Source organism: Vibrio sp. MMG023, from assembly GCF_021654215.1.
Taxonomy (GTDB): domain Bacteria; phylum Pseudomonadota; class Gammaproteobacteria; order Enterobacterales; family Vibrionaceae; genus Vibrio; species Vibrio jasicida.
This window is the reverse complement of record NZ_JAKFZP010000006.1, coordinates 230687-344731: the sequence shown is the minus strand read 5'-3', so window position 1 is coordinate 344731 and position 114045 is coordinate 230687. Positions and strand designations below refer to the sequence as shown.

The 114045-nt window shown below is 43.3% G+C and carries 121 protein-coding genes, 1 pseudogene and 1 riboswitch (2 of these 123 only partly in view); of the genes and pseudogenes, 81 read left to right on the top strand and 41 right to left on the bottom strand.

Going from position 1 to position 114045, the window contains the following annotated elements:
• The 6 genes from lpxM to L1076_RS20235 all read right to left on the bottom strand — a co-directional run.
• Positions 1–98 carry the 5' end (the start) of a lauroyl-Kdo(2)-lipid IV(A) myristoyltransferase gene (gene lpxM / locus L1076_RS20260; protein WP_237304361.1) on the bottom strand. It extends 892 nt beyond the left edge of the window, so the window shows 98 of its 990 coding nt (coding positions 1–98); it begins with the start codon at positions 96–98; its stop codon lies beyond the left edge, outside the window.
• Between the two features lie 112 nt (positions 99–210).
• Positions 211–1152: an ADP-glyceromanno-heptose 6-epimerase gene (gene rfaD / locus L1076_RS20255; RefSeq protein WP_104034354.1), complete on the bottom strand. Its 942-nt coding sequence runs from the start codon at positions 1150–1152 to the stop codon at positions 211–213.
• Between the two features lie 147 nt (positions 1153–1299).
• Positions 1300–3498, bottom strand: a complete 2199-nt coding sequence (locus L1076_RS20250; RefSeq protein WP_237304360.1) for a YjbH domain-containing protein — start codon at positions 3496–3498, stop codon at positions 1300–1302.
• Positions 3499–3500: 2 nt separating this feature from the next.
• The gene (locus tag L1076_RS20245) at positions 3501–4262 is read right to left on the bottom strand and encodes a capsule biosynthesis GfcC family protein (protein WP_237304359.1); all 762 of its coding nucleotides are present in this window, start codon (positions 4260–4262) and stop codon (positions 3501–3503) included.
• Positions 4259–4933, bottom strand: coding sequence for a YjbF family lipoprotein (locus L1076_RS20240; RefSeq protein ID WP_237304358.1), 675 nt, complete (start codon positions 4931–4933; stop codon positions 4259–4261). Before L1076_RS20240 ends, L1076_RS20245 begins: the two co-directional genes overlap by 4 nt.
• A 69-nt stretch (positions 4934–5002) precedes the next feature.
• Complete coding sequence (locus L1076_RS20235; protein WP_005535462.1) at positions 5003–5224, bottom strand: hypothetical protein; 222 nt, start codon at positions 5222–5224, stop codon at positions 5003–5005.
• A gap of 644 nt (positions 5225–5868) precedes the next feature.
• On the opposite strand from L1076_RS20235, the gene L1076_RS20230 reads away from it, so the two are divergent.
• The 12 genes from L1076_RS20230 to L1076_RS20175 all read left to right on the top strand — a co-directional run bounded on the left by L1076_RS20230 (position 5869) and on the right by L1076_RS20175 (position 20174).
• Positions 5869–6381 carry an outer membrane beta-barrel protein gene (locus tag L1076_RS20230; protein WP_237304357.1) on the top strand — a complete coding sequence of 171 codons (513 nt, stop codon included), beginning with the start codon at positions 5869–5871 and terminating at the stop codon, positions 6379–6381.
• A gap of 70 nt (positions 6382–6451) precedes the next feature.
• On the top strand, positions 6452–9133 hold the full coding sequence (locus tag L1076_RS20225; protein WP_237304356.1) for an SLBB domain-containing protein: 2682 nt from the start codon (positions 6452–6454) through the stop codon (positions 9131–9133).
• 241 nt (positions 9134–9374) lie between these two features.
• The gene (locus tag L1076_RS20220; protein WP_237304355.1) at positions 9375–10367 is read left to right on the top strand and encodes a Wzz/FepE/Etk N-terminal domain-containing protein; all 993 of its coding nucleotides are present in this window, start codon (positions 9375–9377) and stop codon (positions 10365–10367) included.
• Between the two features lie 63 nt (positions 10368–10430).
• Positions 10431–11606 (top strand): glycosyltransferase, encoded by a 1176-nt coding sequence (locus L1076_RS20215; RefSeq protein ID WP_237304354.1) that lies wholly within the window; start codon positions 10431–10433, stop codon positions 11604–11606.
• On the top strand, positions 11593–12867 hold the full coding sequence (locus L1076_RS20210; protein ID WP_237304353.1) for a polysaccharide biosynthesis C-terminal domain-containing protein: 1275 nt from the start codon (positions 11593–11595) through the stop codon (positions 12865–12867). The genes L1076_RS20215 and L1076_RS20210 overlap by 14 nt, the downstream gene beginning before the upstream one ends.
• Positions 12860–13387 carry a hypothetical protein gene (locus tag L1076_RS20205; protein ID WP_237304352.1) on the top strand — a complete coding sequence of 176 codons (528 nt, stop codon included), beginning with the start codon at positions 12860–12862 and terminating at the stop codon, positions 13385–13387. Before L1076_RS20210 ends, L1076_RS20205 begins: the two co-directional genes overlap by 8 nt.
• Positions 13377–14558: a hypothetical protein gene (locus L1076_RS20200; RefSeq protein WP_237304351.1), complete on the top strand. Its 1182-nt coding sequence runs from the start codon at positions 13377–13379 to the stop codon at positions 14556–14558. Before L1076_RS20205 ends, L1076_RS20200 begins: the two co-directional genes overlap by 11 nt.
• Complete coding sequence (locus L1076_RS20195) at positions 14555–15628, top strand: glycosyltransferase family 4 protein (RefSeq protein WP_237304350.1); 1074 nt, start codon at positions 14555–14557, stop codon at positions 15626–15628. Before L1076_RS20200 ends, L1076_RS20195 begins: the two co-directional genes overlap by 4 nt.
• 443 nt (positions 15629–16071) lie before the next feature.
• Positions 16072–16839, top strand: a complete 768-nt coding sequence (locus L1076_RS20190; RefSeq protein ID WP_237304349.1) for a hypothetical protein — start codon at positions 16072–16074, stop codon at positions 16837–16839.
• A 179-nt stretch (positions 16840–17018) separates the two neighbouring features.
• On the top strand, positions 17019–18095 hold the full coding sequence (locus L1076_RS20185) for a glycosyltransferase (protein ID WP_237304348.1): 1077 nt from the start codon (positions 17019–17021) through the stop codon (positions 18093–18095).
• A complete protein-coding gene (locus L1076_RS20180) occupies positions 18085–19344 on the top strand; it encodes a glycosyl transferase (RefSeq protein WP_237304347.1) in 1260 nt (419 codons plus the stop codon). The genes L1076_RS20185 and L1076_RS20180 overlap by 11 nt, the downstream gene beginning before the upstream one ends.
• Positions 19341–20174 (top strand): glycosyltransferase, encoded by an 834-nt coding sequence (locus L1076_RS20175; RefSeq protein ID WP_237304346.1) that lies wholly within the window; start codon positions 19341–19343, stop codon positions 20172–20174. The genes L1076_RS20180 and L1076_RS20175 overlap by 4 nt, the downstream gene beginning before the upstream one ends.
• A 142-nt stretch (positions 20175–20316) precedes the next feature.
• On the opposite strand, the gene wecA is transcribed toward L1076_RS20175, so the two are convergent.
• Positions 20317–21396: a UDP-N-acetylglucosamine--undecaprenyl-phosphate N-acetylglucosaminephosphotransferase gene (gene wecA / locus L1076_RS20170; protein WP_237304345.1), complete on the bottom strand. Its 1080-nt coding sequence runs from the start codon at positions 21394–21396 to the stop codon at positions 20317–20319.
• A 147-nt stretch (positions 21397–21543) separates the two neighbouring features.
• Entirely contained in the window at positions 21544–22869 is a 1326-nt protein-coding gene (locus L1076_RS20165) for an MBL fold metallo-hydrolase (RefSeq protein WP_237304344.1), read from the bottom strand.
• A gap of 939 nt (positions 22870–23808) precedes the next feature.
• Between L1076_RS20165 and tviB the strand changes: the two genes are divergently transcribed.
• The 14 genes from tviB to L1076_RS20095 all read left to right on the top strand — a co-directional run bounded on the left by tviB (position 23809) and on the right by L1076_RS20095 (position 40835).
• Positions 23809–25089 (top strand): Vi polysaccharide biosynthesis UDP-N-acetylglucosamine C-6 dehydrogenase TviB, encoded by a 1281-nt coding sequence (gene tviB / locus L1076_RS20160; protein WP_237304343.1) that lies wholly within the window; start codon positions 23809–23811, stop codon positions 25087–25089.
• 180 nt (positions 25090–25269) lie between these two features.
• On the top strand, positions 25270–26283 hold the full coding sequence (locus L1076_RS20155; RefSeq protein WP_237304342.1) for an NAD-dependent epimerase/dehydratase family protein: 1014 nt from the start codon (positions 25270–25272) through the stop codon (positions 26281–26283).
• Between the two features lie 338 nt (positions 26284–26621).
• Complete coding sequence (locus L1076_RS20150; RefSeq protein WP_237304341.1) at positions 26622–27479, top strand: hypothetical protein; 858 nt, start codon at positions 26622–26624, stop codon at positions 27477–27479.
• A complete protein-coding gene (locus L1076_RS20145) occupies positions 27460–28674 on the top strand; it encodes a hypothetical protein (protein WP_237304340.1) in 1215 nt (404 codons plus the stop codon). The genes L1076_RS20150 and L1076_RS20145 overlap by 20 nt, the downstream gene beginning before the upstream one ends.
• On the top strand, positions 28641–29771 hold the full coding sequence (locus L1076_RS20140) for a glycosyltransferase (protein ID WP_237304339.1): 1131 nt from the start codon (positions 28641–28643) through the stop codon (positions 29769–29771). Before L1076_RS20145 ends, L1076_RS20140 begins: the two co-directional genes overlap by 34 nt.
• Positions 29768–30892 carry a glycosyltransferase family 4 protein gene (locus L1076_RS20135; RefSeq protein ID WP_237304338.1) on the top strand — a complete coding sequence of 375 codons (1125 nt, stop codon included), beginning with the start codon at positions 29768–29770 and terminating at the stop codon, positions 30890–30892. The genes L1076_RS20140 and L1076_RS20135 overlap by 4 nt, the downstream gene beginning before the upstream one ends.
• On the top strand, positions 30876–31472 hold the full coding sequence (locus L1076_RS20130) for a sugar transferase (protein WP_237304337.1): 597 nt from the start codon (positions 30876–30878) through the stop codon (positions 31470–31472). Before L1076_RS20135 ends, L1076_RS20130 begins: the two co-directional genes overlap by 17 nt.
• Positions 31465–31806 (top strand): hypothetical protein, encoded by a 342-nt coding sequence (locus tag L1076_RS20125; RefSeq protein WP_237304336.1) that lies wholly within the window; start codon positions 31465–31467, stop codon positions 31804–31806. Before L1076_RS20130 ends, L1076_RS20125 begins: the two co-directional genes overlap by 8 nt.
• Before the next feature lie 23 nt (positions 31807–31829).
• Positions 31830–32624 carry a formyltransferase family protein gene (locus L1076_RS20120; protein ID WP_237304335.1) on the top strand — a complete coding sequence of 265 codons (795 nt, stop codon included), beginning with the start codon at positions 31830–31832 and terminating at the stop codon, positions 32622–32624.
• Complete coding sequence (locus tag L1076_RS20115; protein WP_237304334.1) at positions 32617–33792, top strand: DegT/DnrJ/EryC1/StrS aminotransferase family protein; 1176 nt, start codon at positions 32617–32619, stop codon at positions 33790–33792. The genes L1076_RS20120 and L1076_RS20115 overlap by 8 nt, the downstream gene beginning before the upstream one ends.
• A gap of 403 nt (positions 33793–34195) precedes the next feature.
• Entirely contained in the window at positions 34196–36184 is a 1989-nt protein-coding gene (locus L1076_RS20110) for a nucleoside-diphosphate sugar epimerase/dehydratase (RefSeq protein WP_237304333.1), read from the top strand.
• Between the two features lie 166 nt (positions 36185–36350).
• A complete protein-coding gene (locus tag L1076_RS20105; protein WP_237304332.1) occupies positions 36351–38450 on the top strand; it encodes a YjbH domain-containing protein in 2100 nt (699 codons plus the stop codon).
• A gap of 148 nt (positions 38451–38598) precedes the next feature.
• Positions 38599–39765: a nucleotide sugar dehydrogenase gene (locus tag L1076_RS20100; protein ID WP_237304331.1), complete on the top strand. Its 1167-nt coding sequence runs from the start codon at positions 38599–38601 to the stop codon at positions 39763–39765.
• A gap of 65 nt (positions 39766–39830) precedes the next feature.
• Positions 39831–40835 (top strand): NAD-dependent epimerase, encoded by a 1005-nt coding sequence (locus L1076_RS20095; protein ID WP_237304330.1) that lies wholly within the window; start codon positions 39831–39833, stop codon positions 40833–40835.
• 113 nt (positions 40836–40948) lie between these two features.
• On the opposite strand, the gene tpiA is transcribed toward L1076_RS20095, so the two are convergent.
• Positions 40949–41719 carry a triose-phosphate isomerase gene (gene tpiA / locus L1076_RS20090; protein WP_038864880.1) on the bottom strand — a complete coding sequence of 257 codons (771 nt, stop codon included), beginning with the start codon at positions 41717–41719 and terminating at the stop codon, positions 40949–40951.
• Positions 41720–42234: 515 nt separating this feature from the next.
• On the opposite strand from tpiA, the gene L1076_RS20085 reads away from it, so the two are divergent.
• Positions 42235–42582 (top strand): 5-carboxymethyl-2-hydroxymuconate isomerase, encoded by a 348-nt coding sequence (locus tag L1076_RS20085; RefSeq protein ID WP_237304329.1) that lies wholly within the window; start codon positions 42235–42237, stop codon positions 42580–42582.
• 63 nt (positions 42583–42645) lie between these two features.
• Positions 42646–43068, top strand: coding sequence for a DUF805 domain-containing protein (locus L1076_RS20080; RefSeq protein ID WP_237304328.1), 423 nt, complete (start codon positions 42646–42648; stop codon positions 43066–43068).
• A 58-nt stretch (positions 43069–43126) separates the two neighbouring features.
• On the opposite strand, the gene L1076_RS20075 is transcribed toward L1076_RS20080, so the two are convergent.
• The 3 genes from L1076_RS20075 to glpX all read right to left on the bottom strand — a co-directional run bounded on the left by L1076_RS20075 (position 43127) and on the right by glpX (position 45379).
• Complete coding sequence (locus L1076_RS20075) at positions 43127–43489, bottom strand: DUF3135 domain-containing protein (protein ID WP_104027632.1); 363 nt, start codon at positions 43487–43489, stop codon at positions 43127–43129.
• A 120-nt stretch (positions 43490–43609) separates the two neighbouring features.
• On the bottom strand, positions 43610–44224 hold the full coding sequence (locus tag L1076_RS20070) for a metalloregulator ArsR/SmtB family transcription factor (protein WP_237304327.1): 615 nt from the start codon (positions 44222–44224) through the stop codon (positions 43610–43612).
• Positions 44225–44371: 147 nt separating this feature from the next.
• A complete protein-coding gene (gene glpX / locus L1076_RS20065) occupies positions 44372–45379 on the bottom strand; it encodes a class II fructose-bisphosphatase (protein ID WP_237304326.1) in 1008 nt (335 codons plus the stop codon).
• Positions 45380–45724: 345 nt separating this feature from the next.
• Between glpX and zapB the strand changes: the two genes are divergently transcribed.
• The gene (gene zapB, locus L1076_RS20060) at positions 45725–45967 is read left to right on the top strand and encodes a cell division protein ZapB (RefSeq protein ID WP_038864886.1); all 243 of its coding nucleotides are present in this window, start codon (positions 45725–45727) and stop codon (positions 45965–45967) included.
• An 81-nt stretch (positions 45968–46048) separates the two neighbouring features.
• Here the strand turns inward: zapB and rraA are convergent, their stop codons facing one another.
• The 7 genes and pseudogenes from rraA to priA all read right to left on the bottom strand — a co-directional run bounded on the left by rraA (position 46049) and on the right by priA (position 54211).
• Complete coding sequence (gene rraA / locus L1076_RS20055) at positions 46049–46579, bottom strand: ribonuclease E activity regulator RraA (protein WP_237304325.1); 531 nt, start codon at positions 46577–46579, stop codon at positions 46049–46051.
• 75 nt (positions 46580–46654) lie between these two features.
• Positions 46655–47572, bottom strand: a complete 918-nt coding sequence (locus tag L1076_RS20050; RefSeq protein ID WP_104046469.1) for a 1,4-dihydroxy-2-naphthoate polyprenyltransferase — start codon at positions 47570–47572, stop codon at positions 46655–46657.
• Between the two features lie 492 nt (positions 47573–48064).
• Positions 48065–49396 (bottom strand): HslU--HslV peptidase ATPase subunit, encoded by a 1332-nt coding sequence (gene hslU, locus L1076_RS20045; protein WP_038864892.1) that lies wholly within the window; start codon positions 49394–49396, stop codon positions 48065–48067.
• Positions 49397–49425: 29 nt separating this feature from the next.
• Positions 49426–49977, bottom strand: a complete 552-nt coding sequence (gene hslV, locus L1076_RS20040; RefSeq protein ID WP_038864894.1) for an ATP-dependent protease subunit HslV — start codon at positions 49975–49977, stop codon at positions 49426–49428.
• A 115-nt stretch (positions 49978–50092) separates the two neighbouring features.
• Positions 50093–50644 (bottom strand): SPOR domain-containing protein, encoded by a 552-nt coding sequence (locus tag L1076_RS20035; protein ID WP_038864896.1) that lies wholly within the window; start codon positions 50642–50644, stop codon positions 50093–50095.
• A gap of 151 nt (positions 50645–50795) precedes the next feature.
• Positions 50796–51806: pseudogene (gene cytR / locus L1076_RS20030) on the bottom strand (DNA-binding transcriptional regulator CytR); the annotation flags it as partial.
• A gap of 203 nt (positions 51807–52009) precedes the next feature.
• Entirely contained in the window at positions 52010–54211 is a 2202-nt protein-coding gene (gene priA / locus L1076_RS20025) for a primosomal protein N' (RefSeq protein ID WP_237304324.1), read from the bottom strand.
• A gap of 296 nt (positions 54212–54507) precedes the next feature.
• On the opposite strand from priA, the gene rpmE reads away from it, so the two are divergent.
• From rpmE to rplQ, 29 genes are all read left to right on the top strand, one after another.
• The gene (gene rpmE, locus L1076_RS20020) at positions 54508–54726 is read left to right on the top strand and encodes a 50S ribosomal protein L31 (protein WP_010445294.1); all 219 of its coding nucleotides are present in this window, start codon (positions 54508–54510) and stop codon (positions 54724–54726) included.
• A 457-nt stretch (positions 54727–55183) separates the two neighbouring features.
• On the top strand, positions 55184–55495 hold the full coding sequence (gene rpsJ, locus L1076_RS20015) for a 30S ribosomal protein S10 (protein WP_004410492.1): 312 nt from the start codon (positions 55184–55186) through the stop codon (positions 55493–55495).
• Between the two features lie 14 nt (positions 55496–55509).
• Positions 55510–56139, top strand: coding sequence for a 50S ribosomal protein L3 (gene rplC / locus L1076_RS20010; RefSeq protein ID WP_005435072.1), 630 nt, complete (start codon positions 55510–55512; stop codon positions 56137–56139).
• A 17-nt stretch (positions 56140–56156) separates the two neighbouring features.
• The gene (gene rplD, locus L1076_RS20005) at positions 56157–56759 is read left to right on the top strand and encodes a 50S ribosomal protein L4 (RefSeq protein WP_006878388.1); all 603 of its coding nucleotides are present in this window, start codon (positions 56157–56159) and stop codon (positions 56757–56759) included.
• Complete coding sequence (rplW, locus tag L1076_RS20000) at positions 56756–57058, top strand: 50S ribosomal protein L23 (RefSeq protein WP_004398471.1); 303 nt, start codon at positions 56756–56758, stop codon at positions 57056–57058. The genes rplD and rplW overlap by 4 nt, the downstream gene beginning before the upstream one ends.
• A gap of 15 nt (positions 57059–57073) precedes the next feature.
• Positions 57074–57898 carry a 50S ribosomal protein L2 gene (gene rplB / locus L1076_RS19995; RefSeq protein WP_005435076.1) on the top strand — a complete coding sequence of 275 codons (825 nt, stop codon included), beginning with the start codon at positions 57074–57076 and terminating at the stop codon, positions 57896–57898.
• Between the two features lie 21 nt (positions 57899–57919).
• Complete coding sequence (rpsS, locus tag L1076_RS19990) at positions 57920–58198, top strand: 30S ribosomal protein S19 (RefSeq protein WP_005435078.1); 279 nt, start codon at positions 57920–57922, stop codon at positions 58196–58198.
• Positions 58199–58208: 10 nt separating this feature from the next.
• Entirely contained in the window at positions 58209–58541 is a 333-nt protein-coding gene (gene rplV, locus L1076_RS19985) for a 50S ribosomal protein L22 (protein WP_005528535.1), read from the top strand.
• A gap of 18 nt (positions 58542–58559) precedes the next feature.
• Positions 58560–59258, top strand: coding sequence for a 30S ribosomal protein S3 (rpsC, locus tag L1076_RS19980; protein ID WP_038864899.1), 699 nt, complete (start codon positions 58560–58562; stop codon positions 59256–59258).
• Between the two features lie 11 nt (positions 59259–59269).
• Positions 59270–59680 carry a 50S ribosomal protein L16 gene (gene rplP, locus L1076_RS19975; protein ID WP_005379577.1) on the top strand — a complete coding sequence of 137 codons (411 nt, stop codon included), beginning with the start codon at positions 59270–59272 and terminating at the stop codon, positions 59678–59680.
• Positions 59680–59871 carry a 50S ribosomal protein L29 gene (gene rpmC, locus L1076_RS19970; RefSeq protein WP_004410456.1) on the top strand — a complete coding sequence of 64 codons (192 nt, stop codon included), beginning with the start codon at positions 59680–59682 and terminating at the stop codon, positions 59869–59871. The genes rplP and rpmC overlap by 1 nt, the downstream gene beginning before the upstream one ends.
• The gene (rpsQ, locus tag L1076_RS19965; protein WP_038864900.1) at positions 59871–60125 is read left to right on the top strand and encodes a 30S ribosomal protein S17; all 255 of its coding nucleotides are present in this window, start codon (positions 59871–59873) and stop codon (positions 60123–60125) included. Before rpmC ends, rpsQ begins: the two co-directional genes overlap by 1 nt.
• A 162-nt stretch (positions 60126–60287) precedes the next feature.
• On the top strand, positions 60288–60659 hold the full coding sequence (gene rplN / locus L1076_RS19960) for a 50S ribosomal protein L14 (protein ID WP_005489425.1): 372 nt from the start codon (positions 60288–60290) through the stop codon (positions 60657–60659).
• A 13-nt stretch (positions 60660–60672) separates the two neighbouring features.
• The gene (rplX, locus tag L1076_RS19955; RefSeq protein ID WP_005435084.1) at positions 60673–60990 is read left to right on the top strand and encodes a 50S ribosomal protein L24; all 318 of its coding nucleotides are present in this window, start codon (positions 60673–60675) and stop codon (positions 60988–60990) included.
• 23 nt (positions 60991–61013) lie between these two features.
• Positions 61014–61553 (top strand): 50S ribosomal protein L5, encoded by a 540-nt coding sequence (gene rplE, locus L1076_RS19950; RefSeq protein ID WP_005528536.1) that lies wholly within the window; start codon positions 61014–61016, stop codon positions 61551–61553.
• A gap of 17 nt (positions 61554–61570) precedes the next feature.
• Positions 61571–61876, top strand: coding sequence for a 30S ribosomal protein S14 (rpsN, locus tag L1076_RS19945; protein WP_004410442.1), 306 nt, complete (start codon positions 61571–61573; stop codon positions 61874–61876).
• Between the two features lie 29 nt (positions 61877–61905).
• On the top strand, positions 61906–62298 hold the full coding sequence (rpsH, locus tag L1076_RS19940) for a 30S ribosomal protein S8 (protein WP_005450567.1): 393 nt from the start codon (positions 61906–61908) through the stop codon (positions 62296–62298).
• Positions 62299–62310: 12 nt separating this feature from the next.
• Positions 62311–62844, top strand: coding sequence for a 50S ribosomal protein L6 (rplF, locus tag L1076_RS19935; protein WP_038864901.1), 534 nt, complete (start codon positions 62311–62313; stop codon positions 62842–62844).
• 9 nt (positions 62845–62853) lie between these two features.
• Complete coding sequence (gene rplR / locus L1076_RS19930) at positions 62854–63207, top strand: 50S ribosomal protein L18 (RefSeq protein ID WP_005435088.1); 354 nt, start codon at positions 62854–62856, stop codon at positions 63205–63207.
• A 14-nt stretch (positions 63208–63221) separates the two neighbouring features.
• The gene (rpsE, locus tag L1076_RS19925) at positions 63222–63725 is read left to right on the top strand and encodes a 30S ribosomal protein S5 (RefSeq protein ID WP_005435090.1); all 504 of its coding nucleotides are present in this window, start codon (positions 63222–63224) and stop codon (positions 63723–63725) included.
• A gap of 7 nt (positions 63726–63732) precedes the next feature.
• Positions 63733–63909: a 50S ribosomal protein L30 gene (gene rpmD / locus L1076_RS19920; protein ID WP_000201159.1), complete on the top strand. Its 177-nt coding sequence runs from the start codon at positions 63733–63735 to the stop codon at positions 63907–63909.
• Positions 63910–63915: 6 nt separating this feature from the next.
• Positions 63916–64350: a 50S ribosomal protein L15 gene (gene rplO, locus L1076_RS19915; protein WP_038864902.1), complete on the top strand. Its 435-nt coding sequence runs from the start codon at positions 63916–63918 to the stop codon at positions 64348–64350.
• Between the two features lie 20 nt (positions 64351–64370).
• Positions 64371–65705, top strand: a complete 1335-nt coding sequence (gene secY, locus L1076_RS19910) for a preprotein translocase subunit SecY (RefSeq protein ID WP_005435093.1) — start codon at positions 64371–64373, stop codon at positions 65703–65705.
• Between the two features lie 39 nt (positions 65706–65744).
• On the top strand, positions 65745–65858 hold the full coding sequence (gene rpmJ, locus L1076_RS19905) for a 50S ribosomal protein L36 (RefSeq protein WP_000868186.1): 114 nt from the start codon (positions 65745–65747) through the stop codon (positions 65856–65858).
• Positions 65859–66007: 149 nt separating this feature from the next.
• A complete protein-coding gene (rpsM, locus tag L1076_RS19900) occupies positions 66008–66364 on the top strand; it encodes a 30S ribosomal protein S13 (RefSeq protein ID WP_038864904.1) in 357 nt (118 codons plus the stop codon).
• Between the two features lie 18 nt (positions 66365–66382).
• Complete coding sequence (gene rpsK, locus L1076_RS19895; RefSeq protein WP_001118870.1) at positions 66383–66772, top strand: 30S ribosomal protein S11; 390 nt, start codon at positions 66383–66385, stop codon at positions 66770–66772.
• 27 nt (positions 66773–66799) lie between these two features.
• Positions 66800–67420 carry a 30S ribosomal protein S4 gene (rpsD, locus tag L1076_RS19890; protein ID WP_005383146.1) on the top strand — a complete coding sequence of 207 codons (621 nt, stop codon included), beginning with the start codon at positions 66800–66802 and terminating at the stop codon, positions 67418–67420.
• 24 nt (positions 67421–67444) lie between these two features.
• Positions 67445–68437: a DNA-directed RNA polymerase subunit alpha gene (gene rpoA / locus L1076_RS19885; RefSeq protein ID WP_005383143.1), complete on the top strand. Its 993-nt coding sequence runs from the start codon at positions 67445–67447 to the stop codon at positions 68435–68437.
• A gap of 26 nt (positions 68438–68463) precedes the next feature.
• Complete coding sequence (gene rplQ / locus L1076_RS19880) at positions 68464–68844, top strand: 50S ribosomal protein L17 (protein ID WP_005383141.1); 381 nt, start codon at positions 68464–68466, stop codon at positions 68842–68844.
• Positions 68845–69008: 164 nt separating this feature from the next.
• Here rplQ and L1076_RS19875 read toward each other — a convergent pair whose 3' ends face one another.
• Both L1076_RS19875 and L1076_RS19870 read right to left on the bottom strand, forming a co-directional pair.
• Positions 69009–69488 carry a DUF2780 domain-containing protein gene (locus L1076_RS19875; RefSeq protein WP_237304323.1) on the bottom strand — a complete coding sequence of 160 codons (480 nt, stop codon included), beginning with the start codon at positions 69486–69488 and terminating at the stop codon, positions 69009–69011.
• A 166-nt stretch (positions 69489–69654) separates the two neighbouring features.
• The gene (locus L1076_RS19870; protein ID WP_038864908.1) at positions 69655–70275 is read right to left on the bottom strand and encodes an FKBP-type peptidyl-prolyl cis-trans isomerase; all 621 of its coding nucleotides are present in this window, start codon (positions 70273–70275) and stop codon (positions 69655–69657) included.
• Between the two features lie 232 nt (positions 70276–70507).
• Between L1076_RS19870 and L1076_RS19865 the strand changes: the two genes are divergently transcribed.
• A complete protein-coding gene (locus L1076_RS19865; protein WP_237304322.1) occupies positions 70508–71107 on the top strand; it encodes a LysM-like peptidoglycan-binding domain-containing protein in 600 nt (199 codons plus the stop codon).
• 112 nt (positions 71108–71219) lie between these two features.
• On the opposite strand, the gene L1076_RS19860 is transcribed toward L1076_RS19865, so the two are convergent.
• Positions 71220–72056, bottom strand: coding sequence for a DMT family transporter (locus L1076_RS19860; protein WP_237304321.1), 837 nt, complete (start codon positions 72054–72056; stop codon positions 71220–71222).
• Positions 72057–72509 (bottom strand): GNAT family N-acetyltransferase, encoded by a 453-nt coding sequence (locus tag L1076_RS19855; protein ID WP_039974663.1) that lies wholly within the window; start codon positions 72507–72509, stop codon positions 72057–72059.
• 146 nt (positions 72510–72655) lie between these two features.
• Between L1076_RS19855 and dbpA the strand changes: the two genes are divergently transcribed.
• Positions 72656–74035 carry an ATP-dependent RNA helicase DbpA gene (gene dbpA, locus L1076_RS19850; RefSeq protein WP_237304320.1) on the top strand — a complete coding sequence of 460 codons (1380 nt, stop codon included), beginning with the start codon at positions 72656–72658 and terminating at the stop codon, positions 74033–74035.
• A 60-nt stretch (positions 74036–74095) separates the two neighbouring features.
• On the opposite strand, the gene L1076_RS19845 is transcribed toward dbpA, so the two are convergent.
• The 3 genes from L1076_RS19845 to cpdB all read right to left on the bottom strand — a co-directional run bounded on the left by L1076_RS19845 (position 74096) and on the right by cpdB (position 77275).
• Positions 74096–74443, bottom strand: coding sequence for a hypothetical protein (locus L1076_RS19845; protein WP_042599794.1), 348 nt, complete (start codon positions 74441–74443; stop codon positions 74096–74098).
• Between the two features lie 205 nt (positions 74444–74648).
• On the bottom strand, positions 74649–75224 hold the full coding sequence (locus tag L1076_RS19840) for a Crp/Fnr family transcriptional regulator (RefSeq protein WP_039974664.1): 576 nt from the start codon (positions 75222–75224) through the stop codon (positions 74649–74651).
• Positions 75225–75310: 86 nt separating this feature from the next.
• Entirely contained in the window at positions 75311–77275 is a 1965-nt protein-coding gene (gene cpdB / locus L1076_RS19835) for a 2',3'-cyclic-nucleotide 2'-phosphodiesterase (protein WP_038864921.1), read from the bottom strand.
• Positions 77276–77550: 275 nt separating this feature from the next.
• Here cpdB and cobA point away from each other — a divergent pair, with 275 nt between their 5' ends.
• The 5 genes from cobA (at position 77551) to cysC (ending at position 83419) form a co-directional block, all read left to right on the top strand.
• Entirely contained in the window at positions 77551–78426 is an 876-nt protein-coding gene (gene cobA, locus L1076_RS19830; RefSeq protein WP_181136899.1) for a uroporphyrinogen-III C-methyltransferase, read from the top strand.
• Between the two features lie 59 nt (positions 78427–78485).
• Positions 78486–79394, top strand: coding sequence for a sulfate adenylyltransferase subunit CysD (gene cysD, locus L1076_RS19825; RefSeq protein ID WP_038864925.1), 909 nt, complete (start codon positions 78486–78488; stop codon positions 79392–79394).
• Between the two features lie 18 nt (positions 79395–79412).
• Positions 79413–80843 (top strand): sulfate adenylyltransferase subunit CysN, encoded by a 1431-nt coding sequence (gene cysN, locus L1076_RS19820; protein ID WP_038864927.1) that lies wholly within the window; start codon positions 79413–79415, stop codon positions 80841–80843.
• A gap of 209 nt (positions 80844–81052) precedes the next feature.
• Positions 81053–82777, top strand: a complete 1725-nt coding sequence (locus tag L1076_RS19815) for an SLC13 family permease (protein ID WP_038876803.1) — start codon at positions 81053–81055, stop codon at positions 82775–82777.
• A gap of 24 nt (positions 82778–82801) precedes the next feature.
• Positions 82802–83419: an adenylyl-sulfate kinase gene (cysC, locus tag L1076_RS19810; RefSeq protein WP_038864931.1), complete on the top strand. Its 618-nt coding sequence runs from the start codon at positions 82802–82804 to the stop codon at positions 83417–83419.
• A gap of 91 nt (positions 83420–83510) precedes the next feature.
• Here the strand turns inward: cysC and L1076_RS19805 are convergent, their stop codons facing one another.
• The 7 genes from L1076_RS19805 to L1076_RS19775 all read right to left on the bottom strand — a co-directional run bounded on the left by L1076_RS19805 (position 83511) and on the right by L1076_RS19775 (position 89122).
• Positions 83511–84416 (bottom strand): TIGR03899 family protein, encoded by a 906-nt coding sequence (locus tag L1076_RS19805; RefSeq protein ID WP_038864933.1) that lies wholly within the window; start codon positions 84414–84416, stop codon positions 83511–83513.
• 315 nt (positions 84417–84731) lie between these two features.
• Complete coding sequence (locus tag L1076_RS19800) at positions 84732–85226, bottom strand: DUF3299 domain-containing protein (protein ID WP_039974669.1); 495 nt, start codon at positions 85224–85226, stop codon at positions 84732–84734.
• A 5-nt stretch (positions 85227–85231) separates the two neighbouring features.
• Complete coding sequence (locus L1076_RS19795; RefSeq protein ID WP_237304319.1) at positions 85232–86491, bottom strand: ABC transporter permease; 1260 nt, start codon at positions 86489–86491, stop codon at positions 85232–85234.
• Positions 86488–87216: an ABC transporter ATP-binding protein gene (locus tag L1076_RS19790; protein ID WP_038878341.1), complete on the bottom strand. Its 729-nt coding sequence runs from the start codon at positions 87214–87216 to the stop codon at positions 86488–86490. The genes L1076_RS19795 and L1076_RS19790 overlap by 4 nt, the downstream gene beginning before the upstream one ends.
• A 52-nt stretch (positions 87217–87268) precedes the next feature.
• Positions 87269–88009 carry a DUF2796 domain-containing protein gene (locus L1076_RS19785; RefSeq protein WP_237304318.1) on the bottom strand — a complete coding sequence of 247 codons (741 nt, stop codon included), beginning with the start codon at positions 88007–88009 and terminating at the stop codon, positions 87269–87271.
• A 94-nt stretch (positions 88010–88103) separates the two neighbouring features.
• On the bottom strand, positions 88104–88406 hold the full coding sequence (locus tag L1076_RS19780; protein ID WP_080774269.1) for a DUF2607 family protein: 303 nt from the start codon (positions 88404–88406) through the stop codon (positions 88104–88106).
• Positions 88407–88570: 164 nt separating this feature from the next.
• Complete coding sequence (locus tag L1076_RS19775; protein ID WP_038866079.1) at positions 88571–89122, bottom strand: YtfJ family protein; 552 nt, start codon at positions 89120–89122, stop codon at positions 88571–88573.
• 214 nt (positions 89123–89336) lie between these two features.
• Here L1076_RS19775 and L1076_RS19770 point away from each other — a divergent pair, with 214 nt between their 5' ends.
• Complete coding sequence (locus L1076_RS19770; RefSeq protein WP_038866081.1) at positions 89337–89537, top strand: DUF1107 domain-containing protein; 201 nt, start codon at positions 89337–89339, stop codon at positions 89535–89537.
• Positions 89538–89586: 49 nt separating this feature from the next.
• Here the strand turns inward: L1076_RS19770 and msrA are convergent, their stop codons facing one another.
• On the bottom strand, positions 89587–90225 hold the full coding sequence (gene msrA / locus L1076_RS19765; RefSeq protein ID WP_039974672.1) for a peptide-methionine (S)-S-oxide reductase MsrA: 639 nt from the start codon (positions 90223–90225) through the stop codon (positions 89587–89589).
• Between the two features lie 166 nt (positions 90226–90391).
• Between msrA and L1076_RS19760 the strand changes: the two genes are divergently transcribed.
• From L1076_RS19760 to L1076_RS19740, 5 genes are all read left to right on the top strand, one after another.
• Positions 90392–92104 (top strand): autotransporter assembly complex family protein, encoded by a 1713-nt coding sequence (locus tag L1076_RS19760; protein ID WP_038866086.1) that lies wholly within the window; start codon positions 90392–90394, stop codon positions 92102–92104.
• On the top strand, positions 92101–96012 hold the full coding sequence (locus L1076_RS19755) for a translocation/assembly module TamB domain-containing protein (RefSeq protein WP_237304317.1): 3912 nt from the start codon (positions 92101–92103) through the stop codon (positions 96010–96012). The genes L1076_RS19760 and L1076_RS19755 overlap by 4 nt, the downstream gene beginning before the upstream one ends.
• A gap of 32 nt (positions 96013–96044) precedes the next feature.
• Positions 96045–96392, top strand: a complete 348-nt coding sequence (locus L1076_RS19750) for a gamma-glutamylcyclotransferase (protein WP_237304316.1) — start codon at positions 96045–96047, stop codon at positions 96390–96392.
• A gap of 64 nt (positions 96393–96456) precedes the next feature.
• Positions 96457–96795: a DUF2799 domain-containing protein gene (locus L1076_RS19745; protein ID WP_038866091.1), complete on the top strand. Its 339-nt coding sequence runs from the start codon at positions 96457–96459 to the stop codon at positions 96793–96795.
• Between the two features lie 16 nt (positions 96796–96811).
• Positions 96812–97171, top strand: a complete 360-nt coding sequence (locus L1076_RS19740) for a DUF2799 domain-containing protein (protein ID WP_038878330.1) — start codon at positions 96812–96814, stop codon at positions 97169–97171.
• Between the two features lie 63 nt (positions 97172–97234).
• Here the strand turns inward: L1076_RS19740 and ppa are convergent, their stop codons facing one another.
• Positions 97235–97765 (bottom strand): inorganic diphosphatase, encoded by a 531-nt coding sequence (gene ppa, locus L1076_RS19735; protein WP_038866096.1) that lies wholly within the window; start codon positions 97763–97765, stop codon positions 97235–97237.
• A gap of 117 nt (positions 97766–97882) precedes the next feature.
• Positions 97883–98899, bottom strand: a complete 1017-nt coding sequence (gene fbp / locus L1076_RS19730) for a class 1 fructose-bisphosphatase (protein ID WP_237304315.1) — start codon at positions 98897–98899, stop codon at positions 97883–97885.
• Between the two features lie 313 nt (positions 98900–99212).
• Here fbp and mpl point away from each other — a divergent pair, with 313 nt between their 5' ends.
• The 5 genes from mpl (at position 99213) to thiQ (ending at position 104757) form a co-directional block, all read left to right on the top strand.
• On the top strand, positions 99213–100571 hold the full coding sequence (gene mpl / locus L1076_RS19725; RefSeq protein ID WP_237304314.1) for a UDP-N-acetylmuramate:L-alanyl-gamma-D-glutamyl-meso-diaminopimelate ligase: 1359 nt from the start codon (positions 99213–99215) through the stop codon (positions 100569–100571).
• The gene (locus tag L1076_RS19720) at positions 100571–101209 is read left to right on the top strand and encodes a flavin prenyltransferase UbiX (RefSeq protein ID WP_038878326.1); all 639 of its coding nucleotides are present in this window, start codon (positions 100571–100573) and stop codon (positions 101207–101209) included. The genes mpl and L1076_RS19720 overlap by 1 nt, the downstream gene beginning before the upstream one ends.
• Before the next feature lie 32 nt (positions 101210–101241).
• A riboswitch (TPP riboswitch) is annotated at positions 101242–101391 on the top strand.
• Positions 101392–101459: 68 nt separating this feature from the next.
• Positions 101460–102452, top strand: coding sequence for a thiamine ABC transporter substrate binding subunit (gene thiB / locus L1076_RS19715; protein ID WP_038866104.1), 993 nt, complete (start codon positions 101460–101462; stop codon positions 102450–102452).
• A gap of 14 nt (positions 102453–102466) precedes the next feature.
• Positions 102467–104053 (top strand): thiamine/thiamine pyrophosphate ABC transporter permease ThiP, encoded by a 1587-nt coding sequence (gene thiP, locus L1076_RS19710; protein WP_237304313.1) that lies wholly within the window; start codon positions 102467–102469, stop codon positions 104051–104053.
• Positions 104053–104757, top strand: a complete 705-nt coding sequence (gene thiQ, locus L1076_RS19705) for a thiamine ABC transporter ATP-binding protein (RefSeq protein WP_237304312.1) — start codon at positions 104053–104055, stop codon at positions 104755–104757. Before thiP ends, thiQ begins: the two co-directional genes overlap by 1 nt.
• Before the next feature lie 93 nt (positions 104758–104850).
• Here the strand turns inward: thiQ and L1076_RS19700 are convergent, their stop codons facing one another.
• From L1076_RS19700 to argR, 4 genes are all read right to left on the bottom strand, one after another.
• Complete coding sequence (locus L1076_RS19700; RefSeq protein WP_005437370.1) at positions 104851–105288, bottom strand: universal stress protein; 438 nt, start codon at positions 105286–105288, stop codon at positions 104851–104853.
• A 44-nt stretch (positions 105289–105332) separates the two neighbouring features.
• A complete protein-coding gene (locus tag L1076_RS19695) occupies positions 105333–107912 on the bottom strand; it encodes a TRAP transporter permease (protein ID WP_038866109.1) in 2580 nt (859 codons plus the stop codon).
• Between the two features lie 310 nt (positions 107913–108222).
• Positions 108223–109191: a TAXI family TRAP transporter solute-binding subunit gene (locus L1076_RS19690; protein WP_009707802.1), complete on the bottom strand. Its 969-nt coding sequence runs from the start codon at positions 109189–109191 to the stop codon at positions 108223–108225.
• Positions 109192–109575: 384 nt separating this feature from the next.
• Positions 109576–110046, bottom strand: coding sequence for a transcriptional regulator ArgR (gene argR / locus L1076_RS19685; RefSeq protein ID WP_005430583.1), 471 nt, complete (start codon positions 110044–110046; stop codon positions 109576–109578).
• Positions 110047–110404: 358 nt separating this feature from the next.
• Between argR and mdh the strand changes: the two genes are divergently transcribed.
• Positions 110405–111340, top strand: coding sequence for a malate dehydrogenase (gene mdh, locus L1076_RS19680; protein ID WP_038866113.1), 936 nt, complete (start codon positions 110405–110407; stop codon positions 111338–111340).
• A gap of 122 nt (positions 111341–111462) precedes the next feature.
• Positions 111463–111654, top strand: a complete 192-nt coding sequence (locus tag L1076_RS19675; protein WP_038866116.1) for a hypothetical protein — start codon at positions 111463–111465, stop codon at positions 111652–111654.
• Between the two features lie 82 nt (positions 111655–111736).
• On the opposite strand, the gene ispB is transcribed toward L1076_RS19675, so the two are convergent.
• Positions 111737–112708 (bottom strand): octaprenyl diphosphate synthase, encoded by a 972-nt coding sequence (ispB, locus tag L1076_RS19670; protein WP_038866118.1) that lies wholly within the window; start codon positions 112706–112708, stop codon positions 111737–111739.
• A 257-nt stretch (positions 112709–112965) separates the two neighbouring features.
• Here ispB and rplU point away from each other — a divergent pair, with 257 nt between their 5' ends.
• The 3 genes from rplU to cgtA all read left to right on the top strand — a co-directional run.
• Positions 112966–113277 (top strand): 50S ribosomal protein L21, encoded by a 312-nt coding sequence (rplU, locus tag L1076_RS19665; protein WP_038866119.1) that lies wholly within the window; start codon positions 112966–112968, stop codon positions 113275–113277.
• Positions 113278–113297: 20 nt separating this feature from the next.
• Complete coding sequence (rpmA, locus tag L1076_RS19660) at positions 113298–113555, top strand: 50S ribosomal protein L27 (protein WP_005383095.1); 258 nt, start codon at positions 113298–113300, stop codon at positions 113553–113555.
• A gap of 208 nt (positions 113556–113763) precedes the next feature.
• Positions 113764–114045, top strand: the 5' portion of a protein-coding gene (gene cgtA / locus L1076_RS19655) for an Obg family GTPase CgtA (protein ID WP_038866120.1). Its footprint extends 894 nt past the window's final position; 282 of the gene's 1176 nt are visible here — the first part of the coding sequence; its start codon is at positions 113764–113766; its stop codon lies off the right edge, out of view.

The following is a 114045-nucleotide window of genomic DNA, read 5'->3' as shown; positions in this document are numbered from 1 at the left end:
GCGCCGAGCCAAGTTCCCCAATATTTAGGCGCAAGAAAGTGACGCTCAAATTCAGGGTTATAAGCTTTTGGATCGAAATCATCACGTTGAACGGTCATGCGGTTGTAAGCACCTATTTTCGGAAGAGATAACTGGAGATGTTTAGAAATGATACTCGTAAACGTATCAGAGTAAAGGTGGCAGAGACTTCACTACCACCTTTGACAGGTATTAACGATTTTGAATCGCAAGGTATTCAGCAACACCCTCAGCTACCGTCTTGAATTCTACATCGCAGCCAGCAGCACGAAGCTTAGTAAGGTCAGCTTGAGTGAATTCTTGGTAAGCACCTTTTAGGTGTTCAGGGAATGGAATGGTTTGGATTTCCCCTTTGCTGTGATGTTTGATTACTGCTTTTGCCACTTCTTCGAATGATTGCGCATTGCCGGTGCCACAGTTAAAAATGCCTGAGACTCCGCTTTCTAAGAACCATAGGTTCACTTTGCTCACGTCACCAACGTAGATAAAGTCACGCTTGAAAGATTCACTACCAGCAAACAATTTAGGGTTTTCGCCTGCGTTGATCTGGTTGTTCAAGTGAAACGCTACTGATGCCATGCTGCCTTTGTGGTCTTCACGTGGGCCATATACATTGAAGTAACGGAAACCCGTGATTTGAGAAAGTTGCTCGCCATGATCCTCTGCGTCTTTCCACAGACGACGAACGTAGTTGTCAAACTGCTGTTTCGAGTAGCCGTATACGTTAAGCGCGCCCTCAAATTCACGCTCTTCAACAAACGTTTCTGTCTCACCGTATGTCGCCGCCGATGACGCGTATAGGAATGGGATTTCACGATCTAAACAGTAATGAAGCAACTCTTTTGAGTACTCATAGTTATTTAGCATCATGTACTTGCCGTCCCACTCAGTTGTTGCAGAACAAGCGCCTTCATGGAAGATCGCTTCGATAGGGCCGAAGTCGTCACCTGCCATGATTTGAGTAAGGAAGTCATCGCGATCCATGTAATCAGTGATATCAAGATCAACTAAGTTTTTAAACTTCTTGCCATTTTTCAGGTTGTCGACAACCAGAATATCGTTAATACCTGCTTCGTTCAGAGCTTTAACAATGTTGCTGCCGATCATGCCGGCACCACCAGTTACGATGATCATAAGACTTCCACCATAGATTAAAATTTTCTCAGGAAGTTTAGCAGAGTTAAGGCTTTAGGTGTTAGAGGGAAGGTGTTGGCGTTAGATAAAGAAAAAGGAAGCCGAAGCTTCCTTTGCATAAGTAAGTTAATCTAAATCGTGGTTAGATTACTTTTCATCTGATGTATTTGGACGTTGGTACCAAGGGTTACGCTCATCCGTCAGTTCAATCAAGCTGTATTTACGACCTAGCTTCTGACCGCCATCGCGAGTCAATGGCTGCCAACTAAAGTTCGCACGGTTGTTGCTTGGCTTCACTGTCATGATGTCGAATGGAATCGAAATGTAGAAACCTTTGGTAAAGCTACCTTCGCCAAACTCTTCAGCTGAGAGGTCGGTAAATGAAGCAAACGCACCAGCGATCACGCCACTCTTGAACTGCTTAGATACATTCACTTGAGTTCCAACATCACCAGCTAAGAACTGGCCAACATCAACTTGAATCATCAAGTCTTGTAGGAAGTCCCATTGTGGGTAGTAGTAACCTGATACAAAACCAGTGAAGCCTTTGTCAATAACTCGGAATGGACGACCATACTCTGGAACGTTTTGCCATTCTTCATCGTATACACCGAAGTAGCTTTGCGGGTCACGTTGAGAGATCAAGTTAACATCTGCACCGATCGCCCAGTTTGCGTCTTTCGGTCGGTACAAGAACTCTGTACCCACACCCGCAAACATACTTTCTAGATAGCCAGCGTAGAATTGTTGGTCCATGGTATCTGAGTACTCTTGGAACCAAGTTAACTGCAGGTTAGACATGGTTACCGCGTGTTCATTCTGATAAGCACGGAACATAGTACGTACACGAGGAACACTTGTGCCGTCTGGTGGTGTTACATAGTTAAACTTATCGTAGTTATTGTACCAATCCCAGTACAGCGAACCGCCGATTTCTAAATTGTCAGTTAACCAGTAAGATGCACTACCGCTTAATCCAACACTAAATAGGTAGAAATCTTCCGCATTACCCAAGGTTTGAGCAAGCTTTGGTGCAAAACCCCAATCAAAACGCTCAAACCCATCGTAAGCAGGTTTGCCCTGAGGCTTATTGTTTGATGTGGCTGTCGCATCTTCAATATTCGGGTCGATGTAATTGACTTCAGCAAAGTCACGATATTTATCTTTAGAGATCACCGTTTGCTCGCCGAGCAAGCCACGGCTGCGTTCATTAATGGTGAAAGTATCAATGTTCTCAGGCATCTCGTTGTATAGAACTGCTGCCGCTTTCTCATGCGCTTGGTTACGGTCGCGATACTTTTTCTGTTCACCAACAACGGAGATAGTGTTGTCTTCAACATAAAGCTGCGTGTTTTGGTAGCCAGCTACTTTATCAAGTTCTTCTTTGACTCGTTCCCAATCCACGTCAGACAGTTGCTCTGGTTGTTTATTTTCTACTTCTGGTGTTGGTGTGTCACGCCAGAAAGATGGCATCTTGTTGAAGTTAGTGTAAAGGCTCAAGCCTGCAACCAGAGTATCCCCTCTCTCATAACTGACACGAAGATCTGCCATATTACCTAAACGATATAAGACACCGAAGTTCCACGGAGTATGAGGAGTCATATCAACACCAGCACGTACTACGGGAAAGTCTTCACTGTAGTCATTACTGTCGTATTCAAGTTTAAAACGTAGTGGGGCATGAAGGGTTTGGTATTCAATTCCCCCAAACAGCGCGGCCGGGCCTTTAAAAAAGCGGTCTGTATTTGTAGTTCCTCCAGTATCAAGATAATCGCTAGGTCTCTCACAAAAACTATCTGACAACTTGCAAGCTGGATTACTAATGTTGTCTCTTGTACCAAGGTAACCCCAGCCCATACCTAAGGTAAAATCGAAGGTACCGAGATTAGGGTTTGAGTAGCGTTTTGTTGCAGCAACGAACTCGCCATCAAATAATCCAGTACCAGCGAAGTCTCTAACACCAATAGAAAGTTCTGGCAAATATTCAGACTCTTCTAAAAGGCGAACCTTAAAGTCGATACCCTTATCGGTATACTTGGTGTCTCCAGAAAAATTAGGATCGCTACTATAAAAAATGTCACTAACCATCGTGTAACGAATAGTTGTTTCTAACCAAGGCATGACTTGTAAAGTAACATTATAAAAAAGATATTCATCACTACCCGTTACCGCAAAATTGAATTCACCTTCAGGAGCCATACGGCCCGTTGGCATTTGCATTAATCCAACTCCACCGAAATCCATTTGTGATGGTTGTAATAGTGGTGCTTCAAAAGGCATATCTTGAGCCCAAACCAATGCTGGACCCATTAAAGAAAGGGATAAACTGGTTCTAATTAGGTTCATTATTAATTCTTCGATGAGGTTGGCTTACGTTGTGAAAGTAGGGTTACAATGTCTTTGTCCATTTGTGAGTTTTCGAATTCATCAAACGGGATGTAAACCATGGTCAGCGGAGGCAAGTAATATTGAGTAGTTAACCAACGGCCATGGTGAGGGGTAACTACCTTGCCATCGGGATAAATTAGGATTGGTGGATAAGCGAGCTCACCGATATCGCTGGAACGTAGATTATTGACCTGTTCATGCAAAGCGATACCCGCTTGGTTTTCTACAGCATAGACTTTTTCTACATTACCCACATATAGCACTTTCTCTTCACGCTTTGGTGCACTTAATGCAAGCTGACCTTGTAAAAGAGGGTTATCAAATTTATCTAGACGGATCTGGTCAACATCAACGGCTGACAGTAAACGAGGTGCAAACTGGCTTTGTTGGATAAACGTGTAAAATGGGTGGGAAACTAAATTATGTTGAATCATTTGGTCCAACACTGATTTCTTTAAGGTAGTACTTTTTTGCAGTGCTGTTTCGGAATTATCAAACAAAGTCACAGCTAAAGGGTATTGCAGTGCTATTTGTTGTTCTTGTGCATGCTTAAGTACGTTATCTAAACGTACGGCTTGTTGAAAATCTAGTGCTTTTCCCGTACCTACAAGTTCAACATTAAGTGCTAAAAACTCGTTACTTTGAATTTGAGCTGAAGCTGGCATAGCCAACACTATTGTAGTTAAACTTAGACTCAATAACGATAACAGTCGTTTATTCATGATTTGCTGTAACCTTTCAAAATCGTCAATTCAACCGGCACCATATCTGGACCTAAGTGTTGACGTGTTTTTACTACTTCCCCCTGACTGTTTACCCAGTATTGGTTCTCTACGCTTTTTTCTAAGCTTGGAAAAGTCACGCTCTCGGTATAAACGTCAGTTTCTGTCGATGAAATAGGTGTAGTCACAGTCTCTTTGCCTTGGCGCGAGCGTTTAACCTTAGCTTGAAAGCCGTAACGGTATTGCTCAGACCAATCGTAAGAAAGTGCATATTGTGTAGATGAATCTGAGTAAGCGGGAACGTTACCGTAGACACCAGCTAGGTTGGTGGTTTGTAAGCCAATAGTTTTAACAATATGGCCATTCTCTGTCACTACCATCGCTTTATCAGCACTTACCCATTTGAGTTGAGTTTGCCCTGTTAGTGGGTTTGATTCTGCGAAGGCGAGAACAACAAAGACTTGCTTTTGATTGCCTATTTTTAGATAAGCGCTAGCATAAGGAACGGTTTCAATTTCTTCCGGTGTCAGTTCTACATCGATGTAGTTACCATAGGCTTCTTGAACGGTCGCCGAGACATCATTGAATTTCTGAGTACACCCAAAGATGAGGTTCAATACAGGTAAAACAACAAGTAAGCGCATCCATTTTTGCGATAGAAAGGTATTCATTATTCCCTCGTACAAATAAAATCGCCCTGAAACAGTTCAGGGCGATTTATCTAGTTCGACTTAAACGAATTAGTTCGTAGAAGTAGAAGTAGAAGTAGAAGTAGACGTTGAAGTTGAATCGCTGTCTGATGCTGCAACTGCTACTACAGTTACTGCTGCTGCTGCACCTACTGCTACTGCAGTTGTGCCAGTTGCAGATGCAGATGCTGCACCAGCTGAGCCAGCTTCTTCTGCTGCGAATGCAGTTGATGCGCTTAGAGCCATAAGAATAGCTAGAGCTGTGTTCTTCATTATTAATCCTTGTATTTCAGATTTTAAAACATCGATGTTTGGTTTGTTTATAACATACCATCTCTCATTTTAGTTAAAAAACAATCAACATGTAAATAGTTTCCTATTGGAATTTATCTAGTTCTAAAGAATGCGTCTCATTGGAAAGACAATTCATTTTCAGGTGGTTTTAGTTGTTTTAACTAGAGACCATAGGATAAATAGAAGGTAACTCGGCGTTAAGTAGCGGCAACTTGTTAATATCGAGGTAAGTAACGAATTGATATTCGATATAAGCATAACGTTACGCTTTGTAACACTTAAGCAAATGACGCTAGGAGTGTAACTGCTCTCAAAACAATAATACCCATTCTCAAACCTTAGAGTGAGTACCCTTGCCGTTTTGCGCTAATCCATGCATAATTTGCCAGCTTTTATGCCGCGCTTTTCAAGTATGAGTTTTTGTTTTTCTCGTCACAAAAGCGACGTTTGAAAAGCATCTATATCAATAAGCCGAGCAGCTCGGTAATCAGCGAACAGTGGCTTACGCGTAATGCCGCAGGGCGGTAGCGTGGAAACACACAAGCAAAACAGACAAAATTAACAGACATTTACTGCGTGCGTCATTTAGTGCAGCGGTCAGTCAACATCCAAGGAACACTTACGTGATTAATAAACGACCATGGTTAAGTGCGTTGAGTGCAATCAGCTTAGGCTTGTGCTCATTTACGGCCTCAGCAGATTTTTATGCAGGTGCGTTAGTGAGTTATTCTAACGCCGAATACCATCCTTCCTCTTCTGTCGTAGAAGGAAGTCCTTTTCTTCTTCAGGCGCAAGCTGGCTATTTCTTTAATGATTATGTTGCTTTAGAAGCTCGTTATGGCACGTCAGTTCAACGTGATGATGGTTTAGCTATTGATAGCTTGGCAAGTGGTTTTGTTAAGTTGAACATGCCTGTTTCTGAACGAATTGCATTGTATGGACTTGCTGGGTATTCAAGCGTTCAGATCGATCAACAAAGTATTGGTTCAGGTAAAGATCAAGGTTTTAGCTTTGGTTTAGGTATGCACTATGCGCTAGATAAGCACAATGCAGTTGTTTTCGAGTTTGTAGATAGTGTTTCTGAAGATGAAGTTCGCCTAAATGCTCTTACGCTCGGCTTCCAGCACCGATTCTAACTAAAACACCTGGTGCCTAGTTTTTAGTAGCTAGGGATTTTTAAACTCTCGATTTAGATAGCGGATTATCATGCTCAAAGGATACTTATCGTTTGCCGCTTGTGTGTTAGCAAGCTTATTTGCGTCATATTCTCATGCGCAAACCCCAACGCCTGAACAAATACAAATGTTTCAAAGTTTGCCTGCGGATCAACAACAAGCCCTTGCTAGCAAGTATGGAATGTCTATTCCTTCAGGAGCTACGACTCAGCCAAGCAATTATCAAAATCCTCAAGTTATTGAGCCAAGACAAGCTGTCAGCAATGCTGAGGAGACAGACTCTGCAGAGAATGAAGAGTTAAAACGTTTTGGTTTAGAACTGTTTGCTGGCTCCCCAACGACATTTGCACCAATAAGTGATGTGCCTGTCCCTACAGACTATACCGTAGGCGCTGGTGATGAGATTGTTATTCAGTTATTTGGTAAAGAGAATAGCACTTCCCGTCTTCGAGTAAATCGCGCTGGTGTTATTAACTTTCCTTCACTCGGTCCAATACAAGTCGCTGGGATGACGTTCTCTGAAGTGCGAAACTCACTGAACCAACGTGTAAAAGAGCAGATGATTGGCGTCCGTAGTGACATCTCATTAGGTGAGATGCGCACCATGCAAGTTTTTGTAATGGGTGACGCTTACAAACCAGGTGCTTACACCGTCAGTGCGCTAACCACTATTTCCCAAGCCATTTATTACAGCGGTGGTTTTGGAGATAGCGGTGCATTGCGTAACGTGCAGTTAAAGCGTAATGGCCAGGTGATTCGCAAGCTTGATATGTATGACTTATTGCTGAAAGGCGACGCGAGCAACGATGTTCGATTGTTACCTGGCGATGTGGTCTTTATTGGCGCGGTTGGTCGTACGATTGCTATCGATGGCGAAGTAAATCGTCCGGCAATCTATGAAGTGAAATCAGGGGAAACCTATAAGCAAGCCATTCAAATGGCCGGTGGTTTTACTGCTAATGCTTACAGTGACCAAATTGAGGTCAAACGTTACGCAGCGAAAGGTGCTCGTGATGCGTTAACCCTTAACTTCAGTCAGTCGCACGATCAGCAAACTAAGGTTAAAGATGGCGATGTCGTAAACGTATTGAAAAAGAGTGAAGAGTTGACACGTTACGTACAAATTGAAGGTGATGTTCGCCATCCTCGATTTGTTGAATGGAAGAGCGGTTTACGTATTGCGCATTTGTTCCAGTCACTTGATACATCATTCAACTCTACAGCCGATGTTAATTATGCAGTTGTAGTTCGTGAGATAAATCCACAGCGTGATGTAGAGGTTTATCAAGTAAACCTTGCAAACGCAATTCTTTCTCCAAGCAGCAAAGACAATTTACAGCTACAATCTCGCGATCGCGTCCTTGTTTTCAACCGCTTTAATAACGAAGATTTAGATACGTTAGCCGATCAAGAAACTGTCACGAAAGCAAAAACATTAGAGCAGGCACAACTTCAGGCCGAACAAGAGCAACAAAAAGAGCAAGAAGTAATGAGTTCATCAGTAGCGTTATCTGCTGCAACAGATAATTTGCTGTCCGGCCAAGCAATAGCTAAAAAGTCTGAGGAACCCAAAATAATGTTCCGCGGTAAAGAAATTACCAAAGAAGATTTTGAAGCTTTGAAGCAAAACACTCGTCGTACCTTATTGGCGCCAGTGCTCTTGCAACTCCAGCAACAATCTCGTCTAGGTTTAGCACCACAAATTGCAGAGGTGTTCGGTGAAGTAAAACACCCTGGCCGTTACCCAATTACACCACGAATGTCTGTATCGACACTTATCGAGGCTGCTGGTGGTTTAACTTACAACGCTTTTACCATCAATGCAGAACTAGCGCGAACAGTTATTAATAGTGCAGATGAGCGTGCTTCTATTGATGTTGAACGCATCGATCTTCGCCAAGCCATTCAAGGAAGCACAATAGATGATGCAGTTATTGTTGGTAGAGATCGCTTAAACATTCTTGAGAAACCAAACGTCAAACTACAAAGTACGGTAACACTCCAAGGTGAAGTTCGTTTTCCCGGTACATACACAGTACGTCAGGGTGAAACCCTCGGTGAATTGCTTGAGCGTGCTGGAGGTTTGACTGAATTTGCGCATCCACAAGGTGCAATCTTTACTCGTGAAGCGTTAAGGCTGCAAGAGCAAAAGTTGCTGAATCAATACGCAGCAGATATGCGAGCGGAAACTGCAAAGAAAACCTTCCGCGCTGATAGCAATATTAGTTCAGTAATTTCTGATCCTGATAAAACGCTCAAGTTTGTAGAGGAAGCTAGTCGAAGCAAAGCTCTAGGGCGAATGGTTGTTCAGTTAAATCGAATTATCAAGGATGACAACTCAGCAGACTTTATGCTAGAGGACGGCGATTTCCTCTTCGTTCCAACCTTCCGTAATACAGTATCAATCATGGGTGAAGTTCAAGTGCCTATTACCTATTTGTTAGACGACAAACTAGATGTGAATGATTACATGAACAAAGCTGGTGGTGCGAAAAAACAGGCCGATGAAGATCGTATCTTTGTAGTTCGTGCCGATGGTTCCGTTTATAAACCAACATCTGGTTACTGGTTTGGTAACAATAACGAAGAACTTAAAGCTGGTGATACTATTGTTGTACCAATTGACACTGATTATCGTGATGCGTTAAGTACATGGACAGCTGCGACGCAGATTCTTTATCAAACTGGTGTTGCAATTAATGCTTTGAAATAAGGTTTTTTGAGCTCTTAAGGATATTATTTCTTAAGGGCTCTCTTTGATAAGCATTAAAAGAAGTAGAGTGAACCTTACAACTTTACTTTCGAACCCTAGTTCGCAATGTAGTGTGAGTTCATTCAGAAAGTTGGATAACAAAGTTAGCTCTTATACGCAGCTAATTAGGTTGTAGCTATTACTCATTTCTAGGTTGGTATCTAAATATTAGACTCTAAACCGGTAGGACTTTATACCACTCATGGAATCGCAAAAAGAATCACATCCACAGTATATCCCATACCCTCCACATCAAACTCAAACACCAGAAGACACAGTAGAACTTATAGAGGTTTTCACTGCTCTATGGAAGAAGAAATGGGTTATCATTTCGGTTACTTTAGTTTCTGCAATTAGTTCAGTACTGTTTGCTCTGAACTTGCCAAATGTATATAAAGCTGATGCTATTCTCTCGCCAACAGAAAGTGCTAGTGGGGGGGGCTTATCACAGATGGCTGGACAATTAGGCGGGTTGGCAGCGTTGGCAGGTGTGAACATTGGCGGAACGGAATCTTCTAATACAGACTTAGCTGTACAAGTTCTTAAGTCTCGCCAATTCATTGGCTCTTTTATTAAAAAGCATGATTTACTTGTACCTCTAATGGCGGTTAGCGAATGGAACCTAGAACAAAACAAATTGATCATTAACGAAGATGTATACAACCCATCAAAGAAAGAATGGTTAAGATCTCCTCAGGGCTTAAGAGGCGCAACACCAACTGCACAAGAAGCATATGAAGAATTCGTGAAAAACGTTCTGATCATCAATCAAGATAAAGAAACGGGATTCTATACATTATCTATAAAACACTACTCTCCATACCTAGCTCAAGAATGGTTAAACTGGATAATTGCAGATATCAATAAAGTCATGCGAGAAAGAGCTATTTCAGAAACATCACAAAACCTGGCTTACTTGAATGAACAGTTGCAAAAGACTGCGGTAGCAGATATGCAAAGTGCATTTTACAAATTAATCGAAGAGCAGACTAAAAGTTTAATGTTGGCTGAAGTTCAAGAAGAATTTGTGTTTAAAGTTGTAGACCCGGCGGTTGTACCAGAAATAAAGGATGGTCCAAACCGTGCTTTAATTTGTATGGTTGGTACATTTTTAGGTGGATTGCTTAGTGTTGGTATTGTACTAGTGTTATTTATGTTTGAAAGAAATAGGAAAGTATCAATCACTGCTCAATAATAGACTGATTGTATAATCTGAGTTTATGAGAGATGTCGATTTTATAGAGAATAACTGCTACTAATGAAAAAAAAAATTTTAATAGTCAATACATCATCCTTTCCTAATATAGGTGGAGTTGAAAATTCACTTAATTTTATAGCTATAGAGTTTATTAAAAAAGGCTATCAAACCGAAGTAGTCAGCTTTTCTAACAAAATAGAGGAAGTAAGTTCAATAGAGAATAATGGGGTTAAATATGAAATTTACCCGTTAAAAACAAATTCTCTTGATAGGGTCTGGAATAGATATTCAATATATAAAAAAGCGAAAGTAGTACTAAAAAATAAGCTAAAAAATAACGAATATGAAAAAATATTAAGTCGCTCAACTTTATTGTCTTATTTGTTGTTAAAGGAAGGTGGGGAAGTTAACACAATCTTTCCAACAACGGCTAACTTGAACTACCTAGGCCTTAACGATAGCAAAAAAAGCTCAAATAGAAAAGCGGCAACCTTAAACAAGTTAAAGCTTAAGCTTGACTACTTAATCATGAGCTATATTGAGAATAAAATTGTATCGAGTAGATTTAATCGAAGCATTGTATTTAGTAATTTGATGAAATCTGAATTGATTAAATCTTACAAGTCAAAGTCTGTAGATGTCATTCCTCCTGGCATTGATAATGATTTATACTCAACAAGAAATTTGGAAAAAACGCATGATAGGAATTATTTTATATATGTTGGCCGATTAAGTGTTGCAAAAAACATATATGAAATGATTGATGAGTATATTAACTCTGGAGTTAAAGCAGAGCTAAAAATAGTTGGGGATGGAGTCGAGCGTCAAAGGCTAGAAGAGTACTTACATAAGAATGATACCTTTAAAGTGATTAGTTTAATCGGTAGTAAAAGCGCTAAAGAACTGCCGGAATTGTATCATGGAGCTATTGCCACAATATTGCCAACAAGAGTTGAAACATTTGGACAAGTCATCATTGAATCAATGGCTATGGGGACTCCTGTAATCGCGTATTCGTCATTTGCTGAAGAGACCAAGAATGCTGTATCCGAAATTATACATAGCAAAGAATTAGGTTATGTCATTAACGAATATAAAAATGGTGAATTGAGTAAGATGATTAAAAAAGTATTTGAAAATCATAAACAGTTCAACAACCTAAATTGTATTCGTGAGACAGAAAAGTATTCATGGGAATGCTTTGTAACAAAGTTGATGGAAAATGAAACGAACTAGTTTGTTAATAGTTTCACTGTTAAGTATCGGAACTGTTATATTTAGCTTCCTTAGAACATACCTATTAGATTTCTTTGATCATACTGGCTTAGCCTTAGGGACGATGTCTTTAGTTATCATTGTTTATGAAATGTCAGGTTCATTGCTCAACTTTGGTGGTGGCAACGCTCTTATAAAGAAACTGACAATTATAGAAGATAAAAACACCTTTACTAAAGCATTTCTATTTAAGGTTACAATCCCCCTCTTTATTATAGGGAGTGTTTTATATTTACCAGTATCATATTATTTCGAATATGACTTGCCATCAAGCCTTGTTTGGTTGGTTATTTTTGTAGCATTGTTAAATTCGATGTTTTTTTCAGTTGGTATTTCTAAGGGTGAAAACGAAAAGGCATATATTACTCAATCTTTATTTATTTTAATAAGTAGCTTTTCTACTCTTATTTGGGGGCTTTTCTTTAATCAGTCTAACTTCGAAAATACAGTATACTTAACGTGTTTGTTTAATGTTAGCGCTCTTATTCTGATGTATTTTAGAGAGTTAGTGGCAATTATTTCAACAGATTTGATAAAGTTAGATAAAGAATATTTAAAATCTTCCATATTTATTTATGTTAACTCTGTTTTGGCTTTTTTATATAAAAGAGCAGACCAAGTGATGATTGTCTCATTCCTTGGCATAAAAAAATTAGCTGCATATTACTTAATTTTTCAGTTGACAGAACTAATTAGATTACTTCCTCAAAAGTTTGCTCCAATAATATTGAAAAAACTAACAGGAGCGAACTCAAGTGGAAATAAAAACATTACAAGAATATATTTCTATTTTAGTTTATTCGCATCTATAGTGTTGTATTTCTCAATAAGTTTTATAAATCAGTACTTTAATGTCGACCTGCTCGCTTATCACACAGAGATATTGCTACTTTTACTATCTCTCGTTATAGGATCTTTAGGTAGTTTCAACAGTATGTTATGCATATCTAAAGATAAAGAGAAAGAAATATTTTTCGTTAATATTTTAGTGGTGTTAGTGCAGATATGTACAACTCTGCTACTCATAGGAAGTTATGGAATATTAGGTGCAGTAATAGGTAAGTGCGCTGGTTTGATTGTAGGTCAGGTCGGCCAATTTACAGTAATATTGAAAAACTCACTTTTAGAGATAAAAACAGAGTATTCAAAAGCATACTTTGTTGTTTCGTTTGTTTTGTTAATTTTTATGCTATTTAAGATCTTTGAGGCTGTTAATGTCTAAAATAAAACACTTAAGAGAACTGCCACACAGAATTTTGGTCGTCTTTAGTCAAATATTCCCAAATAATGCTACAGGATGTAAACTCAGAGGGTTTGTTTATAAGTACAAATTAAAAAGTGCTGGTAAAAACCTACAAATAGCTACTGGTGTGATAATTGATAATCCTAAAAATTTGGTCGTTGGTGATAATGTTTATATCGGTCATAATTCTTGGATAAACGCGATTGGTGAAGGCATTGAGTTTGGCGATGAGGTAATGCTAGGGCCAAGTGTCCATATTGTTTCCAATAATCATGGATATGATTTCGAAAGAAAGAGCTCTAGATTTGCTCCTGGTTGTTCAAAGAAGATCTGTATTGGTTCTGGAGTTTGGATTGGTAGTGGAGCTTTTATCGGTAATGGTGTCCGAATAGGCATTGGTTCCACAATTGGTGCAAATTCTACCGTAGTGAAAAGTCTTCCGGACATTTGCGTAGCAGTTGGCTCACCAGCAAAAGTGATTAAGCATCATGAAGAATAAAATAAAATCGGTCATTAAATCAACAATCTTATCCCCGCCGACAGTGACTTACTGTAGCCAAACGATATATCAGGCGTTACTGTTTACAGTAAGAATGTACGAGAATGAAAAGTCCGATCTCTGGCTGAACGAGGTCAATAAGTTAGCCAAGATAATGATTGGTATCCAAAGACCTGATGGTGGCTTTGACATAGGGTATGATTTTAACTTTGGGTTGCTTCATAAAAAAGGCGACAGTACTTCTCCAGAAATGTACGCAGCTTATTCCTTGGTTGAAGCTTACAAAGTAACGAACAGTCCCCAAATCAAAGAAGCTTTAGAAAAAGCTAAATATTGGATTGAAAAAAATGCAGTATATGTTTCTGATGATGAGGCATATACACCATACTCTCCCTACAATACTAAAGACGTTATGGTTTACAATGGAACATCTTTTGCGTTGGGAGCATATAGTTCTATTGGTCAGGTGATGCCCATAGATAAAAACCTAGAAGATGCATTAGCAAAATACCTATGTAGCAAATTGGTCAAGGAACCAAAGTATGGTTTGGTTTGGTTTTATAATGACCAAGATAGAACTGACTTGGCTGATTTTAAGAAAGATAAAATTGATTTTTATCATCAGGCTCAACAAATAGAAATGCACCTTCTGTACATCAAGTATAATAATAAACTTGAACAACTTCCGTTGATAAAAGATGCATTTATGTCATTAGTTCATCTTTCTAGAAAAGAGAATGTGCTCCCTTACACGAATGATAAAATCTATTTTGATAATAATATTCATGTATGGGGGCTAAGTAGCTTCATTGCTGCATATGCAGATATTTTAGGCTATCTAACTCAACAAGATACTGAACTTGCAAAGATAGAAGCTAAAAAAACGGCAGATTACCTCCTTAACGTCAGTTTTAATAATGATTACTTTATGCCAACTATGAAGGAAAATAATAGTCCTTTTGATGACCGTTATATGGTGAGATCTGATGCATGGGTAATTAACTCGTTATCTAACTACAACAATGTAAATAAACTGGTTGAAGAAGATTTTGATAAGTTAGTTCAAGCATACAACAAAATGGCATGTGCTGATTTTTCCGGCATTGAATCTCATGCATCTAATACAAGAGTAAGAATTTTTCGAAAAATCAGAGACAAACTCACAAAATGAGTAAAAAAGTATACCTAATAACACAGGAATACCCTCCAAAACTTGGTGGTGCGGGTAGTGTTGCAAAAAATAACGTCACTCAACTGAAAGAAATAGGTTTAGATGTAGTATTAATTACTTCCAAAAGTAAGTTCTGGTTGTTAGGTATGCTTATTAAGACCTGTTGGCATCTTATTCTTAGATCTAATAACCAAAAGTCGGTAATTATTAATGATCTTGGTGCTATTCTTGTTTGTGGGTTAGTGCTTCCTAAAAAACAGTTAAACAACTCCATTGTCTATCTTCATGGTTCCGAAATGGAGATAATAAACAATGCGAATAAAGGGGGGCTGAAAACAACCCTAATTAAATTCGCATTTACTCGTATAATTGAAAACGTGAAAAACATAATTTGCGTTAGCAAGTATATGAAAGAAAAATTTTCTGTAGAAGGCGCTACCATCTTTGAAGATATAGATAAACTTGAAGAAAAAGTAAAAGTAATTTATACGGTAAAAGAAAGGCGAGACATTAAGCAAGAAGATTTGGTGAGAACCGTTTTTTCCACACTAAATGATGTTGTAAAATTAGTGTCTGTTTCTAGGATAGAAAAGAAAAAGGGATACTTGGAAAAGTTAATTATAATAGAGAAACTTCTTGCTGACGGTATTCAAATTACATGGGATATAGTTGGAGATGGTAATTTTTTAAATGAATTTAAGAGTATAGTGGAAAATAAAAAACTAAGCGATACTATTAAATTTCATGGGGCTCTAAAGCATGATGATTTTCAAAAAATTTTGAAGCAATCAGACCTTTTCTGGCTTCTTTCTGAGTATAAGGAATCATTTGGCTTGGTATACATAGAAGCACATCAACTTGGTATTCCTACAATTGGATACAATAAGTATGGTGTAAAAGAGGTTATATTAAATAATTGTAATGGATACCTTATTAATGAAAGCTCTGAGGCTGTAGAAATCATTAAAAACTTCCAAGCATGTGACTTTTCTTCTCTTGATATTATTGAATCAACAAAAAGATTTGATAAGAAAGTAGAATTAAACAAACTATTGGATTGTATAAAATGAGAGAAGTTTCGATCAGATACTTTTTTAATCTGTCTTTTCTGCTTTTACTTACGTTGCTCTGTTTTTCTGATATACATATACCAGGAACATCAGTCAGAATTATTGAACTATTCTCAATTTTATTTGTATTTTGTTCTATATTTATAATATCTAAGTATGGTATTCCAAAGTTAAATGTTCTTTACCTTCTTCTATTTTCTCCTTTCTTTCTCTACGAGATAACTTACCCATTACTCAAGTTTAATCTGAGTGGAATAAGGTTTGTTATTTACTATATAACACCTTATTTGATGTTCTATTATTACTTTAACCACTTAAGAAAAGAAAGTGTCGTTAATAATGTAAAAACAATAGTTAAGTTTTTCATCATAATTAACTTTTCTATGTTGTGTTTTCAGTATCTTGATAGATTTTCTGGTTTAGATATTTATAAGACTATTAGGTTGATATTATCTCCTTTCTATAACGCAGAAGACACTGGTTTTGCTGGAACGCGAGCTACAGGTTTGTTTTCAAATGCTACTGGTTTGGCTGTTGCTGCTTATTTGGTTCATTTATACCTCCTTTCGAGTAAAAATGTTTCTAAGTTGTGGATATCACTAAATCTAGCATTGATATTCTTTTCTGGTTCTAGAGTCGTTATTCTTTGTGTATTACTTAGTTTTGTCTATTTGTTTCTTATCTCTAAGGCATCAAAAAAACTTGCAACCATTCTAGCCTTGATATTTCTCTGTGTGATCCTTTGGTATTACAATGTATTTGAATACCTCAGTATGTTTATTGAAAGATTTTCAAGACTTATTGAGTATGGTTTGCTAAATGACTACTCCCTGCACCACAGAATTAGTACGTTATGGGGGCCACCAATAGAGTATTCATTAGATAGGTATTACGGTACTGTTTATAACCCTGTCCAAAAATTTATTGTAATTGATTCTGGCTATATCACATACTTTGCACAAGGTGGTTTTCCGTTTTTGCTTGTTTTATGTGGTTTTTTAGCAGCTTTATTTATGAAAGTTATTATCCTAAAAAATGAAATTAACTCAAAGTTTAATATTAAATTCTTTGCAATAAATCTATATGTTTTCTTGATCATTGCGATGATAATTTCAAATCCAATGCGAGATTATTTGGTTTTGTTTGCAATCGTATTTGTTATACTTTATCCGCAAAACAAACAAGTGAACTATTTTCAACCGCCAAAATAGAGCTAAAGTTTTTATAAACACTAAGTATTAAGTTTGCCATTTCGTTAGAAAATAAATGTTTTAGAAAGGGTGACTTTAGCGAACAGGTTTCTCTATAGACAGCGAGAGAGCAGAAAAATTTAAAGTGATGCGATACACGCATATCACTACGCATTACTTATATAAACAAGTGGAATAAAATGAAGTTATTATTTATCGTTAGTAACCTGAGAAGAACCGGACCGACGAATCAATTATTTTATATCATAAAAAATTTGAGCGAAGAGTTTCAAGCAACGGTCTTAACACTATCCCCTGAACCTCAAGACTCTGAACTTAAAAAGTTTTTGGATGCAAATATTTCTGTGGATTCTTTAAGCTTATCCAGACTAAAAGGCTTTGTAAAAGGTAAATCATTACTAAAAAGTTATATAGACAACTTTAAGCCTGATATTATACAGACTCAAGGTATCAGAGCTGACGGACTGTTAGCTAGCTTGAGTACAAATGCTCCTTGGATAACGACTTCTCGAAACTTCCCTAAAGAAGATTATCCAACAAAGTTTGGTTTTGCCAAAGGAAAATTTATGGCAATTAAGCATGAACATTACCTTTCTTCATGTCCAAACTTAATCTCTTGTTCTCACTATATACACGATTGTCTATCTAGCGTAAATATAGAATCTAAAGTCATTCAAAATGGCACTTTGCCTTCTACCAACCAAAGCACTAAGGCTGTTGATAAAGAACATCTAAATATCATATCTGTAGGAAGTCTAATTCCCAGAAAAAATATGACAGAAGTTCTAGCAATTTCATCTAGCCTAACTGATTTAGGTGTGAGCCATTCTCTTAAAATTTTAGGTGATGGGCCGCAAATGGAGGAACTAAAGTTAGCTGCAAATGACAACGTAGAATTTTTGGGTAACATTAACAATGTAAGAGAGCACTTAAGTCAAGCAGATGTCTTTATTTCCACTTCATTGTCAGAAGGCTTGCCAAATACTGTGCTTGAAGCTCTTGCTGAGGGGGTAAATCTTATTTTGTCAGAAATTCCTTCGCATGAAGAGATTGTGGAAAAGTTAGATCATAGCCACTACTTCATCATACCAAAAGAGCGAGCTTTAGAAGAGTATATACAAGATGTCGTTACTTCTCTTGATAGTATGAGTTTTGACGTTCCTCATGTGAAAAACTTTTTAGAAATGGAATTTAGTGATAGAAAAATGTCTATTAACTATCAGGATTTATATAGAGAGTTGGTTTATGGGAAGTAGTTTTAATCCAATCGAAAAGAAAATTGCGGTTTTTTTGAGGAAATACCCTTTTGCAAAGAACTTTGCTAAGAGTATTTACTCTCGATTAATGTATTTGGTGCATAAGAAAAATAGCCCAATTATTTCAAACTTTGAAGTTCATTGTATCGAAAAGTCTGACTACGAAACTTTTTTTGGTTATTACGATAAATGTCCTGACAATGGAAATGGGCTTATTCTCGTACATCTTTCAAAGGGTGATACTAGTAAAAAACCTCGCAAGTTTACCGAGGTAGAGCTCAATGTTTATGACTTGAACACCCAGTCATTTATCTTAGAACACCCAATTCAAACCTCTGCATTTAACTGGCAGCAAGGTTCTAGGGCTCATTGGGTTAATGAGAGTACATTTATCTATAACGATTACGTTGATGGCAAGTACAAAGCAATTGAGTACTCATTAATTGATAAGAAGCGAGTCAACATCTACGATTTTCCGGTTCAAGATAGCTATAAGGAAGAGTACTTTCTCTCTCTTAACTATGAAATACTATCTGTCTTAAGGCCAGATTACGGGTACTTTTCACATGGCGATAGCATCAACGAAGACAGAGGGATCTATCAGTGCAATATAGGCACAGATACAACTAGTAGTATCGTTTCTTTGGAAAAGGTTCTCTCGTATGAATTTCCTGAGCCTAAAGGTAGCTATGAGCACAAGCTTAACCACATCATGATCTCACCGGATGGTTCTAAGTTTATATTCATGCACCGTTACTATAACGAATCAAAACAGCGTTTTGATAGACTTCTCTTAGCTGATAGAAACGGCAACCTGCTTAAAGTGCTATCGAAAGGAGACATGGTAAGTCACTGTTATTGGACTAATAATGATGAAGTGTTAGGATACTTAACTGGTCCTGGTGGCGTAGATAAGTACTGGAAGATTAATATCCATACTGGTAACTACTCGTCATTTGATGAGTTCAACAATGTACTTTCTGCTGATGGGCACCCTTCGGTTTCTATAAATGGTGAATATCTAACAGATACGTACCCAGATAAATCACGAATGCAGTCTCTCTATTACCTCAACGATTCAATGGAGAAAGCCGAAAACATTGCTAGCCTATACCATAGTTTTAAGTTTTCCGGCGAAACTAGATGTGACTTACACCCTAGGTTCTCTTCTGACGCTAAGTATGTTTTCTTTGATACTGTTTTTAATAACAAACGTAAATTGGCATTTATAAAACTAGATAAGTCATGAGCAATAACAATTTCATCGCAGTAGCAATGTCAATATACAAAAACGACAATGCTGACTATGTCAAAGAAGCTATACAGAGTATCCTGAGTCAAAAAAACGTAGACCTTGACCTATATATTCAAGTCGATGGGGCGGTTGGATCTAGTTTAAGTGACTTGCTCAGTACATACTCTTTATATGAAAATGTTTTTATAGAAAATTCATCTGAAAACAAGGGGTTGGCATATCAGTTAAATGTTATCATTAACAAGGTTTATTCTTCCGATAAGTATCGATTCTTAGCTAGAATGGATGCGGATGATATTTCTGATGAAATGCGCTTTACTACCCAAATCGAGTTTTTGAATAATAATCCAAAAATATCAATTGTAGGTAGTGACGTTATTGAGTTCAAAAATAGCACAGATTCAGATTCTTTCTTTTATAAAAAGATGCCTTCCGAGCATAAAGAGCTATTAGACTCTGTTATCAAAAGGTGCCCTTTGAACCATCCTTCGGTAATGTTCAATATCGAAAATATTTCACGAAGTGATTTGTGCTATAACGCTCGGTTAGCGAACACTCAGGATTACTACCTATGGGTGGATTTGTTTTCAAAAGGTTACCAGTTCGCCAATATCAATAAACCCCTACTAAAGTTTCGTATAGACGAATCTTTCTACAAGAGGAGAGGGTTCGCTAAAGCGATGAATGACTTTAAGTCTCGAATTTATGCGATGAATAAGCTAGGTCGGTGGAGCTTTAAATCCGTCATTTTTGTAATTCTTCTCTTCGTACTTAGAATTAGCCCTAGCTTTGTCAAAGAGTGGGCTTATAAATACATGAGATAACAGTTTTCTCTATCCTGACTAGAGGCTTCCTATATTTTAGGAAGCCTTTTTTGTATTGCTCTCTTGATGGAAAAGAGCAAAGCGTAGTAACTGTCAGTCAGAGGTCATTGGGGCTTTCGTAAAAAGCCCCTTAGCTGCTGTTTTAAAGTAGATCAGAACTTTTTTTGTTATCAATATTTGACAGTTTCTTACGAAGAAAAGTAGTTATTTTCCAGACGTAAGAAAGAATGCATGCATAGACGATAAAGCACAAAATGAATAAGGTAAACATGGTTACCTCTGGGATTTTTGCTATTTCACCGTAAATACCAAAACCAGCATACAGCGTGGCAATGAAACAAATCGCCACAAGCGTTTTTCTAGGTCCTAAGCCCAAACGTTGGAAAATATGATGTAGATGTTCTCGGTCTGGTTTGAAAGGAGAGTCCCCCCTGCGTACTCGACGGATCATGATAGCGGCCATGTCCATTAATGGTACTGCAATCAGCCACAGGGCCGTTACAGGTCTCATTAGTGACTTCCCTTCGCTCTGGCTGACACCTAGAAGTAACCAGATAACAGTGAAACCAATCATCATACTACCCGCATCACCCATAAAGACTTTGCGTTCACGCCCTAATATTCCTAAGTTCATAAAAATATAAGGTAGCATCGCCACGATGATGACAACACAGAGATAAGCTAAGCCATGTTGTGCGTCAACCTGTAATAGGTAAGCTAATGCGCCAAATGTAACAATCGATAGCCCGCCTAATAATCCATCTATGCCATCAACCATATTAAATGCGTTAATCGCTCCAATGACTGCCAAAACCGTGATAACAACACCGCTCCAGCCAAGAGATATCTCACCAAAGCCAAACATGTTCCCAAGGCTGTGTAGTTCAATTCCAGCAACATTGATCATAATTAAGGAGAGGCCAGCTTGAACAGCCATACGAATTTTGAAACTGAGGTCGACCTTATCGTCTATTGCTCCGACTAAAGTCAACGTGATGATTGAGCTAACGTACAGCCAACTATACTCAATGACTTCTGGTTTGAATGTTAGGAACTGCACCAAGACAATACAGATAGATATACCGCCAATAAGAGGTACTGCGCCTTCATGTAACTTTCGCTCATTTGGTTTATCGACCAAGCCAACAGTCCTTGCAACTTTTCGCATAAGGAAAAGTGTCGCAAATGAAGAGAAAAAGATAAATAGAAGCTCGAGAAACATAAAGTACGCCAACATCAGATATAGTTATTCGGCGACTATTCTAACGGAGAGTGTATCCATCTCAAGTAGAAATTTAGTAACAATGTGAAAGTTATAATAGATTTTATCTAAAACGTTACCGTTATTTTGATTATGGAAAGATGCGAATCAACACTTTACATTAAATCCCCTGTTCTTAAGGTGTCTGTATAGTTCCTCTTTAGCTTTTCGTTCTCCATGGATAAGGTGCACTTCTTTTGGTGCTGATTTTATGCCTTCTACAAAGCGCGTCAAATCTGTTTTGTCTGCATGGGCCGAATACCCCGACATTGTATGGACTTGAGCATTTAGGCTGATTGCGTTGCCCTCGATCAAGACACAGTGACTACTTTTTTGAATTTCTCTGCCCAAGGTACCTTCAGCTTGGTAGCCTGCAAACAATACGTCATTGCGCTTGTCTGGCAGTAGTGCTTTTAGATAATTTACCACACGCCCACCTTCACACATACCTGAGGCTGCGACCACGATCGCCGGCTCTGCTGTACTTGTAAGGCGATTCACCAAACGTAAATGTTCCGCATGATTCTCAATAGTAATACATTGTTCAAACGCCAGAGGATGACGATGACTCCCCAAGCGCCGCTTTGCTTCTTTTCCCCATAGCTTCTTAAATCGGCGGTAAGTCTTGGTGACCTTTTTCGCTAAAGGAGAGTCTAGGATTATGGGAAGAGAATGGTGTAAATCATGTTGATGAATAAGCTGTTCAATATCAAACAGCAACTCCTGCGTTCTGCCTACGCTAAATGCTGGAATAACTATTACACCACCATCTTCAAGCGCATGACGAATAATTGCGAGTAACCTTTGGCTTCGGCTCTCGACACTCTCATGCTGTTTGTTACCGTAAGTGGATTCGATAAACAGATAATCCGCACGACTAGGGGAGATAGGGTCTGGAAGAAGCGGTGTATTGCTTGGCCCCAAGTCACCAGAAAACACCACCACCTCATTGTTAGGAAGTTTAAACTCTACATAAGCAGAACCAAGAATATGCCCCGCTGGCTGAAAGCGAAGATAAGCTAGCTCTTTAAGCGGAAGCCATGTTTGGTAATCACAAGGCACTAACCGTTTTTTAATGACATTCAGGACTCGCTCTCTTTGCGCTTTATTCAATCCTAGTTGAAGCTTCAATCCATCTTCTAGCATTAGCGGCACCAGTTCTGCCGTCGCACGAGTGCAGTAGATTTTACCATTATAGCCTGCAGCTAATAGCCAAGGTAAGCGACCAATATGATCGATATGGGCATGAGTCAGCACCAAAGCTTTTATTCTGTGGACAGAAAACTCAATCTCTAATGAGCGGTGTTTGCCATTCTTCAATGCGTCTCGTCCCTGAAAAAGCCCACTATCGATCAAAATGCTGCCTTTAGGTAACTTAAGTTCGTGGCATGAACCGGTTACTGAATGCTTTCCTCCATGGTGTACAACCTGCATAAACGTTTTTCCTTTTCGCTATTAACCTAGAGCTTACTTGCTAAAAGGTAAGTCATTTTTTGTCGGTTTTAACTTAATTGATGATCTCATCGAAAAGGAGAAGGTAAGTGGCAAAAATAGACAAAATTAGACACACATAGACGAGAGTCATGATTACGACGTTAGGCGATTACTATAGAGTGTGAGCTGACACGAAGTTATGCATTGTCATGCGTCTTTGCTGCCTTATAGTTTATTTAACTGCATAAATAATTATTATAATTCTAATGTCATAAAATGTTGATTTGTAATAGATGAGTGCGTAGGAAGTGGATTTATAAATGTAACGCCAAAATAATGTCAGTAAAAGGTCATTATTTTGTAAGTTGGTGTCTTTTAGTTGCAACCAGTTTGCTATACAATTCCACACCTAGAGTACGTCAATATATTAAAGCGGATTGCATTGCCTTTAGGAGCCAGACCTAGGGGCGGTAGCGTACTCAAAGAGCAAATTACGAGCACATGATGTCGAATGTCATCAAGGAATGCCGTGATATATAAATATAATTAAGCACACAGTTGCACTTCTGGCAAGGTGCTCTTTCTCAAAAGTAGCGCTCGAACAAACAATTAAGTAAAGCCCCTTACGTCAGAGGGGCAAGTCAAAGCTGCCGTACAGCTTTGAGTGATACATTGGCTAGGCATTACAAGGTTTATCCCTTCTCTAAATACCTTTCTATCAACTATGCATTGCAATCAAGTTGCTGAATCTATTCGCTCTTATTACCATTTGCATAGAATGCCTTTACGCACCGTAGTTGACCTTCGTCTACACATCACTCTTACAAGCATTAAAAAATTCTAACGGATGATATATCATCTAGTGTATCTACGCCCTTGGAGTATCAAAAATCTCTCAATGGCGAATTAAGAAATATCTAAACTTGCTAGGAAAAAAAAATGAATCTTTCATTAAACAATGCACGAGTTGGCATTATCGGTTTAGGGTACGTAGGATTACCCTTAGCAGTAGAGTTCGGTAAAAAGTCGCCAACGATTGGTTTTGACATAAACCAAGCGCGCATTGATGAGCTAACAGCTGGTCGCGATAGCACGTTGGAGTGCAGTGATAGTGAACTTGCAGAAGCGACTCATCTTTCTTACACCGCCACTCTTCAAGACTTAAAAGAATGCAATGTTTACATTGTAACGGTCCCAACGCCAATTGATGAGCATAAGCAGCCAGATTTGACACCTTTGATCAAAGCGTCAGAAGCACTGGGCAGTGTTGTATCGAAAGGTGATGTGATCATTTATGAATCAACCGTTTACCCTGGCGCAACTGAAGAAGATTGTATTCCGGTTGTAGAGCGTGTATCGGGCCTTAAGTTTAATGAAGACTTCTTTGCTGGCTACTCTCCGGAGCGTATTAACCCAGGTGACAAAGAACATCGCGTCACTAACATCCTTAAGGTAACGAGTGGTTCTACGGCAGAAGTTGCTGAATACGTAGACCAACTTTACAAGAGCATTATCACAGCAGGTACGCATAAAGCGTCTTCAATCAAAGTTGCTGAAGCAGCAAAAGTTATTGAAAACACGCAACGTGATGTCAACATCGCGCTTATCAATGAACTTTCTATCATCTTTAACAAACTAGGCATCGATACTCTAGAAGTACTTGAAGCCGCAGGTACTAAATGGAATTTCCTTCCATTCCGTCCAGGTCTTGTTGGTGGACACTGTATTGGTGTGGACCCTTACTACCTAACTCATAAAGCACAAAGCGTTGGCTATCATCCAGATATGATCCTAGCTGGTCGTCGATTGAATGATGGTATGGGACAGTACGTTGTTTCTCAACTTGTGAAGAAAATGATGAAGAAACGCATCCATGTAGAGGGCGCAAATGTGCTTGTTATGGGCTTAACGTTTAAAGAAAACTGTCCAGATCTACGCAATACCAAAGTAGTGGATATTGTTTCTGAACTTCAAGACTACAACATTAACGTAGACGTGATGGATCCTTGGTGTTCTAGTGCGGAAGCTCAACATGAGTACGGTTTGGCTTTATGTGAAGAGCCAAAACAAGGCGATTACGATGCAATCATCATGGCAGTATCTCACGACGAGTTTAAAGCAATGGGCGTAGAAAAGATTCGCGCGCTTGGTAAGCCAGAGCACGTGCTATACGATTTGAAATACGTTCTAGACAAAGAAAGCGTAGACATGCGTCTCTAGTCTCAAACTTAAAATTCAGGAGTCTGATATGAAGGCTCCTGATTTTTCCATGAGGAATGAAAGTTACGTCACAACTGTAAAGCTTAAGTCTCGTTATTCTTAATAGCGATGAATGGGCGTGATTCAGAATCTTACAGCCCCTCTCCCCAACCTTAACGACTTCCCCATACGGAAAACACAATGACCAAATACGAACAAATCCAACAAGAGTTACTGGAATCACCAAAAACGTGGTTGGTAACAGGTGTTGCTGGCTTCATCGGCTCAAACCTATTAGAGAAGCTACTTAAACTTAATCAAACCGTGGTGGGATTAGACAATTTCGCGACCGGCCACCAACACAACTTGGATGAAGTAAAAGGCCTAGTATCAGAAGAGCAATGGACTCACTTCACCTTTATTGAAGGCGACATCCGTGATCCGAAAGTCTGTCAGCAAGCCGTAAAAGATGTGGATTACGTACTACACCAAGCGGCATTGGGTTCTGTACCTCGCTCTATTGCAGATCCACTAACGACAAATGCAGCAAACATTACCGGCTTTCTAAACATGCTTGATGCCGCAAGACAAGAGGAAGTGAAAAGCTTCACTTATGCTGCTTCTAGCTCTACATACGGTGACCACCCAGCTCTACCAAAAGTGGAAGAAAACATCGGCAACCCATTGTCTCCTTATGCAGTAACCAAGTACGTAAATGAGCTTTATGCTGGCGTATACGCTCGCACATATGGATTTAAAACAATTGGTCTGCGTTACTTCAACGTGTTTGGCCGTAGACAAGATCCAAACGGCGCTTATGCGGCGGTAATTCCAAAATGGACTGCAGCCATGATCAGTGGTGAAGACGTTTTCATTAACGGTGATGGCGAAACAAGTCGAGACTTTTGCTACATCGACAACGTTGTACAAATGAACTTATTAGCCGCGACTGCACAAGATGAAGCAAAAGACGAAGTCTACAACGTAGCTGTTGGAGGCAGAACCACACTAAATGACCTGTTCTATGCGATCAAAAGCGCGTTGAATGAAAATGGTGTGGAAGTAAGTGCTGAACCTATTTATCGAGAGTTTCGAACTGGTGATGTTAGGCATTCTCAGGCGGATATAGATAAGTCATCTAGAAGGTTAAGCTATTCTCCAAAGTTTGATATTTTTAATGGAATCGAGAGAGCTATTGAGTGGTATAAACATTGAAAGTAAAAATTCAATTACCATTAATTATTTCACTTCTTTTTTTTATTAATTTTAGACCTGTATTTCTATTTGATAACATCATATTCTTAACTTCGGTAATAGCAAGTTTGCTAGTACTTTCTTTAGTTTTCTTTAGCTCGTGTAAGATACAGAAAAACAAAAATATTAGCTTCTATATTTTTTCCTTTTCTCTATTGATGCTATATTTTTTGATATATTACCCAATTAGAGAGTTTGATAGTTTTTCGCCATTTTTCGTTCTGTCATTTGTAATGCTCGTCTTATTACTTATTTATCCTGAATCTTTTAGGGATAGCTATTGGTATTCTAGAAAGATAATGATTTTAGTATGTTGTCTTTCCTGTGTCTCCTTGATTTTATTCAGTATTGGGCTTCCTTTTCCTGACTTATTAACATTTAGTAGTTTGGATAATGGGCTGACATATAAAATGTATTATTTGTCATTTTATGCCACTAACCAAGAGTATAGTATTGCTGGATTTAGTTTGTATAGGAACTCTGCATGGTTTGCAGAACCAGGGCATTTTGCATTGTTATTATCCTTCTTTTTGTTTTTTGAAGTGCTTTATGGTGAAAATAGAAAGATAGAACTTTTATTTTTAATTTCTTTACTAACCACGTTGTCTTCAGCTGGCTTGATTGGATTTTCTTTGTATTTATCATATAAGATGATGAAAAATCTAAAAAAAGGTAATTCTCATTATATATATATATACTTGCTAATGGTTTTTGTCTTTTTAGTCTTATATTATTTTAACTTTCTTGATCAATTTCTTGATCAATTTCTTGAGAAATTTGTTTCTCTTAATATTATTGAAGTTCTAAACAATAGGGCTGTTAATCCTGTTACAATGGATGATATATATAAAGGTAATGTTCTAATCGGCGAAGGTAGAAATGCTATAGAAGAGTTCGGATTTCGAGCTTCAGATTTTAGGGTTTACATCTATAAGTATGGCTTTATGTCATTGTTTTTGTTTTTAATTTGCAACTTTATTATTTTGTCTGAATCAATAAGTAAGAAAATGTTAATAGATGCTGTGTCATTTGTTTTATTGGTTTTTGTTGTTTTCTTGCATAGAACTTGGATGGTTGATAAACCCTATTTTATTTATATTTTTAGCATTTTCTTTCTCTTGATGATAAGTGATAAATATGAGCGCGAGCACGGTTAAGTTCCTATCTTCTAAAGTTTTTTCTGCGTTTGGAGTTGTGCTTTTAACATATTTAGTTTCTGAAAGGTTTGATGTTAATACTAGCTCTGATTTTCTTAAAAGCTATATAGTCCTTGGTTTTTTTTCCATAATATCTACGTTTGGATTGTCAACGCTGGTTATTATTGATAGAAAATTAAAAATCATGCCAGGAGAGCATTACAGGTATTCTCTCTATTTATTTGCCTTGGTGTTCTGTCTGTGCTTATCTAGTTTTTTTGTATTCATGCTTATTAAGTTTGATTTGATTTCTCTGAACTATGTTATCTTATCAATTCCATTTCAATCTCTATGTTTATTTCTCTCCTCTCTTTTGAAGTCTAGAGGTCTTATTAATATTGGCAGTTTAACAGAGCCAGGTTTAATTTCATTACTATCAGCGCTTTATGTTTTTTCTTTTGATGTTGTTGATTCTGAACATGTGATGGTCAGTTATTTGTTTTTTTCAATTGTCATCGTTTTTTCTCAGTTACTAATTTCGTTTTATATTGGTGCTTTCAAAGTTCCGTATCGAAAAAAATATTTTTTAAGCTTTTGGTTGTTATTACGGAAATCCTATCATTTGTTTCTAAGTTCAGTATATATCTATTTGAATACATGGGTCGTTACACTTGTTATATCTTCAAATGAGAAGCTGTTTGTGATTTACAATATTGCAGTAAGAACGGCCTCGGTTTTTAATTTTATTATAAACTCTCTTAATAACTATTTTATGATTAAATCGACTGGTTTGAATCTTAAAGAACAATTTGATCTTGGCATGGGAAAAATAGAAAGGCAGACAATATCACAACGCCCTATTTTGTATCTTTTAATTGGTGTGATGACTCTTTTGTTTTTTTGTAGAAATACTTTTGAAAGTTTTATTTCACTTGATATTATTGTGCTTTTAATATGTATGCAATCAGTGTTTTCTTTTCTTATTGTAGGCCCGGCAGGTGCGTTATGTATATCACTAGGGTACTTAAAGTACTCTCATGCTGTTAACTTTCTGATATTAATGGTGCAGTTGTTGTTTTCATGTTCCTATTACTTTTTTGAAGTTAGTAGTTATAGTGCCCTGATTTCCCTGATATTTATTTGTCAATTTCTAATAGCAGCAAAGGATTGGATTTATAAACTATGTTTGAACAAGATAAAAGAACAGCTATATTAATAAATAGCCTCTCGTGTGGTGGAGCTGAAAAGGTTGCTTCTATCTTAGCTCAGGATATTAGTAATATAAAATGGATTTGTAAGATTATTCCAGGAGATGATTTCTTTCATATAAGTAGAGAAAAAGTAAAAGTTATTAATTTAGGATTCTATTCCGGTAGTAATGTGGTCTTTAAATTATTTAATTATATATATGCAATCTTTGCTTTTTTTATTTTCCTAGTGAAAGAAAAACCTATCAACGTGATGAGCTTCCTTCATGCATCACATATAATTCTATTTTTTTCAAATATTATAAATCCTAATTTAAATCGAATATATTGTGAGCGCTCTCTTATTGACAAATCTTATGCTGGATTAAAGAAGAAAATAATTATAGGAATTTTAAAGAGAGCTTTTTCTTCTAATTCAATAGTAATCGCTATCTCTAATGAAGTTATTGCAGGGCTTAAATGTAATGGTATTAATCCTAAAGAATACTTTGTCATATATAATCCAATAGAAGAAAGGGACAGTAACTTATATATGGAGTTTCATTCCCAAAAAGAAACTGACTTAGAATTAGATAGAAAAACAAAGTTAGTGACGGTTTCTAGATTAAATAAAATAAAGAATATAGATTTTATGTTGGACTTTATTAGTGAGAATAAAGAACACTTCACTTTGGATATAATTGGTGATGGGCCGGAGCTGATTTCTTTGAAAGAGCGCTGTAGTATGTTAGGAATAGAAGAGGCGGTTAGTTTTCATGGGGCTATCAACCGACCATTCGAAGTTGCTAAAGAATCAGATATATTTGTTTATAGTTCAAAGTACGAGTCTTTTGGGAATGTTTGTATGGAGGCTGCCTCATATGGAATCCCTGTGGTATTACCTAAATATTGTGGAGCTTTAGAAGAAATATTTTCAATTTCTAAAAACTCCGGAAGCTTTTTCTATAATTCTAATGACCAATTATCTTTTAAAGCTTCTATCGAAAACCTAAAGGATAATAAATCAAAATTGTTTGAAAGTAGTGATTTGCTTTTTAAGTACTCAAAGGAATTTTCCAGACGTAAAATTGTTGATCAGTATTACAATGTGGTGTTTTTTAAATGAAGGTATTAGTTATTGGAGCATTGCCATCCTCTCTTTATAATTTTAGAGGAGAGTTGGTTAAATTGTTTGTGAAATATAGTAAAAGTGTCATCGCTTCCGCGGCGAAAGCAAATGGTGGTGAGATTTATAAAATTGAATGCTTAGGGGCGGAATTTGTTGAAATATCAATTGAAAGGAATGGTATAAACCCTATTGATGATATAAAAACGTTACTCTCTATTTTTTCTACCTATATGAGAGTTAGGCCGTCCGTTGTTCTGGCTTATACAATAAAACCCATTATTTGGGGGGGCTTGGCTGCTAGGTTTGCTAATATAGCTTCTTTTTATGCAATGGTAACCGGTCTTGGTTATGCCTTTCAAAAAGGTGGCTTCGCTAAAAATTTGCTCAATACTCTCGTTAAATTCCTGTACCGTTCTGCATTGAAAAAGTCTAAAGCTGTCATTTTTCAAAATCAAGATAATATGCACGTGTTTATCGACGAAGGAATCGTCCCCCCAGAGAAGTGTTTTCTCGTCAACGGTTCTGGCGTTGACCTCAGCCATTACAAAACGTCCCCTCTACCTCCAAACCCTCACTTTTTACTTATTGCCCGGTTACTTGGGGATAAAGGTATTCGGGAATATGTAAAAGCAGCAGAGATCGTTAAACAACAATATCCGGAGGCTGTCTTTGAACTTGTTGGGCCGGAAGACCCTTCTCCTGATGGCATCAAGCTAGAGGAGGTCAACAAATGGGTCTCTTCTGGTGCTATTGAGTACAGTGGTGCAACAACAGATGTTCGCCCATTTATTGAAAACTGTTCGATCTATGTGTTGCCTTCATACCATGAAGGGATGCCTCGTACTGTATTAGAGGCTATGGCAATGGGGCGCCCAATTCTAACAACTGATGTTCCGGGCTGTCGTGAAACCGTTGTCAATGGAGAAAATGGTTGGTTAGTTGAGAAGACGAATATAGAGCAACTCGCGGAACGTATGATTTGGTTTATTGAAAACCAAGAGCAATGGTCAGTGATGGGAAATAAAAGTCACTCTATCGCACATGAAAAATTCGACGTCCATAAAGTGAACGCCGAGATTCTAAAAATTATGGGGCTATCCGATGAAAAGACTGTTTGATTTTCTCACGTCTCTTATTGCGCTTATTCTGTTGTCTCCCATTATTGCTTTAGTCGCTTGGAAGATTCGTAAAAACCTTGGTTCTCCAGTTCTGTTTCGTCAAACGCGTCCGGGCTTGAATGGAAAACCTTTTGAAATGGTGAAGTTTCGCACAATGAAGGATGCGGTGGATCAACAAGGGAATCCGCTTCCGGATTCTGAGCGCATGACTCCTTTTGGCGATAAGTTAAGAAACAGTAGCTTAGATGAACTTCCAGAACTATGGAATGTGTTAAAAGGGGAAATGAGCCTAGTTGGGCCTCGTCCGTTGCTCATGCAGTATCTCCCGCTCTATAACAAAGAACAAGCAAGACGCCATGATGTTCGTCCCGGTGTGACTGGTTGGGCTCAAATCAACGGCCGTAATGCTATTAGTTGGCAGCAGAAGTTTAGTTTAGATGTATGGTATGTCGAAAACTCTTCATTCTGGTTGGATATGAGAATTTTGCTCTTGACTATAAAGAAAGTATTCATCAGAGAAGGGATATCTTCTAATGGGCATGTAACAACAGAGTATTTCAAAGGGAACGAAAGTGAATAAAGAACAAATACTAGATGAACTAAAATTCTACTTTGATATGGTGAATAAGACATATAATGAGTATATCGCTAACGATTCGAAATACTTGTATGCTTTGATTATTAAGAAATACAACTTAGAAATTAGAAGGCTAATAATAAGTCTAACTGCTTATTTGCCAAAGGAGTTTTATGAGGGATGCATTGAACTCTGTCATCATTTGGATGTTTGGCTTACTCTTTTTGATGACTTAGAGAAAAAATGCGTCTTTTTGCTTGATGAACGGTTCGTTTTTGACAATGAAGTCAATTTTCCTTCGGGATTTGTAAATAAACTGAAATGTTTTGATTTTTAATGAACAACTCATGGTTGGCTAATATGAGTGATAATAAAATAAAAGTTCTCTTTATGGGAAGGAAAGATGTTGCAAAACGAAGTTTGCAATATTTACTAAATAGTGAGAGATATATTGTTGTTGGTGTTATAACTGACTCTCATTTAGAAGCTTCACCAACAGCTGAATTAGCACATGAATCTAATATACCTTTGTTCTGTTTCGACGAAGCTTTATCTAAATTGAAGAATCAAGAACTGAAGTTTGATCTAGGTATATCAATGCTCTTTTGGCGTAAACTAAAAGATGAATTTATATCCATGCCTAAGTTTGGAACCATCAACTTCCATCCTGCTCCATTACCTGATTATAAAGGAACCGCGGGTTACAACTTGGCGATCTTAGATGGCTTGGAAGCTTGGGGAATGACAGCTCATTATGTCGATGAGAATATAGACACTGGGGAAATTATAGAAGTTTTAAAATTTCCCATTTGTAAAGAAACTGAAACAGTTAAAAGTTTAGAGGCGAGCTCGCAAGAGTACTTATTTGAACTTTTTAAAAAGACAGTAGATAAAATCTCGACGTCGAAAACTAGTCGGTTGGATACAGTGCCAAATATTGGAGGTACTTATGTCTCGCGATCAGAAATGGAGCAAATGAAGGAAATAAAGCCTGGCGATGATATAGCAAGGAAAATCAGAGCCTTTTGGTTTCCGCCATATGATGGCGCTTATATCACGATTGATGGAAATAAATACAGTTTGGTCGATAGTAACATTCTTAGCACATTAGTAGACGGTAACGTTAGTAACGTTTTTGGAAAACACAATGCTTAATACACCATTTTCTCCATGGCCTTCTTTTACGCAAGAAGAGGCTGATGCAGTGAGCCGTGTGCTACTGTCAAACAAAGTCAACTACTGGACAGGCAACGAGTGTCGTGAGTTCGAACAAGAGTTCGCTGCATGGGCTGGTTGCGAATACGCGATTGCCCTTGGTAACGGCACGCTTGCACTCGACGTGGCATTGAAAGCCTTGGGCGTTGGCCAGGGTGATGAAGTGATTACCACCCCAAGAACGTTCCTTGCTTCCGCTTCGTCAATTGTGACTTCCGGTGCTGCACCCGTTTTTGCGGATGTAGACCTAAACAGCCAAGCGATTACGGCGGAATCGATACAAGCGGTACTTACGCCAAAAACAAAAGCGGTGATTGTGGTGCACCTTGCTGGTATGCCAGCAGAGATGGATGCCATTATGGCGCTGTCGCAGCAGCACGGTTTTTACGTAATTGAAGATTGTGCTCAAGCACATGGCGCGAAATACAAAGGCCGCAGTGTTGGGACTATTGGTCACATTGGTGCTTGGTCTTTCTGCCAAGATAAGATCATGACGACAGGCGGCGAAGGCGGCATGGTGACAACCAATGATAAGACATTGTGGTCAACCATGTGGTCGTACAAAGATCACGGTAAAAGCTTTGATGCGATTTACAATCGCGAACATCCACCGGGCTTTCGTTGGTTACACGAATCTTTCGGCACTAACTGGCGCATGACAGAGCTGCAAGCTGTGATTGGCCGTATCCAGCTTGCTCGTATGCCAGCATGGACAGCGCAGCGCCAAGCGAATGCAGCACAAATTGATGAAGCGGTTGCAGACCTAAGCGTGGTTCGCCGAGTTGAAGTGCCGGAATATAGTGAGCATGCAGCATACAAACACTATTTGTTTGTAGAGCATCAGAACCTTGTAGAAGGGTGGACACGAGATCGCATCGTAGAAACCATCGTTGAGCGCGGTGTGCCAGCTTACCAAGGCAGTTGCTCAGAAGTGTACCTAGAGAAGGCGTTTGACAATACACCTTGGCGACCAAAGCAGCGATTGAGCAATGTCGTGGCTTTAGGCGAAACAAGCTTGATGTTCCTTGTGCATCCAACCTTAACGGCTGAAGAAGTGTCTAAAACGGCTCAAGTGATCCGAGAAGTGCTTCTAGAAGCTCAGCGCTAAATATTGATTTGCAAATCTAATGAGAGTGCTTTTACTCTCCTCCTAGAACCTAGAACCTAGAACCTAGAACCTAGAACCTAGAACCTAGAACCTAGAACCTAGAACCTAGAACCTAGAACCTAGAACCTAGAACCTAGAACCTAGAACCTAGAACCTAGAACCTAGAACTAACCCCTGCGGCGCCTTCTGTGCGCCGTAATTTTGCGAAGGGACAAGGAGTACCGTTCCTTTGTTGCATTGCGTTGCGAACTCAACGCGACGTTGCTAATTATTATGCATCCGAGTGTTCTATTAATAGTCACTGAGTTGTATAATGTTTGTTCAGCGGCTGTATAAATTCAACAAAAAACATTACCACCAACTCTTACTAATAAATCTGGGGTAATGAGGCTTATTCTTCGTCATGATTGAACACAATTCCAAATTAAACGTCATTTGGTCGTTACCACGCTATAAAAAACGTGTCATTAGTGCGGTAGTAGACTTTTTCATTATTTCCAGTGCGTTTTTAATGGCGTACTGGACCAGAATTGGAGAGTTTACTCACCTACCAGATACAGCAAGCCAGTATGTGCTTTATTCTACTATCGCGATTACGTTAACGATTTTTGCGGCTTTAGGCTTATATCGAGCGGTACTACGCTATCTAGGCTTTCATGTGCTGGCGGTTGTTGGTTTAGGCACCATTCTTTCTGCGATGTGCGCGGCAACGTTTGCTTTTGCCTTCCATGCTGAGTTACCTCGCTCTGTCCCGTTTATTTATGCGGCCTTTCTGGCTATTGGCGTCGGTAGCAGTCGTTTGGTCGTGCGAAGTTTAGTTGCCCAATCAGTGCATAAAGTGGGAACACCAGTGCTGATTTATGGTGCTGGTAGTGCAGGCCGTGAATTGGCGTTCGCGCTGCGCCAATCAGAGACGCATCGTGTGATTGGTTTTGTTGATGAGGACAAAACACTCTATAACACTACCTTGATGGGACACTTTGTTTACACGGTAGAAAGTGCACCGAAAGCGATCAAAAAATACGACGTGAAACAGATTCTACTGGCAATCCCAAGTGCTTCAAATAAACGTCGTAAAGAAGTATTGGATAACATTTCTAAACTGCCTGTTGAGATTCAGACTGTGCCAGATATGCGCGATATCTTAACCGGTAAAGCAAAAATCGATGAACTAAAAGAAGTCCCAATTGGTGATTTGTTAGGTCGAGACGCGGTTCAACCTCAGCAAGTATTGATGGAATCAAACATCAAAGACCAAACCGTTATGGTAACGGGGGCTGGTGGCTCTATCGGCTCAGAGCTTTGTCGACAAATTTTAAATTACTCCCCGAAAGCACTGGTCTTGTTTGAGTTATCTGAATTTGCTCTATACCAGATACATATTGAGCTGAGCCAAATCGTTAAAGATAGAAAACTAAACATTGTGGTTGTCCCTTTGGTTGGGTCGGTACAAAGACAAAACCGCCTCGAAACCACCATGAAGGCGTTTGAGGTCGACACGGTTTATCACGCTGCCGCATACAAGCACGTCCCGCTTGTTGAATACAATGTCGTAGAAGGTGTACGTAACAACGTATTTGGTACTTACTATACGGCTTTAGCTGCCATTGATGCAGGCGTGAAAAATTTCGTTTTAATCTCTACTGATAAAGCGGTTCGTCCTACTAATGTGATGGGCACAACCAAGCGAATGGCGGAGCTAGGCTTACAAGCGCTGGCAGAGCAACAAAACCGCATTCGAGAGAACAACCCAAACCTAGGCACTCGCTTTTGTATGGTGAGGTTCGGTAATGTTTTGGGTTCATCAGGTTCGGTTGTACCGGTTTTCAAAAAACAAATTGCTAACCGTGAACCAATCACGGTGACTCACAAAGACATCACTCGATACTTTATGACGATTCCAGAAGCCGCACAGCTTGTGATTCAAGCTGGGGCGATGGGCAGAGGTGGCGACGTCTTTGTGCTTGATATGGGCTCGCCAGTAAAAATCGTCGACCTAGCGAAGAACTTAATCCACCTATCGGGTTTGGAAGTCAAAGATGAAGCCAATCCAGAAGGGGACATTGAGATCAAGTACACAGGCTTAAGACCCGGCGAGAAGCTGTATGAAGAGTTGCTGATTGGTGATGATAATGTTTCTGAAACCGCTCACAGCCGAATCATGACCGCGCAAGAAGACTTCTTGCCAATGAAGGAATACGAAACGCTAATTGATAAATTGGATGTGGCTTGCCATAACTTCCAACATGAAGTGATTCGTCGTTTGTTGCTTGAAGCACCGACCGGCTTCAACCCTGTCGATGGCATTGAAGATTTGGTCTGGAAGCAAACCTCCAGAACAGCAACTTTGTTTAACTTTGAGCCAAAGCAAAGTAATGCAGCTGAAACTTGATGCTTTCGTAGTGATAATAAATAATACGAAAATTAATTGTTTGTTGATGATGGCTTGAGAGGGAACGACTAGATTCCAATCATCATCAGCAACGAAATGACAAAAGTTAAAAGGCACCAAAGCGGTGCCTTTTTGTGTATTCATGACTTTAACAGTGGCAAAACTGATGGCACAGAAAATAATTAAAAAACGGATTGCAGCACTATCGCTACCGCTCTTTATGAGTGCGCCTATTGCAGCAGAAGGCTTAAAAACGCTCCCTTCTAATCAGAGTTTTACGGGACTAACGTTAACGCCCAATGCTCAATCTTTGGAATATGGGGACTTCTCTTTCACGTATGCTCAGGGGCTGCCATATAACACCGAAATCCAAGATTTTGATTCTCTCAAATTTTCCTTTGGCGTTTTGGAAGGGTTGGAAGCGCAGGGGCGGATTGTCACCGATGATTATACGTCAAATTGTTTCGATGATTGTGGCGATATTCGAGACCTTTCATTCTCTTTTAAGTATCAGTTACCCAATTTTTTGAGCTTAGATAATGTTGATTTAGCTCTCGGTGTCCAAGATTTGGGTGGCTCGGGAAACCGTTTCAGCACCAAATATGCCGTTGCTGATTACACATTTAATGCTGTTCCTGTGCGAATTTCTGCGGGTTATGGTCAATCTGATATCCCGTTAGGCGTTATGGACGGTCCATTTGGTGGTATTGAATATCAGCCATTTGATTTTGTTCAGCTTACTGGGGAATACGATGCTGTCGAGTTCAACTCATCGGTGAAAGTGTTCACGCCACAGGAACTGCTACCTTATGATATGACGGCTTCCTTGAGCTACCAAATTTACTCTGGTCATGAAACGGATGAGCAGAATATGTGGAATGCTGCACTATCTATTCCGCTCATCACCGATTACACCCGTTCTCGTGACTATGCTCGTAACAATATGTCACTGATGGAAAAGCTCTCTCTAGAGCAAAGCAAAGCTGATAATGCGTCAATCTCTGCTTTGGTAAGTGCACTGCGCAACGAAGGTTTTGTGAATATTCAAGTTGGCACCTTAAACCAGTCGGTTGTCGTAGCTCTAGAGAACCGCCGATACAATCACAACCAGATGGATGGTTTAGGTGTCGCGATGGGGATCATTTCAAGTCACTTCGGTTCGAACTCTGCACAAGAAATGGGCTTAAGCTCTGATCGTGTAGAGTTAATGCTATTGGCAAACCAGAAACCAGTGGTGAGTGTGCAAACGGATGCGACTTGTTACCAGAGTTTTGTGAATGGTTCTGCGGCATGTGATGACATCCAATTCAGTACCAAGAGTCTATCTGACAAGCTTGAGTTGGTGGAGTGGAAAACAGAGCGCGTAAACAGTGGAGCTTTAGACTCACAATTGGTGTTATCGCCAATGGTACGCCATGGTGTTGCGACTGAGTTTGGTGTTTATGATTACTCGTTTGCGATGTCGAGCAACCTTTATACCTTCTTGTGGTCTGGTGCTGCTGTTGATATTCGCCATATCCTGCCATTAGCAGAAAGCGACGATTTTGAAGAGGGTGGTTATTTTGAAGATAGCGCCTACGAAAACGAAATTGACCGTGCCATGGTTCATCAATTCTTCCGCTTGCCATATGTGGATGTTGCTAACCAAGTATCGTTAGGTCTGGTGAAAACCGATTATGTCGGTGCTCGCAGTGAATCTGCTTGGTTCTCTCCATCTGGTGCTCATGCTCTTGGTCTAGAGATGAGCTATTTCCAGCACATGGATGAGAAAGACAACAATGGTTATGCGAACCCAGATCGCCAAACGTTTCTAACTCGTTATACCTTTAGTATGCCGGAATGGGATTGGCAGTTTAATGCGACCGCGGGTGAGTTTTGGAAAGGGGATGTCGGCGCGAAGTTCACTACCTCACATTGGTTTGAGGACATTGAAGTTTCTGCGAGCTACCAAGTGACGAAGTTTAATGATACCGATGAAGAGCAGTTCGTTACTGTTGCGGTGAAACTACCTCTGACACCTTGGCGTGATATGTCTCCTAGCTTACTTCAGGTTCGTGGTAATGAAGCGTACGACTTTAATGTTTCGACGCGAGTTGGTAATGACCAAAACTTCTTAAGTACAGGACAAGGGGATGAACTGGTGATGGATAACAGCATGCTGCGCCGCTACTTCAACCGAGGTCGTTACGGTAGTGATTACTTTGAAGAGAACAAAATTCGTATGCGCAATGCTTATTTGAGATACCTCAGTACCCAGTTAGATTAACTACAATCGACGTGAAAAGCGGCCAAACGGCCGCTTTTTTGTTGTGTACGTAACTTCGGCGTAAAAAAAGAGCTAAAAAGCACCTACTTCTACCGCACACTGCGATGTTTTGGTATTCTTACGCCAGTTTTATATATGGGATAAAAGAATGAAAATTGCAGTTGCAGGTACAGGATACGTAGGTCTGTCAAACGCCATGCTTTTGGCTCAGAATCATGAAGTAGTTGCTGTAGACATCATCGAAGACAAAGTGGAGATGTTAAACAACAAACAATCTCCAATTGTAGATGCTGAGATTGAACGTTTTCTAGCAACTAAAGAGCTAAATTTTGTCGCGACTTTAGATAAAGAGCTTGCTTACAAAGGTGCTGAATTTGTTGTTATCGCAACACCTACAGATTACGACCCGCAAACCAACTACTTTAACACGGCATCAGTAGAAGCTGTGATTAAAGATGTAATGGCAATTAACCCAGAAGCCGTAATGGTAATTAAGTCTACAGTTCCTGTAGGTTATACCGCGCGTATTAAAGAAGAATTGAATTGTGAGAACGTCATGTTCTCTCCAGAGTTCCTTCGTGAAGGGAAGGCGCTTTATGACAACCTGCACCCTTCTCGTATTATCGTCGGTGAACGCAGTGAACGCGCAGAAACGTTCGCTGGTTTACTTGTTGAAGGGGCTGTAAAAGAAGATATTCAAGTTCTCTTTACTGATTCAACAGAAGCAGAAGCAGTTAAGCTGTTCTCTAACACTTATCTTGCAATGCGCGTAGCGTACTTTAACGAGCTGGATTCTTACGCAGAAGCTCACGGTCTGGATGCTCGTCAGATAATTGAAGGTGTGGGGTTAGATCCTCGTATTGGTAATCACTACAACAACCCATCATTTGGTTACGGTGGTTATTGTCTTCCAAAAGACACTAAGCAGTTGCTTGCGAACTACCAAGAAGTGCCAAATAACATCATTGGTGCGATTGTGGATGCAAACCGCACTCGTAAAGACTTCATAGCAGACTCGATTATTAGCCGCCAACCAAAAGTTGTAGGTGTATATCGTTTGATAATGAAGGCGGGTTCTGACAATTTCCGTGCCTCTTCTATTCAAGGCATCATGAAGCGCATCAAGGCGAAAGGTATTGAGGTTGTGGTATACGAGCCAGTACTTCAAGAAGAAGAGTTTTTCCATTCACGTGTAATCAAAGATCTCGCTGAATTTAAGCAAGAAGCAGATGTAATAGTCTCCAACCGCATGGTGGAAGAACTCGCAGATGTTGCTGAGAAAGTATACACACGAGATCTTTTTGGTAGCGATTGATAAGAATTTAATCCTGTAAGCCAGTCGTTATTGACTGGCTTTTTCTTTCATTAGGACTTTAGAATATGAAATATTTAGTGACTGGCGCTGCAGGTTTCATTGGCAGTGCGACGGCAGAAAAACTTAACGCTGCCGGACATGAAGTTGTCGGGATCGACAACCTAAATGACTACTACGATGTAAACTTGAAACATGCTCGATTAGAACGCATTGAAAACCCACTGTTTAAGTTTGTTAATGTAGACATTGCTGATCGTGCCGCAATGGAACAGTTGTTTACGGCGGAAAAATTCGATCGAGTTATTCACCTTGCAGCCCAAGCTGGTGTTCGCTATTCACTAGAGAACCCACATGCTTATGCAGATTCAAACTTGGTGGGCCACTTAAACATTCTTGAAGGTTGTCGCCAAAATAAGGTAGGCCATTTGGTTTATGCTTCTTCGAGTTCCGTTTATGGTTTGAATGCCAAGGTGCCATTTGCGACGTCTGACAGTGTTGATCACCCAGTATCGCTATACGCAGCGACTAAAAAGTCTAACGAGTTGATGGCTCATAGCTACTCGCACTTATACGATATTCCAACGACAGGTCTTCGTTTCTTTACTGTCTATGGCTCTTGGGGCCGACCTGATATGGCACCATTTATTTTCACTAAGAAGATCCTTGATGGTGACACTATCGATATCAACAATAATGGTGATATGTGGCGTGACTTTACTCATGTGGATGACATTGTTGAAGGTGTGGTTCGTATTGCAGATGTGCTTCCAGTTCGCAATGATGACTGGACGGTAGAGGAGGGAACTCCGGCAAGCAGTTCTGCGCCATACTCGGTTTACAACATTGGTCACGGCTCTCCAATCAATCTTATGGACTTTGTTAAAGCGATTGAAGATGAGCTTGGTATTGAAGCGAAGAAAAACTTCCGTGAGATGCAACCAGGTGACGTTTATCAAACCTATGCAGATACAGAAGATCTGTTTGCTGCAACGGGTTACAAACCAAAAGTAACAGTCAAAGAGGGCGTTGCTGAGTTTGTGACTTGGTACAAAGAGTTCTACGGAAAATAAAGTCGAGATTAGGGTTCTAAAAACAAGCCCCTAAGTTTCTAATCTCATACTAATCAAAACAAAAAGGGATGCGTGATGCATCCCTTTGTTATTTCTGCTAGTAAAAAGCGAAATTAAGCTTTAGCTGCTGCCGCTGCTTTAGCGATAGCTACGAAGCTCTTAGCGTCTAGAGAAGCGCCGCCAACTAGAGCACCGTCGATGTCTGGTTGTGAGAAGTAAGCTTCAGCGTTTTCTGGTTTAACAGAGCCGCCGTATTGGATGATTACTTGTGCTGCAACTGCTTCGTCTTTCGCTGCGATCAGTGCGCGGATAGAAGCGTGGATGCGTTGTGCATCTTCAGCTGTTGCTGCTTTACCAGTACCGATAGCCCAGATTGGTTCGTAAGCGATGATTGCGCCGTTTAGAGCTTCAACACCGTAAGTGTCGATAACTGCGTTGATTTGACGTGCACATACTGCTTCAGTTTCGCCAGCTTCGTTTTGAGCTTCAGATTCACCGATACAGAAAACAGGCGTTAGACCGTTTTCTTTTAGGAAGTTGAATTTCTTCGCGATGAACTCGTCAGATTCGTTGTGGTATTCACGACGCTCTGAGTGACCGATGATGATGTGAGAAGCACCGAAGTCTTTCAGCATTTCTGGAGACATGTCGCCAGTGAAAGCACCGCTGTTGTTTAGGTCAGTGTTTTGTGCGCCTAGGATAACTTTGTTATCACCTTCTGCGATTACACACTCAGCTAGACCGATGTAAAGAGCTGGTGGAGCTACTGCTACGTCAACACCTTCAACGCCTTCAAGTTCAGCGTTAATACCAGCTAGCAGCTCAGTTACCATTGCTTTGCTACCGTTTAGTTTCCAGTTACCCATCACTACAGGACGACGCATAGGAATATCTCCCTTATCTTTAATGTAAATAGTCTATTAATGTAAAAAATCTACGTAGGAATATAACAGAATAATGTGAACAGATCATGATTGGCGTCATGTCTTATTCGGCTTTCTTCATCTGGTCGGTGCTGCATTTGTTCTATACCCAAGTAACCTCGAGATGCTAGGTTCAGCGAGAATGGCTTGGTTTGCAGGCGAGGCAACAATTTGAAGATCTAGTGGTTCTAAGTTAAAAATTGTTAACAAAGTATGCAGACCATGACAGTTCGCCCTTCGGGAGCGTGTCATTGAACCGATGTTGCGTTGTTTTCCTAGCTTGCTTTTTCGGTAAACAGGGAATCAATGACAACGCTCTGGACCCTGTATCTTGAGGTCAGTTGGGTCTATCCATTTTGTCAAAAGCAATCGATTGGTGATCGCGTAGACAGAATGATAGTCCATTCCTCGGAAATTGCCGCTTAGATTGGTATTACTACGGGTTAAAAGTTAGCCGTAATAAGAAAGGAATCAAAATGCCAAACTTAGTTTTAGAATATTCCAACTCGGTCGATGAGCGTGTGAATGTTCAAGGCCTATTAGAAGACCTACACAAAGTGACTTTAGACAGTGGTTTGTTCGAGTTGGCGTCCGTCAAATCTCGTGCGCTTCGTTACCACAACTGGCTGGTAGGGGAAGAGGGCGATAGTGTTGACTTCATCCATATCAACTTTGATTTGCTCGCAGGAAGAAGCTCAGAACAGAAGCGGGAATTATCAAGAGCACTGATGGTGGTGTTGCAAGAACAAGCGAGCCATGTTCGCAGTTTGACTGTGAATGTTCGAGATATGGATATTGATTGCTTCCAGAAGGTGGTAAATTAGACACACTAGATTTACGTAGTGCGGCCAAGGAGTTGTCGCACTTTCAATATGTTGAGTGTTTCGATGTCGATTAAAGAATTACTGTTTTCTTTCCAGGGCCGTATAGGCCGTAAAACTTACTGGGTGTGGAATATCATCTACTACATCATGATCTTGGGCTTCGGTGCTGGCATCAGTAAGTTATTCCCTGCGTTCTCTTATATTCTTTTGCCTATCTTCCTGCTAATTCTTCTTATCCCAGATTTGGCGATCACTACTAAGCGCTGGCATGACCGTAACAAGTCGATTTACTGGCTAGCGTTGAATATCCCGTTGATCATTGGGCGAGTTGCAACGCCAATGACTAACCCAGCAGCACAAGACCCCTCGACACCGCAAATGATGATCGCTTCGATTTCTCTGATCTGTGGTCTGTGGATTCTGGTGGAGTGTGGTTTCTTGAAAGGCACTGTGGGTCAGAACAACTACGGTTCTGAGCCGAAGTAAGTATAGCTCTCTAGGCTTTAAATAAGGTTCTAGGATTCTAGAGCCTTATTCCTATTCCTTAGTAAAAATCATCCCTATCTTTAAATGCTTTCAACTCAACTACATCAGCTTTTTGAGTTGGTGAAGGTTCTCCCTGTAATGCCTCTCTGAATTTTACGACTTGTTTCTGTAGTTCATTCATCAACACGACATTAGTGTGATTGGGGTTTTTACAGTTATGGATGACTCTGTCTATATGGCTTTGTTGCGCCCATAACCTTGGCTGCATCTGCTCTGAGGCACCTTCGATCATCTCTTTTGCCATATCATGACGGAACTGCTCAAAGGCTTCGGGATCGCGTTCCGCCATTTTTACCATTTCATCGAATGAGGGTAAAACTTGTGGTTTGTGGGTGCTTGGCATGGCTATCTCCAAATCCATTGGATGTTGCTCCTAGTTACTAAAAGCTTAATCCATGCAGAAACGGAGATAGAAAGAATTACAACATCGTCTCATTAATAAGAGCGTATGTTCATAATAAAGTGGAAGAGAGTCGAAATACTAGGCTTGAATGCGGTACACGCAGCGACGCTGGCCACTGATGATGTGCTCATCGCGCTTTATTTTTGTGTCACTGCCGAGAAGTGACTGGAAGACGTTGAGCTCAGATTGGCACAAGCTTGGGCAGCGAGTCGCGGCTTTGCAAATAGGGCAGTGGTTTTCGATGAGGATAAAACCATGTTCATCTTGTTCTAGTTCTGCCATGTAGCCTTCTTGTTCACGCAGAGTAACCAATGTCTTTAGTTTGCTCTCTAGAGAGTCACACTGCTCTAGATGCTGTTGATAGTTTTGTAGAGTGAGCTTTTCACGCTCTGACGTGACTTTTTCCAACCCATCTTTACCGAAGATGTGCTCTACGGCTTCGATAAACTGAATGGTCAACTCACCATGGCGATCTGCAAACTGCTCGTGACCTTTTTGGGTCAGAGACCAATGGCGGGCAGGGCGACCCACTTTGACTTTTACATCATAAATCGACAGGATGCCGTCATCTTCCAAACCTTGCAGATGCTGACGCGCACCCATGGTTGTCATACCCAGTTCAGAAGAGAGTTGTTTCGCTGTGACAGAGCCATCACGCTTAACGATTTGCAAAATCCTATCTACGGTCTTCATATACCCACCATTTATACGTCAGTACATATTATGCGCGATAGGGTTAGTAAAGAAAAGTGTTGACTTAATTTGTGTGTGGATTTGTTGAATCACAAATAAAAAGGGTTGGCACTTAGCCAACCCTTGGGGAATCAATATACGTCGAGATTAAAGAATAATATCGCGAACTTCTGGGTCTTTACGCTCTAGGTAGTGCGTAGATTTGATTCGACGAATAGTACGACAACGACCGCGAATCAATAGGGTTTCTGTTGTTGCGATATTACCTTGGCGAGAGATGCCTTCTAGCAGGTCACCTTTAGTAATCCCCGTTGCAGAGAAGACTACGTTGTCGCTGCGCGCCATGTCTTCCATCTTCAATACAACATTCGCTTTTACACCCATCTCTTCACAGCGTTGTAGCTCTGCTGAGCCGTAGATGCGGTTTTCTTCCGTATCGCCTTTTACTTCATGACGAGGAAGAAGACGACCATGCATGTCACCGTCTAGTGCACGAATCACCGCTGCCGATACCACGCCCTCTGGTGCACCACCGATGCAGTACATCATGTCGACTTCACTGTCTGGCATACAAGTTAGGATTGAAGCGGCTACATCACCGTCTGGTACAGCGAATACGCGAACGCCCATTGCTTGCATCTCTGCGATCACTTCATCGTGACGAGGCTTCGCAAGCGTAATAACGACTAGCGTATCAAGAGGTTTATTCAGTGCTTTTGCTACGTTTTCTAGGTTTTCTTTAAGTGGCTTACCTAGGTCGATAACACCTTTAGCGCTAGGACCGACAACCAGTTTTTCCATGTACATGTCTGGTGCTTTAAGGAAGCTGCCTTTCTCACCCGCTGCCAATACTGCTAGTGCGTTAGATTGACCCATTGCGGTCATGCGAGTACCTTCGATCGGGTCTACAGCGATATCGACTTCGTCGCCACCAATACCCACTTGTTCACCGATGTACAGCATCGGTGCATCATCGATTTCACCTTCACCAATAACGATTTCACCACTGATGTCTGTTTTGTTCAGCAGGGTGCGCATTACTTCAACAGCAGCACCATCCGCTGCGTTTTTGTCGCCACGGCCAAGCCATTTGTAACCAGCCAAAGCGGCACCTTCAGTAACACGGGAAAATGCCATTGCTAAATCGCGTTTCATGATGTCTCCAAGTAACAAGAGGGAAGAATAATTTGCGCGGCGATTTTATCACATCGTCAGTTAAACGTTTGCCTTTTTGCTGAGCTTTTACTTTAACTAAGTTGAATTTGATCAATACTTGGGTGAGTTTATGGGGTAGTGATGGGAAAATACATTGCTCAAAAATGCTTCTAGGATAAGAAAAGTCAGCGTTTAGTGAGATTGCGCCGATTTTTTAACCGAATGATGCAAAATATCGAATATAGTAAGTGTTTCTCATCGCTACGCTGAGTAGAATGAACCTCATAGGTAAGGTGCAAGCGAACGCTCGCCATCGTCCCACGGAATAACAATAGGTAGGCCAAGATGTCTTTTGAAGTACTAGAAAAACTAGAAGCGAAAATTCAAACTGCAGTTGACACAATCACTCTTCTTCAGATGGAAGTAGAAGAGCTGAAAGAAGACAAAGTGAAATTAGAAGCTGAAGCTAACGAAATGCGTTCTCAACGTGAAGAGCTTGAGCAAAAATCTCAGCAAGCTCAACAAGAGCACGCTCAGTGGCAAGAGCGCATTCGTGCACTACTTGGCAAGATGGACGAAGTGGAATAATCCACTTAAGTATCCAGAATCAAAAACACCCGCTTCGGCGGGTGTTTGCGTATTTGGCTAGTAGCCGTCAATAGCGTTAGGTTAGTTTAACCTTTCCTCATCTTCCTCTTCATCGTCATCCAACTCGAGGTCGATATTGAGCGGTTCTGGAGAAAGAATGATGCCAGTGCTATCTGCATAGATGTAATCTTCCGGTAGGAAGCTAACACCACCAAAGTTTACTGGAACATCGATTTCACCAACGCCTTGGTTAGCAGCGCCAACAGGAATAGAAGCGAGCGCTTGAATGCCAAGGTTCATGTCTTCTAGTTCATCCACTTCACGAACACAACCGTAAACGACAATGCCTTCCCATTCATTTTCTTCTGCAAGGGTTGCGATTTCTGCATCGATTAAGGCTCTGCGTAGGGACCCTCCGCCGTCGATCAACAATACTCGCCCGATTCCGTCTTGTTCTAGCGTTTCGCGGATCAGTGCGTTGTCTTCAAAGCACTTAACCGTCGTCACTTGCCCGGCAAACGACGCGCGGCCGCCAAAGTTACTGAACATCGGTTCAACTACATCTACCTGATCAAGATAGATATCACAGAGTGCTGAGGTATTGTATTCCATAGCGTACCTTTCTAAACAGAAACTGTTGTCTTTGAGTATATCTAGGCATTAAGTCAATGCAATGACAATCCCTTTTTAACTCATCAGAGTTTGAGCTACCACAACTGTTGCAAATAAAACGTTAGTAACGAGCGAGCACTTCACAACAACGGGCATCATTGGGGCAATTTGTGCGGGTTTTTCGGTATCCCAAACCGCTTTGCCATGATTCGCTATCACGTAGATGCTTAGCAGGAAGGGTAAGCTGATCCAAACCGGCTTGTCTTGAATAAGTAAATAAGCTGCAAAGGCGAGTAGGGCGCCACCGAGTAAGATGAAGTGGTATTGCTTTGCTTTACGTTGACCAAGTCGAACTGCCATCGTGCGTTTACCACATTCGCTGTCGTTCTCAATGTCACGCATGTTGTTGATGTTCAGCACTGCTACGGCTAACAAACCGCAGCCTAATGCTGGTAAGAACAATGTCGCATCCACATGACCGGTATGCAGGAAGTAGGTACCGGATACGCCAAGTAAACCAAAGAAGATGAAGACAGACAGGTCGCCCAAGCCGACGTAGCCGTAAGGCTTACTACCCATTGTGTAAGCGATCGCCGCGATAATGGCAAGAATGCCTAGACCGATAAATGTAATGATGCTTTCAAAAGAACTCAGTGCGTAAAACACCAAAGTAAGGCCTGCAATCGCGGTCAGAACGATATTAAAGATGATCGCCATTTTCATCTGCGCGGCAGTTACAGCGCCAGACTGCATCGCGCGCTGAGGGCCCAAGCGGTTGTCATTATCTGTACCTTGGACTGCATCGCCATAATCATTGGCAAGGTTAGATAGTATTTGCAGTAACGTAGCTGTGACGAAAGCCATGATGGCAATGGTCAGAGAAAAGTGTCCCGCTGAATAGGCGAGTACGCTACCGGTCAAAATTGATACCAGTGCAAGCGGTAATGTTTTAGGACGCGCGGCTTCAAGCCAGATCTTTAGAGATTGTTTCATGGATATTTCGTGCTAGTAACCAATGTGCCCAGTATAAGCACAAAGCGACAGATACGCTATTGACCTAAAGCAAGTCAATTAAGAGTCAAAGGGTTACAAGTAAGGAACACAGTTTTCATATTTGAGGTAATAAAGTGGCGCTTTTTGGGAAAGGGAAGGGTACGGCGCACGTTGTTATTAGATCCTTAGTCTCGCTTGAGCTCGCTAGGATGACGAACTTTTTTGGTTTAGAGTTTCTTAAAGTCCCATCATTTAAAAGTCCCGTCATTTTGAACAACGAGGGACGAGGTGATTCAGAATCTATTGTTCGTTTGCGCTTTGATTTAAGGTCAATGCTGAAGAGTTGGAGTGCGTTGTTACTAGAACCTTAGTCTCGCTTGAGCTCGCTAGGATGACGAACTTTCTTGCTCTAGAGCTTGCTAAAGTAACCGTCATTCGGAACGAAAAAACCCAGAAGCATAGTTCTGGGCTTTGGTCTCTACACTGGGCTTATTACAGAATGAAGCGGCTTAGATCTTCATCTTCAATCGTATCGCCTAGGCGGTTTTTCACGTAAGCCGCATCAATGACGAACTTCTCTCCCGCTTTTTCAGTTGCGTCGTAAGAAATCTCATCCATCAAACGCTCCATCACGGTATGCAGACGACGAGCACCAATGTTCTCAGTAGTTTCGTTCACGGTCCATGCCGCTTCTGCGATTTGAGTGATGCCGTCTTCAGTGAATTCTACATCCACGCTTTCTGTTTTCATTAGCGCAACGTATTGTTCAGTCAGAGATGCTTTTGGCTCAGTAAGGATACGTTTGAAATCGTTACTGGTTAGTGCTTCTAGCTCTACACGAATAGGCAGGCGACCTTGCAGTTCTGGAATCAAGTCAGAAGGTTTCGCTACTTGGAATGCACCAGATGCCACAAATAGGATGTGGTCTGTTTTCACCATGCCGTGCTTAGTTGATACGGTGCTACCTTCGATTAACGGTAGTAGGTCACGCTGAACACCTTCACGAGAAACGTCAGGACCAGAGCTTTCGCCGCGCTTACAAATCTTGTCGATTTCGTCGATGAACACGATACCGTTGTTCTCGACGTTGAAAATCGCAGACTCTTTCAGCTCTTCTTGGTTTACCAGCTTCGCTGCTTCTTCTTCTGCCAACGCTTTCATTGCGTCTTTGATTTTCAGTTTGCGTTTCTTCTTCGTATCGCCAGCAAGGTTTTGGAACATACCTTGTAGCTGGTTGGTCATTTCTTCCATACCAGGAGGTGCCATGATCTCCACACCCATTTGCGGAGCTGCTACGTCGATGTCGATTTCTTTGTCATCTAACTGGCCTTCACGCAGTTTCTTACGAAAGATTTGGCGGGTGTTCGATGTGTCTTCTTTTTGCTCAGATTGACCCCAAGCATCACGCGCTGGTGGTAATAGGGCATCTAAAACGCGCTCTTCTGCTTGCTCTTCAGCGCGGAATTTTACTTTTTCCATCGCTTGCTGGTGTGTCATCTTCACTGCAACATCGGTAAGATCGCGGATGATGGTTTCGACTTCTTTACCAACATAACCCACTTCGGTGAATTTGGTTGCTTCGACTTTGATGAATGGTGCATTAGCCAGTTTGGCAAGACGGCGAGCAATCTCTGTTTTACCTACACCAGTAGGACCAATCATTAGGATATTTTTGGGTGTCACTTCTACACGCAAGCTTTCTTCAAGCTGCATGCGACGCCAGCGGTTACGTAGGGCAATCGCAACCGAACGTTTTGCTTTCTCTTGACCAATGATGTGGCGGTTCAGTTCATGAACGATTTCGCGAGGAGTCATTTCAGACATATTCTTTCCTTACTTCGTTACGATTACGCTTAAGCCGTTGGCTTAGGAAGCTCTACTGTAGATTCTAGTTCTTCTACAGTGTGATTATGGTTGGTGAATACACAGATGTCGCCAGCGATGTTCAGTGCTTTCTCTGCAATTTCGCGTGCGTCTAGGTCTGTGTTTTCTAATAGTGCGGTTGCTGCTGCTTGTGCGTATGCGCCGCCAGAGCCAATGGCAATCAGATCGTTCTCTGGCTGAACTACGTCACCGTTACCTGTGATGATAAGTGAAGCCGTTTCATCCGCTACAGCTAGCAGCGCTTCTAGTTTGCGAAGTGCACGGTCGCTACGCCAGTCTTTTGCAAGTTCCACTGCTGCCTTAGTTAGGTGGCCTTGGTGCATTTGTAGTTTGCTTTCGAAGCGTTCGAATAGGGTGAAGGCATCCGCAGTACCGCCAGCAAAACCGGCAAGTACTTGGTTGTTGTATAGGCGGCGAACTTTACGTGCATTGCCCTTCATTACGGTATTGCCTAGCGACACTTGGCCATCACCCGCGATGACGACTTTATTGTTTCGACGTACAGATACAATGGTAGTCACAGTCGACCTCTTAATTATTTCTCTTTGGATTTAATTAAGTATATGGGGTAAGTGAGTGGGGGATTCAAGGGGGCGAAAAGAAAGGCCCTAGGATCTTAGCTCCTAGGGCCAGTGTTTAAAGATTCTCTTTCCAAATCGCACAAGGTTCGATCTTCGCGCGTTGCAATTTGTGGCGATCTTTCTCTGCTTCACGTTTGAACTTGTATGGGCCAAGTACAACACGGTACCAAGAGCTGCCGTCTTTTTTGATTACTCGGCTTGTCATGCCTTGGAAGGCGATCGCTAACTTACGCTCTTCTGCTTGGCTTTGGTTCTTGTAAGCGCCGCATTGCATAACGTAAGGGACTTTGGATACCTGAATTTCTTTGGCGACGACTTCGACTTCACGTTTTGGAAGCGTATCGACGTATTCCCACTTTTCTTCCGGTGGAGGTGGAATGTCTTTCTTCGGCTTTGGCTTGCTGGTGGTATTTGTTGTTGGTGTTTCAACAACCACTGTTTTTTCCGGCTCAGGGTCTGAACTTAATAAATACAGCCCATAGCCAAAACCGCCCACGAGCAAAATTGCCAGTAGACCACTACGCCAAGGTTTTTTTCTTGAAGGTTGTTTTTTTGCAGACTTTTTCGGAGCGCCGCGTCCGCGTCTTACATAATCTCTATTTGCCACGGTTACTTCAGGTCATCAAGGATTCTGGCAAATATGTTAATCCAGATTGAAAAGATAAAACACCCTATTCGTGTAATCTTGTTAGTTACGTGCAGGAAAGTTGAGAATAAAAAGCGACGCTAAATGCGTCGCTTGGGGAGTCTTGCGTTGCTTATCGTAATGGTGGAGGCGCAGCACTACCACGAACGACAAGCTTAGTATCGAGCAGTCGAGAGCCAGCATGTACATCATGGCCTTTCAGTAGCTCTAGCATCATCAGCATCGCTTGGCGACCAATCTCGTAACGAGGTTGAGAAATGGTGGTCAGTGGTGGATCGCAGTATTGCGCGAACTGAATGTCATCAAAGCCGACAATAGACAAATCTTGAGGGATACGCAGACCAAGACGCTTTGCTTCTTGAATGGCTCCAATCGCCATGGTGTCACAGTGACAGAAGAGTGCCGTTGGGGGCTCTGGTAATTCAAGCAGTTTGCGAACAGCTTGTACGCCACCTTCAAAGGAGAAGTCTGCAATCACACTGTATTGTGGTTCTTTATTGATGCCTGCGCGACGCAACGCTTGTTGATAACCTTGCTGACGGAATTGGCAAAGTACCGCAGTGTCTGGGCCAGAGATTTGCGCGATGCGTTTATGACCAAGTTGCGTCAGGTAGTTCACCGCTTCAAACGCTGAAGTCAGGTTATCGATATGAACAGTTGGTAACTCCAACTCAGGGGCAAACTCACAGGCCATCACCATAGGTGGTAGGTTCTTTTGCTCAGGCTTGCTGACGTCAAAGGGTAAGTCTGTACCCAACAGCAACATACCGTCGGCTTGTTTGGTGAAGACCAAGTTTACAAATGAGCTCTCACGTTTCTTTTGTTGACCGCTATCGCCAAGCAGAACCAGATAGCCATGTTCCATCGCTGCATCTTCGATACCGCGAATGATCTCTGAGAAGTACGGATCACAAATATCCGGAACGATAGTGACAATGGTTTTTGATTCATTTCTTCGTAAGTTACGAGCTAATGAATTTGGTGAATAACCAGCTTCTAGTACGGCATCTTCCACTCTCTTTCTTGTTGAAGAAGAGACTTTTTCTGGATTCATTAATGCTCGTGATACTGTCGCAGTAGATACCCCTGCAAGCTGGGCAACATCCTTCATTGTCGCCATAGTTTTTACCCTCTTAAAATATTCGCCAAGGTGACGTTTGTCATTGTTCTAATTGAAGCCTATGTGACTGATCCACTTTAGACTTTACTAATTTGAATAGTCTATTCATTTCTAAAGGTAAAGTTACGGTCTGTTTAACAAAAATTGCAATCCTATTGTGATTTTACTCACATTAAAAGGCAATTCATTACATGGTTAAACGTTTGCTAGCTGAGATCTTGTGGCTCTATGTCTAAATTCCAGCGAACTTTCTTGGCATTTGGCAACAACTCAATAGCAGGTTTGGCACTGGTTAATAACTTTTGCATCAATGAGCGATGCTGAGTTTGCAAAAGTAACTGCCAGCGATACTTACCTGCACGTTTAGCAAGTGGTGAAGGCGTTGGCCCCAGCACCATGCAGGAATCATCGAATAGCGGATGTGATTCAAGAGTAAAACGCACCTGACGAAGGAAATCCTCGACAATTTCACTTTGGTTCGCTTCGGCTTTAAACAGCGTTAAAAAGCTATATGGTGGCAGTTGAGCTAACTTGCGTTCTTCCAATGCCGTCATAGCAAAGTGTCGGTAGTCTTTATGTAAAAGGGCTTGCAACAAGCTGTGCTCGGGGTGGTGAGTTTGAAGTATCACTTCACCAGGCTTGCTAGCTCGGCCAGCTCGGCCTGCAACCTGAATAAATAGCTGAGCCAGTCTTTCAGAAGCACGGAAATCACTACTATAAAGAGAGCCATCGACATCTAATAGTGCAACAAGGGTGACGTTAGGGAAGTGGTGACCTTTCGCCAACATCTGCGTTCCAATCAGAATTTGGTATTCGCCTTTGCGAATTGACTCAAGCGCATCTTCTAAACTGCCTTTGCGGCGCGTGCTGTCTCTATCTATACGAATAGCTTTGTATTCAGGGAAAAGATCGGCCAGTTGCAACTCAAGTTGTTCGGTTCCCACGCCAACTGTCACAAGCTGGGTCGAACCACAGCCCTGACATTGATGAATTATAGGTTGTTGTGAGCCGCAATGATGGCAGCGAATCTCGTTACTGTATTGATGGAAGGTATAGTACGCATCGCAACGTTTACATTCCGCAATCCAACCACACTCATGACACATGAGTGCAGGCGAGAAGCCACGACGGTTCAAGAACAACATCACTTGGTTGCCTGCTTTTAGGTGCTTGCGCATTTCAGCAATTAGAGGAGCCGATAAGCCGCTGTCCAAATACAGCCCTTTGACATCGAGGACTTTATTTGTGGTCGGAACCGCTGAACCAGCACGTTGTGTCAGGGTCAGATGATGATATTTCCCCGTAAGTGCGTTGTGCAGCGTTTCCAAAGCAGGGGTTGCAGAACCAAGCACAATAGGTACTTGCTCTTTATGGGCGCGCATCACGGCGACATCACGAGCGTGGTAACGCAGACTGTCTTGTTGCTTGTAAGATGCATCGTGCTCTTCATCGACAATAATAATACCGAGATCGGCAAAAGGTGTGAGTAGGGCCGAGCGGGTTCCAATAATGATGCCGGCGGCTTTGTCTCTTGCAGAAAGCCACGCATTGAGCCGCTCGGTATCATTCAATCCAGAATGAATCACATCAACAGGAACATTAAAACGGTGTTTAAAGCGGTTAATGGTTTGTGGTGTTAGACCAATCTCCGGTACGAGAACGAGTGCCTGCTTGCCTTTTTCGAGTACAGGTTTGATCAGGTTCAGGTAAACTTCAGTCTTACCAGATCCCGTTACCCCTTCTAATAAATAGCAAGCAAACCCGGTTTGGCTATTCACACTGGCAATCGCAAGCGCCTGCTCATGATTAACCTTGGGCTTTTCTACATCGCGCTCAACGTGATTACCCCATTTGGTGATAGTCGGCTTTTTCTCTATGCGCTCAACCCAGCCCTTTTCTTCCAAGGTCTTTAGCACTGTTGAGGGAATTTCTTGGTTGATGAACTCTTGATACGGAACTGCGCCATCAACTAACATCTGCAATGCGCGCTGCTGTTTAACCGCTCTTCCCAAGCCTTGCATTAATTTATTTTTACCTGATTCGGTGATCTGCCATTCTTGCAGCGTTGCGAAGTCCGCTGGCTTCCCTTTACGTAGCGCCGCCGGCATTGCATTGTGTAAGGTATCGCCGAGAGGGTATTGATAAAAGTAACTGCACCACGTGAGCAAGGAATATAAATTCTCTGGCCATAGCGGTTGAGCATCTAATACGGCTTTGATTGGCTTAAGTTGCTCTTTAGGAAAGTCAGAATGGTTCACCATCGCTGTGACTACACCAACAAGGGTCTGTCGGCCAAAAGGAACAGATACTCTTCCCCCAATGAGCGGAAAGAGATGCCCAGGAATGACGTAATCGAACTGTTTGTCGAGTGGGACCGGCAGTGCCACTCTAGCGATGGATGGGCGCATAGAATCTTAACTATATAAAAGAGGGAAGAAGAGGGTATAGTCTATTAAAACCCTCGGCGAAATTCGAGTAAACCTCAAATAAGGCGGCAGAAAGCCTTCAGTACATACGTACTGGTGAAAAAAGTGGCGAAAAAATTGCCAAATGTGTTGATCCCAGCAAAGTGATTCATTACTATACTGCGCCTTGAGCTATGGCTTCGGCAATTGGCCGATGCGGTACTCATTTCTATTATTAATTACGTGTGGTGTGCGGCTTAGACTCGTATAGCGACACGGCCTACTATTGAGGTTATCCCATGAAAGCTGGTATCCACCCAGAATACAAAGCAGTAACTGCTACTTGTTCTTGCGGCAACTCTTTTGAGTTCAAATCTACTCTAGCGAAGGAATCTATCCACCTAGACGTATGTGACAAGTGTCACCCATTCTACACTGGTAAGCAACGTATCGTTGATACAGGCGGCCGTGTTGATCGCTTCAACAAGCGTTTCGGTGCACTATCAAGCAAGAAGTAATAGCCAGCGCTATTATCATTCCTGTTTAAAAAAGGGCGCTACGGCGTCCTTTTTGTTTATGGCGAAAGCAAAAACTGAAGGATAAATCGAGTGGTTAAAATTTGTTCGATTATTTTTCACTCAGGTCTTGCATCCTAAAGTGTGATCTGTATAATGCGTCGCACTGGTTAAGCCAGTTGTGAACCAATGAGCAATGAGGAGCGAGTAAATCTTCGGATTTACGAGGTAATGTAGACTCAGCTTATGTTCGCGGTTAATACAATTAGCTATCTTTTCTTCGGAAAAACTATCCCCAGACGTGACTCTGGTATGTAGGGGTAGTTAATCGAAAATTAACTGACAATGTGTCCTAATCTTGGACGCTACGGTTTCACATAAATCAATCGGCATTCTCTCGTCTTAACGAGTTTGAGTGGCGATATTGTTTGTGTAATTTTTAATATTGGAGCTCTGTCTCATGCAGAACCAACGTATCCGTATCCGCCTAAAAGCATTCGATTACAAACTAATCGACGCTTCTACAGCGGAAATCGTTGAAACAGCTAAGCGCACTGGCGCACAGGTTCGTGGTCCAATCCCACTGCCAACTCGTAAAGAGCGTTTCACAGTTCTTATCTCTCCACACGTTAACAAGAAAGCACGTGACCAGTACGAAATTCGTACTCACAAGCGTCTAATCGACATCGTTGAGCCAACAGACAAAACTGTTGATGCTCTAATGCGTCTAGACCTTGCTGCGGGCGTTGACGTTCAAATTAGCCTAGGTTAAGGGAGATTAGAAGAATGATTGGTCTAATCGGTCGTAAAGTGGGCATGACCCGCGTATTTACTGAAGACGGCGTTTCTATCCCAGTAACAGTTGTTGAAGTTGAAGCAAACCGTGTTTCTCAAGTTAAAACTCTTGAGACAGACGGCTACGCAGCAATTCAGGTAACTGCTGGTTCTAAGAAAGCTAACCGTGTAAACAAAGCTGAAGCAGGTCACTTTGCTAAAGCTGGCGTTGAAGCTGGTCGCGGTCTTTGGGAATTCCGTTTGGAAAACGGTGAAGAGTTCGCAGTTGGCGCTGAGCTAACAGTTGAACTATTCAACGAAACTAAGAAAGTAGACGTTACTGGTACATCTAAAGGTAAGGGCTTCCAAGGCGCTGTTAAGCGTTGGAACTTCCGTACTCAAGATATGACTCACGGTAACTCATTGTCTCACCGTGCACCGGGTTCAATTGGCCAATGTCAAACTCCAGGTCGCGTATTTAAAGGCAAGAAAATGGCAGGTCACATGGGTGCTGAGCGTGTAACGACTCAAAACCTAGAGATCGTACGTGTTGACGCTGAGCGCAATCTGCTTCTTATTAAAGGTGCAGTACCAGGCTCAACAGGTGGCAACGTGATCGTTAAACCAGCTGTTAAAGCATAACGTCTCAGGAGTAAGTAATGGAACTAATGGTTAAAGGTGCTGATGCACTAACTGTTTCCGAAACTACTTTCGGACGTGAGTTTAACGAAGCTCTTGTACACCAAGTAGTTGTTGCGTTTGCAGCAGGTGCTCGTCAAGGTACTCGTGCTCAAAAAACACGTTCAGAAGTTTCTGGCGGTGGCGCTAAGCCATGGCGTCAAAAAGGTACTGGCCGTGCGCGTGCTGGTACAATCCGTAGCCCAATCTGGCGTACAGGTGGTGTTACTTTTGCTGCGAAACCACAAGATCACAGCCAAAAAGTAAACAAAAAAATGTACCGCGGTGCTATGAAGAGCATTCTTTCTGAGCTAGTTCGTCAAGAGCGTCTAATCGTTGTTGATAACTTCTCAGTTGAAGCGCCAAAGACTAAAGAGCTAGTTGCTAAGCTTAAAGAGCTTGAGCTAACTGACGCTCTAATCGTGACTAGCGAAGTAGATGAGAATCTATTCCTAGCGGCTCGTAACCTATACAAAGTTGACGCACGTGATGTTGCTGGTATCGATCCAGTTTCACTAATCGCGTTCGACAAAGTTGTAATGACTGCTGACGCAGTTAAACAAGTTGAGGAGATGCTAGCATGATCACTGAAGAGCGTATCCTAAAAGTTCTACGTGCTCCGCACATCTCTGAAAAAGCAACTATGGCAGCTGAGAAAGCGAACACTATCGTTTTCAAAGTAGCTAAAGATGCAACTAAAAAAGAGATCAAAGCAGCTGTAGAAAAGCTTTTTGAAGTTGAAGTTAAGTCTGTAAATACTCTTATCACTAAGGGTAAGACCAAACGTCAAGGTCTACGCCAAGGTCGCCGCAGCGACGTTAAGAAAGCGTACGTTACTTTGAAAGAAGGTCAAGATCTTGACTTTGTTGGCGGCGCGGAATAACAGGAGTAGTTAAGAATGGCTATTGTTAAATGTAAGCCGACTTCCCCTGGTCGTCGTCACGTTGTTAAAGTTGTTAACGCTGACCTACACAAGGGCAAGCCATACGCACCTCTTCTAGAGAAAAACTCTAAGAACGGTGGTCGTAACAACAACGGTCGTATCACAGTACGTCACATCGGCGGTGGTCACAAGCACCACTACCGTGTAGTTGACTTCAAACGTACTAAAGATGGCATCCCAGCGAAAGTTGAGCGTCTAGAATACGATCCAAACCGTAGCGCAAACATTGCTCTAGTTCTTTACAAAGACGGTGAGCGTCGCTACATCCTAGCACCTAAAGGTGTTAACGCGGGTGATGTTATCCAATCTGGTGTTGATGCACCGATTAAAGCTGGTAACACTCTTCCAATGCGTAACATCCCAGTAGGTTCAACTGTACACAACGTTGAACTAAAACCTGGTAAAGGTGGTCAGCTAGCTCGTTCGGCTGGTGCTTACGCTCAAATCGTTGCTCGCGACGGTGCGTACGTAACTATCCGTCTACGTTCTGGCGAAATGCGCAAAGTTCTTTCTGAAGGCCGTGCAACAATCGGTGAAGTTGGTAACTCTGAGCACATGCTACGTGAACTTGGTAAAGCTGGTGCTTCACGCTGGCGCGGCGTACGTCCAACCGTACGTGGTGTAGTAATGAACCCGGTTGATCACCCACACGGTGGTGGTGAAGGTCGTACTTCTGGTGGCCGTCATCCAGTATCTCCTTGGGGTATGCCAACTAAAGGCTTCAAGACTCGTAAGAACAAACGCACTGACAAGTACATCGTACGTCGTCGTAACAAGTAATCTATATAAAGAGGAATCGCCATGCCACGTTCTCTCAAGAAAGGTCCTTTTATTGACCTACACTTGCTGAAGAAGGTAGAGAAAGCGGTGGAAAGCGGAGACAAAAAGCCTATTAAGACTTGGTCCCGTCGTTCAATGATCATCCCTACGATGATCGGTTTGACCATCGCTGTCCATAATGGTCGTCAGCACGTACCAGTATTTGTAACTGAAGAAATGATCGGTCACAAACTGGGTGAATTCGCACCAACACGTACTTACCGCGGTCACGCTGCGGATAAGAAAGCTAAGAAGCGTTAAGGAGTAAATGATGGAAGCTATTGCTAAACATAACTTTGCTCGCATTTCGCCTCAGAAAGCTCGCTTAGTTGCGGATCTAATTCGTGGTAAATCTGTTGACCAAGCTCTAGAAATCCTAACTTTCAGCAACAAAAAAGCTGCTGTTCTAGTTAAGAAAGTTCTAGAGTCTGCTATCGCTAACGCGGAGCACAACGAAGGTGCAGATATTGACGATCTGAATGTCGCAAAAATCTTTGTAGATGAAGGCCCAACCATGAAGCGTATTATGCCTCGTGCTAAAGGTCGTGCGGATCGTATCTTGAAGCGTTCAAGCCACATCACTGTTGTTGTAGCAGATCGCTAGAGACTAGGAGAGTAAGCAATGGGTCAAAAAGTACATCCTAATGGTATTCGTCTTGGCATCGTTAAGCCTTGGAATGCTACATGGTTTGCTAACACCAAAGATTTCGCTGACAACCTAGACGGCGACTTCAAGGTACGTCAGTTCCTTACTAAGGAACTACAAAAAGCATCTCTTTCACGCATCGTTATCGAGCGTCCTGCTAAGAGCATCCGTGTGACTATTCACACTGCTCGTCCAGGCGTTGTAATCGGTAAGAAAGGTGAAGACGTTGAGAAACTACGCACAGCTGTAGCAAAAATTGCAGGTGTACCAGCGCAAATTAATATCGCTGAAGTACGTAAACCTGAACTTGATGCACAACTTGTTGGCGATAGCATCGCGTCTCAACTAGAGCGTCGTGTTATGTTCCGTCGTGCTATGAAGCGCGCGGTACAAAACGCAATGCGTCTAGGTGCTAAAGGCATCAAAGTGGAAGTAAGCGGTCGTCTAGGCGGCGCTGAAATCGCACGTTCTGAGTGGTACCGTGAAGGTCGTGTGCCTCTACACACTCTACGTGCAGACATTGATTACGCAACTTCTTCGGCTCACACTCAATACGGTGTGATCGGCATTAAAACTTGGATCTTCAAAGGTGAGATTCTAGGTGGTATGCCAGCAGCTAACGCTGTAGAGCCTAAAGGCGATAAGCCTAAGAAGCAGCGTAAAGGCCGTAAGTAAGGAGTCGACAGATGCTACAACCTAAACGTACTAAGTTCCGTAAGGTTCAGACAGGTCGTAACCGTGGTCTAGCTAAAGGTACTGATGTAAGCTTCGGCGAATTCGGTCTTAAAGCTGTTGGCCGTGGTCGTCTAACTGCTCGTCAAATCGAAGCGGCACGTCGTGCAATGACACGTCACGTTAAGCGTCAAGGTAAAATCTGGATCCGTGTGTTCCCAGACAAACCAATCACAGAAAAACCACTTGAAGTTCGTCAAGGTAAGGGTAAAGGTAACGTTGAGTACTGGGTAGCCCAAATCCAACCTGGTAAGGTTATGTACGAAATGGGTGGTGTACCTGAAGAATTGGCGCGTGAAGCGTTCCGCCTAGCGGCTCGTAAACTGCCATTCAAAACTACATTTGTAACTAAGCAGGTGATGTGATGAAAGCACAAGATCTACGCGAGAAAAGCGTTGAAGAGCTTAACGCTGAGCTATTGAATTTGCTACGCGAACAGTTCAACTTGCGCATGCAAGCTGCAACTGGTCAGCTACAGCAAACTCATACTCTGAAAGCTGTACGCCGTGATATCGCACGTGTGAAAACTGTTTTGACTGAGAAGGCAGGCGCATAATGAGCGAAGTAAAACGTACTCAACAAGGTCGTGTAGTTAGCGACAAGATGGACAAGTCTATCGTTGTTGCTATCGAACGCATGGTGAAACACCCAATTTACGGTAAATACGTAAAGCGTACGACTAAAGTACACGCACATGACGAAAACAACACTTGTGGCCTAGGCGACAAAGTTGAAATCGCAGAGTGTCGTCCACTGTCTAAGACTAAGTCTTGGACATTGGTAAAAGTCCTAGAAAAGGCGAAGATGTAATCTTCACTATTCTATAGGTAGGAAAGCGGCTCCAAAAAATTTTTGGGGCCGTTTATTTTTTGACTACCCAATCACAAAAAAGGGTGGTACAATCCGCGTCTCTTTTAAGAGGCAGCCCGACCCGTGATGGGTCTAGTTATTAATATTTAGCGGAGCACTAACATGATCCAAATGCAAAGTATGCTGGACGCAGCTGATAACTCAGGCGCACGCAGCGTAATGTGTATTAAGGTTCTGGGTGGCTCACACCGCCGTTATGCACATATCGGTGACGTCATCAAAGTTACTGTTAAGGAAGCAATTCCTCGCGGTAAAGTAAAGAAAGGTGACGTTATGAAGGCGGTTGTAGTGCGCACCCGTAAAGGCGTACGTCGTCCTGACGGTTCTGTCATTCGCTTCGACCGAAATGCTTGCGTACTGTTGAATAACACTACTGAGCAACCAATCGGTACACGTATCTTTGGTCCTGTGACACGCGAACTTCGTGGCGATAAGTTCATGAAGATCGTTTCACTGGCTCCAGAAGTTCTGTAAGGAGCACGTAGAAATGGCAGCTAAAATCCGTCGTAATGACGAAGTAATCGTTCTTGCTGGTAAAGACAAAGGCAAGAAAGGTAAAGTAACTAAGGTCCTAGCAACTGGTAAAGTTATCGTTGAAGGTATCAACCTTGTTAAGAAACACCAGAAACCTGTTCCTGCACTAGGTATCCAAGGCGGTATTGTAGAGCAAGAAGCAGCTATCGATGTTTCTAACGTGGCGATCTTTAACGCAGCTACTGGTAAAGCTGACCGTATCGGTTTCCGTTTTGAAGATGGTAAGAAAGTTCGTTTCTTTAAATCTAACAACGAAATCGTTTCTAACTAATAGAAGTAATTTGGAGTTCTACTATGGCGAAACTGCATGATTACTACAAGTCGTCTGTAGTCGCTGAACTGACCAAACAGTTTAGCTACACAAGCGTCATGCAAGTCCCTAGAATCGAGAAAATCACCCTAAACATGGGTGTTGGTGAAGCAATCAACGATAAGAAACTGCTAGAAAACGCAGCTGCTGATATGGCAACGATCTCTGGTCAAAAGCCACTTATCACTAAAGCTCGTAAATCTGTTGCAGGTTTCAAAATCCGTGAAGGCTACCCTATCGGTTGTAAAGTAACCTTGCGTGGCGAACGTATGTGGGAATTTTTAGAGCGTTTAATCTCTATCGCACTTCCACGTGTACGTGACTTCCGTGGTGTTAGCGCTAAGTCTTTTGACGGTCGCGGTAACTACAGCATGGGCGTTCGCGAGCAAATCATCTTCCCGGAAATCGACTTTGATAAAGTTGATCGAGTACGCGGTCTAGACATCACTATTACGACGTCTGCTGGTACTGATGAGGAAGGCCGTGCTCTGCTGGCTGCCTTTAACTTCCCATTCCGTAAGTAAGGTGAAGGGTTACTGTTATGGCTAAAAATTCAATGAAAGCACGTGAAGCAAAACGTGCGAAGCTAGTAGCTAAGTTCGCTGAAAAGCGTGCAGCGCTAAAAGCTATCATCAGCGATGTAAACGCATCTGAAGAAGATCGTTGGAATGCGGTTCTTACACTGCAATCTCTTCCACGTGATTCAAGTGCATCACGTCAGCGCAACCGTTGTAACCAAACTGGTCGTCCACACGGTTACCTACGTAAGTTCGGTCTAAGCCGTATTAAGGTTCGTGAAGCTTGCATGAAAGGCGAGATTCCGGGTCTTCGTAAGGCTAGCTGGTAATTGCCACTTAATCATTTGGAGTAAATCATATGAGCATGCAAGATCCGATTTCGGATATGCTGACCCGCGTTCGTAACGGTCAGGCAGCAAACAAAGTTGCTGTTAAAATGCCTTCTTCAAAGCTTAAAGTTGCAATTGCTGCACTACTAAAAGCTGAAGGTTACATCGTTGACTTCGCTGTTGAAGGCGAAGCAAAACCTGAGCTAGAAGTTACACTTAAGTACTTCCAAGCAAAACCAGTAATCGAGCAACTTAAACGTGTTTCTCGTCCAGGTCTACGTGTTTACAAGAAGAAAGATCAACTTCCTTCTGTAATGGGTGGTCTTGGTATTGCTATCGTTTCAACTTCCAAGGGTCTTATGTCAGACCGCGCTGCACGTAAAGCAGGTCTTGGTGGTGAAATCATCTGCTACGTAGCTTAATAGGAGTAGAATATGTCTCGTGTTGCTAAGGCACCTGTCGCTATTCCAGCTGGCGTAGAGGTGAAACTAAACGGCCAAGAAATCACTGTAAAAGGTGCGAAGGGCGAACTAACACGCGTTGTTAACAATGCAGTTGTTGTTGCTCAGGAAGAAAACAACCTAACTTTCGGTCCTAAAGAAGGTTTTGCTAACGCATGGGCACAAGCTGGTACAGCTCGCGCTCTAGTTAACAACATGGTTGTTGGTGTTACTGAAGGCTTTACTAAGAAGCTAACTCTTAAAGGTGTTGGTTACCGTGCTGCTATTAAAGGCAACGCTGTAGGTCTAACACTAGGCTTCTCTCACCCAGTTGAGCACGAGTTGCCAGCGGGTATTAAAGCTGAATGTCCAAGCCAAACTGAAATCATCATTACTGGTTGTGATAAGCAACTAGTTGGTCAAGTTGCGGCTGACATTCGTTCTTACCGTCAACCTGAGCCTTACAAAGGTAAAGGTGTTCGTTACGCAGATGAAAATGTGCGTACTAAAGAAGCTAAGAAGAAGTAAGGTAACACTATGGATAAGAAAGCATCTCGCATCCGTCGTGCTACACGCGCACGTCGTAAGATTGCAGAACTGGGTGCGACTCGCCTAGTTGTACACCGTACTCCTCGTCACGTGTACGCACAGGTTATCGCGGCTAATGGCTCTGAGGTTATCGCAGCAGCTTCTACTGTAGAAAAAGCGATCCGTGAGCAAGTGAAATACACTGGTAACGTTGATGCAGCTAAAGCAGTAGGTAAAGCTGTTGCTGAGCGCGCTCTTGAAAAAGGCGTAACTGCAGTTGCATTTGATCGTTCTGGTTTCCAATACCACGGTCGAGTAGCGGCGCTAGCAGAATCTGCTCGCGAAGCTGGTCTGAAATTCTAAGGTAGGGTTGGAAGATGGCTAAAGAACAACAAGTTCAAGCGAATGATTTGCAAGAAAAATTAATCGCAGTTAACCGTGTTTCTAAAACGGTTAAAGGCGGTCGAATCATGAGCTTCACTGCACTAACAGTAGTTGGTGACGGTAACGGTCGTGTAGGTTTCGGTTACGGCAAAGCTCGTGAAGTACCTGCAGCGATTCAAAAAGCAATGGAAAAAGCGCGTCGTAACATGACTACTATCGCGCTAAACGAAGGCACTCTTCACCACCCAGTGAAAGGTCGCCATTCGGGCTCTAAAGTTTACATGCAGCCTGCTGCTGAAGGTACTGGTGTTATCGCAGGTGGTGCGATGCGTGCAGTACTAGAAGTTGCTGGTGTACACAACGTACTATCTAAAGCATACGGTTCTACGAACCCTATCAACATCGTTCGTGCAACGATCGATGCACTAGGTAGCATGAAGTCGCCAGAAATGGTTGCTGCTAAACGTGGTCTAACTGTTGAAGCTATTTCGGAGTAAGAACACCATGGCAACTATTAAAGTAACTCAAACTAAAAGCTCAATTGGTCGCCTGCCAAAGCACAAAGCTACTTTGCGCGGTCTAGGCCTTCGTAAAATCAACCACACAGTAGAACTTGAAGATACTCCGTGCGTGCGCGGTATGATCAACAAGGTTTACTACATGGTTAAAGTTGAGGAGTAATCAGAAATGCGTTTGAATACTCTATCACCGGCTGCTGGCTCGAAAACTTCTCCGAAGCGTGTAGGTCGTGGTATCGGTTCTGGCCTAGGTAAAACTGGTGGCCGTGGTCACAAAGGTCAAAAGTCACGTTCTGGCGGCTCTGTTCGTCCAGGTTTTGAAGGCGGTCAAATGCCTCTAAAACAACGTCTACCTAAATTCGGTTTCACTTCTCGCAAGAGCCTAGTGTCTGCTGAAGTTCGTCTAGCTGAGCTAGCGAAAGTAACAGGTGACGTAGTTGATCTTAACAGCCTAAAAGCTGCTAACGTTATCACTAAGAACATCGAATTCGTTAAGATCGTTCTTTCTGGTGACCTAAGCAAAGCTGTGACTGTTAAAGGTCTACGCGTGACTAAAGGCGCTAAAGCTGCAATCGAAGCTGCAGGCGGTAAAATCGAGGAATAATCTCGAGGAACGAGGTACAGATGGCTAAGAAACCAGGACAAGATTTTCGTAGTGCTCAGAGCGGCTTAAGTGAACTAAAGTCGCGCTTGTTATTCGTAATTGGTGCACTTTTAGTATTCCGAGCCGGCTCATTTGTGCCGATTCCTGGTATTGACGCTGCTGTACTTGCCGATTTGTTCGAACAGCAAAAAGGTACCATCGTAGAAATGTTTAACATGTTCTCCGGTGGTGCACTTGAGCGTGCATCTATATTAGCATTGGGCATCATGCCGTATATTTCGGCATCTATTGTTGTCCAATTGCTAACTGTAGTTCATCCAGCGTTAGCGGAACTCAAGAAAGAGGGTGAAGCAGGCCGTCGTAAGATCAGCCAATATACACGCTACGGCACGCTTGTACTTGCAACATTCCAAGCTATTGGTATTGCAACTGGCTTACCAAACATGGTCGACAATCTGGTTGTAATGAACCAAACCATGTTTACGCTAATTGCTACCGTAAGTTTAGTAACCGGTACCATGTTCCTAATGTGGTTAGGTGAACAAATTACAGAGCGAGGAATCGGTAATGGTATTTCCATTCTGATTTTTGCAGGTATTGTTGCTGGATTGCCTTCTGCAATCGGTCAAACAATCGAGCAAGCGCGTCAAGGTGAATTGCATGTACTTCTTCTACTGTTAATCGCGGTATTAGCTTTCGCAGTAATTTACTTCGTTGTTTTCATGGAACGTGGTCAACGCCGAATCGTCGTTAACTACGCTAAGCGTCAACAAGGTCGTAAAGTATTTGCTGCACAGAGCTCGCATCTGCCACTTAAAATTAATATGGCAGGTGTTATTCCAGCGATTTTCGCATCAAGCATTATCCTGTTCCCAGGAACACTGGCTCAGTGGTTTGGTCAGAACGGTGAGAGCAGCGCGTTCGGTTGGTTAACTGACGTGTCTTTGGCTCTTAGCCCAGGTCAACCTCTGTATGTAATGCTTTATGCAGCAGCGATTATCTTCTTCTGTTTCTTTTACACGGCGTTGGTTTTCAACCCGCGTGAAACAGCGGATAACTTGAAGAAGTCCGGTGCATTCGTACCCGGTATCCGCCCAGGTGAGCAGACAGCGAAGTACATCGATAAAGTAATGACACGTTTAACCCTAGCGGGCGCACTGTACATTACCTTTATCTGTCTGATTCCCGAGTTCATGATGGTCGCGTGGAACGTACGTTTCTACTTCGGCGGTACATCACTACTTATCGTAGTTGTTGTTATCATGGACTTTATGGCACAGGTACAGACTCATCTGATGTCTCAACAGTATGATTCTGTGTTGAAGAAAGCGAATCTGAAAGGCTACGGTCGTTAATAGCGACGGTAGACTCAGTTTCAATTACGGAGTTTAGCAATGAAAGTTCGTGCTTCCGTTAAAAAAATCTGCCGTAACTGTAAAGTAATCAAGCGTAACGGTGTCGTTCGCGTGATTTGCAGTGAGCCAAAGCACAAACAGCGCCAAGGCTAATTAGCAGAAATTTTTACTTGAAAACGAAGGTTAGGTCGAGTATATTCCTCGGCCTACCTTTTGCGTGCAAAAGAAGTAGTATCCCGCAGCGTATCCATAACGGGCTTTGCTGCGGCTAATTCTTTTATAGAACCACTTAGGAGTGAATAATGGCCCGTATAGCAGGCATTAACATTCCTGATCAGAAACACGCTGTAATCGCTCTAACAGCGATCTACGGCATCGGTAAAACTCGCTCTCAAGCTATCCTAGCTGAAGTGGGTATTGCTGAAGATGTTAAGATCAGTGAACTAACTGAAGATCAGATCGATCAACTGCGTGATGGTGTAGCTAAGTACACTGTAGAAGGTGATCTACGTCGTGAAGTATCTATGAACATCAAGCGTCTTATGGACCTTGGCTGTTACCGTGGTCTTCGTCATCGTCGCAGTCTACCACTACGTGGACAGCGTACTAAAACCAACGCTCGCACCCGTAAGGGTCCGCGTAAGCCGATCAAGAAATAATCGGGAAGGTAGAGTACAATGGCTAAACAACCAACTCGCGCTCGTAAGCGCGTACGCAAGCAAGTTGCAGATGGCGTTGCGCACATCCATGCTTCTTTCAATAACACAATCGTAACCATTACTGACCGTCAAGGTAACGCTCTAGCTTGGGCTACTGCAGGTGGTTCTGGTTTCCGCGGTTCTCGTAAGTCTACTCCGTTCGCTGCACAGGTTGCTGCTGAGCGTTGTGCTGAAATGGCTAAAGAATACGGTCTAAAGAACTTGGAAGTTATGGTTAAGGGTCCTGGTCCAGGTCGTGAATCTACTGTTCGCGCTCTGAACGCTGCTGGTTTCCGCATCACAAACATCGTTGATGCTACACCAATCCCTCATAACGGTTGTCGTCCACCTAAGAAACGTCGTGTATAACGTTTTTTAGATTACTGGAGAAAGATCATGGCAAGATATTTGGGTCCTAAGCTGAAGCTTAGCCGTCGTGAAGGCACTGACTTATTCCTTAAGTCTGGTGTTCGCGCGATCGATACCAAGTGTAAAATTGATAACGCACCAGGTGTACACGGCGCTCGTCGCGGTCGTCTATCTGAGTATGGCGTTCAGCTTCGTGAGAAGCAAAAAGTTCGTCGTATGTACGGCGTTCTAGAAAAACAATTCCGTAACTACTACAAAGAAGCTGCACGCCTTAAAGGCAACACAGGTGAGAACCTGCTTCAGCTTCTTGAAGGTCGTCTTGATAACGTAGTTTACCGCATGGGCTTTGGCGCAACTCGCGCAGAAGCACGTCAGCTAGTTAGCCACAAAGCTATCCTAGTTAACGGTAAAGTTGTAAACGTTCCTTCTTTCAAAGTAGCGGCTAATGACGTTGTTTCTATTCGCGAGAAAGCTAAACAGCAAGCTCGTATTAAAGCGGCTCTAGAAGTTGCTGAACAACGTGAAAAACCAACTTGGATTGAAGTAGATGGTGGCAAGATGGAAGGTACATTCAAGCGTATGCCTGAGCGTTCTGATCTATCAGCTGACATCAACGAACAATTGATCGTCGAGCTTTACTCTAAGTAAGGTTTAAACTAAAGAGAGGACACAATGCAGGGTTCTGTAACAGAATTTCTTAAGCCACGTCTAGTTGACATCGAACAAATCAGCTCGACTCACGCAAAAGTAACTCTTGAGCCATTAGAGCGTGGCTTTGGTCATACTCTGGGTAATGCACTTCGCCGTATCCTTCTATCTTCTATGCCAGGTTGTGCTGTGACAGAAGTAGAAATCGAAGGCGTACTTCATGAGTACAGTACTAAAGAAGGTGTACAAGAAGATATTCTTGAAATCCTTCTAAACCTTAAAGGTTTGGCTGTACGCGTTGCCGAAGGCAAAGATGAAGTGTTCATTACTTTGAACAAATCAGGCTCGGGCCCTGTGGTTGCAGGTGACATCACCCATGATGGTGATGTAGAGATCGCTAACCCTGAACACGTTATTTGTCACCTAACGGATGACAATGCTGAAATCGCAATGCGTATTAAAGTAGAACGTGGTCGTGGTTATGTTCCAGCTTCTGCGCGTATCCATAACGAAGAAGACGAGCGTCCAATCGGTCGCCTACTAGTAGATGCTACTTACAGCCCTGTAGACAAAATTGCCTACGCTGTAGAAGCAGCTCGTGTAGAACAGCGCACTGATTTAGACAAGCTAGTTATCGATATGGAAACAAACGGTACTCTAGAACCTGAGGAAGCAATCCGTCGTGCAGCTACTATCCTAGCTGAACAATTGGATGCGTTCGTAGATCTTCGTGATGTACGTGTACCTGAGGAGAAGGAAGAGAAGCCAGAATTCGATCCGATCCTACTGCGTCCTGTAGACGATCTTGAACTAACAGTTCGCTCTGCTAACTGTCTGAAAGCAGAAGCGATTCACTACATCGGTGATCTAGTACAACGTACTGAGGTTGAGCTACTTAAAACGCCTAACCTTGGTAAAAAATCTCTTACTGAGATTAAAGACGTACTTGCGTCACGTGGTCTGTCTCTGGGCATGCGCCTAGAAAACTGGCCACCTGCATCAATCGCTGAAGATTAATCGATACTAGTTAGAAGGATTAGGTCATGCGCCATCGTAAGAGTGGTCGTCAACTCAACCGCAACAGCTCACATCGTAAAGCGATGTTTAGCAACATGGCTAGCTCTCTAGTACGTCATGAAGTTATCAAGACTACTTTGCCAAAAGCAAAAGAGCTACGTCGCGTAGTTGAGCCTTTGATTACACTAGCTAAGACTGACAGTGTTGCTAACCGTCGTCTAGCATTTGCACGTACTCGTGATAACGAAGTAGTTGCAAAACTGTTTAACGAACTAGGTCCACGTTTTGCTGCTCGTCAGGGCGGTTACACTCGTATCCTAAAAGCTGGCTTCCGTGCTGGTGATAAAGCTCCAATGGCTTACATTGAGCTTGTAGATCGCCCAGCTGCTGAAGAAGCTGCTGAGTAATCTCAGTTCGTAAGAACAAAAAAAGCCGAGCAATAGCTCGGCTTTTTTGTGTCTGAAATTTGTTTCCTAGAGATAATCGAGTATCGAAATTTTAGCGGACTCACTCCCTTATCTCACATTTAAAATCACTACTGCTGGTTTTAAGTTTCCTGATTTTACGTTTTTTAGCTTTCCGCTCCCCAAAGTCCACTAAGGGAATTTAGCAACCCTTCACTTGCACCTTGGTCGCCTAAGTATCCTAAAATGACTGGAGCAAACTGGCTGATCATCGATGGGTCTAAGCCTAGTTTGTCGAAAGTGCTTTGGACAGCGCCTAAGTTTTCAATGCTCCCAAGTAGACTTTGAGCTCCTTGTAAATTTGCCATTCCCGGAATGAGCGATTGAAGCTCACTGCTATTCTGATCCGATAATTGGCCTTGCGCTAGAGCTAACAGTGCACCTGTGCCGCCGGCAGCTTGCTCAGTCGAGACGGGAAGTTGGCTCGTCAATAAATCCGTCAGCGGTGAAGATTCCACACCCATTCCCTCACTGACCATATCCATCAAACCACTTTGGGTATCTTTATCGGTAACGGCATCGAGAAAAGCGTGGGCAGTGCCAATGCTCATTGAGAGCAAGGTTAAGGTGAGAAGAGTTTTACGCATAATACCTCCGTGTGGCTTGCGATTATTATTGTTGTTTCTTAGCCCAAGCATTTAGAGGTCACTTGGGAGACTACTCAAGATCGTTGAGCTCAAGTCTGTTTATTCTAGACAAAAAAAGCGGCGCTAGTGAGCGCCGCTTCGAATTTGTTATTGAGAGAGGTCTCAATTATAGGATGTCTAGTAGTTCTACTTCGAATACTAGAGCTGCAAATGGAGGGATTGCAGCACCTGCGCCACGCTCACCATATGCAAGGTCTTGTGGGATGTATAGTTTCCACTTAGAACCAACAGGCATTAGTTGAAGTGCTTCAACCCAGCCTTTGATTACGCCAGTTACTGGGAACTCAGCTGGTTGGCCACGAGAAACAGAGCTGTCGAATACAGTACCGTCAGTTAACTCACCGTGGTAGTGAACGCGAACTTGAGCTGCAGCTGTTGGGATTTCACCAGTACCTTCAGTGATGATTTCGTACTGAAGACCAGAGTCAAGAACGTTTACTTCCGGACGTAGAGCGTTGTCTTTTAGGAAAGCTTCGCCGTCAGCTGCTGCTGCTTTTGCTGCTTCTTGACGAACGGCTTCTGCGCGAGTGTGAAGCTCTTGCAGTGCGTTGTTGATTTCGTCAATTTCGATTGATGGCATGTCGCCAGTTAGTGCTGTAGCGATACCTGCTGCGATAGCGTCAACGCTTAGACCTTCTAGACCAGAACCAGCAAGTTGCTGACCCATTTGCAGACCAATACCGTAACTTGCTTTCTGCTCTGCAGTTTCAAATTTAATTTCAGACATGAATGTCGCTCTTATTAGGAGTGATAAAGGTAACAGGATAGCAGTTTCGCGCTTAGGTTTAAATGATTGCGCATCAATGTGTCGATGTGAGGTTTAGGGTGTGACTTATCTCTTACTCCAAGTGAAATTTCTGCTAATTTACGCCAAATTACATTTTACTTTGGCGAAAAACATATACTCTCCGCGCTGGTATTTTTATACTGACACTAGAAGTATTAAGGGACTCATCAGAATGAATCGTCGCAGAAAGAAAAAGCAGCAAGTCGACCAAGTCGAGTTGATGAAGCAGAAATTCGCTGCTATCGACTGGAAGCAGCCTTTCAATAAAGAAAAGTGGCAAGAGCGAATGCAACCTGTCACCGAATTTTGGCATCGTCTTCCAAAGCTACATCAGCGAGCTTTAATGGTATTGGTACCTGTGGTGCTGGTACTTCTGATTATTCCAGTACCTAAAGATACTGAGCAGCTGATCGAGCCCCAAGCTGAGAAAGAGACTCAACGTGTGGCGATTCAACTTAACGCGCAAAGCTTGAGTGAGCAACGCTCTGCACAAAACGCAGAGCAAAAATTGGAACAGTGGAAAGAATACACGGTGAAAAATGGTGATACTCTTGCTCAAGTGTTCCGTAGTAATCAGCTTTCGATGGGCGATTTGAATGCCTTGGTGAAAATTGAAGGCAGCGACAAGCCGCTAAGTCGAATCAAGCAAGGGCAATTAGTCCGCTTTAAGCTCGCCGATGATGGTAAGCTAGACATGCTGCAACTAGAAAAAAGTGGTGAGTCGGTGATGTTTTTCCGTTTATCTGATGGCACATTCGGTCGCAATAAGTAACGTTAAAGAAGAACTCCTAGAAGGCGCGATGATTCGCGCCTTTTTTGTTTCTAACTACTCGTTGCTTGTTCTCTGCCATTTACTATCCTTTTGTCTTGTTCCTGTTAAGAGGTTAGTTCCTTTTCTTATTCCAAGGAAGAAGAGGCAACACGATCATCAAAATTCCCACTGCAGTGAGCCAGTCTGGAATCTCATCAAACCACCATATTCCAAAGAGTGTCACGAATACGAGCCCTGAGTATTCCGCCAAGGCAATCTCTCCGGCGGGGGCTTTTTGATATGCCAATACTGCCAGACCGTTATAGCTCAAAATACAGATCGCACTCGCGATTACCAGCGTTAGTTCCTGCCAAGTCATAGGTTGCCAATAAACCCCAGCTAATAGCGTTGACACTGGCAGGGAGAATAAGGTTGTCCACCAAAGCGTCGTGACGACAGATTGTTCGCTAGGCAGTTTTCTTACCAATATATTGAACATCGCCAGCGTTGTTGCTGTACCGAGTGCAAACAACGCAGCCCAATGGAAGTGATTTGGCCGGAGTACCACTAAGACACCAAAGAAACCAAAACCAGTCAGTAATACTTTTCTTAATGGTGGATGTTCTTTGAGAAACAGTATTGACAGTGGCAACATTAGAATTGGTGCGGCGTAAAAGACGGCGTTGGCGGTTGCGAGGGGCAGGTAAGTGACTGCGACCATCATGCACCCGCTACCAATCAATATTAGGTGCGCTCGCAACAAAGTAATAGGAGCTTGCTTGAGGCTGCGTTTACTTGGGTTTTGTTTGAGGTAAAAAGGTAAGAGGATCAACAGTGAAGCCAATTGGCGCACAAACATGTATTGGAAGGGGGAAATTCCACCTTCGATCAGTTTAACGGCAACATCGGAAAGTGATGCTGCCAAGTTACCGATAACCAGTAAGAATAGCGCCAAATAATGAGGTGACATTTAGTTTACTCGGCGCATATCCACATGAGGGATACCATCCTCAAGGTAGCTTTCAGAAATAACTTCAAAGCCATGAGTCGCATAGAAAGCCACTAGGTGTTCTTGTGCGCCGATATCTATCGTTTGACCTGCCCAAAGCAGTTGGCAACGTTGTAAGGCTTGCTCAAGTAATTCATGTCCCAGACCTCCGCCTCGTGCACTTTGTTTCGTCACCACACGACCAATACTCACATTGTCGTAAGTGGTGCCTGCAGGTAATAAACGAGCACAAGCGACGAGTTCATCTCCGTTATAACCCAACAAGTGATAGACACCATCAAGCGTATCTTTGCCATCGAGCTCTGGGTAGGGACAAGTTTGTTCTACGACAAAGACATCCACACGCAAACGCAGCATTTCATACAGTTGAGTCGTGGTCAGTTGAGTAAAAGGGAGGGCTGTCCAGTTGATCATTTCCAGTATCCATTAATAAGCGAATGCAGCTGACTTTACGTCGTTTTCTGCTATTACTCATTAACAATGGTTAATTTTAACTGGTCTTCGTGACAAATCTGGCGATAATGTGCCCTCTTTTCCATCCCACCTGAGGATATTTCCCTGTGATCAAACAAACTTTTGACCAAGTAGGGCTTAATCCAGCGCTACTAGAGACGCTTGAATCATTGAACTACACCCATATGACGCCAATTCAAGCGTTGAGCTTACCTGCGATTTTGAATCAGCGCGATGTGATTGGTCAGGGTAAAACAGGCTCAGGTAAAACAGCGGCATTTGGTCTCGGCGTATTATCAAACCTCAACGTAAAGCGCTTTCGCGTGCAGTCGTTGGTGCTATGCCCAACCCGTGAGTTGGCTGATCAGGTGGCGAAAGAGATCCGTACACTAGGTCGCGGTATTCACAACATTAAAGTTTTGACCTTGTGTGGCGGTATGCCAATGGGGCCTCAAATTGGTTCTCTAGAGCATGGTGCACACATCTTAGTAGGTACACCTGGACGTATCCTTGATCATCTAGATAAAGGCCGCATTAACCTTGAAGAGTTAAATACGCTCGTGTTGGATGAAGCAGATCGCATGCTCGATATGGGGTTCCAAGATGCGTTGGATGCGATCATTGATGCAGCGCCTAAACAGCGCCAAACTTTATTGTTTAGTGCGACATTCCCAGAAAAAATTGAGCAGATTGCTCAACGTATCATGCAATCGCCAGAAATGATTAAAGTGGAAGCGACACACGATACATCAAGTATCGCGCAATACTTTTACAAGGTCGAAGGTTCGGAAGCTCGCGATGAAGCGCTGGCTAACCTGTTACTGACTCACCAACCGGAATCAGCTGTTGTGTTCTGTAACACCAAAAAAGAAGTGCAGAACGTGACCGATGAGTTGCATCATAAAGGGTTCAGTGTAATTGACCTTCATGGTGACCTTGAACAGCGTGAGCGTGACCAAGCATTGGTTCAGTTTGCGAACAAGAGTGTTTCTATCCTGGTCGCAACCGATGTTGCCGCTCGTGGTCTTGATGTAGATAACCTTGATGCGGTATTTAACTTTGAATTGTCTCGTGATCCTGAGGTTCACGTGCACCGCATCGGGCGTACAGGTCGAGCGGGCAGTAAAGGCTTAGCATTTAGCTTCTTTGGTGAGAAAGATGGCTTGCGCGTAGCTCGTATCGAAGAATACTTGGATATGGATGTGATGCCAGCAACATTGCCAGCAAAGTCAAACCAGCAACCATATCAGGCGAAAATGGTGACCATTAATATCGATGGTGGTAAGAAACAGAAAGTACGTGCTGGCGATATTCTCGGTTGCTTAACGGGCAAAGGCGGCATTACTGGTGCGCAAGTAGGTAAAATTCAATTGATGGCGATGCGTTCTTATGTGGCTGTTGAGAAGTCTGCTGCGAAGAAAGCATTGCAAACCATCAGCAACGGCAAGATGAAAGGTCGTCAATTTAGAGCTCGAATTCTGAAGTAGAGCGTTATTTTTAAAATAAAAGCGGCTACTTAGGTAGCCGTTTTTATTCGTTCTTCTATGCTACAGCTTTAATCCTTCCATTACGGCCGTTGGTAGCTGTTGCTTAAAGTCGGCGATGAGTTCGACTTTGTCTTCTGATAATTCAAGTAGTTCACTACGAAGGTGGAACATACAGGTCCCAAATTTCTCGTCAAAGTTAGGCACCATAGAGGTTACGCCGGACGATGCGGCCTGTAGAGCAACTAAAGTCGGTTCAATGACGTGGCTTTGATACGTGTCGTCTTCCATAATGATGGTCGGAGAGAACCCTTGAATTTCCTCCATAACAGGTTCTACATGTGCAGTGATCAATGTTGCTGCTTTATTGTTGGCGGCATCACCAGCTGCTGCTTTTAGTTTTCCAAACATAATCCTCTTCCTTTATTCGTATTGGTTCACTCGCGTATAAAATCGGCGAGTGAGGTAAAAATATGGTTAAGGAGGGTGTGGTATATTCGGGTGTATATCTAGGTGGTAATTTTAATTTTTGCTTATACTTCAAAGTAATAGCCTTGCTTAGTAATAAGGCTATGACTATTTGTTTCGATTGTTTTCTGTCAATATTATTTTAGTTTTACTTTTCGTGATGTGTTTTTAATCGAGATTTAATACGACTCAAACTGATGGCGGTAATTCCCAAATAAGCCGCGATTTGACTATCAGTAATGCGCTGTTCTAGATCTGGATAGTGCTGGCAAAATAATTGGTAGCGCTCTTCTGGAGAGTAGAGCAACATAAAGCGTTCTTTGTTTTCTTTATGCATTAATTGAGCTTCGAGCAGCTTGAGGTAAATAGGGTGCTTCTCTGCTCGCCATTGATGTAGTACCTCTATGGGCAAGCAAAATAAATCACAAGGCGTTAGCGTTTCTAATAAATAAGGGGAAGGCTGGCTCTTAATTAGTCCCTCAAAACCAATCACCCAATCTTTTTCCCAGTAGAACTCTTTACTGAATTCCTTACCTTTGTCGGTCAGGTAACTCGCGTGGCATAACCCCGCTAAAACAAAGTAAATATGAGAGCTGAATTCACCTTGGTGGTTAAGAATATGACGTGTCGGAAGTTCGAGTTGCTGACCGTGTTCAATAAGTTGGTTTGCTTCGCTTTCGAGGAAGCCGTGATTGATTAGGTCAGAAAAAAGATCGTTGTGCATGTGATGACTCAGAAGCGGTTTTCTATATTCTAGCGGAACAAAAAAGCGGCTCACAAGAGCCGCTTAACATCATTGCCAAATAAGACTTATTTTTGGTTTAAGTCGATTTGGTAAATCGCGAAACCTACCTCGTCAGTTGCTACACGTTTCATCGGGTATTGTCCTTTTTCTTTGATGAATTGCGCGGCTTTGTCACTTGGTGACGTTTCAAAGCGAACATCGAGTTTGTTGTTTGATTTAATTGGCGCGAAAGACCAGTTGTTGTCTGCACTCGGTGTTACTTCCCCTTGCTCTTTACTAATGCGAGAGATGTATGCGGCAACCACAGAACGGTTCTCGTCTGGAGAATCAAATGCGATGAAGTCCGGGCCAGTACCCGGGAAGGTTGCACTGTAAGCGCGGTAGTTGTTGGTTGCGATGATGAAGTCTTGCTTCGGATCAACCGGTTTACCGTTGTAAGTCAGGTTCAAGATACGCTGTGAGTCAGGGTTAATCACTTTACAATCAGCATCGTATTTTGGAGGTTGAGTCACGTCGATCTGGTAACTAACACCATCGATCACGTCGAAGTTATACGTACGGAAACTATCCCAGTTGATCAAAGACTGAGGTTTAGTGCTATTCACATCAATATGGTTGAACTGACCAGCACTACACTCTAGCCACTCGTGTACTTCTTTACCTTTAACCTTCATTGCAACAAGCGTGTTCGGGTACAGATAAAGATCTGCGGCGTTACGGAAAGTCAGCTGACCAGACTCTACTTCAGTGAAACCGTTTGGATCGTCTTTGCGTCCACCTACTTTAAATGGTGCCGCTGCACTCAATACCGGAATGTCAGCAAGATCTGGGTCACCTTGGATAAAGCGTTCCACGTAATCTTTCTGCGCTAGGTTGACGATTTGAATCGTTGGGTCATCTTGCACAAGTGCCAGGAAGCTGTACATTACGTCATTTGCTTTACCAATTGGTTGGTTAACAAACTCGCGCGTGCCTTTGTGGTCCTCTACCAATGCATCCACAATGCCTTTATCCGCTTTAGCCAGAGACTTCTTGTTTGCTTTGTCAAAGATAGGACGAGCTTCTGATTGACCCTCTACGACCTGCCACTTGCCGTCTTTCTCTTTCAGCATCAAGTCCATTACACCAACGTGGCTACCCCAGCGACCCGGCATCACAGCCGTTACGCCATTGATAGTACCTTTTGCGTTGTCAACGCCTTGTAGGTTGGCAAAGTCTCTACCCGGGAATACCGCGTGAGAGTGACCAAACGCAATGGCATCAATGCCTTCTACTTCCGTTAAGTAGTAGACTGAGTTTTCTGCGCCTAACTTGTATGGGTCAGTGGAAATGCCAGAGTGAGGTATAGCAACAATCACGTCCGCGCCTGCTTTTTTCATCTCAGGGACCAGTTTTTTCGCTGTCTCTGTGATGTCTTTTGCAAAGACTTTGCCTTCTAGGTTGTTTTTGTCCCATACCATGATTTGTGGTGGTACGAAGCCAATGTAACCCACTTTGATTTCATGGCTTTGACCGTCGGTATCTTTGAACGTATGCGTTTTGATTAGATAAGGCTTGAAGTAGTGCTCGCCAGTCTTTTTGTCGAAAACATTCGCACTAATATAAGGGAAGTTCGCACCATCAATTGTTTTCTTCAGGAAGTCGAGACCGTAATTGAATTCATGGTTACCAATATTACCCACATCGTAGTTGAGTTGGTTCATTGCTTTGTAAACAGGGTGAACTTCGCCAGTCTTAATCCCTTTCGCTGCCATGTAATCGCCCATTGGGCTACCTTGAATCAAGTCTCCATTGTCGACTAAAACACTGTTCACTGCTTCTTCACGAGCTTGTTTAACCAGTGTTGCAGCGCGGCTTAAACCAATTTGTTGTGAAGGTTGGTCTTTGTAGTAATCATAATCCATCACATTGGTGTGAATATCGGTGGTTTCGATGATTCGAAGCTTGATGGTATCGGCCATTGCTGGGCCTGCAAGCGTCAACATACCGCTCAAAACTGCGACGGATACGGGATTAACTGCCATTTTCATGAGGTGCTCCAATTAAATGGGATAGAGGGGTCGTACAGCGTAATGTAACAAATATTAGTGCAAGCTCAGGCTAAGATGCAGAAAACTGTGAACATTAGGCAATTAAATGCGAAGGAATGTGTAAAATTGATGCCTTTTTCACCATTTTGAATGAGACCTAACAAAAGCTTCTTAGCAGTTTTTTGAATAAAAAATGAAATTTTAGAATTTCCGGTAATATAAACCCACCGCCATAATGCCTTGCATAACGATATCAATGGATGATGAGCAAGCACATGGCAGTTAAAGATTCAGTAACGACTTTCCCAATCAATAGGCCTCGGCTGGTTTCGGATAACCAAGCTGCCGATCTTCCGCGTTTCAGCAAACAATCTCTTCAATCTGGTGAAGTCGCCCTTGTAGGTGCAGGTCCGGGTGACCCTGAGCTATTGACGTTAAAAGCACTTAACTGCCTGCAACAAGCTGAAGTCATACTTTACGATTATCTGGTTTCTGACGAGATCATGGCGCTAATTCCAAGCGAAACCATTTTGGTTTGCGTGGGTAAACGTGCAGGTCATCACAGCGTGCCGCAAGAGAAGACCAATCAACTGTTGGTGGATTTTGCTAAGCAAGGTTACAAAGTGGTGCGCATTAAAGGTGGCGATCCATTTGTGTTCGGGCGTGGTGGCGAAGAGTTAGAAGTCTTGGCTGATGCGGGCGTGCGTTTTCAAGTTGTGCCAGGTATTACAGCTGCTGCGGGTGCGACGGCTTATGCTGGGATTCCATTGACTCATCGCGATTACGCGCAATCGGCCTTATTTGTTACCGGCCATCTCAAAGAAGAAAGTGACGATATGGATTGGTCGACACTTGCACGCGGTAATCAAACTTTAGTGATCTACATGGGTTTGATGAAATCACACTATATTCAGAATCAGCTCATCAAACATGGTAGGGCGGCCTCAACACCTATCGCCATCATTGAACGTGGCACTCAAATTCAACAAAAAGTTTTCTCGGGAGATTTGTCCCAACTATCTGAAATATCTAAAAAAGCTCAGGCTCCTTCTTTGATCGTTGTCGGTGAAGTTGTGCGTCTGTCTCAAAAGTTGGACTGGTTTTTGTCTAGTACTGAAATCAACAAAAGTGCTATTGCCAGATCCATATAATTTCAGACCAAAGATTAGGGACGTAATGAGCCTTCAAGCTTAAAAAGGAAATACTAAACATGGACCAACAACGTTTAACTCACCTTAAACAACTCGAAGCGGAAAGTATTCATATTATCCGTGAAGTTGCTGCTGAGTTTGATAACCCAGTCATGATGTATTCGATTGGTAAAGACTCCTCAGTCATGCTGCATCTTGCACGCAAAGCCTTTTATCCGGGCAAAATTCCATTCCCTTTACTGCACGTAGACACGGATTGGAAGTTCCGCGAGATGATTGAGTTTCGTGATCGTACCGCAGAAAAATATGGCTTCGAGCTTTTGGTTCATAAGAACCCAGAAGGTCTTGCAATGGGGTGTAGCCCTTTTGTACACGGGTCTTCCAAGCATACAGATATCATGAAAACTCAAGGTCTTAAACAAGCTCTGAATAAGTACGGTTTTGATGCGGCATTCGGTGGAGCGCGTCGTGATGAAGAAAAATCTCGTGCTAAAGAGCGTGTTTATTCTTTCCGCGATAAGAACCATACCTGGGATCCTAAAAACCAGCGTCCTGAACTTTGGAAGACATACAACGGTCAGGTGAACAAAGGGGAAAGTATTCGCGTATTCCCGCTTTCAAACTGGACTGAGCTAGATATCTGGCAATACATCTATCTAGAGAACATTGAGATTGTCCCACTTTACCTTGCTGACAAGCGTCCAGTTGTTGAACGTGATGGCATGTTGATCATGGTGGATGATGAACGTATGGAGCTTCAACCTGGTGAAGTGATTGAAGAGAAGAGTGTTCGTTTCCGTACTCTTGGGTGTTACCCACTGACGGGGGCTATTGAATCTGAGGCAAATACGCTGACGGGCATTATTGAAGAGATGTTGGTGGCAACCTCAAGTGAACGTCAAGGGCGAGCGATCGACCACGATCAGTCTGGATCGATGGAGCTTAAGAAACGCCAGGGTTACTTCTAAAGGATCTAAGGAAAGATAATGAACAGTGCAGTTGAAGCTCAATTAGCCGAGCTTGGAATTGAAGGCTATTTAACACAACACCAGTACAAGTCTCTGCTTAGATTCCTGACTTGTGGCTCGGTAGATGATGGTAAAAGTACGTTGATTGGACGTTTGCTCCATGACTCAAAACAAATTTATGAAGATCAATTAGCAGCGGTTCACTCAGACAGCCAACGAGTGGGTACGACAGGTGAGAAGCCTGATTTGGCATTACTAGTTGATGGACTGCAAGCTGAGCGTGAACAGGGAATCACCATTGATGTCGCTTACCGTTACTTCTCGACTCAGAAGCGTAAGTTCATCATTGCAGATACGCCGGGACACGAGCAGTACACGCGTAACATGGCAACTGGTGCATCGACCTGTGATCTTGCCGTGATCTTGGTTGATGCGCGTAAAGGTGTATTAGATCAGACTCGTCGTCACTCATTCATTTCTAATCTATTGGGTTTGAAGCACTTTATTGTTGCGATCAACAAGATGGATTTGGTGGATTACTCACAAGAACGTTTTGAAGAAATTCGCGACGAGTATTTAGAGTTTTCTGAGAACCTTGAAGGTGAAACGGACATTCAAATCATTCCAATCTCCGCATTGGAAGGCGATAACGTGGTAGACAAGGGGCAGAACCTGAGTTGGTTTGAAGGCCCGTCGCTACTAGAGTTGCTTGAGAATGTGGATGTTGACCAAGAGAAAGGCGCAGGTGATTTCCGTTTTCCTGTCCAGTATGTGAATCGCCCTAATCTCGACTTCCGTGGCTTCGCTGGCACGATTTCATCGGGCTCGGTGAAAGTTGGTGATGCCATTAAAGCACTGCCGTCTGGGAAAACATCGACCGTTGAACGTATTGTGACTTTTGATGGTGATGTACAAGAGGCGCAGGCTGGTTTAGCGGTAACTCTGACGCTCAACGATGAGATTGATATCAGTCGTGGCGATTTGATTGTGCTGGAAAACGCGCAAGTGGAATCGACAAACCACTTACTTGCTGATGTGGTATGGATGACAGAGCAACCTCTGCAACCGGGTCGTGACTATGACATTAAGATTGCCGGTAAGAAGACCGTTGGTCACGTTGAGGCGATTCGCCACCAATACGATATTAACAACCTTTCAACTCATAGCGCACCAGAGTTACCTCTCAATGGTATTGGCTTGTGTGAGTGGTCACTCAACGAATCCGTTGCGATTGATAACTATCAAGAATGTGCTGATACCGGTGGTTTCATCATCATCGACCGTCTGACTAACGTTACCGTTGGTGCTGGTATGGTGAAAGAGAGTCTCGCGGCAGTTGAGCGAGACTTAACCGATGTCTCTGCGTTTGAACTTGAGCTAAATGCACTGGTTCGTAAGCACTTCCCACATTGGGAAGCCAAAGACCTGAGCCAGTTACTGAAGAAGTAATGAGTTCATTGAGCCTGACCGAATTGCGAATGCAGTCAGGCTGATTTCCCCCCGAACCCAGAATGCTAGGAAGCCCAAGAAACCAAGCATTCTGGCGTTCTTTTTCGCTTGCTTTGCTTTTTTATCTTGTGACTCATTTGTCACTCTGTGCAGCCAGTATGCACATGTCGTTGTTATGCCCGAATCGGGCTTGTTGGTAAGGAAAGGCTATGTGGGAACAAGGATTTGTATTAGCGATATTGCTTGGCATTATCACTTGTTTACTTGTAACCAAACTGAAGCCGAGTTATGTGTTTGCTGGCGCTGCCTTTATTGCGTTTATGGCGGGCATGTTAGAGCTCAATACCATTGCGGCTAACTTTACTAACTCTTCTCTTCTGACGCTGGTCTTGTTGATTCTCGCATCGAGCGCATTAGAAAAAACCTTATTGATCAGTTGGGTAAGTCGCAGTATTTCAGAGGGCAATCTTGGTAGCGTGATTGCCAAGTTAGGCTTTTCTACCGCGCTGCTTTCTTCTTTTACTAATAATACCGCGGTTGTGGTGTCGTTAATTGGTGCGATCAAACGTAATCAGCAGCACGCACCCTCTAAGCTATTGATCCCGCTTTCTTATGCCGCGATTTTTGGTGGCACACTGACACTTATTGGCACCTCTACCAACTTAATAATCAACAGCTTTGTTGAGGATGCGGGCTTACCAAGTCTCAACTTTTTTACACCGACCATGATTGGTTTAGCCGTGCTGGTTGGGGGCGTGCTTATTTTGATCCCGTTGAGTTATTTGTTGCCTAATTATGATGATCAAAGCCAAGAAGATTTACCTTATTTCTTAGAGTCTCGAGTTGAGCCGGGCTCACCTTTGGTTGGGCGCACTATCACGGAAAATAATTTACGAGCATTAAGAAAGCTGTTCCTTGCCGAAGTCGTTCGTGATGGCGTGACCGTACCGTCAGTTGGGCCTGATTTTGTTCTCAACGCAAAAGACCGATTGTTGTTTTGTGGTGATGTTGAAAGCGTTGCTACGTTGCAAGAGATCCCTGGACTGACGCTCTTTGGTCATCAGCATCTCAATGGCCAAAACTTTATCGAGGTGGTAGTAAGCTCTTCAGCCACGTTCTGTCACAAAACATTGAAAGAGAGTCGATTTCGGGACCGATTCGATGCTGTAGTCGTGGCGATTCGCCGTGGTCATGAACGACTTGAAGGTGGTTTGGGTAACATTACCCTAGCGGCAGGAGATACGCTGGTTTTGGTACCCGGAAAGCGTTTTGAAACTGAACGTCGAGCCCATCGTAAAGAGTTTGTTCTGGTTAACGATTTGGATTCCAGCGCACGTTTGGATGCCAATAAATCGGCATTAGTGCTTATTGGCTTTTCCGCTGTGATTGCCTTTGCTCTATTGGAGTTGGTGCCAATTATTAAAGGTTTGGCGGTTTATCTTATTGCTCTGCTCGCGTTTGGTGTCATTCAGCTTTCTGAGCTGCGTCGTCGTTTCCCAATCGATATTGTGGTGATTGTTGGTTCTGCGTTATCTATCGCTCAACTGATGATTTCCTCTGGACTGTCCGTACGAATGGGCGACATGTTTATTGAAGCGTTCAATGGTTGGGGTGTGTTTGGTGCGCTGGTGGCAACCTACATCATGACCTTAGTATTGACTGAGCTTGTAACGAACAATGCGGCAGCGGCGCTGTCTTTCCCTATTGGCTATAGCATGGCGGTAGGTTATGGCGTTGACCCTATGCCTTTTATCATGGCGGTGTTATTTGGTGCTAGCGCAAGTTTTATTTCTCCTTACGGATACCAAACCAATTTGTTGGTGTACAGCGTAGGGAATTACAAATTGACCGATTATGTGCGAATTGGCGTGCCGATTTCCATCGTGTATTCAGTGTTAGTACTGACGCTGATTCCGGTCTTTTTTCCGTTTTAATCTGTAAATTTACAAGGATACGTTATGACTGCCGAAACTCCGGTAAAAGATGAAAACATCGTTTGGCATCAGCACTCGGTTGATAAACAGTTTCGTGCTGGATTAAAAAAACAGAAGCCAGCGGTACTTTGGTTTACCGGGCTATCTGGTGCGGGTAAATCAACGGTGGCAGGCGCCTTGGAAAATCGCTTAGCTGAACTGGGTTACCACACTTATTTGCTGGATGGCGACAATGTGCGCCACGGTTTATGTAGCGATTTAGGCTTTTCTGAACAAGACCGTAGAGAAAATATTCGTCGCATTGGTGAGCTCGCTAAGCTGATGGCAGACGCAGGGCTAATCGTATTGTCTGCGTTTATTTCTCCTCATCGTGCTGAGCGCCAATTAGTGCGTGATTTAGTTCCTGAGGGCGAGTTTATTGAGGTGTTTGTCAACGCCTCTCTTGATGTGTGTGAAAGTCGCGATCCTAAAGGTTTATACAAAAAAGCGCGTGCAGGTGAAATTCCTAACTTCACGGGAATTGATTCGGAGTATCAAGCGCCAGCAAATCCAGAAATTGATTTGCCTGCGGGTGAGAAGAGCGTCGAAGAGCTTGTTGAGTTGTGCTTAATTGACCTCAAACAGCGCGGAGTGATCCGATAAAAAAGCATTTGGATCATCGGTGACCAAAAAGTCATTGTACTGCTCAGGGAGCTTTTGGATCATAGGTGGCCAAAAGCTCTTTTGACATCGTTTAGACGGTGTAATTAACATGACTTTTGGTGTCGCTATGTACACTAAATTTATGATTTAAAAGCGATAACATTTGGTCGTAATATTGATTGTTTGGTTTGTTTCCGAGTAATTTACACAACTCATTGCCCGTCGGTGTAAAACGGTAATACAAAAGTCGTACACCTTTGGTATTCACTTGCAGTGATAAATTCTTGCCTTGATAGTTGAGCATCAATGGTGTCTCAATGCCAATCTCTCCAGACTCTAATTCAGTACTGTGAAGTAAGCCCAATTCAATCAACACTAATAAGCTGGAATAGGGAAGTTGGAAACTCCCCATATTGAGATTGCTGGTGGTGTCACGTTTACCAAAGCTGAACATTCCGCCATGTGCTTTGTAGCCAATCAGTAACTTTCTACTGGTATCTCCACCAAAGCTGCATGCTAACGTCGCGGCTCTTTGTAGGGTTTGGGCTTCCCGTGGTGACATGTCTTTCAGCACTTTTAACGCTTTCATGGAAGTCGAACCAGGGTTGGTAACTTCTCGCTTCATGACTTGCGCCCAGAGTTTTTGCATTGAGCTGTTGTGGATGTCTTGCGCCATATCGAAAAATCGATACAACCAATCTTGATCAGGCTCTCCGGCGGTTTCATCACGGCATGAGCTGTGCGCGAGTTTAAGGATTTGTTCGAGGTTTTTTTGTCTTTGTTCTTGGCGACGTTGTTCGCGTAAATGTGCCCGTTCTAATGCAGGTTTTGCTGGAGGTTCGTTTTGCAGCAAAGCATCGAGCCCATAGATCTGAGCAATGCTTTGAACACGACTTGCGCTGTCTTTGATATAGCCAGACTTTTTCTCGTGATGTGTTTGTTTTTGTGTATTCGATTCGTGTTCGATGACAACGGGTTGCTTTGTCGGTTCTGCCATTTGTTTTCCTGCCAAGAGCTTGCGGTTAACGCTTGCTTAAATTTACACCTTTCTGCTTTTTGCGACTAGAGAGGCACGTCCGGATTTTGACAGAATAAAGGCTATTCAAAATGATAATGAGTTGTTAAAATTGTTATCGTTATTTTGGAGGGGCGATGAAATATTCAGACGCAAGTAAACTGAAAAAGCACCTGTCGATAGCGCTTCTTTTGGTTCTTTATGTTGGTGTATTAGCGTATTTATCTCGCTATATAGTCTAACTGACAGGCATAAAAAAGGCGCCAAATTGACGCCTTGTTGTGAAATTAAAACAAACTACATATCGTCGTAGGCTTCAATACTCGTGCCTTCGATCTCGTATGCGGTTTCTGCGAGTTCGTGGTTGATGGTCTCAGTCTTCAATTTGCCCACCACATAAATCACATCCCACAACTCTTGTACTGGCGCTCCCTTAGGAAACTTCACATAGATGATTTGGTTCGGTGGCGGTGGCGGCACGTGAATACAAGCACCAAAATAAGGCACTAACAAAAACTCCGTGACGGTATTTGCATCGCCTTCTAATGGGATGACAAAACCAGGAATCTTGACTGTGCTTCCGTTCAATTCAGGACGAACGTTACCGACCTTAGATTGCATTGCTGCACCACCGCTGTGGTCTGTGGCTGGCATTCCCATACTATCGAACATCTTGCGTTCGGCTTCTGGGACGAGATCTATCCAATCAAGCTTTAATGGTTCGTCACTGGCCATCACAGGCGCGGTAAACGAAATCATCAGCAAACAGCTAGCGAGTATTTTTTTCCACATTTTTACTAAATCCTTATTGTCATTCCATCACTTAGCGATTGTCGGTAAGCGCGAAATGCCGGGATGAAGCCAATCACAATGCCTGCACATTGTACAAAGCCAAGCAACATCCATTCATACGGCGACAGTGCCGTTAGTGTTAGGTGTATACCATAACTTTGTTGGATTATTGGTTGCAAGAGGGCAAGCATGGAATAAAGACCCACTAATCCCGTCACAATACCTGCGAAGGTCAATAAGCTGGCTTCACTTATCAGTAAGGAAAAGACGTGTTTTGGTCTTGCCCCCATGGCTCGCAGGATCGCCATTTCACGACGACGCTCTTGCAGACTGGTCAATAGGCTGCTTAGCATGCCTAATAACCCTGCCACAACCACAAAGCCTGATACAGCCATGAGTGCTTGCTCGGCAACGGACATCATGCCCCATAATTCATGCAAAGCGACGCCTGGCATGATGGCACTGAGAGGTTCTTTCGGATAGGTGTTGATCTGCCTCTGTAGGGCAAAGGTTTGAATTCGTGATTTTAACCCAACCAACATGGCAGTGATTTGTTTAGGTTGGAAGTCGCGTGATTTTAGCTCATTAGCACTTGGGGTCGGACCTAAACGGGCACCGCTTTCCCAACCTACGTGAATCGCTTCGATCGCCTCTAAAGAAACGTGTACGGTTTTATCGACAGGAGTGCCAGTAGGAGCAAGAATGCCGACCACCTTAAATGGTAAGTTGTCATGCCGGCTAAAACCAACGTCACTGATGCCGTGTGCAATGATGATTTCGCTACCGATTTTATATCCAAGCTGTTTTGCGACATCAGAGCCGAGCACAGTTTCAAACAGGTCATTGAACTCCCTGCCTTCGGACAATTTTAAAGGCTGTTTATTTCCGTATTTATAGTGTTCGAAATAGCTCTGGTTGGTGCCCATTACGCGGAACCCTTTGTGGGAATCTCCGAGTGAGATTGGAATTGCCCAATCGACGGCACTGTGGTTAGCAAACTCTTCGTAGCTTTTCCAATCTATGTTGTTGGTGGCATTGCCGATTCTGAATACTGAGTACAGTAGCAAGTTGACTTGTCCAGAACGGCCACCGACGATTAAATCGGTACCAGAAATGGTGTTAGCGAAGCTGTCCTTAGCTTGGGTTCGAATGCGTTCAACACCCAATAAAAGGACAACTGAAATCGCGACTGTCATGATGGTGAGAATAGCCGTCGCTTTGCGGTTCATCAGGCTTTTCCAAGCGAGCTTTACTACGGCACTCATGATGCGGCTCCTAGGGTTTGCGCTTGATTGATTTCAGGCAAGTTTAGTGTTCTGTGGAAGAGAGATTCCAGAGTTGGATCATGGCTAACAAAAACCAATGTGGCGCTGGCAAGATTGGCTTGTTCCATCAATAACTCAATAAACGCTTTGCGGTTGTCGTGGTCCAATGCTGAAGTTGGCTCGTCAGCAATCACCAGTTCAGGTTGGCCGATCAGTGCACGGGCGGCTGCAACGCGCTGTTGCTGGCCAATACTCAGCTCAGAGACAGGCTTATTGTGTAGTGCTTTCGGAAGATGTAAACGTTCTAGCAGTGATGTTGCTTGCTCTTCAAGCGTTGCATTCGAAGCGTTTGGTGCAACGCGATCTCGGCGAATTTTGCTGAATTGGCATGGAATTAGGACGTTTTCGATCACATTCAAATAAGGCAACAAATTGAATTGTTGGAAGATATAGCCAATGTGATCGGCACGAAATTTGTCTCTTTGGCTTGCTCTTAAGCTTGCAAGATCGGTATCAAGTACAGACAGAGAACCCGATGTAAGAGTATTGATTCCAGTTAGTAGGGCAAGCAGAGTCGATTTACCACAGCCGCTAGGGCCTTTGATAAAGACATGCTCACCTTGAGCGATGTGTAAGTGTGGAATATTAATGGTCGCGCTTTCTGAGCCGGGCCAGACAAACTGGGCATTATTCAGCTCAACAACGTTTGACGTGGTTTCAGTCATAATAAATTACCAAGGCAATAGCGTGTGAGCACTCACTCACACGCTATGTGATTTATTTAATTGCGATCTTAGTGTTGTTTTTGCTTAGGCTTGTCGCAGACTGAGTTGTGTCAGTAAATAAGTTGACGCTGATGGACTCTGTTGCTGGGAATTGCTTGAACCAAGTCGTATCAATGCTATTTAGATCGGCGACTGAATCACAGTGGAAACGGTACTCAACGGTGAACTCACCGTGACCGCCGTGATCGTGTCCTTCGTGGTCATGACCTGCGTGATCGTGGTGGTCATCATGAGCATGTTCGTCATGGTCGTGACCTTCATGGCCATCATGATCGTGTTTATCGTGGTCGTGACCCTCGTGGTCGCCATGCTCATGTTTGTCATGGTCGTGACCCTCATGGCTATCGTGGTCGTGCTTATCATGATCATGTCCTTCGTGGTTACCATGATCGTGGCCTTCATGAGAATCTTGGCCAAGCGTATGCGCGACTTGAACTTCTTCAATCACACACTTCGCTTGCTGGTTAATTGCAAACAGTTTGTTTGTGTCTTTTAGTGCGGCAACCGCTCGTTTTAAGGCTTGCTCTTGCTCTGCATTTTCAGGTGCGTGCTCAAAACCAACCACGTCAGCACCTGGAGAAGTGATTTCAATTAGTAAGTCTTTTCCGTCTTGAGCAATGTTGAATTCGACATGACCATGAACGTGCGCTTCATGTTGACGATATTCTTCTGCGTTAGCAGTAGCTGATAGAGAAAGTCCGATAACAAGAGCTAAAGCGTGTTTAGATGGCATTTTCTTATTCCTAATTTTGTTTAATTTTTTATGTGTTACTTGCTCAAATAGCAAAGTGAATAACAAAGTTTGTTCTTAGTATGGGTAGTGGTTTTTAGAACGCAAAATTAGGTGGTGCACGCGCGGTATACGTGACGTCCTCTAAATGAGAGGTGATTTCGGCTACATCTACGTGAGCGAGTCTAGAGAAGGTGGGCGCACTGAGTTCTGGCTGAGCCTTCGCAAGCCCTTGATGCGCTCCGGCAAACATTTGGCAATGATGTTCACTGTGGTGTTCGGGAATAAGGTCGAGTTGATGAGCAATAGTGGCAAAGTTCCAAGCGATCAACAACGCAACACTGAACAATACAACAGTGCGATGCCAATGATGTGTAATTGCTTGCCAACGACAGTGCATCTTAAAGCCCGAAACGATACCTAGTGTTATAATATAACACCCATTTTTATGAAAAGTTCACTCTTTTGTTCGTATAGAGCAAATTATCTATGCAGGAATAAGAACTTACGCAGAAAGAAAGGAATGACGCTCCCCGCTTGAGAGTAACAAGGAGCGAGTGAGTATTAGATGCTTTGTTTAATGAGGCCAAGTACTTGGTTGATTTCATCTGCTGTCAATGCGCCTTCTTTGATAAACAGGATCTTACCTTGCTTATCTTGCACTACGATTGCCGAGCTTTCTTCTTGTAGTGCCCAAGTGCTAGCCACAACACCGTTCTCATCTAAAACCATTGATGACCATGGGAATTCTTTTTTACTGTCTTGTGCTGATGATTTCACAAAAGAGCCCGTTCCCCAGATTGAGTCGTCTTGGTTGATGATGGTTGTAGTTTGGTAGGCATCTTCCGGGAACTTAGCGTCAGTTAGCGCTGTCATCAACGGCGCGTTCATTTCTTTCGAGCTGCTGCGTCCTGCAATGGCATGAATCACTCGTACTTTTCCTAGCATTTGTTGTGTCGCCCAAGGCTGGTACGCCACACCTTCACCTTGCAGTACGATTTCGCCGTACGCGTCTACTTTTGCTGCTGGAACTGCTTCACCCATTGAAAGGTTGTGAGCAAGCGCAAGACCAGGTGCAAGAGCGAAGAAAATAGGAAGGAGAGTCTTAGTTTTCATATTGTTATGTTCCGTATGGGTTGTGAGACTTACCAAGTATATACTTACGATGCATAAAAATGTAGAACTGCTTATAACAATTATTTAACGTACAGAGTTAAGTAATGTTGCGTTTAGGTTGGAATTTGGTACAATGAACCTCGTCGCAAATAGCGCATAAAGATTGCCAAGGAAAGAGCAATCATGTTTTTCTCAAAAGGATATTGAGGTGGTTATGCTTCGTGAGTTTGCTGTTTACCGTCCACGTCAGGTGGCGCGTTTCGTTAAGACTTTATTCAAAGGTCAGTTCTCAATTGCTGGAGTTGGTCAGTTCCGTTTTGATAACGGTAAAGTGCTACTACCAGACATCAAAAACCCCCAACAATTGTCGGTATTCAAAGAAGTTAACAGGGCCATTTTATCTCTACCTGTTTAATTGTCAGAATTGTAAAAGAGCGACTTTCGTCGCTCTTTTTAGTTTGGGACTAACCTTGAAGGCTTGGTGGGAAGCAGACCCCCGTGCCGCCTAAACCACAGTAACCGTTTGGATTCTTTGCTAGGTATTGCTGGTGGTACGTCTCAGCGAAGTAATAAGGCCCAGCGGCTTGAATTTCTGTGGTGATGGCTGCGCGTTGATCTTCTTGTAATGCTTGTTGGTATTGTGTTTTCGATTTTTCTGCCACTTTTAACTGTTCTTGTGAGTAGGTATAAATCGCAGAACGGTATTGAGTGCCGAGATCGTTACCTTGGCGCATGCCTTGAGTTGGATCGTGCTTCTCCCAAAATGCGGCAAGCAGTTGCTCTAGAGAAATTACTCGTTCATCGAAGATGACTCTTACGACTTCTGTATGTCCTGTTTTTCCGCTACACACTTCATCGTATGTTGGATTCTGCGTATAGCCTCCGGCGTAGCCTACAGACGTCGACATCACACCTTCAAGTTGCCAGAAAAAACGTTCTGCTCCCCAAAAACATCCCATACCGAATAATATTTGTTGTTGGTGAGCTTGCGGTGATGCCGTTAAGCTTGATTGATTAACAAAATGGGTGTCATCAATCTGCATTGATGCCTCTCTACCTGGCAGTGCATCTTCTATACTGATCATTGTCTGTTTGTTGAGCATAGTATTCGTCCTTCAATACGTGTCTTAATTTTGCGAACTTTAATATTCAGTCTGAATCTGATGGTGTAATGACATAGACCGCGGTAAACCTATTAATATTACAGACTTAGCCTTTATTTGGCGTTATTATTGTTTACGTTTATTTAACCTCATCCAGCTAAAAAGCATGATAAAAAAAGCTATCCCAATTATTGCTAGCCTACTTGTTTTTTCTCATAGCGCTTATGCCGATGTATCCCTGACTGTAAAAGGGATCGATGGTGCGCTAGAAGACAATGTGAACGCTTACCTATCATCGATACCAGAAGATGATTATTCGACGTCTTTACGCTTTCAGGCGCGATTGAGTCAAAGTATCACCGAAGCGATGAATGCGCTTGGCTATTATCATGCGAAAATTTCATACTCTATTACGAAAGATAATGATGAATTGATCGTCAACGTTACACCGGGCGAGCCTGTAAGGGTAAAGGTCATGGATGTGGTGATCTCCGGTGAAGCAGAAAAAGATGAAGAGTTTACTAACCTCATCAACAAATCACGATTGAAAGAGGGCCGTATCCTTAATCAAGGGGAATACGATAGCCTCAAATCCAGCATTCGTAACTTAGCTTTGCAGCGTGGCTACTTTAATGGTGATTTTACGCTGAGTAAGTTGGAAGTGGTTCCAGAGTTGAATGAAGCCAATGTTCGCCTGCACTATGACAGTGGTATCCGATATCACTTTGGTACAGTGGAAATCTTGGGGAGTCAGATCTGGGAAGACCGCGTGGACTCTTTGCGTCCATTTAAAACCGGTGAACCCTACTTAGTGTCTGAAGTGGGTGAGTACAACCAAAACCTGTCGAATACCGATTGGTTCTCCTCCGTGTTTGTTGAACCAGACCTCAGTAAACTTGATGATGGTCGAGATCTACCGATTAAAGTCTCGTTAGCTCCCGCAGCAAAAAACCAACTCGAAACTGGTATTGGTTACTCTACCGATACCGGTGTGCGTGGTACGTTAAAGTGGAAAAAACCATGGGTAAGTGCGCGTGGTCACAGCTTTGATACGGCGCTATCTCTTTCTAAGCCTGAGCAGACGATTACCGCAGGCTACAAAATCCCTCTCGATGATGTACTGCATGAGTATTACCAATTGCAGTTTGGTTTGAAGCACCTCGATAACCGCGATACAGAGAGTTTGGAATCGAATCTTGCGGTAGAACGTCACTGGATCACCGATGGTGGTTGGCATAAGACGTTATACGTTCGTCACTTGTACGAAAACTTTTCACAAGGTTTGCAAGAAGACGGAGTGCAATTTGTTCTGCCTGGTGCATCTTTCTCACGGACTCGAACTCGCGGTGGCAACATGCCAATGTGGGGAGACAAACAAAGTGTCACCGTTGAATACGGCGATCCAGCCTTGTTATCTGAAACTCGCGTTCTTCGTTTGTTAGGTCGGACGTCGTGGATTCGTGGCATTGGTCAGAATCATCGTGGTTTATTCCGCTTAGAAGGTGGTGCCAACATCACCGAAGAATTTGAAAAACTATCACCATCGCTGCGTTTCTTTGCTGGTGGTGACAACAACATTCGTGGTTATGGATACGAATCTATCTCGCCTACAGATGCCAGTGGAGCATTGACTGGTGCGAAATACATGGTGACCAGTACCCTAGAGTATCAGTATCGCGTTTATGGCAACTGGTGGGGTGCAGCCTTTTATGACATCGGTGATGCGTTCAATGAAACTCCAGTGTGGAAATCGGGTGCAGGTGTTGGCATTCGCTGGGCATCCCCTGTTGGACCCGTGAGTTTTGACTTTGCTTGGGGCTTAGACGCTGAGCCTAAACCAGAATTTCGTATCCACTTCTCATTGGGGCCTGAACTATGATGAAAACAACGCTTAAGTGGACGAAGTGGTTCTCGATCAGTCTGCTGAGTTTGGTGCTCTTGCTGGTGATTTTCATCGGTACAGTCTTGTTCACCCATCCCGGTTTAAAGCTGGCTTTGTGGGGAGCAGAAAAGGCACTACCACAACTGAAGGTCGAAGAGATCAAAGGATCTTTGTTCCCTCGTTTTGCTTTGCACAACGTCAGCTTTGTCGATGAATCGTTGAATGTCGATGCAAAGGTTGAAAGCCTTACCCTTGCGATAAATTTCCGTTGTTTCTTCGATCCAAAAGTGTGCGTGGATGAACTTGCACTCCAAGGTGTGAACTTCCAAATGCCGGAGTTGCCGCCGAGTGAGGAACCAGTAGAAGAAACGCCGCCACTGCGTTCAATTAGCACACCAGTACCTATTTTCGTAAATAAAGTTAGCCTGAATAACATCAACTTGAATATTTTGGGTAACAAGATTGATTGGCAAGATTTTTCTACAGCGCTGTCGATGCAAGGCGACCGTTTGGTAATTGCTCCCACGGCATTGAAGGTGATCAATGTGGCATTGGCGTCAACAGACGAAACGCCAAAAGAAGATCAATCATCGACAACGGCACAAGCGACAGCTGTTGATGAATCGGGCAGCGCTGCGAGTAATCAGGACGATGCTGCGAAGACATCAAAGCAGGCTGTGAAACAAAAAGAAAAACTAAAAACTCAAGATGTTGCGGTAAAAAAAGAAGCGGAAAACAAAGCGGCGAAAGCTGAGTCTGAACCCAAGGGCATTGTTCTGCCTGAAGTGTGGATCCCCCTAACGATAGAAGCGCAGCGACTGGATATTCACGATTTCAAATTGGCTGGTGACACTCCGGTTATTGTTCATCACTTAGGGCTCGAAGCCAAAGCTGGTGGCGATAAAGTTGAGGTAAAAACGTTAGAACTCGACATGCCTGAAGTGGAAGGCAAGTTGAGTACGCAAGTGACGTTATCTGGCGACTATCCAATTCAAGCACAAATTGACGCGCTCGTTAAACAAGCTGATGTGAAAGGTCAGAAACTGTCTTTATCAGCTTCAGGGTCTGTCGGTGATTTGTCCTTGCAGGCAACGCTGTCTGATTTGGTTAAAGCGAAGATTGAAGGGCAAATCCAACCACTGAAAACGGAGCTGCCATTTGATATCAAGCTGAACAATGTTGAGGCGCAATGGCCATTGAGTGGTAAGAGTGACTACCAAGTTTCGGTGCCTAGCTTAGCGGCTAAAGGTTCACTAGAGGGCTACACCGTTGCATTAGAAACCAAAGCATCTGGTAAGGATATTCCTGCGTTAGATGTTGCTTTGAATGGTAAAGGCACTTTAGAACAGATTGACCTAGACAGTATTGTGGTGAAAACCTTAGGCGGTGAACTGGCTGGTAAAGTGATGGCGAATTGGGCTTCACCTATCAACTGGCAAGCGGACTTGAACCTGAAGCACATTGAACCGGGTTTGCAGTGGCAAGAAGCGGAAGGGGACATCAGCGGTAGTTTATCTACTTCAGGCTCTTTAACGGAGCAAGGCGGTTGGCAAGTGAGCCTTCCTAAGCTTGATATTGACGGTATTTTGCGTGGTTATCCGCTGAATATAGAAGGTCAATTAGAGGCGTCTGACAAGAATGGTAAGGGCGAAGATATCCAGCTAAATACTCAAGGTTTAGCGTTATCGCATGGTCCTAACCAACTGCATGCCAAAGGTAAAATTGACAAGCAAATCTTGATGGATGTTGAGGTGAATTTCCCTGACTTTTCGAAAAGTGTGCCCGATCTTAGCGGTAAGATGAATGGTACGGTTGCGCTACGTGGCAGTTTGAAGCAACCAGACATCAACCTGGATCTTGCGCTGAACCAACTCGATTGGCAACAGCAAGCAAAGGTTGAAACTATTACCTTGAAAGGTGATGTGACTCCTCTACCTGCGCCAAAAGCGGACGTGAGCTTAATTGCCAAAAACATTACCTATGACGACATCAAAATTGATAGTGCAGATCTTGAAGTCACTGGTGACGAAAAGCTGCACCAACTGACATTGGATGTGGTGTCTGACATTGTTTCAAGTAGTTTAGAAATCGAAGGTTCTTTTAAGCAAAAGCCCGAGATGATCTGGGATGGAGCGCTGCGCCGTTTAACGTTGAGTACACCACAAGGTCCATGGGCTCTGCAAAAATCGACGGCAGTTAAAATCAACATTGATAAACAGATCGCCGATGTCCAAGCACACTGTTGGTTACAGTCTGATTCAAGCGTATGTCTGAGTGAAGACATTAGTGTCGGCAAGAGCGGCGAGGCGAAGTTAGCCATTACTAACTTTGACTTCGACCAAATCAAACAATTCTTACCTGCAGAAACCAAGCTAAATGGTTCAGTGAACGCGAATGCGTTTGCGAAATGGGCACCAGACATGAAACCTGAAGTCACGGTGAATGTCGATATGCCAAAAGGTCAGGTAGAGCAAACGCTAGAGCAACCAGTGAAAGTCGGTTGGGAAAGTGTGAGTTTTAAAGCCAAATTGGCGCAAGATAAGCTTGATGCTGAGTGGTTGCTTGATGTCACGGATAATGGGGATTTGTCTGGTAAGGTTGCTCTGAATGATGTGTCGTCCGAGAAGCCTACGATTAACGGTAAAGTGTCGTTATCGACGTTCCACTTGGACTTCTTGGCGCCACTTATCGGTGAGTACAGCTTGTTCAAGGCGAACATGAACACGGATCTCGCTTTATCTGGTGATGTGATGCATCCGAAGGTGAATGGCCAGTTTTTGATTGACCAAATGAAGCTGCAAGGTGAAGTAACACCAATTGACATCGACTCAGGACAAGTTGCGATTAACTTCAAAGGGCATCAAGCAGACTTAAATGCGGGCATCATCACGCCGGATGGCAAGCTGGAGATCAATGGTGACGCGGATTGGCGTGATTTAGAAAATTGGCACACGAAGGCTCGCGTATTTGCGAAAGAGTTGAAAGTGGATATGCCGCCAATGGTAAGAATCAAAGTCGAGCCAGACATGACCATTGATGTGACCCCTAAGCTCGCTAAGGTTGAAGGCAACATCAACCTCCCATGGGGACGTATTTTGATTGATGAGTTGCCGCCAAGTGCCGTTGGTGTGTCGAGCGATACCGTTATATTAAATAAAGACATGCAGCCGGTAGATGGTGATGAGGCATTACCATTTAACGTAGAGACAGATATCAACATCAAAATTGGAGATGACTTCCAGTTGTCAGCATTTGGTTTGAAGGGCGATTTGCAAGGTAACCTAGACGTTACTCAGAAAGATAAAGGGCCATTCATCGTTGGTGAGGTGAACATCATTGATGGTTCATACCGTTCATTTGGTCAGGATTTGGTGATCGAAGAAGGTAAGATCATGATGAACGGTCCTGCGGATCAGCCTTATGTTTCTATCAAAGCGATTCGTAACCCAGATAACACGCAAGATGACGTGACGGCTGGTGTGCGTGTGACTGGCCCGGCAAGTGACCCTACGGTAGAAATTTTCTCCGACCCTGCGATGCCGCAAGCGAACGCGCTGTCTTACTTATTACGTGGTCAAGATATTGATGCTGAGTCTGGCGGTAACGCGATGACAACAACACTGATTGGTTTGAGTTTAGCGAAGAGCGGTAAAGTCGTCGGTGAGATTGGCGAAGCCTTTGGTGTACAAGATTTGCAGTTGGATACCGCAGGCTCTGGTGATGATTCTCAAGTGACGGTAAGTGGTTACATACTTCCTGGCCTACAAGTTAAATACGGTGTAGGTATCTTTACTTCATTAGGTGAGTTCACCGTGCGATACCGATTGATGAAAGATTTGTACTTAGAAGCGGTTTCTGGCGTGGATAGTGCTGTTGATTTGCTGTACCAATTTGAATTCGACTAAGCTTAGCTTTTTATCGCAACTAAGGAATGGTTATGCAGCATTTGATTTTTGTGTATGGCACTTTGCGCAAAGGAGAGGGAAACCATCACTTTTTGAATAGCGCCGAGTTTTTAGGTCACCATGAGACCGAGGCTCAATTCGCACTGTATGATTTAGGGCGATACCCTGCTTTATCGGTAGGACAGAAGGCGATACAGGGTGAAGTTTATCTGATTGATAATGAAACGCTGGTGGAGCTCGATAAACTTGAGGATGTACCTGTAGAGTATCGCAGAGAAAGCATCATCACGCCGTTTGGCCAAGCTTGGATCTATTTGTACCAAGATACCGAGCAATTGACTGAAGAGATTGCACCTGGTGATTGGTGTCAACGAGTGTGAACTATAATTAGAGCAGTAACGTATGCATTGACGATATATACAACAAAGACTTGGGAGGTCTGCGATGAAATATCTATCACCAATGATACTGCTGCTTTTAGTGGGGTGCTCAAGCACGACACCACCGAGTAGCAACGACAGTATGGAGTGGAAGCAATATGGCATGCAGCAAGCTGAAGCCGGGGACACCAAACTGTCAATGCAAGAGTTCAACAATGGCGACGAACTCTACGTGGCATACAGCAATGGTTATGAAGCGGGGCGCTCAAACTACTGCGCACAAGATGCATTCTCGTTGGGAGAAAGTAGGCGCTACTATCGCGGGATATGTGATGATGTTGATGATCGCTTCCGCCGAGAATATGAATTAGGGCGAACTGCAAAGGGCAGTAAACGCTACTAGATTTTAAGGGGTGAACATGAGGTTATTTGCTATCGGTGCAGCGCTAGTCTTGCTCAGTGCTTGTGCGCAAACATCACTACCAACATCTGCCAACGTCACAGATTGGCAGGCTTTTGGTAAGCAATCTGCCCTTGATGGTCTAATCGAGCTATCGGAAGAGCGAATCGCCAAACTTGATGAAACGAATCGTGCTACACCCGAATTGGTTATGGCTTATCAATCCGGCTATCAGGAAGGTAAAAAAGAGTACTGCGAACAGAGTGCTTACATGCTAGGTGTGAGAGATATGCCGTACTTCGGTATTTGCGATGACATTGACCCATTCTTCCAACAAAACTATGAATCGGGCAGACACTCAACCGCAGGCGAGTACTGATCAAAGCCATAAAACTAAAAAGAGCTGCTAACGTGCAGCTCTTTTACTTTTAAGCGTTCGCAGTTATTTGTTTTGCGCGCGTTCGTAAGATTCTAGGATTTCTGCTTTTGCTGCGGCCACATCTGCCCAGCCATCAACTTTCACCCACTTACCAGCTTCCAGCTCTTTATAGCGCTCAAAGAATTGTGTTATTTGTGCCTTCAATAGTTCCGGGATGTCACCGACATCTTGAATGCCCTCGTACTCCTTTGAGATTTTAGAGTGCGGGACAGCGAAGACTTTTGCGTCTTCACCTGACTCATCCGTCATCTTCAATACGCCAACTGGGCGACAACGAATCACAGAACCTGGCATCAGTGGGTAAGGAGTCGGAACCAGTACGTCTACTGGGTCACCGTCTAGAGAAAGGGTGTCGTTCACGTAACCATAGTTGCAAGGGTAAAACATAGGTGCAGACATGAAACGATCAACGAATACAGCACCAGTGTCTTTATCTACTTCGTATTTGATTGGATCGGCGTTAGCAGGGATTTCGATCACGACATAGATATCGTCAGGCAATGATTTACCCGCTGGTACGTTGTTTAAGCTCATTTGAATAGTCCTTTTCAGTGAGGATGAGTCAGGCTCATCTTACGATTGATTCGTTACTCACTTTAGCGACAAAAACGCGGCAGGTAAACACCCGCCGCGTTGGACAAAGGTCTGAAATTATTCTTCGTCGCGATGCAGTTCAAGGAACGCTTCGACTTTGTTCACCATGTTTTTAGAACCGACAAAGAAAGGCACGCGTTGATGCAATTCTGTTGGTTTCAAATCCATGATGCGATTAACGCCGTCAGACGCTAAACCACCTGCTTGCTCAATCAAAAAAGCCATTGGGTTGCACTCGTACAACAAGCGAAGTTTACCTTGAGGGTGGCTTTGCGTGCTTGGATACAAGTAGATGCCGCCTTTCAGCAAGTTGCGGTGGAAATCAGCAACCAGCGAACCGATGTAGCGAGAGGTGTATGGGCGATCATCTTCAGGTTCGTTTTCTTGGCAGTACTTAATGTACTTCTTAACGCCTTGTGGGAAGCGGATGTAGTTGCCTTCGTTGATCGAGTAAATCTTGCCATCTTCAGGGATCATCATGTTTTCATGAGAAAGACAGAAGCTGCCTATCGATGGGTCATAAGTGAAGCCGTTTACGCCATTACCTGTGGTGTAAACCAGCATGGTGGATGAACCGTAAATTACGTATCCAGCTGCCACTTGCTTGTGGCCTGGTTGTAGAAAGTCTTCTTCTGTTGGTGGGGTTCCAATAGGAGAAACTCGACGGTAAATAGAGAAGATGGTCCCGACTGATACGTTCACATCAATGTTTGATGAGCCATCGAGTGGGTCCATAAGTACAACGTACTTTGCGTTTTGATTGAGTTCTTTATTGAACGCAACCGCTTCATCTTCTTCTTCACTTGCAACGCCACATACTTGGTCGCGAGCTTCGAGGGCCGCTTTGAATTTGTCATTCGCATACAGATCAAGTTTTTGTTGGTCTTCGCCCTGTACGTTTTCCGTACCTACAGCGCCAGTGATGTCACCAAGACCGGCCGCGTTGATTTCGCGGTTAACAATTTTTGCAGCTAAGCGAATAGAAGCTAAGAGAGATGAAAGATCACCGCTAGCGTGGGGGAAATCCGCTTGTTTCTCAACAATGAATTCGCCTAGGGTGCGCAGTCCTGACATGGTTTATCCTTACATTTTCATTTCGTTGGGGGTGTCGCGCAATAGAGGCATCTCTTTATGGATGTTAAACGATTGCGCTAGATGTAAGTTTATGACGCAGATCTTATTAATGGTAATGAAGTAACCGACTGAGATCGCAAATTATTTGTCTTATTGCATAAGAAGGGAATCTCTTGGTTAATGCTTGGTCAGTCAGTGCTAAGCCCTGTCAGATTTGTGAAAGAGACTGCACGAACAGGGCGAAAGGCACTCGCTTTTCTGGTAGTTATCACGATAATGAAAGGATTAAAGAACGCATTACAAGGTTAAGTTTATGCACATTCATATCTTGGGTATCTGCGGCACGTTTATGGGCGGTGCGGCAATTTTAGCGCGTCAGCTAGGTCATAAAGTGACGGGTTCGGATGCCAACGTTTATCCACCAATGAGCACCCTGTTGGAGTCTCAAGGTATTGAAATTATTGAAGGCTTTGACCCTTCTCAGCTTGACCCTCAACCTGATCTTGTGGTGATTGGTAACGCGATGAGCCGTGGTAACCCATGTGTTGAACATGTGCTGAATACCAATATGCGTTACACCTCTGGCCCGCAGTGGTTACAAGAGTTCTTATTGCACGATCGCTGGGTTCTGGCGGTATCGGGTACTCATGGCAAAACCACCACTTCAAGCATGCTAGCTTGGATCTTAGAAGACTGTGGCTACCAGCCTGGTTTCCTTGTCGGTGGTGTGTTGGGTAACTTTGGTGTGTCGGCACGCTTGGGCGAAAGTATGTTTTTCGTCGTTGAAGCGGACGAATACGACAGTGCTTTTTTCGATAAACGATCTAAGTTTGTTCACTACCATCCACGTACATTGATCATGAACAACCTTGAATTTGATCATGCAGACATCTTCGACGATCTAGAGGCGATTAAACGTCAATTCCACCACTTAGTGCGCACTGTTCCGGGCAACGGCTTGATCCTAGCACCTAAGCAAGATCAGTCGCTGCAAGACGTGATCGAGCGCGGTTGTTGGACTGAAAAGCAGTTCTCAGGTGTCGACGGTGATTGGCAAGCGCACAAATTGGTTATCGATGGCTCTAAATTTGAAGTTTCATTGCAAGGTAAGAAAGTTGGCGTCGTGGATTGGGATCTTGTCGGTGACCACAACGTGGATAACGCTTTGATGGCGATTGCTGCTGCTCGCCATGTGGGTGTTGCACCAGAACTTGCATGTCAGGCTATCGGTCGTTTTATTAACACCAAACGTCGCTTAGAACTCAAAGGCGAAGAGCAGGGCATCACAGTTTACGATGATTTTGCTCATCATCCAACGGCGATTGAACTGACATTGGGCGGTTTACGTAACAAGGTTGGCGAAAAACGTATTCTTGCCGTTTTGGAGCCACGCTCTGCGACGATGAAACGCGGTGTTCATAAGAATACTTTGGCGGCTTCTCTGCACAGTGCTGATGAGGTGTTCCTCTTCCAACCAGACAACATTGATTGGTCGGTACAAGAGATTGCAGACCAGTGTAAACAACCTGCTTTTGTGGGTGCAGAGATGGACAGCTTTGTCGCAAAAATCGTAGAGCAAGCGCAGCCAGGTGACCAAATCCTCGTAATGAGTAACGGTGGTTTTGGTGGTATCCACGGCAAGCTTCTAGAACAACTGAAACAAAAAGCTTAATGACATTTATGCAACAAAAAGTAACCCCTAAAAAAGCCATCACATTAGCATTAACGGGCGCCTCTGGTGCCCCTTATGGTCTTCGCCTTCTTGAATGCCTAGTTGCTGCGGATTACCACGTTTACGTGTTGATCTCTTCGGCTGCTCGTGTCGTGATGGCGACCGAGCATGACCTGAAACTACCAAGCGGCCCTGAAGCGGCGCAAAAGGCGTTAGTTGAGCATCTCAACTGCAATCCAGATAATATCACCGTTTGTGGCAAAGACGATTGGTTCTCGCCAGTGGCCTCTGGTTCGGCTGCGCCAAAGCAAATGGTGGTGTGTCCATGTTCCGCGGGCAGTGTCGCGGCCATTGCACACGGCATGTCAGATAACTTAATTGAACGTGCTGCAGACGTGGTGATGAAAGAGCGTGGGCAACTGTTACTTGTGGTGCGTGAAACGCCGTTCTCAACACTGCATCTTGAAAACATGCACAAACTTTCGCAAATGGGCGTCACCATCATGCCCGCAGCGCCGGGGTTTTATCATCAACCAAAGAGTATTGAAGACTTGGTGGATTTTATGGTGGCAAGAATTCTCGATCACCTTGGTATTGATCAAGGCTTGGTGCCACGCTGGGGTTATGACCAACGTTGATTGTGTAATCAATAAAAGATCTTTACAATCCATCCAACTCATCGGGGAGCAAACCCATCAGGTATTGACCTTGTCAATGCCAAGGAGCGCTGAGACCTAATTGTTTAACATTGTTGAGCAGGCAGGGACCCGTATTACCTGAACCAGATAATGCTGGCGTAGGAATTGAGTCTGGATATTGGAAGTCCTAAATACCGCCTCAACCCTGTGCCGCTCAACTCATGTTAATAATGCAAATGGAGAGCGAGCAGTGAAAACCACTCTTAGTCTGATTGCCCTTGCAACCATCACTTCTACTTCGGCGTTTGCCGCTGAAAACACCCTAACTGTCTACACATACGATTCTTTTGCTGCCGATTGGGGACCGGGTCCTAAAGTCGAAAAAGCATTCGAAGCCAAATGCGGTTGCGACGTTAATTTTGTTGCGCTGGACGACGGTGTTTCAATCCTTAACCGCCTTCGTTTGGAAGGAAACAATAGCAAAGCGGATATCGTGTTAGGTTTGGATAATAACCTGATGGCGGAAGCGAAAAAGACCGGGCTTCTGGCTGAGCATAATGTTGATACCTCAAAGACTACGCTACCTAATGGTTGGGACGATAAGACCTTCGTACCGTACGATTACGGCTACTTTGCGTTTGTATACAACAAGGAGAAGTTGGTGAATCCTCCAAAAAGCATGAAAGAGCTGGTGGAAGAGCGTGATGATCTGAAAGTGATTTACCAAGACCCTCGCACTTCGACTCCGGGTCAAGGCTTGATGTTGTGGATGAAGTCCATCTATGGCGATGATGCGACTCAAGCGTGGAAGCAACTGGCAACGAAAACAGTTACGGTTACTAAAGGCTGGTCAGAAGCTTACTCTATGTTTTTGAACGGTGAGTCCGATCTCGTGCTGTCTTACACGACCTCTCCCGCGTACCATTTGATTGCAGAAGATGACGCGAAATACGCAAGCGCAAATTTTTCCGAAGGACACTACATGCAAGTGGAGGTGGCGGCTAAGGTCAAAGGCTCAAAAAATTCGAAGTTAGCAGATGAGTTCATGGACTTTATTTTGAGTGATGATTTCCAATCTGCGATGCCAACAGGTAACTGGATGTACCCAGTAACTAACGTTGAGTTACCAAAAGGCTTTGAAACTCTGAGCGTACCAAGCAAACCATTGAGCTTTAGTGCAGACGAAGTCGCGAAAATGCGCAAGACTTGGATTCGCGAATGGCAAAGCGCATTGACGTTCTAACATAGGTTCTACTTTTGAATTCTGTTCCGAAAATAGGGTTAGGGGTCGCGATGATTATCGCGACCTTTGTTATTTCTGCCCTGGGTGCTTTGCTTGTCCAAGCGCCTTCACTTGATGTGTCTATGGTATGGGGAGACCCATACTATCAGCACGTCACCAAGTTCAGCTTCTACCAAGCTTTTCTCTCTACACTATTGAGTGTTGGCTTTGCTATTCCCGTTGCGCATGCGCTTTCTCGACGTGAGTTCTTTGGTAAGTCTCTACTATTAAAATTGTTTGCGTCCACTTTAGTTTTGCCTGTACTGGTTGGCGTATTCGGCTTATTGGCGATTTACGGTAATAGCGGTTTGCTAGCTCAATGGCTGAAAAGTATCGATGCGGAGCTGCCGTTTTCCATTTATGGTCTGAACGGTATTCTACTTGCGCATGTGTTCTTCAATATGCCTTATGCCGCGCGCTTACTTTTGCAGGCATTAGAATCTATCCCAGCAGAGCAACATAAACTGTGTGCACACCTTGGAATGAGCCATTGGGATAAATTTCGCTGGGTGGAATGGCCACGCCTAAGGCAGCAATTGCCACACGTAAGCGGCTTGGTGTTTATGCTTTGCTTTACCAGTTTTGCCACCGTGATGGCGTTAGGCGGCGGACCGAAATCGACCACTATTGAGCTTGCCATTTATCAGGCAATTAAGTTCGACTTTGATCTGCAAGCCGGGGCGCTTTTGGCACTGTGGCAAATGTTGTTGTGCGGCTTGTTAGCAATTGGCGTACAAAAGTTGACGAAGCCAGTCTCAGTAAGCACTGGCAGCACATCGGTACAGCAATATTTAACGAAGGATCATGGGTGGTCAAAAGCTTGGGATAGCTTTTGGATCATAGGTGCCTTTTTACTAGTAATACCGCCACTTTTGATGGTGGTCTTCAGTGGTATCAACCAACAAGTTTGGCCAGTATTGAGTGATGAGCGTTTTTGGTCTGCACTGTTCAATTCACTCAAAGTTGCGGTACTGGCGAGTTCTCTTGCCGTGGCCGCTGGCGTATCGATTTTGCTGACTAGCCGACGTTGGCGTTTGCAGTATAAAAATACTCGCGCTGATCAAATTGAGCTTATTGGTACCATCATTTTGGTGACGCCGGGCTTAGTGATCAGTACGGGATTGTTCCTATTGCTGCGCTCATTTACCGATGTATTCAGCTTAGCGTTTTTTGTGGTTATTTTGGTTAATGGTTTGATGGCCTTGCCATATGTCATTAAGACTTTATCTCAACCTATGTTGCACATTGAGCAGCAATATCAGTATGTCTGTGCCAGTTTGGGTATGCGTGGTTGGCAACGTTTTAGAGTGGTGGAGTGGCAAGCACTGCGCAAGCCATTTGCACATGCTTTTGCTATCAGCTTTATGTTTGCGATTGGTGACTTGAGTGCGATTGCTTTGTTTGGTGGGCAAGAGTTTAGAACCTTGCCGTTGTACCTATTCCAATTGCTCGGCAGTTATCAGATGGATGCTGCGGCTGTTGTGTCGGTTACCTTGTTGTTACTCAGCGTCGGTTGTTTTGCTGTGATTGAAAAAGTATTGAAAACGAAGGAGAGAGCGTAATGTTAGTGTTGGAAGATGTGCAGTACACCTATCAACGTGAACTGTTTCGTTTTAACTTAGACATTCAACGTGGGCAAATCGTATCACTGATGGGACCGAGCGGGGCTGGCAAATCAACCTTATTGGCGTTAGTTGCTGGTTTCATCAATCCAGACCAAGGCGATATTCTGGTTGATGGTGAATCTATCGTAAGTAATGAGCCGTATCAGCGTCCGTTCTCAATGTTGTTCCAAGAACATAACCTGTTTGCTCACCTGTCAGTAAGAGACAACATCGGTTTGGGCTTGCATCCGGGGTTAAAGCTTACGGCAGACCAAAAGCTTCTTGTCGAGCAAGCGGCAAGACAAGTGGGTGTAGCAGAGTATCTGGACCGCTTACCTGAACACCTTTCTGGGGGCCAGCGTCAGCGTGTGGCTCTCGCCCGATGTTTTGTTCAGCCGCATCCGATGTGGCTGCTCGATGAACCTTTCTCAGCTCTCGATCCCGTGTTGCGTGAAGAGATGCTGATATTGGTTAAACAGCTTGCTGCTGAGCGTGGCATTACCGTTTTGATGGTGACGCACCACTTAAGTGACGCCAGAGCGATTGCTAGTCATTTTGCATTTGTGGCAGGTGGTCAGGTAGAAGCGTCAGGTGAGATTGGTGAATTAACGTTATCGCACTCTAGCGATGTTTTAACCGCGTTTGTGCGAGCGGCAGGGTAGAGCGTTGTTTATATTGATGAATAAGGCGTAAGAAAAACAAAAGGTTGATGCGAGCATCAACCTTTTTCTATTTTGGGAGTTTGAATGAGTACGTTAGCCTTGTGGCTTCACTACCATCACATTGATTGGTGAGTTTTCAACAACTTTGCTTGCGACTGAGCCTAACATCACTTTATTGATCTTCGAACGTTTGTGGCTTGGCATAATGATGAGGTCTGCGCCTAAGCGCTCAGCGTAATCAAGGATGGTTGCATACGCTTTGCCTTCTGCAACGTGGACTTTGTAAATCACTTCATCATCGATGTGTTGATCGGCAAATGTTTTTAGCTGCTGCTTCACATCTTGCTTCATCTTCGCCGCCGCATCTTTCGGGAAGTAAGTCGCGACCATCGACATGTGGATACCGGGCAGTACAGTCAGTAAGTGAACTTCCGCGTTGGCTTGTTTAGCTTGCCAAACAGCCAACTCAACAGCTCGGTCAGAGAAGCCTTGGTCATTTAGATCAACCGGCACAAGAATTTGTTTATACATTCAGTGTCTCTCATCATGGCCCCTTATCCTCGGGGCCTAATCGGTTATGCGCTCAACTGTTCCTTACGAGCACGACGTTTTTGGTTCATGGCAAGTACCAGCAAGATCATTAAGCAAGGCACAAATACCCATTCTTTCATTGGGCGCTCAGCGTCTTGAACGATCCATTTGATCTCCCAGTCGAAGTCGACGCCAGACGATTCTGCCGGACTACCAAACTCGACCATGTCTACGATCATTTTGCCGTCGTTCTCGGTTAGCATTAGACCCATAGAAGAGATGCGCTCTTCAGCGGTTTTTGCTTTATCTTCGAACGGAAGACGTACCGTTTTCTCTACGTAATCACCTTCTAGATTTTCACCTGCGACTCGTAGCTCAATGGATTCTCCTACATTTAGCCCTTCCGTGATTTGAGCTATCTCAACCCCAGGGGAAAGAACTTTCGCTGGGTACAACATGTCCCACCAAAATCCAGGGCGGAAGAATGAGAAGGTCAATACCAATAGTAAGACGGTTTCCCACCACTTATTACGTGTGAACCACCAACCTTGTGTTGCCGCTGAGAAGATTAACATCGCAATGATTGAAGAGATCACGGTCAATGCTAAATGCCACCATGAGTCGATACCCATCAACAATAGCTGAGTATTGAAGACAAACATGAAAGGCAGGATTGCGGTTCGAATATCATAGGTAAAGCCTTGAATACCAGTTCGAATTGGATCTGACTTTGCAATCGCTGCGGCCGCAAATGCCGCTAAGCCAACAGGTGGTGTATCATCGGCCAGAATACCGAAGTAGAACACAAACAAGTGGACCGCAATCAGTGGGATGATCAAACCGTGTGCCGCACCAAGCGTTACGATAACCGGTGCCATCAAGGTTGAAACCACAATGTAGTTGGCCGTCGTTGGTAGGCCCATACCCAGAATCAAACTAATGACCGCGGTAAACAGCAACATTAGGATAATGCTACCGCCCGAGATGAACTCGACAAAGTCGGTCATGACAAGGCCAATACCAGTCAGCGTTACCACACCAACAACCGTACCGGCAGCAGCGGTTGCGACACCGATACCGATCATGTTGCGCGCACCAGATACTAAGCTTTCTGCTAGGTCAACAAAGCCGTTTTTGGTTTGTTCGACAAGATCGCCTTCTTTAGATAGCAACGCAATCAAAGGGCGTTGTGTCAGCAAGATGAAGATCATAAACACCGTTGCCCAGAATGCAGATAGACCTGGAGAGAAACGTTCCACCGTCAAACACCAAACCAGTACCACTATAGGCAATAAAAAGTGCAAACCAGATTTAATCGTCGGACCTGGGTCTGGTACCTCAGTCAGTTCAGCATCGATTTCAATCGCCCCATCTTTTGCGTGGTTAGCGGAAATCTTTACAAGACCCACATAAGCAATTAGAAGTACGACGGTCACGATAGGGGTTGCTGCATCACCAAAGACATCTTTCGTCCAACCCACACCGTAGTAAACCAAAGCGCTGATAACACATAGGCCCAAAATCGTACCAGTGAAGGACAGCAAGCTCTGCACAAGCGTAGGGGTATGGCGACGAGGAAGTCCTGTCATGCCTGCTTTACACGCTTCAAGGTGAACGATGTAAATCAGTGCAATATAAGAGATAAGCGCAGGGAGTAGAGCTGCTTTGATAACTTCAACGTAGGAGATACCAACGTATTCCACCATTAAGAATGCGGCAGCACCCATGATAGGCGGTGTCAGCTGACCGTTGGTTGATGCTGCTACTTCTACCGCACCCGCTTTCGTTCCCGGGAAGCCAACACGCTTCATGAGTGGAATCGTAAACGTACCTGTCGTTACTACGTTAGCGATGGAAGAACCTGAAACCAGACCAGACAAGCCAGAAGCGACTACCGCAGCTTTCGCAGGGCCACCTTTCATATGACCAAGTAGCGAGAACGCGACTTTAATGAAGTACGCACCTGCGCCCGCACGCTCTAGCATGGCACCAAACAGTACAAACAAGAATACGAAAGAAGTTGATACACCCAGTGCAACACCAAATACGCCTTCAGTTGTTAGCCAAAGGTGCGACATGGCTTTGTTCAAGCTCGCGCCTTTATGAGCAATCACATCTGGCATGTATGGGCCAGCAAAGGTGTAAGTTAGGAATACCGCAGCAACCACCATAAGCGGTGGACCGAGAGCTCGACGAGTTGCTTCAAGTAGTAACGCCATACCTGTGACGGATACCACGATATCAACCGTGGTTGGGGCGCCAGAACGGCCGGCGAGTTCGGTATAGAAGATGTAAATGTAAGCCGCTGCAAAACTGCCTGCGAGTGCCAATATCCAATCAATAAGAGGGATATGATCTCGTGGAGAGTTTTTCATGGCTGGATAAGCAGTGAAAGCGAGAAAAGTAGCAAAAGTTAAATGGATTGCTCGCGCTTCAGTGTCGTTGAGTACGCCAAAATTAAAAATAAATGGTAGCGGAGACGCGTACCATAATTGAAATAGCGACCAGCACAGTGGAACGAACCATAAGATTCGACCTTGCAAGCCCATTGGGCTACGTGCACCTGTGTCTGCCTGAGCCACCATTTCTTGCACATCTTGTGACGGAGTGTTGTTCGTCGCCATGTACTTTTTCCTTATTATTGATGGTCCTGTCTGTATTGTGTATCGAGAACCGCGCTTCGCTTTAACAGTGTAGTGAATAGAGCGAAGTTTGCTTTCGAGTGAATCGCTACAGTCCTTCAACTCATTGATTTATGAGAGGAGGGCATGTGCGTTTTCTTTTTTTAGGTGTGTGAGCGCGACTTCCGAAAAAGAAATCGGCAGATTGCATAAAGCAAATTGAACAAAGCATGCTGGAAGAAGGTGTTCGACCAGCATACTCAATCAGGCAGAAAACCATCCTTCTCTGCCTGAGCTTGGAGTCAGTAGCTGCTTACTTAAGCAGACCTACTTCTTTGTAGTACTTCTCTGCACCTGGGTGAAGAGGGATTGAAAGACCAGCTTTCACCATGTCTTCTTTTTTCAGGTTTGCAAATGCAGGGTGTAGACGTTTGAATGTATCGAAGTTTTCGAACACAGCTTTAGCAACGTTGTAAGCCACGTCATCTGAAACATCAGAAGTCGTTACCATTGTTGCCGCAACACCAAAGCTGTTTACGTCTTTATCTGTACCACGGTACATACCAGCAGGCACTGTGCTGAATGCGTAGTATGGGTTGTTAGCAACGATTTTCTCGATTTCTGGACCAGTTGCAGGAACTAGCTTCGCATCACAAGAGGTTGTTGCTTCTTTGATTGAACCGTTCGGGTGGCCAACCATGTAGATAAACGCGTCGATCTTGTTATCACACAGCGCTTGAGAACGTTCTGAGCCTTTTAGTTCTGATGCAAGTTTAAAGCTGTCGTTAGTCCAGCCCATTGCATCCATCACTACGCCCATTGTCGCGCGGTCACCAGAACCAGGGTTACCGATGTTTACACGTTTACCTTTTAGGTCTTGAACGTTTTCGATACCAGAATCTGCACGTGCGATGATGTTAAAAGGTTCTGTATGAAGAGAGAACATTGCACGCAGTTTTTTGTACGGGCCTTGTTCAGCAAACTTGCTCGTACCGTTGTAGCCATGGTATTGCCAGTCCGATTGCACGATACCAAAATCTAGCTCGCCAGCACGGATAGTGTTGACGTTGTAAATTGAGCCGCCAGTCGATTCTACTGAACAACGAATGTTGTGATCTTTACGACCTTTGTTTACCAATTTACAAATAGCACCACCAGTAGGGTAGTAAACACCTGTTACTGAGCCAGTACCGATAGTAATAAACTCTTGAGCGTTAACTGCGCCTGCACCCATAACTGCTGCAGCGATTGCGCCTACTTTAAGAAGTTTGTTAAATGCCATGAATTTCCCTTCCTTATATTCATTATTAACCCAGAAATAACTGTAAATTACTTCAGGAGTTTCCTATTTGGAAACGGCATCTTTTCCAATCCAATCGTTTGAAAAAGCGAGCGAATCATAACAAAAAATTGGCAGAAAATTATCCGATTGTTAAAAGTTATAGCGAATAAGTCTAAAGCTTGCGACAGTATGTGGGGATAAATTCGCAAGCTAATCTGTTTTATAACAGTTACTTATGCCGATTTTGTGTGAGGGTGTTAAAAAAATCAATAGCGTGATAATGTTCACAAATAAGGTGGGTAAAAAATAGACGTTGGAATCATTTTGTTTACATAATTTATGGGCTACAAAATTCAACTAATTTCATAGCCCACAAACAGTTACTTAGCCTGTGTATTCGAAAAGCTCACACACTGATTTGAACAATTGTTCTGTTGAAACTGGCATTGTTGGGGTAATAAAGATGGTGTCATCACCTGCAACGACACCCAAAATGCCTTCTGATTTGCCTAGTGAATCAAGTAGGCGAGCAATCAATTGTGCAGCACCTGGACCAGTATGGATAACGACTAACGCAGCGTTGTGGTCAATATCCAGTACAAGTTCACGTAAAGAGCTGCTTACCGTAGGAACTCCAAGCTCTGCTGGCAGACAGTAAACCATCTCCATTTTTGCGTTACGTGTACGTACCGCACCAAATTTGGTCAGCATACGGGAGACTTTAGATTGGTTGATGCTTTCGAAACCTTGTTGTTTTAATGCATCAACGATCTCACCCTGTGAGCCAAAGCTTTCTTCTTTTAATAAGGCTTTAAAAGCGCGAACTAAGTTATCTTGTTTTTCTGAATTGCGCATAGTCGTTATGATTCTCTTATTACAGGTCAGCAATTTTGCATATTCTCGCATAGATATTCATGCAGTGCCAAAAACTCACGGCATTATGTTAATTCCATCACTGTAAACCCTAAACAGGATAGGGTTCTTTAAGTATGAAATCGTTGACCTATTTATTGCATTGAATTTCTTGTCATTTCAACAGAATAAACCAATAATCAGACCTTTGTTTGTAGCACGATAACAGCGAGTTGCGCGAGGTCGCAAAGCTGGCGTTAATTGATTGTAATCAAGTTGTGATTCCGATAGCTTTATTTCAGTTGGTTACAAAATACCCTACGAATACGTTTATAAGAGAAATACTCTCAAGGAGAACTACATGAAAGTAGCCGTTATTGGTGCCGCTGGCGGCATCGGTCAAGCTCTGGCCCTTCTACTTAAGAACCGTCTTCCTGCAGGTTCAGATTTAGCCCTATATGATATTGCTCCAGTAACTCCTGGTGTGGCTGCAGATCTTAGCCATATCCCGACACCAGTATCTATTAAAGGTTACGCTGGTGAAGATCCAACGCCTGCACTAGAAGGTGCTGACGTGGTTCTTATCTCAGCTGGTGTCGCACGTAAGCCTGGTATGGATCGTGCTGATCTATTTAATGTAAATGCTGGTATCGTTAAGTCACTAGCAGAAAAGATTGCAGTAGTATGTCCAACGGCATGCGTGGGTATTATCACTAACCCAGTGAACACCACAGTGCCAATCGCTGCGGAAGTATTAAAGAAAGCCGGTGTGTACGATAAGCGCAAACTGTTTGGTGTTACAACGCTAGACGTTATCCGCTCAGAAACCTTCGTGGCTGAACTAAAAGATAAAGATCCAGGTGACGTTCGCGTTCCTGTTATCGGTGGCCACTCTGGTGTGACTATTCTTCCTCTTCTATCTCAAGTAGAAGGTGTTGAGTTCACCGCTGAAGAAGTAGAAGCGCTAACGAAACGTATCCAAAATGCGGGTACAGAAGTTGTTGAAGCAAAAGCGGGTGGCGGTAGCGCGACTCTGTCTATGGGTCAAGCAGCATGTCGCTTCGGTCTTGCTCTAGTACGAGCACTTCAAGGTGAAGAAGGCGTAGTAGAATGTGCATACGTGGAAGGTGGCAGTGAACATGCGACTTACTTTGCACAACCAGTTAAACTGGGTAAAGACGGCGTAGAAGAAGTACTAAGCTATGGCGCACTAAGTGACTACGAGAAGTCAGCACTTGATGGTATGTTGGAAACGCTAAATGGCGATATCAACATTGGTGTTGAATTCGCTAAATAAGCGTCTCTACAAAGAGAAAGCTATATAAAGAAGAAAGCCGATCTTAGATCGGCTTTTTTGATCCTTTCATTTTATCTCGCGTAACAGAGTCTGAATCAAACAACTTTGTGAGGGAGAAGATGATGGAAGCCAATCGAATCCGTAAAGGTATGGTGGTGGAATGCCAACAAGGCGTCGGAACAATCTTAGTGGTTGATCAAGAGGCGGAGACAGTGCTTCTTGCCAAACAAGGTTCGGAAGAGCAGTTGGCGGTCAGTTTCGACGAAATTGAAGATAACCCACAGCTTCACGATAGCTGCGATAGATACTATTAGATGGTAGCGGTGAGAAGAATTTGAGGTACACAAAAAGGAAGAGCCATGCTCTTCCTTTTTATTGTGGGTCTATTTTATGCCGTTAACTAGTGCGGTTCACTGACATGTGAGCCAGTGTAATAAGCGCTTGCTTGTACTCTGACTCTGGCAAGATTGCGAGTTCTGCAATCGCTTTGTCTGCTTCTTCTAGTGCTTTCTGCGTTGTGTACTCAAGTGAGCCGGCTACTTTCATTACAGCAAGAATGTCATCCAAGTGATCCATACCGTTGGCTTTTTCGATAGCCTCACGGATCATCTGTGCATTCTCTGGGGTGGTATTGCGCATGGCATGAAGTAGAGGAAGCGTTGGTTTGCCTTCAGCTAAATCATCACCAACATTCTTACCCATATCCTCACCGTCAGACGTGTAATCCATCACGTCATCGATCAGTTGGAATGCTGTACCCAAATATTTACCGTAGTTTTGGAAAGCGACTTCTACTTCTTCAGGAGCATCGTTAAGAATCGCACCAATTTGGGTTGCAGACTCAAACAAACGTGCGGTCTTAGAGTAGATGACCTGCATGTAGCTTTCTTCTGTCGTGTCAGGATCATTGCAGTTCATTAACTGCTGAACCTCACCCTCTGCGATTACATTAACTGCGTCACTCATTAGTTTAAGGATCTTCATTGATCCTAGCTCAGTCATCATTTGGAATGAGCGAGTATAAATAAAGTCCCCAACTAACACGCTAGCGGCATTACCAAACGCAGCGTTTGCTGTCGCTTTACCACGGCGCATGTCTGATTCGTCTACCACATCATCGTGCAACAGTGTTGCTGTGTGGATGAACTCGATAAACGCCGCTGCCATTGTATGGCCGTTACCTTGGTAACCAAGAGCACGTGCTGACAATATCGCCAGAAGTGGTCTTAAGCGTTTGCCTCCACCACTCACGATATAGAAACCGAGCTGGTTGATTAAAGAGACATCAGAATTTAGTTGGGCTTGAATTGTTTCATTCACTTTTGCCATGTCATCGGCAGTAAGCGCTTGGATAGTTTTAAAATCCATCGTATATCCGGCTGAAGTTAGACCCTGCAAGGCTTATTCGATTTATATAATTGTCGAATAATACACTAAAAAACGTTGATTAATACATTACTAAAGGGCATGATTGCCGCACTTTTCTTTGGCGATTAGCTTTTCGCCAATTTTTTCAAAATATGGCTTGTCATAGGGGCATCTCTTCTGTAGAATCTGCGCCCTATTGATGATTAGTTTAGCGCACACCCTCATGAAAAGGCTGTGCGGAAAAAGCGGAGTAAAATATGTACGCTGTTTTCCAATCTGGTGGTAAACAACACCGTGTAAGCGAAGGTCAAACTCTTCGTTTAGAGAAATTAGACGTTGAAACTGGTGCAACTGTTGAATTTGATACAGTTCTTCTTGTTGCTAACGGCGAAGACATCAAAGTTGGCGCTCCTCTTGTAGAGGGCGGCAAAGTTGTTGCTGAAGTTGTACAACACGGTCGTGGCGATAAAGTTAAAATCGTTAAGTTCCGTCGTCGTAAGCACTCTCGTAAGCAACAGGGTCATCGTCAGTGGTTCACTGAAGTGAAGATCACTGGTATCAACGCTTAATCTATTAGGAGAGTTTAACAATGGCACACAAAAAAGCTGGTGGTTCTACTCGTAACGGCCGCGATTCAGAAAGCAAACGCCTTGGTGTTAAGCGTTTCGGTGGTGAGTCTGTTCTTGCAGGTAACATCATCGTACGTCAACGTGGTACTAAGTTCCACGCTGGTAACAACGTAGGTATCGGTAAAGACCACACTCTATTCGCTCTTACTGAAGGTAAAGTGAAGTTCGAGGTTAAAGGTCCTAAAAACCGTAAGTTTGTAAGCATCGAAGCTGAGTAATTTACCTTTTAGGTTAATTATTTAAGCTTTAAAGCTGAATTCAAAAGCCCTGCCGATTCGGCGGGGTTTTTTATTTGTAGCAGTCGACATATTCAAGTTTCTCGTTTTTACCTTATTGGTAGGTTCAGGGTGCTTAGATCTGTCATCTGCTAAAATTGTTTGATGATAAGTCAGATTAAATCCACGCACGAAGTAGTCGGAGTAAAAGATGAAGTTCGTAGATGAAGCGGTAGTAAAAGTTCAGGCTGGTGACGGCGGTAGCGGCGTTGTAAGTTTCTGGCGTGAAAAATTCATCACTAAAGGCGGCCCTGATGGCGGCGATGGTGGTGATGGCGGTGATGTATACATCCAAGCCGATGAAAACCTAAATACCCTGATCGATTACCGTTTCCAACGCTTTTACGAAGCAGAACGCGGTGAAAATGGTCGTGGTGGTAACTGTACGGGTAAACGTGGTAAAGACATCACAATGCGTGTTCCTGTAGGTACG

What these genes read in the sequence shown, in the direction of transcription:
- cysC (WP_038864931.1), top strand. Translation starts at nt 82,802, where the DNA reads ATGACTGCCGAAACTCCGGTAAAAGATGAAAACATCGTTTGGCATCAG.
- L1076_RS19795 (WP_237304319.1), bottom strand. Translation starts at nt 86,491, where the DNA reads ATGAGTGCCGTAGTAAAGCTCGCTTGGAAAAGCCTGATGAACCGCAAA.
- L1076_RS20130 (WP_237304337.1), top strand. Translation starts at nt 30,876, where the DNA reads ATGAAAAGACTGTTTGATTTTCTCACGTCTCTTATTGCGCTTATTCTG.
- L1076_RS20075 (WP_104027632.1), bottom strand. Translation starts at nt 43,489, where the DNA reads ATGGATTTGGAGATAGCCATGCCAAGCACCCACAAACCACAAGTTTTA.
- rplB (WP_005435076.1), top strand. Translation starts at nt 57,074, where the DNA reads ATGGCTATTGTTAAATGTAAGCCGACTTCCCCTGGTCGTCGTCACGTT.
- L1076_RS20135 (WP_237304338.1), top strand. Translation starts at nt 29,768, where the DNA reads ATGAAGGTATTAGTTATTGGAGCATTGCCATCCTCTCTTTATAATTTT.
- rpmE (WP_010445294.1), top strand. Translation starts at nt 54,508, where the DNA reads ATGAAAGCTGGTATCCACCCAGAATACAAAGCAGTAACTGCTACTTGT.
- L1076_RS20140 (WP_237304339.1), top strand. Translation starts at nt 28,641, where the DNA reads ATGTTTGAACAAGATAAAAGAACAGCTATATTAATAAATAGCCTCTCG.
- argR (WP_005430583.1), bottom strand. Translation starts at nt 110,046, where the DNA reads ATGCGCAATTCAGAAAAACAAGATAACTTAGTTCGCGCTTTTAAAGCC.
- glpX (WP_237304326.1), bottom strand. Translation starts at nt 45,379, where the DNA reads ATGAAACGCGATTTAGCAATGGCATTTTCCCGTGTTACTGAAGGTGCC.
- rpmD (WP_000201159.1), top strand. Translation starts at nt 63,733, where the DNA reads ATGGCAACTATTAAAGTAACTCAAACTAAAAGCTCAATTGGTCGCCTG.
- L1076_RS20115 (WP_237304334.1), top strand. Translation starts at nt 32,617, where the DNA reads ATGCTTAATACACCATTTTCTCCATGGCCTTCTTTTACGCAAGAAGAG.
- L1076_RS20100 (WP_237304331.1), top strand. Translation starts at nt 38,599, where the DNA reads ATGAAAATTGCAGTTGCAGGTACAGGATACGTAGGTCTGTCAAACGCC.
- rplX (WP_005435084.1), top strand. Translation starts at nt 60,673, where the DNA reads ATGGCAGCTAAAATCCGTCGTAATGACGAAGTAATCGTTCTTGCTGGT.
- rpmJ (WP_000868186.1), top strand. Translation starts at nt 65,745, where the DNA reads ATGAAAGTTCGTGCTTCCGTTAAAAAAATCTGCCGTAACTGTAAAGTA.
- ppa (WP_038866096.1), bottom strand. Translation starts at nt 97,765, where the DNA reads ATGAGCTTAAACAACGTACCAGCGGGTAAATCATTGCCTGACGATATC.
- L1076_RS19775 (WP_038866079.1), bottom strand. Translation starts at nt 89,122, where the DNA reads ATGAAAACTAAGACTCTCCTTCCTATTTTCTTCGCTCTTGCACCTGGT.
- rpoA (WP_005383143.1), top strand. Translation starts at nt 67,445, where the DNA reads ATGCAGGGTTCTGTAACAGAATTTCTTAAGCCACGTCTAGTTGACATC.
- ispB (WP_038866118.1), bottom strand. Translation starts at nt 112,708, where the DNA reads ATGGATTTTAAAACTATCCAAGCGCTTACTGCCGATGACATGGCAAAA.
- L1076_RS19750 (WP_237304316.1), top strand. Translation starts at nt 96,045, where the DNA reads ATGCAGCATTTGATTTTTGTGTATGGCACTTTGCGCAAAGGAGAGGGA.
- L1076_RS19675 (WP_038866116.1), top strand. Translation starts at nt 111,463, where the DNA reads ATGGAAGCCAATCGAATCCGTAAAGGTATGGTGGTGGAATGCCAACAA.
- L1076_RS20220 (WP_237304355.1), top strand. Translation starts at nt 9,375, where the DNA reads ATGGAATCGCAAAAAGAATCACATCCACAGTATATCCCATACCCTCCA.
- L1076_RS19790 (WP_038878341.1), bottom strand. Translation starts at nt 87,216, where the DNA reads ATGACTGAAACCACGTCAAACGTTGTTGAGCTGAATAATGCCCAGTTT.
- L1076_RS20165 (WP_237304344.1), bottom strand. Translation starts at nt 22,869, where the DNA reads ATGCAGGTTGTACACCATGGAGGAAAGCATTCAGTAACCGGTTCATGC.
- rplW (WP_004398471.1), top strand. Translation starts at nt 56,756, where the DNA reads ATGATCACTGAAGAGCGTATCCTAAAAGTTCTACGTGCTCCGCACATC.
- L1076_RS19700 (WP_005437370.1), bottom strand. Translation starts at nt 105,288, where the DNA reads ATGTATAAACAAATTCTTGTGCCGGTTGATCTAAATGACCAAGGCTTC.
- L1076_RS19690 (WP_009707802.1), bottom strand. Translation starts at nt 109,191, where the DNA reads ATGGCATTTAACAAACTTCTTAAAGTAGGCGCAATCGCTGCAGCAGTT.
- rplQ (WP_005383141.1), top strand. Translation starts at nt 68,464, where the DNA reads ATGCGCCATCGTAAGAGTGGTCGTCAACTCAACCGCAACAGCTCACAT.
- L1076_RS20050 (WP_104046469.1), bottom strand. Translation starts at nt 47,572, where the DNA reads ATGAAACAATCTCTAAAGATCTGGCTTGAAGCCGCGCGTCCTAAAACA.
- rraA (WP_237304325.1), bottom strand. Translation starts at nt 46,579, where the DNA reads ATGGAATACAATACCTCAGCACTCTGTGATATCTATCTTGATCAGGTA.
- L1076_RS19785 (WP_237304318.1), bottom strand. Translation starts at nt 88,009, where the DNA reads ATGCCATCTAAACACGCTTTAGCTCTTGTTATCGGACTTTCTCTATCA.
- wecA (WP_237304345.1), bottom strand. Translation starts at nt 21,396, where the DNA reads ATGTTTCTCGAGCTTCTATTTATCTTTTTCTCTTCATTTGCGACACTT.
- L1076_RS19770 (WP_038866081.1), top strand. Translation starts at nt 89,337, where the DNA reads ATGCTTCGTGAGTTTGCTGTTTACCGTCCACGTCAGGTGGCGCGTTTC.
- rplN (WP_005489425.1), top strand. Translation starts at nt 60,288, where the DNA reads ATGATCCAAATGCAAAGTATGCTGGACGCAGCTGATAACTCAGGCGCA.
- L1076_RS19760 (WP_038866086.1), top strand. Translation starts at nt 90,392, where the DNA reads ATGATAAAAAAAGCTATCCCAATTATTGCTAGCCTACTTGTTTTTTCT.
- rplC (WP_005435072.1), top strand. Translation starts at nt 55,510, where the DNA reads ATGATTGGTCTAATCGGTCGTAAAGTGGGCATGACCCGCGTATTTACT.
- L1076_RS19740 (WP_038878330.1), top strand. Translation starts at nt 96,812, where the DNA reads ATGAGGTTATTTGCTATCGGTGCAGCGCTAGTCTTGCTCAGTGCTTGT.
- rfaD (WP_104034354.1), bottom strand. Translation starts at nt 1,152, where the DNA reads ATGATCATCGTAACTGGTGGTGCCGGCATGATCGGCAGCAACATTGTT.
- rpsN (WP_004410442.1), top strand. Translation starts at nt 61,571, where the DNA reads ATGGCTAAAAATTCAATGAAAGCACGTGAAGCAAAACGTGCGAAGCTA.
- L1076_RS19745 (WP_038866091.1), top strand. Translation starts at nt 96,457, where the DNA reads ATGAAATATCTATCACCAATGATACTGCTGCTTTTAGTGGGGTGCTCA.
- mdh (WP_038866113.1), top strand. Translation starts at nt 110,405, where the DNA reads ATGAAAGTAGCCGTTATTGGTGCCGCTGGCGGCATCGGTCAAGCTCTG.
- rpsH (WP_005450567.1), top strand. Translation starts at nt 61,906, where the DNA reads ATGAGCATGCAAGATCCGATTTCGGATATGCTGACCCGCGTTCGTAAC.
- L1076_RS20150 (WP_237304341.1), top strand. Translation starts at nt 26,622, where the DNA reads ATGATTTTAGTATGTTGTCTTTCCTGTGTCTCCTTGATTTTATTCAGT.
- rplP (WP_005379577.1), top strand. Translation starts at nt 59,270, where the DNA reads ATGCTACAACCTAAACGTACTAAGTTCCGTAAGGTTCAGACAGGTCGT.
- cobA (WP_181136899.1), top strand. Translation starts at nt 77,551, where the DNA reads ATGGCAGTTAAAGATTCAGTAACGACTTTCCCAATCAATAGGCCTCGG.
- msrA (WP_039974672.1), bottom strand. Translation starts at nt 90,225, where the DNA reads ATGCTCAACAAACAGACAATGATCAGTATAGAAGATGCACTGCCAGGT.
- tpiA (WP_038864880.1), bottom strand. Translation starts at nt 41,719, where the DNA reads ATGCGTCGTCCTGTAGTGATGGGTAACTGGAAACTAAACGGTAGCAAA.
- L1076_RS19860 (WP_237304321.1), bottom strand. Translation starts at nt 72,056, where the DNA reads ATGTCACCTCATTATTTGGCGCTATTCTTACTGGTTATCGGTAACTTG.
- L1076_RS19800 (WP_039974669.1), bottom strand. Translation starts at nt 85,226, where the DNA reads ATGTGGAAAAAAATACTCGCTAGCTGTTTGCTGATGATTTCGTTTACC.
- rplR (WP_005435088.1), top strand. Translation starts at nt 62,854, where the DNA reads ATGGATAAGAAAGCATCTCGCATCCGTCGTGCTACACGCGCACGTCGT.
- L1076_RS20240 (WP_237304358.1), bottom strand. Translation starts at nt 4,933, where the DNA reads ATGAATACCTTTCTATCGCAAAAATGGATGCGCTTACTTGTTGTTTTA.
- L1076_RS20070 (WP_237304327.1), bottom strand. Translation starts at nt 44,224, where the DNA reads ATGAAGACCGTAGATAGGATTTTGCAAATCGTTAAGCGTGATGGCTCT.
- L1076_RS20105 (WP_237304332.1), top strand. Translation starts at nt 36,351, where the DNA reads ATGGCACAGAAAATAATTAAAAAACGGATTGCAGCACTATCGCTACCG.
- fbp (WP_237304315.1), bottom strand. Translation starts at nt 98,899, where the DNA reads ATGTCAGGACTGCGCACCCTAGGCGAATTCATTGTTGAGAAACAAGCG.
- L1076_RS20210 (WP_237304353.1), top strand. Translation starts at nt 11,593, where the DNA reads ATGAAACGAACTAGTTTGTTAATAGTTTCACTGTTAAGTATCGGAACT.
- rpmA (WP_005383095.1), top strand. Translation starts at nt 113,298, where the DNA reads ATGGCACACAAAAAAGCTGGTGGTTCTACTCGTAACGGCCGCGATTCA.
- L1076_RS20085 (WP_237304329.1), top strand. Translation starts at nt 42,235, where the DNA reads ATGCCAAACTTAGTTTTAGAATATTCCAACTCGGTCGATGAGCGTGTG.
- L1076_RS20235 (WP_005535462.1), bottom strand. Translation starts at nt 5,224, where the DNA reads ATGAAGAACACAGCTCTAGCTATTCTTATGGCTCTAAGCGCATCAACT.
- L1076_RS20120 (WP_237304335.1), top strand. Translation starts at nt 31,830, where the DNA reads ATGAGTGATAATAAAATAAAAGTTCTCTTTATGGGAAGGAAAGATGTT.
- thiQ (WP_237304312.1), top strand. Translation starts at nt 104,053, where the DNA reads ATGTTAGTGTTGGAAGATGTGCAGTACACCTATCAACGTGAACTGTTT.
- L1076_RS19780 (WP_080774269.1), bottom strand. Translation starts at nt 88,406, where the DNA reads ATGCACTGTCGTTGGCAAGCAATTACACATCATTGGCATCGCACTGTT.
- rpsQ (WP_038864900.1), top strand. Translation starts at nt 59,871, where the DNA reads ATGAGCGAAGTAAAACGTACTCAACAAGGTCGTGTAGTTAGCGACAAG.
- cysD (WP_038864925.1), top strand. Translation starts at nt 78,486, where the DNA reads ATGGACCAACAACGTTTAACTCACCTTAAACAACTCGAAGCGGAAAGT.
- zapB (WP_038864886.1), top strand. Translation starts at nt 45,725, where the DNA reads ATGTCTTTTGAAGTACTAGAAAAACTAGAAGCGAAAATTCAAACTGCA.
- L1076_RS19855 (WP_039974663.1), bottom strand. Translation starts at nt 72,509, where the DNA reads ATGATCAACTGGACAGCCCTCCCTTTTACTCAACTGACCACGACTCAA.
- cpdB (WP_038864921.1), bottom strand. Translation starts at nt 77,275, where the DNA reads ATGAAAATGGCAGTTAATCCCGTATCCGTCGCAGTTTTGAGCGGTATG.
- L1076_RS19845 (WP_042599794.1), bottom strand. Translation starts at nt 74,443, where the DNA reads ATGTTTGGAAAACTAAAAGCAGCAGCTGGTGATGCCGCCAACAATAAA.
- tviB (WP_237304343.1), top strand. Translation starts at nt 23,809, where the DNA reads ATGAATCTTTCATTAAACAATGCACGAGTTGGCATTATCGGTTTAGGG.
- rpsD (WP_005383146.1), top strand. Translation starts at nt 66,800, where the DNA reads ATGGCAAGATATTTGGGTCCTAAGCTGAAGCTTAGCCGTCGTGAAGGC.
- rplE (WP_005528536.1), top strand. Translation starts at nt 61,014, where the DNA reads ATGGCGAAACTGCATGATTACTACAAGTCGTCTGTAGTCGCTGAACTG.
- L1076_RS19840 (WP_039974664.1), bottom strand. Translation starts at nt 75,224, where the DNA reads ATGCACAACGATCTTTTTTCTGACCTAATCAATCACGGCTTCCTCGAA.
- L1076_RS19720 (WP_038878326.1), top strand. Translation starts at nt 100,571, where the DNA reads ATGACATTTATGCAACAAAAAGTAACCCCTAAAAAAGCCATCACATTA.
- hslU (WP_038864892.1), bottom strand. Translation starts at nt 49,396, where the DNA reads ATGTCTGAAATGACTCCTCGCGAAATCGTTCATGAACTGAACCGCCAC.
- L1076_RS20180 (WP_237304347.1), top strand. Translation starts at nt 18,085, where the DNA reads ATGGGAAGTAGTTTTAATCCAATCGAAAAGAAAATTGCGGTTTTTTTG.
- secY (WP_005435093.1), top strand. Translation starts at nt 64,371, where the DNA reads ATGGCTAAGAAACCAGGACAAGATTTTCGTAGTGCTCAGAGCGGCTTA.
- L1076_RS19755 (WP_237304317.1), top strand. Translation starts at nt 92,101, where the DNA reads ATGATGAAAACAACGCTTAAGTGGACGAAGTGGTTCTCGATCAGTCTG.
- L1076_RS20145 (WP_237304340.1), top strand. Translation starts at nt 27,460, where the DNA reads ATGAGCGCGAGCACGGTTAAGTTCCTATCTTCTAAAGTTTTTTCTGCG.
- L1076_RS20080 (WP_237304328.1), top strand. Translation starts at nt 42,646, where the DNA reads ATGTCGATTAAAGAATTACTGTTTTCTTTCCAGGGCCGTATAGGCCGT.
- rplO (WP_038864902.1), top strand. Translation starts at nt 63,916, where the DNA reads ATGCGTTTGAATACTCTATCACCGGCTGCTGGCTCGAAAACTTCTCCG.
- L1076_RS19875 (WP_237304323.1), bottom strand. Translation starts at nt 69,488, where the DNA reads ATGCGTAAAACTCTTCTCACCTTAACCTTGCTCTCAATGAGCATTGGC.
- L1076_RS19815 (WP_038876803.1), top strand. Translation starts at nt 81,053, where the DNA reads ATGTGGGAACAAGGATTTGTATTAGCGATATTGCTTGGCATTATCACT.
- rpsJ (WP_004410492.1), top strand. Translation starts at nt 55,184, where the DNA reads ATGCAGAACCAACGTATCCGTATCCGCCTAAAAGCATTCGATTACAAA.
- rplV (WP_005528535.1), top strand. Translation starts at nt 58,209, where the DNA reads ATGGAAGCTATTGCTAAACATAACTTTGCTCGCATTTCGCCTCAGAAA.
- priA (WP_237304324.1), bottom strand. Translation starts at nt 54,211, where the DNA reads ATGCGCCCATCCATCGCTAGAGTGGCACTGCCGGTCCCACTCGACAAA.
- L1076_RS20110 (WP_237304333.1), top strand. Translation starts at nt 34,196, where the DNA reads ATGATTGAACACAATTCCAAATTAAACGTCATTTGGTCGTTACCACGC.
- L1076_RS20215 (WP_237304354.1), top strand. Translation starts at nt 10,431, where the DNA reads ATGAAAAAAAAAATTTTAATAGTCAATACATCATCCTTTCCTAATATA.
- rplU (WP_038866119.1), top strand. Translation starts at nt 112,966, where the DNA reads ATGTACGCTGTTTTCCAATCTGGTGGTAAACAACACCGTGTAAGCGAA.
- L1076_RS20225 (WP_237304356.1), top strand. Translation starts at nt 6,452, where the DNA reads ATGCTCAAAGGATACTTATCGTTTGCCGCTTGTGTGTTAGCAAGCTTA.
- L1076_RS19695 (WP_038866109.1), bottom strand. Translation starts at nt 107,912, where the DNA reads ATGGCGACGAACAACACTCCGTCACAAGATGTGCAAGAAATGGTGGCT.
- L1076_RS20200 (WP_237304351.1), top strand. Translation starts at nt 13,377, where the DNA reads ATGAAGAATAAAATAAAATCGGTCATTAAATCAACAATCTTATCCCCG.
- L1076_RS20195 (WP_237304350.1), top strand. Translation starts at nt 14,555, where the DNA reads ATGAGTAAAAAAGTATACCTAATAACACAGGAATACCCTCCAAAACTT.
- L1076_RS20155 (WP_237304342.1), top strand. Translation starts at nt 25,270, where the DNA reads ATGACCAAATACGAACAAATCCAACAAGAGTTACTGGAATCACCAAAA.
- rpsC (WP_038864899.1), top strand. Translation starts at nt 58,560, where the DNA reads ATGGGTCAAAAAGTACATCCTAATGGTATTCGTCTTGGCATCGTTAAG.
- rpsE (WP_005435090.1), top strand. Translation starts at nt 63,222, where the DNA reads ATGGCTAAAGAACAACAAGTTCAAGCGAATGATTTGCAAGAAAAATTA.
- rpsM (WP_038864904.1), top strand. Translation starts at nt 66,008, where the DNA reads ATGGCCCGTATAGCAGGCATTAACATTCCTGATCAGAAACACGCTGTA.
- L1076_RS20175 (WP_237304346.1), top strand. Translation starts at nt 19,341, where the DNA reads ATGAGCAATAACAATTTCATCGCAGTAGCAATGTCAATATACAAAAAC.
- L1076_RS19805 (WP_038864933.1), bottom strand. Translation starts at nt 84,416, where the DNA reads ATGGCAGAACCGACAAAGCAACCCGTTGTCATCGAACACGAATCGAAT.
- rpsK (WP_001118870.1), top strand. Translation starts at nt 66,383, where the DNA reads ATGGCTAAACAACCAACTCGCGCTCGTAAGCGCGTACGCAAGCAAGTT.
- mpl (WP_237304314.1), top strand. Translation starts at nt 99,213, where the DNA reads ATGCACATTCATATCTTGGGTATCTGCGGCACGTTTATGGGCGGTGCG.
- L1076_RS20250 (WP_237304360.1), bottom strand. Translation starts at nt 3,498, where the DNA reads ATGAACCTAATTAGAACCAGTTTATCCCTTTCTTTAATGGGTCCAGCA.
- L1076_RS20185 (WP_237304348.1), top strand. Translation starts at nt 17,019, where the DNA reads ATGAAGTTATTATTTATCGTTAGTAACCTGAGAAGAACCGGACCGACG.
- rplD (WP_006878388.1), top strand. Translation starts at nt 56,157, where the DNA reads ATGGAACTAATGGTTAAAGGTGCTGATGCACTAACTGTTTCCGAAACT.
- L1076_RS19865 (WP_237304322.1), top strand. Translation starts at nt 70,508, where the DNA reads ATGAATCGTCGCAGAAAGAAAAAGCAGCAAGTCGACCAAGTCGAGTTG.
- L1076_RS20245 (WP_237304359.1), bottom strand. Translation starts at nt 4,262, where the DNA reads ATGAATAAACGACTGTTATCGTTATTGAGTCTAAGTTTAACTACAATA.
- rpsS (WP_005435078.1), top strand. Translation starts at nt 57,920, where the DNA reads ATGCCACGTTCTCTCAAGAAAGGTCCTTTTATTGACCTACACTTGCTG.
- cysN (WP_038864927.1), top strand. Translation starts at nt 79,413, where the DNA reads ATGAACAGTGCAGTTGAAGCTCAATTAGCCGAGCTTGGAATTGAAGGC.
- L1076_RS19870 (WP_038864908.1), bottom strand. Translation starts at nt 70,275, where the DNA reads ATGTCTGAAATTAAATTTGAAACTGCAGAGCAGAAAGCAAGTTACGGT.
- rplF (WP_038864901.1), top strand. Translation starts at nt 62,311, where the DNA reads ATGTCTCGTGTTGCTAAGGCACCTGTCGCTATTCCAGCTGGCGTAGAG.
- L1076_RS20095 (WP_237304330.1), top strand. Translation starts at nt 39,831, where the DNA reads ATGAAATATTTAGTGACTGGCGCTGCAGGTTTCATTGGCAGTGCGACG.
- rpmC (WP_004410456.1), top strand. Translation starts at nt 59,680, where the DNA reads ATGAAAGCACAAGATCTACGCGAGAAAAGCGTTGAAGAGCTTAACGCT.
- L1076_RS20205 (WP_237304352.1), top strand. Translation starts at nt 12,860, where the DNA reads ATGTCTAAAATAAAACACTTAAGAGAACTGCCACACAGAATTTTGGTC.